Genomic DNA, 115,343 nt, shown 5'->3' with positions numbered 1-115,343 from the left:
GCTCCCCGCCGGGATGGCGACCTCCCGGCTTACTGGGCCGATGCCACCAAAGCGGATAAAGAGCTTAACTGGCGTGTCACCCGCACGCTTGATGAAATGGCACAGGATACCTGGCACTGGCAGTCGCGCCATCCGCAAGGCTATCCAGATTAAGGATTTGTCATGACGCAATTCAATCCCGTCGATCACCCGCATCGTCGTTTTAACCCGCTCAGCGGGCAATGGATATTAGTTTCACCGCATCGCGCCAAGCGCCCCTGGCAGGGGGCGCAAGAGACGCCGGCTAAACAGACGCTGCCGCAGCATGATCCGGACTGTTTCCTCTGCCCGGGCAATACGCGCGTGACGGGCGATAAAAACCCGGACTACCAAGGCACCTTCGTGTTTACTAACGACTTTGCCGCGCTGATGACCGATACGCCGGACGCGCCGGAAAGCCATGACCCGCTGATGCGCTGCGAAAGCGCCCGCGGCACCAGCCGCGTGATCTGCTTCTCGCCCGATCACAGCAAAACGCTGCCGGAGCTGAGCGTGGAGGCGCTGAAAGAGGTGGTCAGCACCTGGCAGGCGCAAACCGCAGAGCTGGGGCAGAGCTATCCCTGGGTGCAGGTGTTCGAAAACAAAGGCGCGGCGATGGGCTGCTCCAACCCGCATCCGCACGGTCAGATCTGGGCGAACAGCTTCCTGCCGAATGAAGCCGAGCGTGAGGACCGACTGCAAAAAGCGTATTTCGCCCAGAACGGTTCGCCGATGCTGGTGGATTACACCCAGCGTGAGCTGGCGGATGGCAGCCGTACCGTGGTGGAAACCGAGCACTGGCTTGCGGTGGTCCCTTACTGGGCGGCGTGGCCGTTTGAGACGCTGCTGCTGCCTAAAGCCCATGTTCAGCGCATTACCGAACTCAGCGACGCCCAGCGTGACGACCTAGCGCTGGCGCTGAAAAAACTGACCAGCCGCTACGACAACCTCTTCCAGTGCTCCTTCCCCTACTCCATGGGCTGGCACGGCGCGCCGTTTAACGGCGAAGAGAATCAACACTGGCAGTTACATGCACACTTCTACCCGCCCCTGCTGCGTTCTGCGACGGTACGTAAATTCATGGTGGGCTATGAAATGCTGGCGGAAACCCAGCGCGACCTGACGGCGGAACAGGCGGCAGAACGTCTGCGTGCCGTTAGCGACGTCCATTACCGCGAATCAGGAGTCTAAAAATGAGTCTGAAAGATAAAACACAATCCCTGTTTGCTGAAAAATTTGGCTACCCTGCCACCCATGTTATCCAGGCGCCTGGCCGCGTTAATCTGATCGGCGAGCACACCGACTATAACGACGGTTTTGTCCTGCCGTGTGCCATCGACTACCAGACGGTGATCAGCTGCGCGAAACGCGACGATCGTCATGTGCGAGTGATCGCCGCGGATTACGGCAACGAAATTGACGAATTTTCCCTCGATGCGCCGATCGTGACCCACGACAGCCAGCAGTGGTCGAACTATGTTCGCGGCGTGGTGAAGCACCTGCAAAAGCGTAACAAGAATTTCGGCGGGGCCGATCTGGTGATCAGCGGCAACGTGCCGCAGGGGGCGGGATTAAGCTCTTCCGCATCGCTGGAAGTGGCGGTCGGCACCGTGTTCCAGCAGCTTTATCATCTGCCGCTGGACGGGGCGCAAATCGCCCTCAACGGTCAGGAAGCGGAAAACCAGTTCGTAGGCTGCAACTGCGGCATTATGGATCAGCTGATTTCCGCGCTGGGCAAGAAAGAACATGCTTTGCTGATTGACTGCCGCTCCCTCGGGACCAAAGCGGTTCCGCTGCCTAAAGGGGCGGCTGTGGTGATCATCAACAGCAACTTCAAACGCACCCTGGTGGGCAGCGAGTACAACACCCGTCGCGAACAGTGCGAAACCGGCGCGCGCTTCTTCCAGCAGCCAGCCCTGCGTGATGTCTCACTTGATGAATTTAACAAGGTTGTCCACGAGCTGGACCCGGTTGTCACGAAGCGCGTGCGTCATATACTGACGGAAAATGCCCGTACCGTAGAAGCCGCCTCCGCGCTGGCAAAAGGTGACCTGAAGCGGATGGGCGAGCTGATGGCCGAATCGCATGCCTCCATGCGTGACGATTTCGAAATCACCGTGCCGCAAATCGACACCCTGGTTGAAATCGTGAAAGCCACGATTGGCGACAAAGGCGGCGTGCGTATGACCGGCGGCGGATTCGGCGGGTGCGTCGTCGCCCTGGTGCCGGAAGAGCTGGTCCCTGCCATTCAGGACGCGGTGGCTAAACAGTACGAAGCCAAAACGGGCATCAAAGAAACTTTCTATGTCTGTAAAGCATCACAAGGAGCCGGACAGTGCTAAACGAAACACCGACACTCGCACCGGATGGTCTGCCGTATCGCCTGTTAACCCTGCGCAACAGCGCCGGGATGGTGGTTACGCTGATGGACTGGGGCGCAACGTTACTTTCTGCCCGCGTACCGATGCCTGACGGCAGCGTGCGCGAAACCCTGCTTGGCTGCGCATCGCCGGAGCAGTATATCGAGCAGACTGCTTTTCTGGGCGCATCCATAGGCCGCTACGCTAACCGCATCGCCAGAAGCCGGTTTACGCTGGACGGCGTAACGTATTCCCTGCTTGCCAGCCAGGGCGAAAATCAGCTGCACGGCGGCCCGGAAGGGTTTGATAAACGTCGCTGGAAGATTGTGCAGCAAAATGACGGTGAGGTCTGGTTCTCTCTGGACTCCCTCGATGGAGACCAGGGCTTCCCGGGCAATCTCACCGCAACCGCGCGCTTCACCCTGACCGAAGATAATCGCATCGCCATTGAGTACCGCGCGACCGTCGATAAGCCGTGCCCGGTCAACCTGACTAACCACGCCTATTTCAACCTTGACGGTAATCAGACCGATGTCCGCAGCCACAAACTCCAGATCCTGGCGGATGAGTATCTGCCGGTCGATGAGATGGGTATCCCTTATCAGGGGCTGAAACCGGTAAGCGGAAATAGCTTTGATTTCCGTCAGCCGAAAACCATTGCTCAGGATTTCCTGAGTGATGACGATCAGCGCAAGGTGAAAGGCTACGACCACGCGTTCCTGTTGCAGGCAAAAGGCGATCTTTCTCAACCTGCCGCACAGGTCTGGTCTGCTGATGAGAAGTTACAGATGACGGTCTACACCACCGCCCCCGCCCTACAGTTCTACTCCGGTAACTATCTGGAGGGTACCACGGCGCGTGAACATGACGCCTACGGCGCCTGGCAAGGACTGGCGCTGGAGAGCGAGTTCCTTCCGGACACGCCTAACCATCCTGAATGGCCGCAGCCGGACTGCGTGCTACGTCCGGGTGAAGAGTACGTAAGCGTCACCGAGTATCATTTCATTCCGCGCGCTTAATGTCCGGCGGCGCACGGGCCTACGAATATAGGCCTGATAAGCGAAGCGCCATCCGGCAAAAAAGACTGGCCCTCATCGCGAGGGCTTTTTTATCTCCGCCTTGCTGAAAATAGCGGCGATCGCAGACAAAATCATAACCCTGGATTCACATGCATCTTACACTCTCGAACTATTTTCGCTATGGTTAGGGTTAAGCGTTGCTGCTGGCACAGTCACGGCAATATAATGAGAATTGTTATCATTCAAAATGCTTGAGGAGTAAGAAATGGCTAATACTAAGCTTGTCCTGGTGCGCCACGGCGAAAGCCAGTGGAACAACGAAAACCGCTTCACCGGTTGGTATGACGTTGATCTGTCCGAGAAAGGCGTGAGCGAAGCAAAAGCGGCAGGTAAACTGCTGAAAGAAGAAGGCTTCACCTTTGACTTTGCTTACACCTCTGTGCTGAAACGTGCCATCCATACCCTGTGGAACGTTCTGGACGAGCTGGATCAGGCCTGGCTGCCGGTTGAGAAATCCTGGAAACTGAACGAGCGTCACTACGGTGCGCTGCAAGGTCTGAACAAAGCGGAAACCGCAGAAAAATACGGTGACGAGCAGGTTAAGCAGTGGCGTCGTGGTTTTGCGGTCACGCCTCCAGAGCTGAGCAAAGATGACGAGCGCTACCCGGGCCACGATCCGCGTTACGCGAAGCTGACTGAGGCTGAACTGCCGCAGACCGAAAGCCTGGCGCTGACCATTGACCGCGTTGTGCCTTACTGGAACGAAACCATTCTGCCACGCCTGAAAAGCGGCGAGCGCGTCATTATCGCTGCTCACGGTAACTCCCTGCGTGCGCTGGTGAAATACCTGGACAACATGGGTGAAGATGAAATCCTCGAGCTGAATATCCCTACCGGCGTGCCGCTGGTGTACGAGTTCGACGAAAACTTCAAGCCAGTTAAACATTACTACCTGGGTAACGCCGACGAAATCGCTGCAAAAGCGGCGGCCGTGGCGAACCAGGGTAAAGCGAAGTAATATTCCCCGGACATAAAAAAAGCGTGGAGCAATCCACGCTTTTTTATTGCCCGGGACAAACTTAGCCGCGACGCGCTTTAACCGCATCCGCCAACTGACGCAGGATCGCATCGGTATCGTCCCAGCCAATGCAGGCATCCGTCACGCTCTTACCGTAGACCAGCGGCTCACTGCCCTCCAGGTTCTGGTTGCCTTCCACCAGATGGCTCTCAATCATCACCCCAATCACTGCGCGTTCACCGCTGGCGATTTGCTGACACACATCTGCGCCGACTTCCATCTGCTTTTTAAACTGTTTGCTGGAGTTGGCATGGCTGAAATCGATCATCACCTGCGGTGCCAGACCCGCTTTCTCCAGCCCTGCTTTTACCTCCGCTACGTGTTTAGCACTGTAGTTAGGCTCTTTACCGCCGCGCAGTATAATATGGCAATCGCCATTACCGCTGGTATTCACGATAGCGGAGTGGCCCCACTTGGTCACCGACAGGAAGCAGTGCGGCGCGCCAGCCGCATTAATGGCGTCAATAGCGACTTTAATGGTGCCATCAGTGCCATTTTTGAAACCCACCGGGCATGACAGGCCAGACGCCAGCTCACGGTGAACCTGAGATTCCGTCGTACGCGCGCCAATAGCGCCCCAGCTCATCAGGTCAGCCAGATACTGCGGGGTGATCATATCGAGGAATTCTCCGGCAGCAGGCAGCCCGCTGTCGTTGATCTCCAGCAGCAGCTTACGCGCAATGCGCAGGCCGTCGTTAATCTGGAAACTGTTGTCCATATGCGGATCGTTGATCAACCCTTTCCAGCCCACGGTGGTACGCGGTTTTTCGAAATAAACGCGCATCACGATTTCCAGTTCGCCTTTCAGCTCTTCACGCAGGGCGAGCAGACGCGACGCATACTCTTTGGCCGCAGCAGGATCGTGAATGGAGCACGGCCCAATGACTACCAGAAGACGATCGTCGCTACCTTTCAGGATCTTGTGGATCGCCTTGCGGGCATGAGACACCGTGTTGGCGGCATTTTCGGTGGCGGGGAATTTTTCAAGGAGCGCTACGGGAGGTAATAACTCATTGATCTCGTTAATGCGTAAATCGTCGTTCTGATAATTCATCTTCTTTCCGGCTCTGCCATATCTTTAGTAATGAAAGCAATCCTTTCAATCTAACTTGTCGGCCACGAAGTGTAAACGGGCTTTTACACTTCGCGCAGATAATTCCTGGAATTCGCCTAAAATACACAACAAAATAGCGAAAAATGAGATCTCGCCTAAGCTTTTTACTTGTAACGACTGTTTTTAAATATTTATACGCGATTCCATCCTGACATAAATCAGGAAACTGGGATCTTTCGCCACTGAACAAGATGCACTGTTGGAGAATGTTATCCAGCGTAACGATAAGAACAGGAGCACCATGATGAAAATGACGAAACTGACTACGCTTTTCCTGACGGCAACCCTTACTCTGGCAAGCGGTAGCGTACTGGCTGCTGACGCAGGCTCATCCGGCAGCAACGGCGACGCGAATGCCGCTGCCGAAGCAGGCCAGGTTGCGCCGGATGCAAAACAGAATATTGCGCCAAACAATGTTGATAACAGTAATATCAACACGGGCAATACCAACACCGGCGGGACGAACACAGGCACGATGAACCATGAGGGTATGACTACCGACGAGGTTCATAAAAACTCAGTGTGTAAAGACGGGAAATGCCCGGACCCGAATGACAAAGTAGGCAGCGATGCCAATACCAAAACGGACGGTACTACCCAGTAACCTTCCGTAAGGTAAAACAGGGAGAGCGAATGCTCTCCTTTTTTATTTAAGCTCTTAAAAACGCTAAACTAAAAATAATAATAAATCAGGAACGATACCATGGCGCACTCCCACTCCCATTCCCACTCCACTGGCGATGAAAATGCCAAACGGCTTCTGCTGGCTTTTGGCGTCACTGCCACCTTTATGATAATTGAGGTAATAGGCGGGCTGATATCCGGATCGCTGGCGCTGCTGGCCGATGCCGGGCATATGCTGACCGACGCTGCCGCGCTCCTGTTTGCTCTGCTGGCCGTGCAGTTTGCCCGTCGCCCTCCCAATACCCGCCACACCTTTGGCTGGCTCAGACTGACCACGCTTGCCGCCTTTGTGAATGCGATTGCACTGGTGGTGATTACTCTTCTTATCGTCTGGGAGGCTTTTCAGCGCTTTCGGCATCCACAACCGATAGCCGGGACGACAATGATGGTTATCGCCATTGCCGGGTTGGTCGCCAATATTCTGGCGTTCTGGATATTGCACCGCGGCAGCAGTGAAAAAAATCTGAACGTACGGGCCGCGGCGCTTCATGTGCTGGGCGATCTGCTGGGTTCCGTAGGGGCCATCGTAGCCGCGCTGATCATTATGGGCACGGGCTGGACTCCCATCGACCCGATTCTTTCCGTGCTGGTATCGTGCCTTGTATTACGCAGTGCCTGGCGGCTGTTGAAAGAGAGCGTCAATGAGCTGCTGGAAGGCGCTCCCACGTCGCTGGATATTGGCGAGCTAAAACGCAATCTGTGTCGTTCCATTCCTGAAGTCCGTAACGTTCACCACGTTCACGTCTGGCTGGTGGGTGAGAAACCGCTTATGACGCTGCACGTTCAGGTTATTCCGCCCCACGATCACGATGCGTTGCTTGAACGTATTCGGCACTTCCTTGAGCATCACTACGAAATTGCGCACGCCACCATCCAGATGGAGTATCAGCCATGTAACGGGCCAGACTGTCACCTGAACGAGGCGCAGTCCGGCCACTCACACGCCCATCACCATTAACGGGAAAGCGCGCGCGAGCCACGCTCACGCGCGCTGTTAATCCACATGCGACTGCCGTTCAGGGCAATGACCGTCAGCAGCATGTACTCCAGCGACATGGCATAAACACCCTGGCGGGCAAAAATCACCACGCTAATGACGTTGATGACCACCCACAGCAGCCAGTTCTCAACGTATTTACGGGTCATCAGGATCATTGCGGCAATCGACAACACCATCATGCAGGAATCCCAGAACGGGAAGGCATCCGGCTGAAGCTCAGGCATCGTCACATTTAATCCCAGACCCGACATGACCGAGACCGCCACGCGCGTCAGGAAGGCAAATACCGGATCAATAAAGACGGTCATAAAGCCGATAGCCACCACGCAGGCCGCGAACCAGGCGATGGCTTTTGGCAACGGCAGCCAGCGGATTTGCAGTTCCGCCTCCTGCTGACTGTTTTGCCGAGACCAGGCGTACCAGCCATAGATATTGGCTGCGAAGAAGAACAGCTGTAGAAGCAGGCTGGCGTAGAGCTGGATCTGGAAGAAGATGATCGCAAACAGCGTGACGTTTATCAGCCCGAACGCATAGTTGCTGATCTTCTCAAGGCTGGCCAGCCAGATACAGAGTAAACCGGCCAGCGTACCCACCGCTTCAATCCACGACAGGTCATAGCCGCCCGCACCAATCGGGATATGAACCAGGATGTTCTGTGTGCTAAAAAAATCCATTTTTTCTCCGGGGCGTAATAAGTTAAGTACGTAGTGTAGCCGCAAAATCCAGCATACGGTTAAGTGGAATTAACGCGCCTTCACGCAGAGCGGCATCCACATGGATCTCATGCGCTTCGCCACCGTTCTCCAGGCCCTCCGCAATCGCTTTGAGCCCATTCATCGCCATCCACGGGCAATGCGCGCAGCTTCGGCAGGTCGCCCCTTCTCCGGCGGTCGGCGCTTCGAGCAACGTTTTTTCCGGCACGGCCTGCTGCATCTTGTAGAAGATACCGCGATCGGTCGCCACAATGAGCTGCTTGTGTGACAGGGTTTTCGCAGCATGAATGAGCTGGCTGGTTGACCCGACGGCATCCGCCATGTCGACGATGGACTGCGGGGATTCCGGGTGCACCAGAATCGCGGCGTCCGGATATAACCCTCTCATGCGCGTCAGGGCCTGGGTCTTAAACTCGTCGTGAACGATACAGGCGCCCTGCCAGCACAGCACATCCGCACCGGTTTGTTTTTGTACATAGTTTCCCAGGTGACGATCGGGCGCCCAGATGATTTTCTCCCCCAGGCTGTCCAGATGCTCAATCAGCTCAACGGCGATACTGGAGGTCACTACCCAGTCTGCCCGGGCTTTCACCGCCGCAGACGTGTTGGCATAGACCACCACGGTACGATCAGGGTGGGCATCACAGAAGGCGGTGAACTCATCAATCGGGCAACCGAGGTCAAGGGAGCATTCGGCATTCAGCGTCGGCATCAGTATGGTTTTTTCCGGGCTGAGAATTTTTGCCGTTTCGCCCATGAAGCGCACACCTGCAACCAGCAGCGTGGAGGCAGGATGTTTTGCACCGAAACGCGCCATTTCCAGGGAGTCTGAGATACAGCCGCCCGTCTCTTCTGCCAGCTGCTGAATTTCCGGGTCGGTGTAGTAATGCGCCACCATCACCGCATCACGCTCTTTAAGCAGGCGCTTAATTTTTTCACGATAGAACTGTTTTTCATCCCGGCTTAGCGGAGCGGGCTTCGGCGGGAAGGGATAGATTGCGGTTTCGGGATCAAACATCACACTCATTATGGCTTCTCGTTTTACTGGCTTAACAATATTGCCTTTGTTTTGCATGAGATAACAAAAATGAGGCAATGGTGTTTTGTATACTAAACAAGATAGCGAATTTGAGGAAGAATGTCATCGGGAATTGATGCCGGTAGCATCTGTCGGGTGGCGGCTTCGCCTTACCCGACCTACAAGGCACTGGCGAACGACAGATAGCAAAAAGGCGCCTTTAGGGCGCCTTTCAACACTGGTGGGTCGTGCAGGATTCGAACCTGCGACCAATTGATTAAAAGTCAACTGCTCTACCAACTGAGCTAACGACCCGAGTGGTGGGTGATGACGGGCTCGAACCGCCGACCCCCTCCGTGTAAAGGAGATGCTCTACCAACTGAGCTAATCACCCACTCTGTACTGCCAGAACTGCTTTAAGTGGTGGGTCGTGCAGGATTCGAACCTGCGACCAATTGATTAAAAGTCAACTGCTCTACCAACTGAGCTAACGACCCACTTTTGCGCTGCTTTCACGTTGTTTGATATCCCGTGGCAACGGCGGCATATATTACTGATTTAAGAATTCTGCGCAACAAAAATTTCGATGAAGATCACTTAACTGCTTAGGAATCATGCTGCACGACCAGAAATGACGCGATTTCTGGTCATGCGATAATCAACCCATCGAACTCAAACGTTTTTGCGCTTGTTTGGCGCCGTCTGTACCCGGGAATTTTGCAACCACCTGCTGATAAACCGCTTTGGCTTTTGCAGTGTCGCCTTTGTCCTGCATGATCACGCCGACTTTATACATCGCATCAGGCGCTTTCGGTGATTTCGGGTAATTTTTCACCACAGAGGCAAAATAAAACGCCGCATCATCCTTTTTACCCTTGTTGTAATTCAACTGACCCAGCCAGTAGTTCGCATTTGGCTGGTAAGTGGAATCAGGGTACTTCTTAACGAAGTTCTGAAACGCAACGATAGCATCGTCCTGGCGCGATTTGTCCTGCACCAGGGCAATGGCCGCGTTGTAGTCCGTATTCGCGTCACCGCTCTGTACAGGCGCACCAGACGACGCGGAGGCATCTGCCGCAGGTGCAGGCGTTGCCGCACCGCTTTGATCGCCTGCTGCTGGCTGTGCTGCTGCTCCGCCGCTGTTCAGGCTATCCATCTGCAACAAAATTTGCTTCTGGCGCTCCACAACCTGATTAAGCTGATACTGACTCTCCTGGATCTGACCACGAAGGGAATCAATATCATTCTGGTTATCGGAAAGCTGCTGCTGGAGTTGAGTTAAAAGCTGGCTGTGAGCGTTAGAAATACGCTCGAGTTGAGTGACCCGGTCTTCTACCGAGCCTGAGCCGACACTACTGATTGGTGCCTGAGCAAAAGCGGCCCAGGGGGCCGCTATTCCAACCAGTAACGACAGACTCATCAGATGATGTCTGAAGTTACTGCTCATGCAATTCTCTTAGTAAACGAGTACGGCACGACGGTTTTTGGAGTAAGCCGCTTCGTCGTGACCCAGTACTGCTGGTTTTTCTTTACCGTAAGAAACGATGGAGATCTGGTCAGCAGAAACGCCTTTACCCTGGAGGTACATTTTAACAGCGTTTGCACGACGTTCACCCAGGGAGATGTTGTACTCTGGAGTACCACGTTCGTCCGCATGACCTTCTACGGTGACTTTGTAAGACGGGTTGCTACGCAGGAAGTTTGCGTGCGCATCCAGCATTGCAGCGAAGTCAGAACGGATGTCGTATTTATCCAGATCGAAGTAAACGATGTTGTTCTGCTGTAACTGCTGCATCTGAAGACGCGCTTGCTCTTCAGAAGACATATTGCCATTGCCGTTAGCGTCCATACCGGTGCCGGCACCCATCATGCCTTCGCCGCTCTGGTCATTGCTTGCATTCTTGTTAGAAGAACACGCTGCGATTGCCATAACAGGCAGAGCGATCATCAGCCCCTTCAGCACTTTGTTCAGTTGCATTTCTAAGATTCCTTTAGTAATCAATTAATTATTATTACAGATACGGCGACCAGGCAGGTGATTTTACCTGTCCATCAGTTGCCGGAAGACGCGCTTTGAAACGCCCATCTGTAGAAACCAGATTCAGCACGGATCCCATCCCCTGAGAAGAGCTGTAGATTACCATGGTGCCGTTAGGTGCCAGACTTGGCGTTTCATCCAGGAACGTTGACGACAGTACTTGTACGCCCCCCGTTACCAGATCTTGTTTGGCAATGTGCTGCTGACCACCCGCAGTACTGACCATTACCATCGTTTTACCATCGGCACTGACGTCAGCATCCTGGTTCTGAGAACCTTCCCAGGTAATACGCTGCGCTGCTCCGCCGTTGATATTCACTTTATAAACTTGTGGACGACCTGCCTGGTCAGACGTAAAGGCCAGATTCTGGCTGTCCGGGAACCAGGTTGGCTCAGTGTTGTTGCTACGACCATCCGTGACCTGACGGATCTGACCAGAACCAATATCCATCACGTACAGGTTCAGGCTACCGGTTTTAGACAGGGCAAACGCCAGTTTGGTACCGTCCGGAGAGAACGCAGGCGCACCGTTGTGACGCGGGAATGACGCAACCTGACGCACAGCACCGTTAGAGAGCGTCTGGATAACCAGCGCGGAACGGCCGCTTTCGAAGGTCACGTACGCCAGCTTAGAGCCGTCCGGAGACCATGCCGGAGACATCAGCGGCTGTGGTGAACGGTGTACGGTGAACTGGTTGTAGCCATCGTAATCAGAGACGCGCAGCTCATAAGGGAACTGGCCGCCGTTGGTCTGTACTACGTACGCGATACGAGTACGGAACGCACCTTTAATACCGCTCAGCTTCTCAAACACTTCGTCACTCGCCGTATGGCCTGCGTAACGCAGCCACTGCTTGTTCACCTTATACGTGTTTTGAGCCAGAACGGTACCCGGCGCACCGCCGGTATCCACCAGCTGATAAGCAACGTTATAGCCGCCGTCTGGCGCAGGAGTAACCTGTCCGACAACCACGGCATCAATGCCCAGTGCAGACCATGCAGCAGGTTGAACTTCCTGAGCGGTACCCGGCTGCTGCGGCAGACGAGAACGATCTAAGGGGTTAAATTTACCGCTGTTACGCAGGTCAGCTGCAACAATGCCGCCAATATCTTCAGGCGCAGCGCCCGGGCCTGCCCACTGGAACGGAACGACACCGATTGGACGCGCTGAGTCGTTCCAGTCGGTAATGTCGATGCTTACTGTGGCATGCACTGCTGACGTCAACAGTACTAAAAAACCAAAAGCTAATCGTAATGCCTGCTTCATCATATCTCCCTTATCCGAACAATAAGTCCTGGATAATTTAGCAGAAGGTTAACAAACTCAAATACACAAAACTATCAGAACCCGATAACCGCAGCTCTGCTTATGGCTTAAAGTTCAGCGAAGCGTCTTTGAACACTTCATAGACAGCCTGTGACGGAGGTTTTGGCAGTTTTGCCTGATTCACTGCCACAAGTGCAGCCTGGCATAATGCGTCATCGCCTCCTTCAGACTCAACGCTCAGCACGGTACCATCAGTATGCAGTTTAATATGCAGTCTGCATGTTTTCCCTGTATACAATGATTTATCGTTAAGCCTGCTGGATATAGCCGCAGCAATCTGATTCTTATAGTCGTTGATCTCAGCGCCAGAAGCACCGTTGTTCTTAGTGTTACCACTTCCTGCCGGTGCTGCGTTACTTCCTTTCGCCCCACCGCCCGTTTTCGGTGCATTCTTACCAGAACTCAGGTCGCCAATGATATCGTCAGCGGTGGCTGCTTCAGCGGCAGCTTTTTCAGCAGCGGCCTTCCTGGCAGCGGCTTTTTCAGCGGCAGCTTTCTTGTCGGCTGCGGCTTTTTCGGCAGCAGCTTTTTTAGCTGCGGCAGCTTTCTCGGCAGCCGCTTTTTTATCAGCCGCAGCTTTTTCAGCGGCAGCCGCTTTTTCAGCCGCAGCCTTCTCGGCAGCAGCCGCTTTCTTCGCAGCATCGGCAGCAGCTTTCTTCTCTGCTTCCTGAGCGGCTTTCTTCGCGGCTTCTGCTTCCGCTTTCTTCTGGGCATCAGCAGCGGCTTTCTTCGCAGCTTCTGCTTCCGCTTTTTTCTGAGCATCAGCAGCGGCTTTCTTCGCCGCGTCAGCCGCTAATTTCGCCTGTGCGTCAGCCTGCGCTTTTGCATCAGCCGCGGCTTTGGCTGCCGCCTCTTCCGCCTGCTTCTGCTGTTCCTGCGCCTTCTTCGCTGCGGCTTCAGCCTGTTTCTGCTGCTCCGCCTGCTCTTTAGCGGCTTCCTGCGCCTGCAAACGCTCTTTCTCAAGCTGCTTCAGACGTTCCTGCTCGGCGGCCTGCTTTTCACGCAGCTCTTCCGCCTGCTGTTGCGCCTGTTTTTCACGCTGTTCTTCCGCGCGTTTTGCGCTCGCCTGCTGCTGTTGCTGGCGATTATAGTTCTGCACTACCGCACCGGGATCCACCATGACGGCGTCGATGGACGAGCCCCCACCGCCGCCTGATGCATCAAGGTGCTCATCGAACGAACTCCAGATCAGCGCTGCAAAAAGAATTACGTGCAGCACTGCGGAGACGATTATCGCTCGCTTAAGCTTGTCGTTCTGTTCGGTTGCCTTTGACACTATCGGTTCCCAAAAACTACGCAGATGATCAAATAGGCTGAGTCATTAAGCCAACTGACTTAACGCCCGCGCTATGTAGCAAGTTCAGCGCTTTGATAATTTCATCATATGGTACGTCTTTCGCACCACCGATTAAGAAGACCGTCTTCGGATTTGACTCCAGGCGTCGTTGCGCTTCAGCAATAACCTGCTCTGGCGGAAGCTGATCCATACGATCTTTCTCTACCACCACGCTGTACTGCCCTACGCCGGAAACCTCAATGATGACCGGAGGATCGTCATTGGTGCTTACCGCCTGTGATTCTGTCGCATCCGGCAGATCAACTTCCACGCTCTGGGTGATGATGGGCGCCGTCGCCATAAAGATCAGCAGCAGCACCAGCAGCACGTCCAGTAACGGAACGATATTGATTTCGGACTTGAGCTCGCGACGACCTCGTCCACGCGATCTGGCCATGGTTTACCCCTTGTTGCTCTCGGTGCTGGTAAACGCCTGACGATGCAGAATCGCGGTGAACTCTTCCATAAAGTTGTCGTAGTTCAGTTCCAGTTTGTTCACGCGCTGGTTCAGACGGTTGTACGCCATTACCGCCGGAATTGCGGCGAACAGACCGATTGCGGTCGCGATCAGTGCTTCTGCGATACCCGGCGCAACCATCTGCAACGTTGCCTGCTTCACCGCCCCAAGGGCGATAAAGGCGTGCATGATCCCCCACACCGTACCAAACAGGCCGATATACGGGCTGATGGAGCCAACGGTTCCGAGGAAAGGAATATGCGTTTCAAGATTTTCCAGTTCGCGGTTCATGGAGATGCGCATCGCACGCGACGCCCCTTCTACCACGGCTTCCGGCGCATGGCTGTTAGCGCGATGTAAGCGAGCGAACTCTTTGAAACCGCTATAGAAAATTTGTTCGGAGCCTGAAAGGTTATCACGGCGTCCCTGGCTTTCCTGGTACAGACGCGAAAGCTCAATACCCGACCAGAACTTATCTTCAAACGCTTCGGCTTCGCGGCCAGCGGCATTGAGGATACGCGTTCTCTGGATGATGATGGCCCAGGATGCGATTGAAAAACCAATCAAAATCAACATGATAAGTTTAACCAGAAGGCTTGCCTTCAGGAACAAATCAAGGATATTCATGTCAGTCACTGCTTAAACTCCGCGACAATAGACTTAGGAAGCGCACGAGGCTTCATTATGGTTGGATCAACACAGACAATCAGGACTTCAGCTGAGTTCAGTACCGTGTTCTCTGCATTGACTATCCGCTGCGTGAAAACCAGTGAAGTTCCGCGCATTGATGTAATTTCTGTTTGGACTTCGAGCATATCGTCGAGTCTGGCAGGCGCAAAATACTCAAGCGTCATCTTGCGTACCACGAAGGCAACTCGCTCAGCCAACAGCACCTGTTGACTAAAGTGATGATGGCGCAGCATCTCTGTGCGTGCCCGTTCATAAAAAGCAACGTAGCTGGCGTGGTAGACCACACCACCGGCATCGGTATCTTCGTAATAGACACGTACCGGCCATCGAAACAGCGTTGTATTCACTTTACATCCCGGTAATACAAGAAAAGTTGGAGCTTTCAAACTTCGCTACTATACGCGCGGGAATGATGGTTTGGAATGGGAGAAAGTAAACGGAGAGTAAATTTTTATGGGCCAGGGTAAGCCCATAACGTTAACGGACATTTCTTATTCAGAAGAAGAAGAAAATCAAACCGGCGAGGAGAACCAGATCGGCAATCATTGGGCAGAAGATGCCCTGCCAGTGTAGCGCTTTCGGACGAAAGCCGACACCGTGAATCACGCCTGCGCACACCGCCCACATAATCAGGAAGCCGTGCCAGATTTCAAGCTCGCTGGTTTTCGCCGCGAAGCGCGACGGGTCCCAGAAGATACAGCCTGCCAGCAGTAATGCCATAATGAGGGAAAGCGCCCTCAAAGGGCGCTTATCCATTACCGCATATAACGTTGCGATAATATTCATTAGTGCTTTTCTTCACCTGCTTTGGTCGCTTCTACATGCTCAAGCGCCAGGGCAGTGATGACACCAAACGCACAGGCAAGAAGCGTCCCTAAAATCCATGCGAAATACCACATATTCAGCTCCTTACTTAGTACATAGAGTGGGTGTTGCTTTCGATATGTTCTTTAGTGATACGACCGAACATTTTCCAGTAACACCAGATGGTGTAAGCCAGAACAATCGGAACGAACACGCAAGCCACATAGGTCATTAAGTTCAGCGTCATATGGCTGGACGTTGCATCCCACATGGTCAGGCTGGCATTCATCATGGTGCTGGATGGCATCACGAACGGGAACATCGCAATACCGGCCGTCAGGATGATGCACGCCAGCGTCAGGGAAGAGAATACGAACGCCAGAGCGCCTTTCTCCAGACGAGACGTCAGCACGGTCAGCAGTGGCAGCAGCACACCCAGAGCCGGGATAGCCCACAGCACAGGGGTATTGTTGAAGTTCACCAGCCATGCACCGGCCTGACGCGCCACTTCTTTGGTCAGCGGGTTAGACGGTGCAGCATGGTTGATAGCGGACGTCACCACGTATCCATCAATACCATACACCACCCACACGCCTGCCAGAGCGAAGCAGACCAGCGTCACCAGCGCTGCCACCTGAGCGGTAGCGCGGGAACGCAGATGCAGTTCACCTACGGTACGCATCTGGAGATAGGTTGCCCCCTGGGTGATGATCATCGCCACGCTCACCACGCCTGCCAGCAGACCAAACGGATTCAGCAGCTGGAAGAAGTTACCGGTGTAGAACAGACGCATATATTCGTCGACGTGGAACGGTACGCCCTGCAACAGGTTACCGAACGCCACACCAATGACCAGCGGTGGAACGAAGCTACCGATGAAGATGCCCCAGTCCCACATGTTACGCCAGCGGGTGTCTTCAATCTTGGAACGGTAGTCGAAACCCACCGGACGGAAGAATAAAGAAGCCAGCACCAGAATCATCGCCACATAGAAGCCGGAGAACGCAGCCGCGTAGACCATCGGCCAGGCAGCGAACAGCGCGCCGCCTGCGGTGATCAGCCACACCTGGTTACCGTCCCAGTGCGGGGCGATGGAGTTGATCATGATTCGACGCTCGGTGTCATTACGACCGAGGAAACGGGTGAGCATGCCCACGCCCATGTCGAAACCATCGGTGACCGCGAAACCAATCAGCAGAACACCGATCAGCAGCCACCAGATAAAACGCAATACTTCATAATCGATCATTTGATGACTCCTGTCTTAGCGTGCCGGCTGAGTAGTCGCAACAGACTGCTCGTAGTGGTAGCGACCGGTTTTCAGGCTGCTTGGGCCAAGGCGCGCGAACTTGAACATCAGGAACAGTTCAGCCACCAGGAACAGGGTGTACAGACCGCAAATGAGCAGCATGGAGAAGATCAGGTCGCCTGCGGTCAGGGAGGAGTTCGCTACCGCTGTTGGCAGCACCTCACCGATCGCCCACGGCTGACGGCCATATTCCGCAACAAACCAGCCGGACTCGATAGCAATCCATGGCAGTGGGATACCGTACAGCGCGGTGCGCAGCAGCCATTTTTTCTCACCGATACGGTTACGAATGACTGACCAGAACGAGGCCGCGATGATCAGCAGCATGATAATGCCGCAACCCACCATGATGCGGAACGCGAAGTACAGCGGCGCAACGCGTGGAATAGAGTCTTTGGTTGCCATCTGAATCTGCGCTTCCGTCGCGTCGGAGACGTTCGGGGTATAGCGTTTCAGCAGCAGACCGTAACCGAGGTCTTTCTTCACGTCGTTAAATTGATCGCGAACGGCCTGGTCGGTAGAGCCGGCGCGCAGCTGTTCCAGCAGCGAGTAGGCTTTCATCCCGTTACGGATACGCTCTTCATGCTGCACCATCAGATCTTTCAGGCCAGTCACCTGTTTGTCGACGGAGCGCGTGGCGATAATACCCAGAGCGTAAGGAATTTGAATGGCGAAGCGGTTTTCCTGCGCTTCCTGGTCAGGCACGCCGAACAGGGTAAACGCTGCCGGTGCCGGCTGGGTTTCCCATTCAGCTTCAATTGCGGCGAGTTTGGTTTTCTGCACGTCGCCCATTTCGTAACCGGATTCATCACCCAGAACAATCACGGACAGAATCGCGGCCATACCGAAGCTTGCTGCGATAGCAAAAGAACGCTTGGCGAACGCGAAGTCACGGCCGCGCAGCATATAGTAGGAGCTGATGCCCAGCACGAACATCGCGCCGCACACATAGCCAGACGCCACGGTGTGAACGAATTTAACCTGGGCAACCGGGTTCAGGACCAGCTCAGCGAAGCTGACCATCTCCATACGCATGGTTTCGAAGTTGAAATCAGATGCGATTGGGTTTTGCATCCAGCCGTTCGCCACCAGGATCCACAGTGCGGACAAGTTGGAGCCTAATGCCACCAGCCAGGTTACCGCCATATGCTGGACTTTACCCAGACGGTCCCAACCGAAGAAGAACAGACCTACAAAGGTGGATTCGAGGAAGAAGGCCATCAGACCTTCAATGGCCAGCGGCGCACCGAAAATATCCCCTACATAGTGGGAATAGTAAGACCAGTTTGTCCCGAACTGGAACTCCATGGTCAGACCGGTTGCCACGCCCAGCGCAAAGTTGATACCAAACAACTTGCCCCAGAACTTGGTCATATCTTTATAAATCTGTTTGCCGGAGAGGACGTAAACCGTTTCCATGATGGCCAGCAGGAACGCCATACCGAGCGTCAGCGGCACAAACAGGAAGTGGTACATCGCGGTCAAGGCAAACTGTAAGCGCGACAGTTCGACTACGTCTAACATTATGACTCCTTGCTCATCGCATGAAGACTCCGAGAGTGAACCCCGTTAGATAAGGATCCACACGCATGCCCCAATACAAAGTTATCTGCTTCCCTTCTTCGTTGCTTATTCTCTTCAGGAGGAAAAAGCAATGATGAAAGGTTACAAATACGTTAAGAAAAAACCAAATTGATCCCGTAAATATAATACGCTGCAAAACCCTTACAATAAACAGGTTTTTATTCGAACAGATTTACGTTTTTCGACGGCGATCAATTTATAGCAAAATTACCACTTTTCGGCCATTTTGATCGGGAACAATTTAACGCCTTTCGGAGGCTTTTTCCAAGGATTAAACATTGATTTAAATCAAAAACAGTCAGAGCTGTTAATGATGTTTCTTTGTGGTGCGGATAGTAAAAACCTTGTTAACAATATGTATATTTAAAGGCGTTATTGGTTATAAAAGCCAGAAGATAATATAAACAGTTGTGATTTTTATTAACGCGCAAGAAAAAACGCATTTTGCCGGAAGATAAACATATAATGTTATCTGCTTCACAGTATTTTTCTTTCGCTTTGCTACCCGCCGAAAAGATTACATTTCATTCACCTTTAATAATCTTAAAATTAACACCCTTTCGTGACTATTTGATGAAATAAAGGCCGCAGGAATGCGGCCTTTATTTTGTTCGGAGGATTACCTTTCAATTTTTATGCTAAAGGTGCGTGACTGGCCTGGCCGGAAAGACCCCGTAATGGCTGAACCCTCCTCCCCTTGCGCCTTGCGCACCTCATTCATGTCCGTTTCGCAACAGGCCTGGACCTCACGGTTCACAGACAAAGCCACATCACCGGAGCAGGTCTCCGCAGGGTTGTACAGACGAAGAATCATCTCGTCACGATCCTCCGCTTTTTTCAGCGCACTGAGTACGCATCCGTTAGGCGCCAGCGTTAACAGGCTATAGCTACAAGGGGTGGTGAAAGAGGCGCGGTTAAGCTTCATCGCATCCCACGGGATTTTGTTATAGCAGTGCACTGGCGTTAACCACGACTTCGCCTGCTGCGCAACGCCAGCACTGACGGGCGTACCATTAAAACTGAACAGGCTAAAGCGACAGGTTAACTGGCCCCGCATCTGCGAATCAGGCACCGGCATTTTGATCCCGGACGGTCTGCCGGGGCGCAGCAGTAAATCTTCCTTCCCAAGCACCCCCACGCCGCGAAGCAACGTCAGGGCAAACGTTTTTTGACGCTCGCCAGTTACTTCAAATTCGCGTAACCCTTCGGTAAACAGCGCCATCCCGTTACGCCGTTCCTGGAGCACAGCGTAGTTAAGCAGATTCCACACCGGCAGCGGCGCTTCCTTCCAGCCCTCCTCCTGCCAGTTCGCCATCGCTTCATCCTGTACAGGACGCGTCAGCGAACCGAACTGGGTATCGGCTAACACCGTGTCTGTGGTAAATGGCGTCGGGATCAGCACCCGCACACGGTGGTCATCCGCGTGATTTCCGAGACGCGCCTCAACGTCGATACGTCGGCTGTTATGGCTGAGCGTGACCGTGAGCTCTGCCTCAAGCGTTCCCGTCTGCTGACGCGCAGAACGTTCGGCGAGATCCGCCGGCACCGCCATGCGATGGCGGATCACCGCCCTGCTCTGCCAGGCCTCGTGGATCACCTCAACCTCATGCTCGCCCTGAGCGGAAGTGAGTCTCCACTCTTCCCGTGAAGGCGAGTAGTCGTACTCATCGCCATCATCCGAGCTCTCTTCTATTTCCAGCGCGCGGTCATAGATAAGCCCGGACGCTTTATCGAGCAGACGCAGGGTGCCGTCGTCGTTTAACGTTATTTCCCAGAAAGCATTTTCCAGCAACGCCTCCGACGATTTTTCTGCCGCCAGCAGCTTGCCGGCCACGTGCGGCTCGATATAGAGCGTGCGGTAACCCATTGATGGCAGGATCTGATTGAGCTGGATATCAAACTCCATAAAGGGATCGTAGTTGCCGTAATGCACAATTTGCCGGTCAATCAAGCCGGGGTCGATTTCACGCGCGCTGCGCGGGCAGTAAGGGATTTCATTCCCCCTATCGTCCAGCAGGCGGAACTGGCTGGCGCGCAGACGTATCGTGGTGTTAATCACTTCCTCACGCGGCCAGGGCGTGAGGTTAAACATCACTAGTTTGTCTTCCTCGCTCTGCGGCATGTTGTCAACAATCTTGCGCATATAGAAGCACGTCAGGTTATCGGCCATGTCTTCCGCCAGCTCGAAGCGGGACATCACCTCACGATGCACTTTGTCACTACAGCAGCAGCCGATACTGTCATGGGCGTGATTCTTGAGGATCTCTTTCCACATTTTTTCCAGCAAGCCGTGGTGATACTCAAAGCCCAGCGTCCAGGCAAGCGTGGCCAGCGGCTCAAGGACGTTGACGATTTTATTCTCTATCCGGGCGTGGGCGATTTTGATATCCATCCGCGTGGAGCCTATCGTCCGGTGCACCCGCATATATTTACCGTCAATAAACTCCCCTTTCAGCGTCGCCAGTTCATCGCGGTGCGCGTCAATGTGGTCAAACACCTCCTCGAAGCGGCTCATCACAAACTGACGCTGCGGATAGATTTCGCGCAGCTTATCCATCACCGCAAAGATGTTCTGCTGGAGCGGCATCTGATCATGGCCGTTAGGCAGCAAAATTTCTTTCGTCACGGAGGCTTTTTCCAGCACCTCGAAGTACGTGTCGAGCCGTTTGCGTAGCCCGGCCTCATCCTCCGGTAAGTACTTACCAATCGCGTAGCCCAGCGGCAGCACCTGTGCCGTCACTTCGCTGCCGTCCAGGCTTTGCCAGAGAAATTCGGTTTTATCGGTACCGTGCCGCTCGGAACACCCGCGCCAGAACATGGTGCGCGTGATGCCAAAACCGTTGTAAATGTGCGGCAACTGGGAGGACATGCCGAAGGAGTCCGGCAGATAGCCAATTTTCATGGGCTCGCCAAAGGCCAGACAGTCGCGTATACCGTACATCAGATTTCGGACAATCGACTCGCCGGAAACAAGGGTGGTATCCGTCTGGGTATACCACGGCCCGATAATCAGCTTCCTGGCCGCCACCAGTGCCTTCACGCGTGGCCTGTTTTCCGGTTTCACGGCAAAATAATCTTCCAGCACCGCCGTCTGGCCGTCGAGTACGTAGTATTTATACTCTGCGTCCTGCTCAAGACGAGTGAGGATCTCTTCCATATTATTGACCAGAAGAATACGTGACGCTTCGGTGGTGAAGTACCACTCCCGGTCCCAGTGCATATGTGGCGTGATATGAACGCGAGATACAGCTTTCATCTTCGTTTCCTGTCAGTGCGTGTTTACGATGGTATGTCTTCAGTCACGTAGGTGCCGCTCTTCACGGCCTGGCGTCGCCAGAGCAGTAAAATGAGCGTAGAGATTGCGGCGCCAGCCAGCGCGGCGCCAAACCAGCCGACAGCGGCCATCACGCCGCCCAGCCCGGCATCATGCAGTAAGAAGAGCGAGAAAATGCCCGCGCCGGGGGTGGATAGCCCAATCCCCATCGCCCCGACAATCGCTCCGGTCACCATTGACCCCAGAACAAATGAGCCAATGACCCGCAACGGATCCTCGATAGCCATCGGAATTGCCCCTTCGGTGATGCCCGCCAGCCCCAGCAGCCAGGTGGACTTGCCGGTTTCAATTTCGAACTGTTTGAACAGGTTCGGAGCCAGCATCGTTGATGCCGTCACGGTAAAGGCCGATACCATTTTGACGGAGGCAAAAATCGCATAAGGCCCGTATACGCCATTGGCCATCGCTCCCAGACAGAACGCGTAAGAGGCTTTGTTGACCGGACCGCCCAGATCGAACGAGCACATAAAGCCCAGGATCGCCCCCAGCAGCAGCGCATTCGCGCCGGACAGACCGTTAAGCCAGGCGGTCAGGGCGTTATTGATCCAGGCCACCGGTTCGCCGATCACAAACAGCATCAGGCTGCCTGCGCCCAGCACGCCAATCACCGGATAGAGATAAAAGGTCAGAAAGCCGTTGTAGCGGCTACTCAGCCGGATGTGGTTTTTCACCCAGCGCATCAGGTAGCCCGCAATCAGCCCGCCGACGATGGCCCCGAGAAAACCAGAGCCGATCATATTGGCGGCAAGACCCGCCGCAAAGCCCGGCGTTAGCGCAGGTTTATCCGCCAGCGAGTAAGCGGTATAGGCCGCCAGAACAGGCACCATCAGAATACCGAGCATCCCGCCGCCCAGTTTGCGGTACATCCACAGCCACGAGTTTTCCTGATCGAACAGATGCTGCAAGCCCAGGATTTGCGCCAGCAGTACCGACACCGCCAGCACCGTACCGCCGGCGACAATCAGCGGTACCGCAAAGGAGATACCGCTGAGCAGCGCCTGCTTGAGTTCGGTTTTAACGCACTTTTTCGCGTCCGTGTCGACGTGCGCAGGACGCGCATCGGATACAGGCTGTAGCGCCAGCGCACGCTCAATGAGCGCTTCCGCATGGCGTAAGGGTTCCGCGACGGGCACGGAAATGGCGGGCATCCCCTGAAAACGCTCACGCTCTTTGATCGCCACTTCCGCCGCGAAGATACACGCTTTTGCCTCCTGCAACTGCTGCGCGGTGATGCGCCCCTCAATACCATTTGCCCCCTGCTTTTCGACCACCACATTGACGCCGAGCTTACGTCCCGCTTTTTCGAGATACTCCGCTGCCATGTAGGTATGGGCGATCCCGGCCGGACAGGCGGTAACGCAGACGATCGTCGGGGCATTCTCCGCAACGGCGGTTTCTTGTGCGTCAGGCGCCGTTTCCAGCGCCGCAAGCACCGCTTCCGCGCTGGTCGCCGTCATCACGCGCGCCCTGAGCTCGTCATCCGCCAGGCGAGACGTCAGTTCCGTCAGGACCTGAATATGCGTTGATCCCGCTTGTGCGGGAGGAATGGCGAGCAGAAAAATTAGCTCGACCTCCTCCGGTCCGTCCACACCTTCCCAGGCCAGCGGCTCACGCAGTGTGGCCACGGCAAAAGCCGCTTCGTTTACCGCCACTGATTTACCATGAGGTACGGCCAGCCCCTCGCCCAGCGCCGTCGGGCCAAGCGATTCCCGATGGAAAACGTCTGCCAGAAACGTATCGGCGTCGGCTATTTTGCCCAACGCCACCAGCCGCGTCGCAAGCTGACGGATTGCCTCATCACGGCTGGTAAACTGCGCCTGCACGCAGACAGCACGGGGGTCGGTCAGAGTCGTCAGGTTCATAAGATCCTCACCTATCCAAAGTTATTGTCTGGGCAGGATTGTGGCAGACCGGATAATACATTTATGTGATCATTTTCACTAACACCGATATTTGTATCTTATTTGTATTATTTACAAATTTACCACTGAAGGCATAATTCCCTGAAAACGTATTAAAAAGGCGCGACACAATGGGCAATAAACCGATGTACCGGCAGATCGCCGATGCGTTCCGCGAGAAAATTAATGCTGGTGAGTTAAAACCTGGCGACGCGCTGCCGACGGAATCCAGCCTTCAGGAGGCGTTTAGCGTCAGCCGGGTCACCGTGCGGCAGGCTTTGAAGCTGCTCGCCGACGAGCAGATCATCGAAAGTATTCAGGGCAGCGGCTCGTATGTAAAAGAGGAGCGGGTGAATTACGATATTTATCAGCTCACCGGCTTTTACGAAAAGTTAGCGGATCGCAACGTCGATACGCACAGCGACGTCAGCGTCTTCGAAGTGGTGAAAGCCGATGAGCGGCTCGCGGCAAAACTTGCGCTCAATCCGGATGATAAGGTCTGGCACGTCAAGCGCGTACGCTTCATCAGGGAAAAGCCGGTGAATCTGGAAGAGACATGGATGCCGCTGGCGATGTTCCCCGACCTCACCTGGGAAGTGATGGAACAGTCGAAATACCATTACATTGAGCAGATCAAAAAGATGGTGATCGATCGCAGCGAGCAGGAGCTGGTGCCAGTCATGCCATCGGATGAGGCGATTGCCGCCCTGGCGCTCGATCCGGCAAAACCGATTCTGGAAAAAGTCTCTCGTGGCTTTCTGAAAGACGGCCGGGTATTTGAATACAGTCGCAACGTGTTTAACACCGACGACTATAAATTCACTCTGGTGGCTAAACGCAGGCAATAAAAAAAGGCCGCTTTACAGCGGCCAACCATGTCGAAACGGACATTTTTTTATACTTCAACGCGCCCCATTCGGGGAGCAGAGAGGACTTACTTAATGATGGATTTCAGTGCTTCACCGATATCCGCCAGGCTGCGAACGGTTTTCACGCCTGCGGCTTCCAGTGCTGCGAATTTCTCATCAGCCGTACCTTTACCGCCTGCGATAATCGCGCCCGCGTGACCCATACGTTTGCCTTTCGGCGCGGTCACACCCGCGATGTAACCCACCACCGGCTTGGTCACATGATCTTTGATGTAAGCAGCCGCTTCTTCTTCCGCGCTACCACCGATCTCACCGATCATCACGATCGCTTCGGTCTGTGGATCTTCCTGGAACAGCTTCAGGATGTCGATGAAGTTAGAGCCCGGGATCGGGTCACCGCCGATGCCCACGCAGGTGGACTGGCCGAAACCGTAGTCGGTGGTCTGCTTAACCGCTTCATAGGTCAGGGTACCGGAACGGGACACGATACCCACTTTGCCTGGGCGATGAATGTGGCCCGGCATGATGCCGATTTTGCATTCGCCTGGAGTGATAACGCCTGGGCAGTTCGGGCCGATCATGCGCACGCCTGCTTCGTCCAGCTTCACCTTCACGGTCAGCATATCAAGCGTCGGGATGCCTTCGGTGATGGTGATGATCAGCTTAATGCCTGCGTCGATCGCTTCCAGAATAGAGTCTTTGCAGAACGGCGCCGGTACGTAGATCACGGTCGCGGTTGCGCCCGTCGCTTCTACCGCTTCACGCACGGTGTTGAACACCGGCAGGCCCAGGTGCGTGGTGCCGCCTTTACCTGGCGTTACGCCGCCAACCATCTGCGTACCGTAGGCAATCGCCTGTTCGGAGTGGAAAGTCCCCTGGCTACCGGTGAAGCCCTGGCAGATAACCTTGGTATCTTTATTAATTAAAACGGACATTATTTCCCCTCCACTGCGGCAACAACCTGCTGAGCTGCATCCGTCAGACTTTTCGCTGCAATAATATTCAGGCCGCTGTCAGCCAGTTTTTTCGCGCCGAGTTCAGCGTTGTTCCCTTCCAGACGTACAACAACCGGAACGTTAACGCCCACTTCTTCTACCGCGCCGATGATACCGTCGGCGATCAGGTCGCAACGTACGATACCGCCGAAGATGTTCACCAGAACCGCTTTCACGTTGCTGTCAGAGAGAATGATTTTGAACGCTTCGGTTACGCGCTCTTTAGTTGCGCCACCGCCCACGTCGAGGAAGTTCGCTGGCTCACCGCCGTGCAGCTTAACGATGTCCATGGTGCCCATTGCCAGGCCCGCACCGTTAACCATGCAGCCGATGTTGCCATCCAGCGCGACGTAGTTCAGCTCCCACTGTGCAGCCTGTGCTTCACGCGGATCTTCCTGAGACTGATCGCGCATTTCACGCAGATCGGACTGGCGGAACAGCGCGTTGCCGTCAGCGCCCAGCTTGCCGTCGAGGCAGATCAGGTCGCCCTGGGTGGTGATCACCAGCGGGTTGATCTCGATCAGCGCCAAATCGCGCTCCAGGAAAATGGTCGCCAGACCCATGAAGATCTTGGTGAACTGCTGAACCAGCTTGCCTTCCAGACCCAGTTTGAATGCCAGCTCACGACCCTGGTAAGGCATTGGGCCCGCCAGCGGATCGATAGCCACTTTGTGGATCAGGTGCGGGGTTTCTTCCGCCACTTTTTCGATTTCCACGCCGCCTTCGGTAGACGCCATGAACACCACGCGACGGGAGCTACGGTCTACGACTGCGCCGAGGTACAGTTCTTTCGCGATGTCGGTTGCCGCTTCCACCAGGATCTGGTTAACCGGCTGGCCGTTCGCATCTGTCTGGTAGGTTACCAGACGCTTGCCGAGCCAATGTTCAGCAAACGCACGGATCTCTTCTTTGCTCTTAACAACCTTCACACCGCCCGCTTTACCACGGCCACCAGCGTGAACCTGACATTTAACTACCCACGGGCCGGAACCGATTTTAGACGCGGCTTCTTCTGCTTCACGCGGGGTAGTACAGGCATAACCCACCGGAGCCGGTAAGCCATACCGGGCAAACAGCTGTTTGGCCTGATATTCATGTAAGTTCATGTGTTCTATCCATCCTTCAGGTAATCGTTAGGTAGTGCTTTTGTAGGCCCGGCAAGCAACGCGCCGCCGGGCAAGACTGCAAAAACTAGACGTCCAGCAGCAGACGCGTTGGATCTTCCAGCAGCTCTTTAATGGCAACCAGGAAGCCTACGGACTCGCGGCCGTCGATCAGGCGGTGATCGTAAGAGAGCGCCAGGTACATCATCGGCAGGATCTCAACTTTACCGACTACCGCCATTGGACGATCTTTAATGGCGTGCATACCCAGGATCGCGCTCTGCGGCGGGTTGATGATCGGGGTAGACATCAGCGAGCCGAACACACCACCGTTGGTAATGGTGAAGTTACCGCCAGTCAGGTCCTCAACGGTCAGCTTGCCGTCGCGGCCTTTCACGGCCAGCTCTTTGATTTTCTTCTCGATGTCAGCCATACCCAGGGTATCCACGTCACGCAGAACCGGGGTAACCAGGCCGCGTGGGGTAGAAACCGCCATGCTGACGTCGAAGTAGTTGTGGTAAACCACGTCATCGCCATCGATAGACGCGTTCACTTCCGGGTAGCGTTTCAGCGCTTCAACTACCGCTTTCACGTAGAAGGACATGAAGCCCAGACGGATACCGTGACGTTTTTCAAACGCGTCACCGTACTGCTTGCGCAGGTCCATGATTGGCTTCATGTTGACTTCGTTAAAGGTGGTCAGCATCGCGGTGGAGTTTTTCGCTTCCAGCAGACGCTCGGCCACGCGCTTACGCAGGCGGGTCATAGGCACGCGTTTTTCGCTACGTGCGCCCAGAGCTGGCTGTGCCGCTGGTGCTGCCGCAGGGGCTTTCGCTTCCGCTTTCGCCTCAGAAGGCGCTTTTGCCAGATGCTTGTCGATGTCTTCGCGCGTCAGACGGCCACCCACGCCGGTGCCTTTGATGGCTGCCGGATCGAGGCTGTGCTCAGCCAGCAGGCGACGGATCGCCGGGCTGAGCGCGTCATTGGTCTGATCGGACAGAGACGCCTGCTGGCGCTGGGCCGGAGTAGACGCTTTCTCTTCAGATTTGGCGCTGGACTCTTTGCCCGCGCTATTGCCTTCACGCAGGCGACCCAGGATCTGGCGAGAAGTGACGGTCGTACCTTCATCTTCCAGGACTGCATCCAGAATGCCATCCGCTGAAGCCGGTACTTCCAGTACCACTTTGTCAGTTTCGATTTCTACCAGCACTTCGTCACGGGTTACCGCGTCGCCTGGTTTTTTGTGCCAGGTGGCGACGGTTGCATCTGCTACTGACTCAGGCAGGTCGGGAACAAGAATATCTACGCTACTCATTATGTATCCTTTAATTAATCGACGTTCAGCGCGTCATTGACCAGATCTTGTTGCTGCTTCTGGTGAACGGACATATACCCTACCGCCGGAGAGGCGGAGGCCGGGCGACCTGCATAACGCAGAGCAGACCCAAATGGAATCACTTCACGGAAATGATGCTGGCTGCAATACCATGCGCCCTGGTTGAGCGGCTCTTCCTGGCACCAGACAAAATCATGAACGTGAGCGTACTGTTTCAGCACTTCCTGCATCGCCTGATGCGGGAACGGATAAAGCTGTTCGATACGCACGATGGCGACATCTTTCTGATCGTTCTTACGGCGCTGTTCCAGCAGGTCGTAATAAACCTTACCAGAACACATTACGACACGCTTAACGGCCTGCGGATCCAGCTCGTCAATTTCACCGATGGCCGGCAGGAAGGTGCCGTTTGCCAGCTCTTCCAGGCTGGAGACCGCCAGTGGATGGCGCAGCAGGGATTTTGGTGACATGACTACCAGCGGACGGCGCATACCGCGCAGCGCCTGACGACGCAGCATGTGGTAAACCTGAGCCGGAGTGGACGGCACGCAAACCTGCATATTCTGCTCGGCGCAGAGTTGCAGATAACGCTCCAGACGCGCGGAGGAGTGCTCCGGCCCCTGTCCTTCGTAGCCGTGCGGCAGCAGCATCACCAGACCGCACATACGGCCCCACTTCTGCTCACCGGAGGAGATGAACTGGTCGATGACGACCTGCGCACCGTTGGCGAAGTCACCGAACTGCGCTTCCCAGATGGTCAGGGTGCGGGGTTCTGCGGTGGCGTAGCCGTATTCGAAGGCCAGAACTGCTTCTTCTGACAGCACGGAGTCCCAGACCTTGAACTGGCCCTGACCGTTATGCACGTGCTGAAGCGGAGTGTACGTTGAACCGTTAGACTGGTTGTGCACAACCGCATGACGGTGGAAGAAGGTGCCACGACCCGCATCTTCACCGGACAGACGAACCGGAATACCTTCGTCAACCAGCGTCGCATAGGCCAGCGTTTCCGCGCCGCCCCAGTCGAACAGCTTCTCACCCGCCGCCATTGCCTGGCGATCGCCATAGATCTTGGCCACGCGGGACTGCATCTCGATCGCTTCCGGCACGGTGCTGATGCGTTTAGCCAGCTCCTGCAAACGCTTCATCTCAACCTTGTTCGGGTAGCTCTCGTCCCACTCGTGGTTGAGGTACGGCGACCAGGTGAAGGAGTGCATGTTCATTGGACGCAGCTCTTTCACTACGCATTCACCCGCATCCAGCGCGTCGCGGTAGAGGTTGACCATCTCGGTCGCATCTTCCAGCGTCGCCACTTTTTCGCTTTCCAGCTTGTCAGCGTAGATTTTACGCGGCGTCGGGTGTTTTTTGATTTTCTGGTACATCAGCGGCTGGGTTGCACTTGGCTCATCCGCTTCGTTGTGGCCGTGACGGCGGTAGCAGAAGAGGTCAATGAACACATCGCGCTTGAAGGTGTTACGGAAGTCCAGCGCCAGACGGGTAACGAAAGCAACGGCTTCAGGGTCATCCGCGTTAACGTGGAAAATTGGCGCCTGAACCATTTTACCGATGTCGGTGCAGTACGGGGTGGAACGCGCATCCAGCGGGTTAGAGGTGGTGAAGCCCACCTGGTTGTTGATTACGATGCGAACGGTACCGCCCACTTCATAACCACGCGCTTTCGACATGTTCAGGGTTTCCTGAACCACGCCCTGCCCTGTGACCGCCGCATCACCGTGAATGGTGATTGGCAGCACTTTATTGCTGCTCGGCTCGTCCAGACGATCCAGACGCGCACGCACGGAACCGATAACCACCGGGCTGACGATTTCCAGGTGCGACGGGTTAAACGCCAGCGCCAGGTGAACCTGACCGCCCTCGGTTTCGATATCCGACGAGAAGCCCATGTGGTACTTCACGTCACCGGTGCCGAGGTGCTCTTTATGTTTACCCGCAAATTCGTCGAACAGATCCTGCGGCTTTTTACCCAGCACGTTAACCAGCACGTTCAGGCGACCACGGTGCGCCATGCCCAGCACCACTTCGCGCGTGCCGCTCTTACCGGCATGACGAATCAGCTCTTTCAGCATCGGGACTAACGCATCGCCGCCCTCCAGTGAGAAGCGTTTTGCGCCAGGGAATTTCGCGCCCAGATAGCGCTCAAGGCCTTCCGCTGCGGTCAGTTCGCTGAGGAAACGTTTTTTCTCTTCTGCTGAGAAATTCGCGTGGCCTGCCACGGATTCGATACGCTGCTGGATCCAGCGTTTCTCTTCGGTGGAGGTAATGTGCATATATTCCGCGCCGATGGAGCCGCAGTAGGTTTGCTTGAGCGCGTCAATCAGATCGCCCAGCTTCATCGTGTCTTTGCCGATGGCAAAGGAACCTACGTTAAAGCTTTCCTGGAAATCGGCCTCGGTCAGATCGTGATAAGCCGGATCGAGATCCGCTACACGTTCCTGCTGCCACAGTCCCAGCGGATCGAGATTCGCATGCTGGTGACCACGGAAGCGATAAGCGTTGATAAGTTGCAGGACTTTAACCTGCTTCGCATTGGTGTCAGGGTCGGAAATCGCAGAAGAGTAACGTGAGGCATCCTTCGCCAGACGACGGAAATAATCACGTGTTTTTGAATGGAATTGATCCGGTTTGACCCCTGTACCAGGCAACTGCTGGAACATGGAACGCCAGTTTGCGTCCACTGAGTCAGGATCGGTTAAGAAGTCTTCATAGAGCTGTTCTATCCAGCTCTGGTTTGAACCAGAGAGGTAAGAAGAGTCCAGCCAGGCTTTCATTGCGCCGTTCTGCATCGTGATCCCTTAAGCATTTTTATGCTTACTTTCGCCGTAGAAACTACCACGCACACCACGTGTACGTGCCGGGGTTCACCTGCGAGCTCTTTTCATTTGGCCCGCGAAGGAACCTTTAGAAACTGTCTAAACTTCAGGGCAGTTTTTAAAGGTTTCTGCAATTTGCCCGGTGACGCTACGCTTACCGGGCCTACTGTTACGTAGGCCGGATAAGCGCAGCGCCATCCGGCGTTGTTACTTACGCACTGCGCTGCAACAACATCGACTTAATATGGCCGATGGCGCGCGTCGGGTTCAGCCCCTTAGGACACACACTGACGCAGTTCATGATGCTATGGCAGCGGAATACGCTGAAAGCGTCACTTAGCCCTTCCAGACGATTCTCGGTTTCGGTATCGCGGCTGTCGATCAGGAAGCGGTAGGCAGCCAGCAGACCCGCAGGGCCGATAAATTTATCCGGGTTCCACCAGAATGACGGGCATGACGTTGAACAGCATGCACAGAGAATACACTCGTACAACCCATCGAGTTTTTCACGCTGCTCAGGAGACTGTAAGTGCTCGCGAGCGGGTGGATTTTGCCCATTATTCAATAAGTAAGGCTTAATCTTCTCATATTGTGCATAGAATTGCCCCATGTCCACCACCAAATCACGCACGACCGGCAGGCCAGGCAGAGGACGGATCACAATTTTCTGGCCAGAACGCTGTAGCGCTGAAATTGGCGTGATACAGGCCAGACCGTTTTTGCCGTTCATGTTTACACCGTCAGAGCCACACACCCCTTCACGGCAGGAGCGGCGGAACGACAGCGTAGGATCTTTCTCTTTCAGCTGGATTAAGGCATCCAGCAGCATCATGTCACGACCTTCTTCCGCTTCGAGGGTGTAATCCTGCATACGCGGAGCATCGTCTACATCCGGGTTATAACGATAAACTGAGAATTCGAGTTTCATTATCCTGTCTCCGCATTAGTAAGTACGAATCTTCGGCGGGAACGCCGGACGCAGTTTCGGTTCCATGTTAACGCTACGACGCGTCATGGTTTCCGACTCTGGCAGATACAGGGAATGGCACAGCCAGTTTTCGTCATCACGATCCGGGAAGTCGAAGCGGCTATGGGCGCCACGGCTTTCGGTACGGAAGTTTGCCGACATCGCAGTGGCGAACGCGGTTTCCATCAGGTTATCCAGCTCCAGGCACTCCACGCGCTGGGTGTTGAACTCGCTGGAGGTATCATCCAGACGGGCATTCTTCAGACGCTCGCGGATCGCTTTCAGCTGCTCAAGCCCTTTGGCCATCGCGTCACCTTCGCGGAATACCGAGAAGTTGTGCTGCATACACTCTTGCAGCGCTTTACGAATTTCCACCGGATCTTCGCCGTTACGGTTGCCGTTCCAGCGGTTGAGGCGCTCAAGAGAGGCATCGATTTCGTCGTCGGTCGCATCACGCAGCGCGCCCTGCTCGGCAATAGACTCCTGGAGATGCAGACCCACCGCACGACCAAAGACCACCAGGTCCAGCAGGGAGTTGCCGCCCAGACGGTTTGCGCCGTGCACGGATACGCAGGCAATTTCGCCTACCGCGAACAGGCCAGGGATGACTACGTCTTCGCCCTGCTCGTTCACGGTCAGCGCCTGACCGGTCACTTTGGTCGGAATACCGCCCATCATATAGTGACAGGTTGGGATAACCGGAATTGGCTCTTTCACCGGGTCGACGTGAGCGAAGGTGCGGGACAGTTCCAGAATGCCCGGCAGACGGGATTCCAGCACGTCTTTACCCAGATGGTCGAGTTTCAGCTTCGCGTGTGGACCCCAAGGGCCGTCACAGCCGCGGCCTTCACGGATTTCGATCATGATGGAACGCGCCACCACGTCACGGCCCGCAAGGTCTTTTGCGTTTGGCGCATAACGCTCCATGAAGCGCTCGCCATGTTTGTTCAGCAGGTAACCACCTTCACCACGGCAGCCTTCTGTCACCAGTACGCCCGCACCGGCGATACCGGTTGGGTGGAACTGCCACATCTCCATGTCCTGCACCGGCACGCCAGCGCGGATCGCCATCCCAACGCCGTCACCGGTGTTGATATGGGCGTTGGTAGTGGACTGATAGATACGGCCTGCGCCGCCGGTCGCCAGAACGGTTGCGCGGGCTTTGAAGTAGACCACCTCACCGGTTTCGATGCACAGGGCGGTACAACCCACCACGGCGCCATCGGCGTTTTTCACCAGATCCAGCGCATACCACTCGGAGAAAATTGTGGTGTGGTTTTTCAGGTTCTGCTGATACAGCGTGTGCAGCAGCGCGTGGCCGGTACGGTCAGCCGCCGCTGCGGTTCGTGCCGCCTGCTCGCCGCCGAAGTTTTTCGACTGGCCGCCAAACGGACGCTGATAGATGGTGCCATTTTCCAGACGAGAGAACGGCAGACCCATGTGGTCCAGCTCCAGAATCGCTTCCGGGCCGGTTTTACACATATATTCGATGGCATCCTGGTCACCGATGTAATCGGAACCTTTTACCGTATCGTACATATGCCATTCCCAGTTATCTTCATGGGAATTACCCAGCGCAACGGTGATACCGCCCTGCGCAGACACAGTGTGGGAACGGGTCGGGAATACTTTAGAGAGCAGCGCACAGGTCTGGCCGCTCTGGGAAATTTGTAGTGCGGCACGCATACCTGCGCCACCCGCACCAATCACAACAGCATCAAATTCTCTGACTGGCAGTTTCATTACACACCCCACACCACAACAAATCCATAAATGACGTAAACCAGCAGAGCAACAACAATAATCAGTTGCAGCGGAAGGCGAATCGCCAGCGGTTTAACGTAATCGGTCAACACCTGCCACATGCCGATCCAGGCATGAATAAGGATGGAGAACAGAGCCAGCAGGGTGAACACTTTGGTGAAGGCCGATCCGAAGAAACCACTCCAGATTTCCCACGTCAGCGTGCCGCTGGTCGCGAAGAAACCGATCATATAGATGATGTAAAGGGTGAGAACGATGGCGGTAGCACGGACCAGGATGAAGTCATGTACGCCGTTGCGTCCTAATGCGGAGGCGTTGCTTACCATACGAGAACTCCTGCGAGAAGTGAAAGCACGACAGTGATCACAAATGAAATGTTAGCGGTACGTTTACCGGCCTCGAACGTCTCTTCCAGGTAGCCAAAGTCCATCAGCATATGGCGAACGCCGCCAACCACGTGATAGGCCAGCGCGGTCAGAATGCCCCACATGATAAATTTCACGAAGAAGCTGTTCATAATGGCTGAGGCCTGGAGGAATCCTTCAGGGGATGAGAGGCTGGTTCCCAGTAACCACAGCAAGATACCGACCGCCACAAACGTAATCACACCAGAAACACGGTGCAGAATGGACGCTATTGCTGTTACAGGGAATCGGATCGTTTTCAGATCCAGATTGACAGGTCTTTGTTTTTTCACATTTCTTATCATGAATAACGCCCACATGCTGTTCTTATTGTTTCCTTCCTCCGGACTGCGATGCGGGTCAGACAGCGTTCCTTTTCTATAACTGCGCGTCATGCAAAACATTGCTTCCAAATGCTAAAACGACACGTTACAACGCTGGGTGGCTCGGGATTGCAGGGTGTTCCGGAGACCTGGCGGCAGTATAGGCCGTTCACAAAATCATTACAATTAACCTACATACAGTTTGTTGGGTTTTCTCTGGAACAGTGATCGGGGTCACGATAACAACATCTTTTTAATTTTTAATCATCTGATTTGACAAATGTTAAACAATATTGTTACAAACGTCATCAGAAAAGGCATATAATGCGCAAAAGTTATGAGGTCTCTCTTTCACCTGACAAATAGTTATGTAACAGTGTGATGGTATTGACCGAAGTTATCAGGACAGTTATTAGTGATATACAGGTTTGAATAATTCGGACTGCAAAAACGCTGATTTGCTGTTGTTTCACTGATATTTCATTCGTTTACCTGCAAGGCGCCATAGCTCTGTACCCTGGTTTCTCCTCGTGAGCTGAGCGGTAAGCCAAATAACAATCTGGTAACGATGATTAACAGCTGAAAGCAAATCCGGTAAAGCGCAGTCTTAAGCATAAGGCGCTAAGGAGACCGTAAATGGCTGATACAAAGGCAAAACTCACCCTAAATGGTGATGATGCTATTGAACTGGATGTGCTAAAAGGCACGCTCGGTCAGGATGTTATTGATATCCGTACGCTGGGTTCCAAAGGGGTATTCACCTTTGACCCTGGATTCACCTCCACCGCATCTTGCGAATCCAAAATCACCTACATTGACGGTGACGAAGGTATCCTGCTCCATCGCGGCTTCCCCATCGATCAGTTAGCCACCGAATCCAACTATCTGGAAGTGTGCTACATCCTGCTGAACGGCGAAAAACCGACGCAGGCCCAGTACGATGAATTTAAAACCACCGTGACCCGTCACACCATGATCCATGAGCAGATTACCCGTCTGTTCCATGCGTTCCGTCGTGACTCTCATCCGATGGCGGTCATGTGCGGTATTACCGGTGCGCTGGCGGCGTTCTACCACGATTCTCTGGACGTGAATAACCCACGTCACCGTGATATCGCGGCGTTCCGTCTGCTGTCTAAAATGCCTACCATGGCGGCGATGTGTTACAAATACTCTATCGGTCAGCCGTTTGTGTACCCACGCAACGACCTCTCCTACGCGGGTAACTTCCTGCGTATGATGTTCTCCACGCCGTGCGAAGAGTACGAAGTGAACCCGGTGCTGGAACGCGCGATGGACCGTATTCTGATCCTGCACGCTGACCACGAACAAAACGCCTCGACCTCTACCGTCCGTACCGCGGGCTCTTCCGGCGCGAACCCGTTCGCCTGTATCGCTGCGGGCATCGCCTCCCTGTGGGGACCGGCGCACGGCGGCGCGAACGAAGCGGCACTGAAGATGCTGGAAGAGATCAGCTCCGTTGAGCACATTCCTGAGTTCGTGCGCCGCGCGAAAGACAAGAATGACTCCTTCCGTCTGATGGGCTTCGGTCACCGTGTTTACAAAAACTACGACCCGCGCGCGACCGTCATGCGTGAGACCTGCCACGAAGTGCTGAAAGAGCTGGGCACCAAAGATGATCTGCTGGAAGTGGCGATGGAGCTGGAACACATCGCGCTGAACGACCCGTACTTCATCGAGAAGAAACTCTACCCGAACGTCGATTTCTACTCTGGCATTATTCTGAAAGCGATGGGCATTCCGTCTTCCATGTTCACCGTAATCTTCGCCATGGCGCGTACCGTGGGCTGGATTGCGCACTGGAACGAAATGCACAGCGAAGGCATGAAAATCGCGCGTCCTCGTCAGCTGTATACCGGCTACGAGCAGCGTGATTTTAAGTCTGACATTAAGCGCTAAAAAACACGCCCGGCGGCGCTTCGCTTGCCGGGCCTACAAGTGCGAGATGTAGGCCGGGTAAGGCGTAGCCACCACCCGGCTTTTTTACATCTGGCACCCAGGGCACCAGTAAAACGGTCTGGAAGAGATGGTCGCCTTCTCAATCACCCCGCCACACCGCTCGCACTTTTTACCCGCCCGATGAAACACCCTGAAGCGGAACAGCGCCCCGTGATGCTTGTTCTCATCCATCACGCCGCGCGTGTTGTACGACAGCCGTGGAATATCCAGTAACGCGTGCGACAGCGCCTCCAGCTGTTCATCGCTCAGCTGCGACGCTTTGTGCTGCGGCGCCAGCCCCACTTCCCAGAGGATCTCCACCCGCAGGTAGTTTCCCAGCCCCGCCAGAAATGCCTGATCGAGCAACAGCCCGGAAAACTGCCGGTTGCGGAATGTGGGGGATAACAACCGGGCTTTCACATCGCTTGCCGTCAGACGCATGTCGAGCACGTCCGGCCCGACCCGCTGTAAGAACGGATGCGTCAGCAGTTGCTCCGGCGTTAACATTTCGATATCAGAGGCGCTGTAGAGCAGGATCGCCTTATCCGCCGTTTGTAGCCGCACGCGCAGCACGCGGGTCGTTTGCGGCTGCTCGTCCGCCTCCACCACCCGCCAGACACCGTAAAGCTGATTATGGCTGTATAACGTCAGGTTATGGGAAAAGTGGGTGAGTAACGCCTTGCCGCGCGTTTCAATGTGGGTCACCGTCTGCCCCACCAGCTGCGATTCAAACGGCTTGAGTTGAGGAAAGGCAAACCAGACGTGTTTCAGAGGTTTGCCCTTTATCGCCGCCTCCAGGCTATCCGCCGCGCGGCGGATCTCCGGACCTTCTGGCATGTTATTGTCCTTTCATGATTATTCTGCGCTGACAACAATGCCCTCTTCCGAGAACGCCGCCCGCAGGCGTCGCGCAAACTGGAGCGCATGCTCGCCGTCACCGTGCAAGCACACCGTATCAGCCTGAACGTTTGCCGTTGTACCCTCCGTTGAGGTTACTCGCCCGAAGCGCACCATCTCCAGCGTCTGCGCCAGTGCTTTACCTTCGTCGGTGATCAGCGCACCGGCCTGCGTACGCGGAACCAGACTACCGTCCGGCAGGTATCCCCGATCGGCAAACACTTCCTGCCGCGTAGTCAGCCCCAGCCGTTCTCCGGCACGAATAAGCTCGCTGCCCGCCAGGCCTACCAGAATCAGTTGCGGATTACAGTCCCGCACCGCACGGGCAATGGCATCCGCCAACACCGGATCTTTCGCCGCCTGGTTATAGAGCATGCCGTGCGGCTTGACGTGGCGCAACACGCCATTCTCAGCGCGCACTATCGCCTCCAGCGCGCCGATCTGGTAGAGCATTTGCGCGTAAACCGTCTCAGGCGGCAGATCCATCGCTGTGCGACCAAAGTTTTCCCGGTCGGGAAAGCTGGGGTGAGCGCCAATCGCCACGCCGTTTTTCATGGCATTGCGCACGCTTGCCAGCATGGTCTGCGCATCGCCGGCATGAAACCCGCAGGCGATATTCACCGAGGAGACCAGCGTCATCAGCGCCGCATCGGCGTTGCTGCCCTCCCCCAGATCGGCGTTTAAATCAATCTTTACCATCGAGCCTCCACGCCAGCTGTTCGAGATAACGCTGCTGATCCTGCCGGGCTTTCAGCGCCTCCTCCAGCGAACACTGCACAAAATGAATGGGCTGACCGAGAGGAATTTGCGCCAGATGGTAGCGATCCGCTTCGATAATGCAGGCAATACGCGGATATCCCCCCGTGGTTTGCGCATCGTTCATCAGTACGATGGGCTGCCCGTTGCCCGGCACCTGAATCACCCCGGGCAACAGACCATGGGAAAGCAGCTCCCGGTCAGTCGTGCGGATCAGCGGCTGCCCCTGAAGCCGGTAACCCATGCGGTTACTCTGCGGGCTGATCTTCCACGGCGAGCGCCAGAAAGACTCTTTCGCGGCTTCATCAAACTCATGGTATTCCGGTCCTGGTAAGGCGCGGATCACGTTCCCCCACAGCAGCTGTTTCACGCCCTGCGTGGTGGTGAAATGGCGCGTTGAGGTCTTTATTCGCAGACGATCGCCGTCACGCAGCAGCCGTCCTTCATGGCCGCCCATTCCCGCTTTCTGGTCGGTGCTGGATGAGCCCAACACCTCCGGCACGTCGATCCCCCCCGCCACCGCAAGATAGCTGCGCACGCCGTGCAGAGGACGCTTGAGCGTCAGACGCTGCCCGGCCTTCGCCCGCAGGCGCCAGCCGGTCCACACCGCTTTGCCGTCCAGCGTCGCATCACAGCCCGCGCCGGTTAAGGCAAACCAGGTTTCCTGACCAAACTCAATCACGCACTGACCCAGCGTAATTTCTAACGCCGCCGTGCTGCCTGCGTTACCTACCAGCAGGTTGGCAATCTCCAGCGAAGGGCGATCGAGCGCACCGCAGTAGCTCACGCCCGACTGACGCAGCCCAAAACGCCCGGCATCCTGTACCGAGGTGTAAAGCCCTGCGCGAATAAGCGTTAACATACCCCCTCCTTCTGCGGGATAAAGCGCAGGGTATCCCCCGGACGCAGGAGTATGGGCGCATCCTGGCCTGGTTCAAATAACGGCGTGGACGTGTGCCCAATCAGCTGCCAGCCTCCCGGTGAGGCGAGCGGATAAATTCCCGTTTGCTCGCCACCAATCGCCACGCTGCCCGCCGGTACGCTCAGGCGCGGCTCAGCCCGGCGCGGCGTATGCAGCTGGGGCGATAAGCCGCCCAGATAGGGGAAACCCGGCTGAAATCCCAAAAACCAGACAACATAGTCGACTGAGCTATGCAGCTCCACAACCTGCTTCTCCGTTAATCCACAGTGTTCGGCCACCACGCCAAGGTCGGGGCCTCCCTTGCCGCCATAGACAACCGGGATCTCAATCGTCCGCGATTCCGGCTCCAGCGCCTCGCTCTCCTCCCACCAGCGTTGCAGACGCTCAATGGCATCCAGCGCCCCCGTGTGCGGATCACGCAGCACCACGGTGATATTATTCATACCCGGAATAGCTTCAACCACGCCGGGTAGCTCGGGCAGTCGCTGAGCCAGACGCCAGATACGCTTTTGCGTGGCAAGCGTCACCGGAGGCTCAAGCTCCAGAACTACTGCGGTTTCACCCAGAAGATAACAACGCGCTCGCTGCACTTAACTACCTCTCATCAGGCCGGATTAGGGATATCAATAAACGTCACATCCAGATCGGTATTTTCCGTCAGCCACTCGCTGAGGGCGCGGATGCCGCCACGCTCGGTGGCGTGATGGCCCGCCGCGTAAAAATGCAGGCCTTGTTCACGGGCTGAGTGAATGGTCTGCTCGGAGACTTCGCCGGTAATGAAGGCGTCGACACCAAAACGCGCCGCGCTGTCAATAAAGCCCTGGCCGCCGCCGGTGCACCATGCCACGCGCTTCACGGTATCCGGCCCGGTGTCGCCGCACCACAGCGGACGACGCCCCAGGCGCGCTTCGATCCACGAAGCCAGCTCCAGACCCGGAACCGGCATCGACAGTTCGCCCCACGGCACCAGAGGTTCAATTTCACCCATCACGGTAATCCCCAGCAGCTGCGCAAGCTGAACGTTATTTCCCAGTTCAGGATGCGCATCGAGCGGCAGGTGATAGCCGTACAGATTGATGTCATTCGCCAGCAGCGTTTTAAGTCGGTTGCGCTTCATGCCGCGAATAATCGGTGATTCGTTTTTCCAGAAATAACCGTGGTGGACAATCACCGCATCGGCTTCCTGACGCACCGCCTCATCCAGCAGCGCCTGGCTTGCCGTTACGCCGGTGATGATTTTTTGCACCGCCTCGCGCCCCTCCACCTGCAAGCCATTCGGCCCGTAGTCGCTAAACGAAGCCGTGTTGAGTTTTTCGTTAATCAGGCGTTCCAGTTCACTGTTTTTCATCATCATTCTCTCAAACTTTTCGGGCGGCTTCGTACGCCGCCAGCGTGGCGACGCGCGCCTGTTTATGGTCGACAATGGGACGGGGATAGTTCAGGGTAACACGCTGTTTATCCGCCCATACCCAGGGTTCATGAATGGCTTTGGCCGGGACATCATTAAGCTCCGGCAGCCAGCGACGGATAAACTCGCCGTCGGCGTCAAATCGTTGTCCCTGCGTGGTCGGATTGAAGATCCGAAAATAGGGAGCCGCATCCGTTCCGGTGGAGGCCGCCCACTGCCAGCCACCGTTATTCGCCGCCAGATCGCCATCGATCAGCTGAGAGATAAAATAACGCTCTCCGGTTCGCCAGTCGATAAGCAGATCCTTCACCAGGAAGCTGGCGGTAATCATACGCAGACGGTTATGCATCCACCCGGTTTCATTGAGCTGCCGCATAGCCGCATCAACAATCGGGAAGCCGGTGAGCCCACACTGCCATGCTTTAAGCAGCTTCTCATTCGACTGCCACTGTACCTGTTCGGTCCAACGAATAAAGGGCCGATGTTTACACAAATCAGGATGATACGTCATCAGATGGCGATAAAACTCACGCCAGATCAGTTCGTTCAGCCACACTGCGCCCGCCCCCCCTTCTAAGGCCTGAGGCTGTTCCGCCAGCAGGCGATGTAAACACTGGCGCGGAGAGAGCGCCCCCAGCGCTAAACAGGCCGACAAGCGGCTGGTGCCTTCAGTCGCTGGAAAATCCCGACGCGCCTCGTACTCCGCCGCCCCCTGCGTGCAGAACTGACGCAACCGGTCAATAGCTGCTTTCTCACTGGCGGGGAATACCGTTTCATCGAACGACTGCTGGGGATAATTCAGCCTGATCGCCGGCAGATCCGTTATCGTTTCCCCTCTCACGGTCGGGGCGGTAACGCACTCAGGTAGTCCCTCTTTCAGGCGTTTGATAAAGGCATTTTTAAACGGCGTGAAAACTTTATACATTTCGTGGCTACCGGTCATTGCGCTGCCCGGCGCGAGCATCACGCTGTCATCAAAGCCTTCACAGACCACGCCCGCAAGGGTTTTCTCCAGCTGACGATCCCGCTGTTGCTCGTTGAATTCATACTGATAGTTGTAATAAAGATGCGTTACTGCGTGCTGCTGGCAGATTGCCTGCACCGTCTGGCGCTGCGCGGCAAAATCATGGGCCTCTTTATAGATCAGCGGAATGCCTTTTTCAGCCAGTGAATGTTGCAGGTCATTCAGATACGCGCTGAGTAGTGCCGCTTGCCGGGGCGCCATGTCGTGCTGCCGCCACTGTTCAGGCGTGGCGATAAACAGGGCCAGCACATTCGCGTCTTTAGCGCGGCAGGCCGCCGCGAGAGCGAAGTTGTCGTGAATGCGTAAATCCGCGCGAAACCAAACCAGATGGGTGGGCATAAAACTCCAGGCAATTGTCCATTATGTCCGTAAGGGCATGCCGTAAAAGGAAAAAGGCATGCATTGAACTACTTTGCCATGAAGTGTAGACGGGATGAAATAAAAAAGGCCGCCCGAGGCGGCCTTAACGCTACTTGTCCTGCGCTATCAGGGTAAAGGCAATAAACACATCCGGTTTATCACTCTTTACAACGAGTGCGCTGGCGACAATGAACGCGATGCATAAATAGCGTTTCACTATGCGGTCCCTGCTGCTAACCGCTCCACCTATCACCACCGGTGATAAATCGGTGGACACAAGCTCTGTGTGGAGCCTGACTCACGGTTGTGGTAACACCTTTCCCGGGACCGGTGCCCATTTGCGAGATGGCGGAAAGGGACGCTGCATAGTAGGCATCACGTGAGCAAAACGTCATCCATTGAACCTGTTTTTAAGAATTTATTTAGGAGTGAAGCGTTTGCTTATTAAACCAGCAGAAGTATGCTTGTAAGCCTCTGTGTGAGAGCTTGAAAACTACCCAACGGACCGCGAATCCCGAGGGACAAAAAAACCGCCACATTGCTGTAGGCGGTTTTTTTATGGCTACGATGTCACACCGTATCAGTAGAAATCGCAGGTCGCTTTCTCGGCCTGATCCATCCACACCGGCTTCTCGCTGGTTTTCGCCCAGACGCGGTGCAGGTAACTGTAGAAACGTGCGCGATCTTTCCAGAACAGCATCACCGGCAGGGCCAGCACGCCAGCCACTACGGCGAAAGTGCGACGCATGAAAATGATATGAGCCGGAAACTCTTTATAAAGATCCATAATTTTCTCCCCTGTAGTTGGCCGGAAACCGTCTCCGGAAAATGTGAAATCTGTGACCTGGTTAAAATAATACCGCTTTGTTTGTAATTTTACTACTCATCCGACCACTTATTTTCATTCATTTCGTGAATATTTACATTCCCGCCTGTAATTAAGTTACAAAAAAGTTAACGATTTACTTACCAATAGTTAAATTGTGGTCTTTCCCTTTTTATACTTTTTTTACACCTGCCCTTCTGATTTTTGCGAAATCTTTGCGCCATAAATCCTACCGTTTGTACAACAACAAAAGTCACCCGGAGGTGGATTGTGAGTGCAGGTCTGATTGCCGGCATCGTGCTGGTGTTCCTGTTATTGGGTTATCTGATTTATGCCCTGATTAATGCGGAGGCATTCTGATGGCTGCTCAGGCGTTTTTGCTTATTGCCAGCTTTTTACTGGTGCTGTTTGTGCTCGCCAGGCCGCTGGGAACAGCGCTGGCGCGTCTGATAAACAACGTGCCATTGCCGGGCACGCGAAATATTGAAAACGTGCTCTGGCGCATTTCAGGTATCAGCGATCGGGAAATGAACTGGCGCCAGTACCTAATGGCGATACTGCTTCTGAATATCCTGGGGCTTATTGCCCTCTTTACGCTGCTGATGCTCCAGGGCAGTCTGCCGTTGAACCCGCAGCAGTTACCGGGTTTATCCTGGCATCTGGCGCTGAACACGGCGGTCAGCTTTGTCACCAACACCAACTGGCAGTCTTACGCTGGTGAAACCACGCTCAGCTACTTCAGCCAGATGGCCGGGTTAACCGTGCAAAACTTTCTTTCTGCGGCCAGCGGTATCGCGGTGATCTTCGCCCTGACGCGCGCGTTTGCCCGTCAGAATGTCAGCACCCTCGGCAACGCCTGGGTTGATGTCACGCGCATCACCCTTTGGATCCTGGTGCCTGTTGCGCTGATTATTGCCCTGTTCTTTATTCAGCAAGGCACTCTGCAAAACCTGCTGCCTTATACCCCTTACACCTCGCTTGAAGGGGCCAGGGAACTCCTTCCTATGGGGCCGGTGGCGTCGCAGGAAGCGATCAAGATGCTGGGCACCAACGGCGGCGGCTTCTTCAACGCCAACTCATCGCATCCGTTTGAAAACCCAACGGCATTAACCAATTTTGTACAGATGCTGGCGATCTTCCTGATCCCCGCCGCGCTCTGCTTCGCCTTTGGCGATGTGGTTAACGATCGCCGCCAGGGACGTACGCTGCTGTGGGCGATGTCGTTGATCTTCGTGGTCTGCGTAGCACTGGTGATGTGGGCCGAATGGAACGGCAACAGCCACTTCATGCTGCTGGGGGCTAACAGCAATATCAACCTGGAAGGCAAAGAGAGCCGCTTCGGCATTCTTGCCAGCAGCCTCTATGCGGTGGTCACCACGGCAGCCTCCTGCGGGGCAGTGAACGCCATGCACGACTCTTTTACCGCGCTCGGCGGCATGATCCCGATGTGGCTGATGCAGATTGGCGAGGTAGTTTTCGGTGGGGTCGGTTCGGGGCTGTACGGCATGCTGTTGTTCGTTCTGCTCGCCGTGTTTATCGCCGGGCTAATGATCGGTCGCACGCCGGAGTATCTCGGCAAAAAAATCGACGTCCGCGAAATGAAATTAACCGCGCTGGCAATTCTGGTCACCCCCACCCTTGTGCTGCTCGGTACCGCGCTGGCGCTGATGACCGACGCCGGGCGCAACGGCATCTTTAACCCAGGCATTCACGGCTTTAGCGAAGTGCTTTACGCCGTTTCGTCTGCCGCCAACAACAACGGCAGCGCCTTTGCAGGATTAAGCGCCAACTCGCCGTTCTGGAACTGTTTGCTGGCGTTCTGCATGTTCATCGGACGTTTCGGCGTGATTATTCCCGTCATGGCGATCGCTGGAACACTGGTGAATAAGAAGATCCAGCCGACCACCACCGGTACGTTACCGACTCACGGCGCGCTGTTCGTCGGCCTGCTGATTGGCACCGTTTTGCTGGTGGGTGCCCTGACCTTTATCCCCGCCCTCGCGTTAGGCCCGGTTGCGGAATATCTCTCTTTACGCTGATTTTGCGGAGAATTTGTCATGAGTCGTAAACAACTGGCCCTGCTCGAACCGACGTTAGTTCGTCAGGCCCTCATGGATGCGGTAAAAAAACTGAGCCCGCGCGTGCAGTGGCACAACCCGGTGATGTTTATTGTCTGGACTGGAAGTTTACTCACCACCGCACTGGCGATTGCCATGGGAACGGGACACCTTTCAGGGAATGCAACCTTTACCGCCGCCATCAGCCTGTGGCTGTGGTTTACCGTGCTGTTCGCCAACTTCGCCGAAGCGTTAGCGGAAGGCCGCAGTAAGGCACAGGCCAACAGCCTGAAAGGGGTAAAAAAGACCGCCTTTGCGCGTAAATTACGCGAACCTAAATACGGCGCGCAGATGGACCACGTTCCGGCGGATGAACTGCGCAAAGGTGACGTGGTGCTGGTGGAAGCTGGCGACATCATCCCCTGCGACGGTGAGGTTATTGAGGGCGGCGCGTCGGTAGACGAAAGCGCCATTACCGGGGAATCCGCACCGGTGATCCGTGAGTCGGGCGGAGATTTCGCCTCAGTTACCGGCGGAACGCGCATTCTTTCCGACTGGCTGGTGATCCAGTGCAGCGTTAACCCGGGCGAAACCTTTCTCGACCGGATGATCGCCATGGTGGAAGGCGCACAGCGTCGTAAAACGCCGAACGAGATCGCCCTGACCATTCTGCTGGTGGCGCTCACCATTGTTTTCCTGCTGGCAACGGCGACCCTGTGGCCTTTCTCCGCCTACGGCGGTACAGCGGTTAGCATCACCGTACTGATCGCCCTGCTCGTCTGTCTGATCCCCACCACTATCGGCGGCCTGCTTTCCGCGATTGGCGTGGCGGGGATGAGCCGGATGCTGGGCGCGAACGTCATCGCCACCAGCGGACGCGCCGTTGAAGCGGCGGGTGACGTAGACGTGCTGCTGCTGGATAAAACCGGGACCATCACCCTGGGCAATCGTCAGGCCTCTGACTTTCTACCTGCTCCCGGCGTGGATGAAAAAACGCTGGCTGACGCGGCGCAGCTTTCCTCGCTGGCCGATGAAACGCCGGAAGGCCGCAGTATCGTGATCCTCGCCAAGCAGCGCTTTAACCTGCGCCAGCGCGACGTTCAGAGCCTGCACGCCACGTTCGTGCCCTTCACAGCGCAAACCCGAATGAGCGGAATTAACATTCAGGACCGGATGATCCGTAAAGGGTCCGTTGATGCCATTCGCCGTCATATTGAAGCCAATAATGGACACTTCCCCCCGGAAGTCGACAACCTGGTGGAAAGCGTGGCGCGTCAGGGAGCAACCCCGCTGGTGGTGGCGGAAGGTGCAAGCGTTCTGGGGGTTATCGCCCTGAAGGATATCGTTAAAGGCGGTATTAAAGAGCGTTTCGCCCAGATGCGTAAGATGGGCATTAAAACAGTGATGATCACCGGGGATAACCGTCTGACTGCGGCGGCCATTGCCGCCGAAGCGGGCGTGGATGATTTCCTTTCCGAAGCGACGCCGGAAGCGAAGCTGGCACTCATTCGCCAGTATCAGGCGGAAGGCCGTCTGGTGGCGATGACCGGCGACGGCACCAACGACGCCCCAGCGCTGGCGCAGGCCGACGTGGCGGTGGCGATGAACTCCGGTACCCAGGCGGCAAAAGAGGCGGGCAACATGGTGGATCTCGACTCGAACCCGACCAAGCTGATCGAAGTGGTACATATCGGGAAGCAGATGCTGATGACGCGCGGCTCGCTGACCACGTTCAGTATCGCCAACGACGTGGCGAAGTATTTCGCCATCATTCCGGCGGCTTTTGCGGCAACCTACCCGCAGCTGAATGCCCTGAACGTGATGCACCTGCACTCTCCGGCCTCGGCCATTTTGAGCGCGGTGATCTTCAACGCGCTGATTATTGTCTTTCTTATTCCGCTGGCGCTAAAAGGGGTGAGCTATAAGCCGCTGACGGCCGCCGCCATGCTGCGCCGTAACCTGTGGATTTACGGTCTGGGTGGGCTAGTGGTGCCCTTTATTGGGATCAAGGTTATCGACATGCTGTTAACGCTGTTCGGGCTGGTTTAAAAGGTGGATCCAATGACGATGTTACGTCCCGCTATACTGTTGTTTATTCTGCTGTCTCTGATTACCGGCGGGCTTTACCCGCTGATGACTACCGCGCTGGGCCAGTGGTGGTTTAAAGATCAGGCCAACGGCTCGCTGATTATCCAGAACGGTGAAAACCGCGGCTCGCGTCTGATTGGGCAGAACTTTACGGACCCGCGCTACTTCCAGGGACGCCCTTCCGCCACTGCGGAAAGCCCGTATAATCCAATGGCCTCCGGCGGCAGCAATCTGGCTGGCAGTAATCCTGACCTGGACAAAGCCGTTGCTGAACGCGTTGCCGCCCTGCGCGCCGCGAATCCGCAGGCCAGCCGTGAGGTGCCGGTTGAGCTGATCACCGCTTCCGCGAGCGGGCTGGATTACAGCCTGACGCCGGATGCGGTGGTGTGGCAGATCCCACGCGTGGCAGCCGCCCGTCAGCTGACCGTCGAGCAGGTGAGCCAGCTGGTCGCAGAACATACGCAAAAGCCGCTGGTCAGCTTCATCGGCATGCCGATAGTGAACATTGTTGAGCTGAATCTGGCGCTGGACGCGCTAAGGAAGAACTAAATGACCGACGAGCCCATGCGCCCGGATCCGGACAAGCTGCTTGAACAGACGGCTGAAGCCCACCGCGGCAAGCTGAAAATTTTCTTCGGCGCCTGCGCGGGCGTCGGGAAAACCTTCGCCATGCTGACGGAAGCCCAGCGGCTTCGGGCGCAGGGGCTTGACATTCTCATCGGCGTGGTGGAAACCCACGGCCGCAAAGAGACGGCTGCGCTGCTGACGGGGCTGGCGACGCAGCCGCCCCAGCGTATCAGCCATCGCGGGCGGCTGGTCACGGAGTTTGATCTTGATGCCGCCCTCGCCCGCCGCCCTGCCCTGATCCTGATGGACGAACTGGCGCACAGCAATGCGCCAGGCTCCCGCCATCCGAAGCGCTGGCAGGATGTTGAGGAGCTGCTTGAGGCAGGCATTGACGTCTTCACCACGGTGAATGTTCAGCATCTGGAAAGCCTGAACGACGTAGTGAGCGGCGTAACCGGTATCCAGGTGCGGGAAACCGTCCCCGATCCGTTTTTTGATTCTGCCGATGAAGTCGTACTGGTTGACCTGCCACCGGACGATCTGCGCCAGCGCCTGCACGAAGGCAAAGTGTATATTGCCGGCCAGGCCGAACGCGCCATCGAACATTTTTTCCGCAAAGGAAACCTGATTGCCCTGCGCGAGCTGGCCCTGCGCCGCACCGCCGATCGCGTTGATGACCAGATGCGCGCCTGGCGAGACCTACAGGGACAAGAGCGCGTCTGGCACACGCGGGACGCCATTCTGTTATGCATTGGTCACGGCAGCGGCAACGAAAAACTGGTTCGCACCGCCGCCCGGCTGGCAGCGAAATTTGGCAGCGTCTGGCACGCGGTCTACGTCGAAACGCCGCAGCTGCATGGTCTGCCAGAAAATCAGCGTCGCGCCATTTTGAGCGCGCTGCGGCTGGCGCAGGAGCTGGGTGCCGAAACCGCCACCCTTTCCGAACCGCAGGAAGATAAAGCCATTCTGCGCTACGCGCGCGAGCACAACCTGGGCAAGATTGTCATTGGTCGTCGACAGCATCGCCGTTGGTTTAGCCGCGAATCTTTTGCCGACAGGCTGGCCCGCCGCGCGCCGGATCTTGATTTAGTCATCGTCGCGCTGGATGACAAGCCCGCCCCTCTGCCCAACCGTACGCCGGATGCTCGCACCTTTGGCGATAAATGGCGCATTCAGATCCGGGGTTGCCTGGTGGCCGTGGTCCTTTGCGCCCTGATTACGGTGATTGCCAGCCAGTGGCTCATCGCCTTCGACGCCGCCAATCTGGTCATGATTTATCTGCTCGGCGTCGTTGTGGTCGCGCTCTTTTATGGCCGCTGGCCGTCGGTGCTGGCAACGGTGATCAACGTCATCAGCTTCGACCTTTTTTTTATCGCTCCGCGCGGGACGCTTGCTGTCTCGGACGTGCAGTACATTCTGACCTTTGCCGTGATGCTTACCGTCGGGCTGGTGATCGGGAATCTGACGGCAGGCGTACGCTACCAGGCACGCATTGCCCGCTATCGCGAGCAGCGCACGCGCCATCTGTATGAAATGTCAAAATCGCTGGCGGTTGGCCGCACGCAGCGGGATATCGTGCAGACCAGCGAGCAGTTTATCCGTTCGACCTTTCATGCCAGTAACCTGATTTTGCTCCCCGACGAACAGGGGCGCCTTCGCCCGCTGACCTCCCCTTCGGGGATGACGCCCTGGGATGAAGCGATTGCCCGCTGGAGTTTCGATAAGGGGTTACCTGCCGGCGCCGGCACCGACACTCTGCCCGGCGTGCCTTACCAGATCCTGCCGCTGCGCAGCGCGGATAAAAATCACGGGCTGGTCATCGTCGAGCCGTCTAACCTGCGTCAGCTGATGATCCCAGAGCAGCAGCGCCTGCTGGAAACCTTCACCCTGCTGGTCGCCAGCGCCCTTGAACGGCTGGCGCTCACCGCCAGCGAAGAGCAGGCGCGGCTGGCAAGCGAGCGCGAAAGTATTCGCAATTCGCTGCTGGCAGCGCTGTCTCACGATTTGCGCACCCCGCTTACCGTGCTGTTTGGCCAGTCCGAAATTCTGACGCTGGATCTGGCGGCGGAAGGATCAAAGCACGCGATGCAGGCCAGCGAAATTCGCCAGCACGTGCTGAATACCACGCGCCTGGTGAACAACCTGCTGGACATGGCGCGCATTCAGTCCGGCGGGTTTAACCTCAAAAAAGAGTGGCTCACCCTTGAGGAGGTTGTCGGCAGTGCGCTGAAGATGCTGGAGCCGGGTCTCGGCGGGCGCCATATTGAGCTGGACATGCCGGAACCCCTGACGTTAATCCATGTGGATGGCCCGCTGTTTGAGCGCGTGCTGATTAATCTGCTGGAAAACGCGGCTAAATACGCCGGGACAAAGGCCCGGCTGGGGATTGCTGCCAGGGTGGATAAACGTGTGCTGCGGCTCGACGTCTGGGATAACGGGCCGGGTATTCCGGCCGGTCAGGAGCGCGCCATATTCGAAAAATTTGCGCGCGGTAATAAGGAATCCGCCATTCCGGGCGTTGGGCTGGGTCTGGCGATCTGCCAGGCGATTGTCGACGTGCATGGTGGCACCATTTCCGCAGAGAACCGCCCGGAAGGTGGGGCACGCTTTTGTGTTACACTTCCTCTTGAAACCCCACCAGAACTTGATGAATTACCAGAGGATTTGTGATTAACGTTCTGATTGTTGAAGATGAGCTCGCTATCAGCCGATTTCTGCGTACCGCGCTGGAAGGCGACGGCTTGCGCGTGCATGAAGCCGGTACGCTTCAACGGGGGTTAATTGAAGCCGCCACCCGCAAGCCAGATCTGGTGATCCTGGATCTGGGACTTCCGGATGGCGACGGCATCGATTTTATTCGTGAGGTGCGTCAGTGGAGCCAGATGCCCATTCTGGTGCTCTCTGCCCGCACCGAAGAGACGGATAAAATCGCCGCGCTGGATGCCGGAGCGGATGATTATCTGATCAAACCGTTTGGCATTGGCGAGTTACAGGCCCGGCTTCGTGTGGCGCTGCGTCGACACAGTGCCACGTCCCCTTCCGATCCGGTGTACGCCTTTGGCGATATCCGCGTCGATCTTGCTGCCCGCCGTATCGTGCGGGGGGAAGAAGAGATCCACCTTACGCCTATCGAATTTCGTCTGCTGGCCGTGCTGCTCAATAACCACGGAAAAGTGTTAACGCAGCGGCAGCTGTTAAGCCAGGTCTGGGGACCGAATGCTGTCGAACATAGTCACTATTTGCGCATTTATATGGGACACCTTCGCCAGAAACTTGAAGCCGATCCTGCGCGTCCTCGTCATTTATTAACAGAAACCGGTATCGGATATCGGTTTATGATCTGAATAAGTATTCACTTTAATTTTAAATAAATAACATACCAGCCTGAATATAGCCATGAAAATAACGATGAGAGTATTTTCATGGCTATATTCGCCTACCTTAAACACAAATAAAACATCAATTTAACACCATACCAACAAAACAGCATTTTGATCTGCGTTATTCACTCAAAACGACTAATTATTTCTGAAATGATCGGTTATTGGTGATCTGTTTCACAGTTAATCCCTTTTTCCTGGATAAAATGACCATGCTTTCAATTACTGAAAGGAAACTGAACATGGAAAACAATAATCGTTTAATGCCCCATATAAGGCGGACAACACATATCATGATGTTTGCCCACCGTAACTGTTTTGACTTTCATCTCTTTAACGCCCGGTAGTCCTTCGACTTCTGGCGCATCTGCTTACAGGTTATCCTGAAAAACGCTATTTTACAGGCTGTTGCCTGTGAACACCTGCGCTCATTCCTTGTGATTCAGATTCTCCGCAACCGGGCGGACTGAATTCTACTCAGCAAAAAAGCAATTAACTGATTTCGTATCAGCGGACACGCTTTGCTTTTTTTTCCGGAAATAATCGATTTCTTTACCGCAAGAAGTCGAGGGCCCCATATTGCCTGAAATAAAGAGATAAAGATGAAAACGTTAAAAATTGCCGTCAGCCGTGCCTGCCCTGAATGCTTTACCACTTCGCGCGACATCGTGGATATCACCGCATCAGATTATATTGATGTGGCAGCCGTGGTTCTGGCCGTCAGCGATATTTTCAATGGCGCCATAGAAGAAATAGAAGCCACGGGATTCGGCATCCCGGTGTTTATTGCCACGCATAAAGAAGAAAGGGTTCCGGCTGAATTTCTGTCGCGTATTCACGGCGTTTTTGAGTACTCCGACACCAGCAATGCGTACTACGGACGCCAGCTTGAAGCGGCTGCGCAGAAGTACGAAACCCAGCTCCGCCCGCCGTTCTTCCGCGCGCTGGTCGATTACGTCCAGCAGGGGAACAGCGCGTTTGACTGCCCCGGACATCAGGGAGGCCAGTTCTTCCGCCGCCATCCGGCCGGAAACCAGTTTGTCGATTTCTTTGGCGAAACGCTTTTCCGCGCCGATCTGTGCAATGCCGACGTGGCAATGGGCGATCTGCTGATCCACGAAGGCGCGCCATGCATCGCCCAGCAGCATGCGGCAAAAGTCTTTAATGCGGATAAAACCTACTTCGTGCTGAACGGCACCTCCTCTTCCAACAAGGTGGTGCTCAATGCCCTGCTCACGCCAGGCGATCTGGTGCTGTTCGATCGCAATAACCATAAATCTAATCACCACGGGGCGCTGTTACAGGCGGGCGCGACGCCGGTGTATCTGGAAACGGCGCGCAACCCGTACGGATTTATCGGCGGTATCGACGCACACTGTTTCGACGAGAGCTACCTGCGGGAGCTGGTGTCAGAGGTCGCGCCTGGCCGTGCGCGGGATGAACGTCCGTTCCGTCTGGCGGTGATCCAGCTGGGCACCTACGACGGTACCATTTATAACGCCCGTCAGGTGGTGGATAAGATTGGTCACCTGTGCGATTACATTCTGTTTGACTCCGCCTGGGTGGGTTACGAGCAGTTTATCCCGATGATGGCCGACTGCTCGCCGCTGCTGCTGGAGCTGAACGAAAACGATCCGGGCATTCTGGTGACCCAGTCGGTGCATAAGCAGCAGGCGGGCTTCTCGCAAACCTCGCAAATCCATAAGAAGGACAGCCACATAAAAGGCCAGCCGCGCTATGTCCCGCATAAACGCCTCAACAACGCCTTTATGATGCACGCCTCCACCAGCCCGTTTTATCCGCTGTTTGCCGCCCTGGATATCAACGCCCGCATGCACGAGGGGCAAAGTGGGCGCAACATGTGGATGGACTGCGTGGTGACGGGTATTGAAGCGCGGAAACTGATCCTTCAGAACTGTCAGTTTATTCGTCCGTTCGTGCCGGAGACGGTGGATGGCCGTCCATGGGAAAGCTGGGATACGGCAGAGATTGCTACCGATCTGCGCTTCTTCCATTTCGTTCCGGGCGAACGCTGGCACGCCTTTGAGGGATATGCCGAGCATCAGTATTTTATCGATCCCTGCAAACTGCTGCTGACTACGCCGGGCATCAACGCCCGCACCGGTGAGTACGATGATTTCGGCGTGCCCGCCACCATCCTCGCCAACTTCCTGCGTGAAAACGGTATCGTGCCGGAAAAATGCGACCTCAATTCCATTCTGTTCCTGCTCACCCCGGCGGAGGACATGGGCAAATTGCAGCAGCTCGTCGCCCAGCTGGTGCGCTTCGAAAAACTGCTCCAGAGCGATGTGCCGCTGAAAGAGGTTCTGCCCTCTCTTTATAAGCAACATCCGGAACGTTATGCGGATTATACCCTGCGTCAGATTTGTCAGGAGATGCATGACCTCTACGCCCGCCATAACGTGAAGCAACTGCAAAAAGAGATGTTCCGCAAGTCTCACTTCCCACGCGTCATGATGAACCCGCAGGAGGCGAACTATGCCTATCTGCGCGGTGAGGTCGAGCTGGTGTCCCTGCGCGACGCGGAAGGACGTATCGCCGCGGAAGGCGCGCTGCCTTACCCACCGGGGGTGTTGTGCGTGGTGCCGGGAGAAGTCTGGGGCGGTTCCGTGCTGCGCTATTTCGCCGCGCTGGAAGACGGGATCAATCTGCTGCCGGGTTTTGCGCCGGAGTTACAGGGGGTTTACGTCGAGGAGTGTGACGGTCGCAAACAGGTGCGCTGCTACGTCATCAAACAACCTGCCGCTCAGCCATCGCTGCTGAAAGGAGAAAAATTATGAGTAAGGCCAACAAGATGGGCGTGGTGCAACTCACTATTCTCACCATGGTGAATATGATGGGTTCGGGGATCATCATGCTCCCCACCAAGCTCGCTGAAGTGGGGACGATTTCGATTATCTCCTGGCTTGTTACCGCCGTGGGTTCGATGGCGCTGGCGTGGGCGTTTGCCAAGTGCGGCATGTTTAGCCGCAAGTCCGGCGGGATGGGTGGCTATGCCGAATATGCGTTTGGTAAGTCCGGTAACTTTATGGCGAACTATACCTATGGCGTGTCGCTGCTGATCGCCAATGTGGCGATTGCCATTTCCGCTGTCGGTTACGGCACAGAGCTGTTTGGCGCGACGCTGACCCCGGTGCAAATTGGGCTGGCGACCATCGGCGTGCTCTGGATCTGCACCGTCGCTAACTTTGGCGGCGCGCGCATCACCGGACAGCTCAGCAGCATCACCGTCTGGGGCGTCATCATCCCGGTTGTCGGCCTGTGCATCATCGGCTGGTTCTGGTTCAGCCCGTCGCTGTACGCCAATTCCTGGAATCCGCATCACGTACCGTTCTTCACCGCCGTGGGATCGTCCATCGCCATGACGCTGTGGGCCTTCCTCGGGCTGGAGTCGGCCTGTGCGAATGCGGAAGTGGTGGAAAACCCGGAGAAAAATGTGCCGATCGCGGTACTCGGCGGGACGCTGGGGGCGGCGGTGATCTATATCGTCTCAACCAACGTGATTGCGGGAATTGTGCCCAACATGGATCTGGCTAACTCCACGGCGCCGTTCGGACTGGCGTTTGCGCAGATGTTTACGCCGGAGGTAGGGAAAGTGATCATGGGACTGATGGTGATGTCCTGCTGCGGCTCGCTGCTGGGCTGGCAGTTCACCATCGCCCAGGTATTCAAATCTTCCGCTGACGAAGGTTATTTCCCGAAAATCTTCTCCCGCGTCACCAAAGCGGATGCACCGGTGCAGGGTATGCTGGCGATTGTCATCTTCCAGAGCGGATTGTCGCTGATGACCATTAGCCCGTCGCTGAACAGCCAGTTTAACGTGCTGGTCAACCTGGCGGTGGTGACGAACATCATTCCGTACATTCTGTCGATGGCGGCGCTGGTGATTATTCAGAAGGTGGCGAAGGTGGATCCGCGCAAAGCCCGGGCGGCCAATATCGTGGCGCTGATTGGGGCGATTTACAGCTTCTATGCGCTCTACTCGTCCGGTCAGGAGGCGATGCTGTATGGGGCGATGGTGACATTCATGGGCTGGACGCTGTACGGTCTGGTGTCGCCGAGATTTGAATTGAAGAACAAACATAGCTAAAAAAAGCCCGGTGGCGCTAACGCTTACCGGGCCTACGATCGCTGTTGTAGGCCGGGCAAACGCAGTGCCGCCCGGCACACAAACCGCACTTACGCGTTTTTCAGCACTTCGCTGACAATCTCTACCGCTTCTTTCTCAATCTGCTGACGGTGCTCAGCGCCGAGGAAACTTTCGCAATAGATTTTGTACGCATCTTCCGTACCGGATGGACGCGCGGCGAACCAGCCGTTTTCGGTCATCACTTTCAGGCCGCCGATGGATGCGCCGTTACCCGGCGCCGCCGTCAGACGCGCGGTGATCGGGTCACCTGCCAGGGTACTGGCACTGACCATCTCCGGAGAGAGTTTTGACAGAGCTGCTTTTTGCGCAGACGTGGCGCTAGCCTGAATACGGTTATAGCTTGGCGCACCAAAACGTTCCGCCAGCTCGTTGTAATGTTCCTGCGGGTTCTTACCGGTGACCGCGGTGATTTCCGCCGCCAGCAGGCACATGATGATGCCGTCTTTATCGGTTGACCATGGGGTGCCGTCGAAGCGCAGGAAGGATGCCCCCGCGCTCTCTTCACCGCCAAAGCCGAAGCTGCCGTCGTGCAGACCATCAACAAACCACTTAAAGCCCACCGGCACTTCCACCAGCTTGCGACCCAGCGCGTCGACCACACGGTCAATCATAGCGGAAGAGACCAGCGTTTTACCCACCGCGACCTCTTTGCCCCACTGCGGACGGTGCTGGAAGAGATAATTGATTGCAACAGCCAGGTAGTGGTTCGGGTTCATCAGCCCTGCCGGGGTGACGATACCGTGGCGGTCGTAGTCCGGGTCGTTGGCAAACGCCAGATCGAACTTGTCGCGCAGCGCCAGCAGGCCAGCCATTGCGCATTCGGAGGAGCAGTCCATACGGATCGCGCCGTCTTTGTCCAGGTGCATAAAGCGGAAGGTCTGATCGACGTGATCGTTCACGATGGTCAGATCCAGCTTGTAGTGCTCGGCAATGCGTTTCCAGTATTCAATACCGGAGCCGCCCAGTGGATCCACGCCCAGCTTCAGACCGGCTTTCTGGATAGCGGCCATATCGACGATATCCGCCAGCCCTTCCACGAACGGCTGCACCAGATCCTGCTCTTTCACGTGGCCGGAGGCCATGGCTTCATCCAGCGAGATGCGTTTCACACCGTTCAGACCGTTAGCCAGTAACGCGTTGGCACGATCTTCCACCACTTTCGTGACGTTGGTATCCGCCGGGCCACCGTTAGGTGGGTTGTACTTGATGCCGCCATCTTCCGGTGGGTTGTGGGACGGGGTGATCACAATGCCGTCAGCCTGCGCGCCACCTTTTTTGTTGTGTACCAGAATAGCGTTAGAAACCGCTGGCGTTGGCGTAAAACCGTTGTTCTCCTGAACAATCACGTCTACGCCGTTCGCCGCCAGCACTTCCAGCACGGAGATAAAAGCAGGTTCAGACAGGGCGTGGGTATCTTTCCCTACATAGCACGGACCGGTGACGCCATTTTTGGCGCGCTCTTCCGCGATGGCCTGAGCAATGGCCAGAATGTGCGGTTCGTTAAAGCTGTGGCGCGCCGCACTACCGCGGTGGCCAGATGTACCAAACTTCACTGCGTGTTCTGCGTTGCCCACCACCGGCTTCAGCACGTAGTACTGCGCGGTCAGTTGAGCGACGTTAATCAAATCGCGTTGTTGTGCAGGTTGTCCTGCACGGCTGTGATTTGCCATTGCCTGGTCCTTCTGATGCAAGGGTTAAATTGTACCGCAAACCTTTTCGATCAATTCCGCCGGGAACTGCATGGACTGCATGATATGTTCGATCATGCTGCACTTACGGCCCGTATTGGTGTTGGTGATCACCCAGTATGGTGTACCGGGAACGTGTTTGGGTTTGGTTTGGTTGCCATTTTGCAGCAGGGTCTGCTCGTCGCCTGCGAAGTAAACGCGCGTGCGACCGTGCAGCGACTCTGTCGCTTCTGCAAATGCGTTGTTATCCAGTGAGTAAAGTGTAGACAGCACCAGCATAAAGCGGTTAACCGCCTTTTTCTGCTCGGCATATTCATCGGACAGCAGCAGCTCGCGCATCGCTCGCACTTTGTCTTTTGCCGGCATGACGGCAGGTTTTACTTGTGCAACAACGCTCGGCTGAGACACGACATCTTTAGTGACAGGAGTGGGCTGTGAGGCGGCGGAAATTTTGAGCATGCGCCGTAAAATGTCGGACGCGCTCTCCCCAATATGCCGCGTCTGGCTGGCAATATACTGATAGAGTTCGTCATCAACTTCGATTGTTTTCATCTTAATCCAGTGCGATATCTTATCTGAATACAAGTCGTTGAGATTATAAGGTCAAATCCCAACAGCGGATAGCGTCAAACCAGGTTGGCGGCAAAAGTCAGATTAAACTGGATCCTTGCCCCCGGGCGGCAGAATGGTCAACATGATACCCTAACCTGACAAACCTAAAAAAAGAACTTTGCCATGAAATTGAATACCCGAGCGCAAACTGCACAATCGCCGAACAATAATTCTCCCATCGTACTGGTTCACGGCCTGTTTGGTAGCCTGGATAATCTGGGTGTGCTTGCGCGCGATTTAGTGGCCGATCACGCGATCCTCCAGGTTGATATGCGCAATCACGGTCTTTCTGGGCGCTCGGAGGAGATGACCTACGCAGCCATGGCGCAGGATCTGCGGGACACCCTCGATGCGAATAATATCCAGAAAGCGACGCTTATCGGGCATTCAATGGGCGGCAAAGCGGTGATGGCGCTCACTGCGCTGGCCCCTGAGCGAATTTCCGGGCTGGTGGTCATCGACGTTGCGCCCGTCAATTACGACGTTCGCCGTCACGATGAGATTTTTGCCGCCATCAATGCGGTCACCGAAGCGGGTGTCGCAACCCGCCAGCAGGCGGCTGCCGTTATGCGTGAGCATCTTGATGAGGAAGGCGTGGTCCAGTTCCTGCTGAAATCGTTTGTTGACGGACAATGGCGCTTTAACGTCCCGGTATTGTGGGATCAGTATTCGCATATTGTGGGCTGGGAAACCGTCCCCGCCTGGCCGCACCCTACCCTTTTTATTCGCGGCGGCAACTCCCCTTACGTCACTGATGCATACCGTGACACGCTGCTGGCGCAATTCCCGCAGGCTCGCGCTCACGTTATTGCGGGTGCCGGGCACTGGGTACACGCGGAAAAACCGGATGCCGTCCTGCGCGCCATTCGCCGCTATCTTACTGATACAGCGAATTGATTAAAAAGCCAGCGACCGGAAGACGACGGGCTTCCAGTCGTTGGCGTGTGGATTTGGGTGATGTATGATGGCGCGCTTATCGCCCGGGCATTAGCAGGGCGGCGTGTTTCCCCCGAAGTCTCAGAATCATGGCCAAAGAACAAACGGACCGTACGACACTAGATCTGTTCGCGAATGAGCGTCGACCGGGACGACCGAAAACGAATCCGCTTTCGCGCGATGAACAGCTGCGTATCAATAAACGCAACCAGCTTAAACGCGATAAAAATCGTGGGCTTAAGCGTGTCGAACTGAAGCTGAATGCCGATGCCGTCGATGCGCTTAACGAGTTAGCTGACGCGCGCAACATCAGCCGCAGCGAACTGATCGAAGAGATGCTGATCGCCCAGCTTGAGACGTTACGCGGCAAGGCGTGAGTCAGAAAATCCCCAATATTACCTTTTTCATGTAGCACAGAGTGCAGTCCTGCGTGATAGCTGTTTCCGCAGGGTTGCCTGTTCTGCTATTATTGCCCTTATCCGTGGACAATTTGCGCCACCATACCATTAAGTTTCAAGAGGTTATTTTACTCATGGCAATCATCGGCATTTTCTTTGGCAGTGATACCGGCAATACTGAAAATATCGCAAAAAACATTCAAAAACAGCTCGGTAAAGACGTTGCTGATGTGCATGACATCGCCAAGAGCAGCAAAGAAGATCTCGAGGGCTATGACATCCTGCTGCTGGGCATCCCGACCTGGTACTACGGTGAAGCACAGTGTGACTGGGACGATTTCTTCCCGACGCTGGAAGAAGTAGACTTCAACGGCAAGCTGGTTGCCCTGTTTGGCTGTGGCGATCAGGAAGACTATGCTGAGTATTTCTGTGATGCGCTGGGCACTATTCGCGACATCATTGAGCCACGCGGTGCGGCGATCGTCGGTCACTGGCCAACGGCGGGTTACCATTTCGAAGCGTCCAAAGGTCTGGCAGATGACGATCACTTCGTTGGCCTGGCCATTGATGAAGACCGTCAGCCAGAGCTGACCGCTGAGCGTGTAGAAAAATGGGTTAAGCAGGTTCGTGAAGAGCTGAACCTGGACGATATCCTTAACGCCTGATATCCCTGCGGCGCAACTCCGGTTGCGCCCGTTTTCCAGGTAAAACCGATTAAATTAATTGCTACAAACTTTTAACTTTTTCGCCCAGACCTGTACAATATCCCCCTGGTAAAAAGTGGGTGCCATCGAACAAGTTTGTTGGTGATACCACGTTTTTATAAGCATACTTTGCTTGAGACTTGCAGTTTTCATTTAGCCATGGCAGTTCTATAATGAGACGCATTATCCCAAGTGCATTTTCTGTCACTTCTTCTTTTGAAGTGAATCGTTTAGCAACAGGACAGATTCCGCATGACTGACAACAATACCGCATTAAAGAAAGCTGGCCTGAAAGTAACGCTTCCTCGGTTAAAAATCCTTGAAGTGCTTCAGGGGCCAGACAATCACCATGTCAGTGCGGAAGACCTTTATAAGCGTCTTATCGATATGGGTGAAGAGATTGGGCTGGCAACCGTCTATCGTGTGCTGAACCAGTTTGATGACGCGGGCATTGTTACTCGTCATAATTTCGAAGGCGGTAAATCCGTGTTCGAGCTGACTCAGCAGCATCACCACGATCACCTGATCTGCCTCGACTGTGGCAAGGTCATTGAATTTAGCGATGATTCCATTGAATCACGCCAGCGTGAAATCGCCGCCCGTCATGGCATCCGCCTGACCAACCACAGCCTGTACCTGTACGGTCACTGCGCTGAAGGCGATTGCCGCGAAGACGACCACGCGCACGACGCGAAATAATATCGTGTTCATACTCTGAGCCAGCCGTAAGGTTGGCTTTTTTTTGCCTGAAAAAAGTCCGGTGGCGCTGCGCTTACCGGGCCTACGGGCTGTGACACCGTTGTAGGCCCGGTAAGCGCAGCGCCACCGGGCATAAAGCAACTTATTTATTGTTATTGCGAATCTCGTCCCAGATCTTATCGCAACGCTTCGCCACTTCCTGATCGTTACCGCTTTTCCGCGCCTGGATACAGGCCTGGTAATCCATCACGCGAACATTTTCCTGCGTCGCAAACTGCTCATGCGCTTTCTCTTTTTTCAGCACATTCAGCACGCTCTGGCAGGCTTCAATCTTCTCTGGCGATCCTTGTGCTGTATTGATGCAGGCGCTATACGCCTCCTTCAGACGGGAGTCTTCTTTCTGCGCCTGATCCTGCGCACACGCCACCAGCCCCGATGCCAGCAGCGCAACGATTACCATTTTTTTCATCATATGCAGTCTCCATGCAGGCGGGATTTCGCCCGCCTGCGTATTCATCAGAAGATTGTGAATGGCGCAATGACCATGAATTTCACGTCACGTTCATCCTGGAAGATGTTGCCGTAACCGCCCGCGTAGCTCGGGATATCGGAGTGGTTGTCATACTGGGTGAAGTGCAGTTTGAACATCGTGCCTTTCGCACGGCCCTCCTGAAGGGTGTAAATCGCATCCAGACTGTATGAAGACTCTTTCAGACGGTAATTCGGATCGTAGTAGGCGTCTGGCGTAGCCATATCTGCTGGCTTCGCGTCCCAGGCGTACGCGTAGGACGCACCCACTGCCCAGCCAGGCAGGTTCCAGTTCTTCAGGTCATACATTGCGCCGAAGAAGACCGCCTTTTCGCCGTCGGCGTTGAAGTCAGAGCGGTTATCCCACCAGATATCCAGACGACCATTGGAAGAGGCGTAGGTTGGCGTCATACGTTGCAGGAAGTAGCCCTGCTGCCCTTCTGCCTTGACCCATGTTCCCTCCAGACGTAAATCAACCTGACCTACCTTGTAGCCGAAGGTCAACGCCTGTAACCACGCGGTGCCGTCATAGATATCATTTACGCTGCCATCACTGACTTTGTCGCGCGTACCGTAGAACTGATAGCTGGTGCTCAGCGGGCTACCCGCGATATCAAATTTGTAGCTGGCTTTAGCAAAGTACTGATCGATATAGCCTTCAGCCTGACCAAAAGCAGCTTCCAGCACCAGATCGTTTTTGAAGTCGTACTTCGCCCCCAGCGAGTGGAGATAATCAACTTTGGTTTTTTTATCATTCTGATAGAACTTGTCCATCTCAATGTGCCACGGCGCTTTGTACTCGTTGGTCCACATATAGGAGAAGCTCAACGCCCCCGCATCGCCGTAGTCAAAATTAGCACCGGCTTCCGCACCCTGATAGGTACCTGGCATAAAGCTCCAGTGCGGTGCTAACAGCGTCTGGCCGGTTGGCTGGATATAACCTCCACGCGCCCAGACCGGACCATATTTGAATTTTGCAGCCGCTTTATACAGGCTGATTCCGCTTTTATCGCCGGACCAGTCTTCGTCGTAGGCTTTATTGCTGGAGGAGAACGCAATTTCGTTCGGATGGCCGCTGTCGCCATTTTCGGCCATTTCAATTGCGGTGAACGCTGCAATATCGATCCCGAACATATCGGCGGCATATCCCGACTGGAAATCAAGGTTAGCGTTCCAGGTCGAGTGAGAAAGGTTGGTTTTGTATTTATCTTCAGTGACGTCTTTACGGTCACGCTCACGCTGCCAGTAATAAATACCGCCCGTGAGGGTGGAATCTTCGATGAAACCTGCTGCTTTTGCCTCTGGCGCAACCACCAGGCCCGACATTGCTGTCACACCGGCGATAGCCAGCGCCAGCGCACTACGTTTGCCACTGAACGTACGCATAGATTATTCCTCTTTGACGAATTAAAACGCCTTAAACGGCGAAAAACAGAAAAGACCAAGTGGTCAGGGGTAGTCAGAAATACCCTCGAATTAACTACCGTCTTTAGGTTATTTTTCGCGACGCGAATTATCAATGCTTTTAATCAGGCAAAAGTCAGGATTATGACGAAGAGCACATATTTCGTAGTGCTTTGTAACATTTACCGGGAAGCAAGTACTGGCGGGGGAATACGCTAATTTTCAGTAAGTAACATTGATATTGTGAATATATTTTTCAGCGTTTCTGTTTTTGGAAAACAACAAACTTTTTTAAATAAAATAAGTAGCACCACATTGACCTGGAATGTTGGCTTTAATTCATCATCCCGATGCTTAACGACATGATCGTTAAATAAAAAAACGCCGCATTATGCGGCGTTTGTTTCTCATTGACCATGCCAGCGTGATTATTCGCCGATCTTAGTCCAGGTATCACGCAGACCGACGGTACGGTTAAATACCGGTTTTTCCGCCGTGCTGTAACGGCTGTCCAGGCAGAAGTAACCCTCACGTTCAAACTGGAACGCTTTACCGGCTTCAGCGGCTTTCAGAGACGGCTCGGCATACCCCTGCTTGATAATCAGCGACTCAGGGTTGATAACCGCCAGGAAGTCCTCCGCAGCGCCTGGGTTAGGTACGCTGAACAGACGATCGTAGAGACGGATCTCAACCGGCAGCGCATGCTGCGCGCTCACCCAGTGGATCACACCTTTCACTTTACGGCCATCCGCCGGATCTTTACTCAGCGTCTCTGCGTCGTACGTACAGAAGATGGTCGTGATGTTACCTTCCGCATCTTTCTCTACGCGCTCGGCTTTGATCACATAGGCGTTACGCAGACGCACTTCTTTGCCCAGCACCAGACGCTTGTACTGCTTGTTCGCTTCTTCGCGGAAGTCGGCGCGATCGATCCAGATTTCACCGCTGAACGGCACGTCGCGGGTGCCCATTTCCGGTTTGTTCGGATGGTTAGGCATCGAGACCAGTTCGCTTCCACCCTGCGGATAGTTTTCGATGACCAGTTTCACTGGATCGATCACTGCCATCGCGCGCGGCGCGTTTTCGTTCAGGTCTTCGCGAATGCAGGATTCCAGAGACGCCATTTCGATGGTGTTGTCCTGCTTGGTAACGCCAATACGTTTGCAGAACTCACGAATGGACGCCGAGGTGTAGCCACGACGACGCAGGCCAGAGATGGTCGGCATACGCGGGTCGTCCCAGCCTTCAACGTGCTTGTCGGTGACCAGCAGGTTCAGCTTACGCTTGGACATCACGGTGTATTCCAGGTTCAGACGAGAGAACTCGTACTGACGCGGATGAACAGGAATGGTGATGTTATCCAGCACCCAGTCGTACAGACGACGGTTGTCCTGGAATTCCAGCGTGCACAGAGAGTGCGTAATGCCTTCCAGCGCATCGCTGATGCAGTGGGTGAAGTCGTACATCGGGTAGATGCACCACTTGTTACCGGTCTGGTGGTGTTCAGCGAACTTAATGCGGTACAGCACCGGATCGCGCATCACGATGAAAGGAGACGCCATATCGATTTTGGCACGCAGACACGCTTTACCTTCTTCGAAGCCACCGGCACGCATTTTTTCAAACAGCGCCAGGTTCTCTTCCACGCTACGATCGCGGAACGGGCTGTTTTTACCAGGCTGAGTCAGCGTACCGCGGTATTCACGGATTTCGTCAGCAGACAATTCGTCGACGTATGCCAGACCTTTGTTAATCAGTTCAACCGCATAGGCATACAGCTGATCGAAATAGTCTGAGGAGTAGCAGATATCGCCAGACCAGTTGAAGCCCAGCCATTGCACGTCGTTTTTAATCGACTCAACGTATTCGATGTCTTCTTTTACTGGGTTGGTGTCATCGAAACGCAGGTTGCACTGCCCCTGGTAATCTTGCGCAATACCAAAGTTCAGGCAGATCGATTTGGCGTGACCAATGTGCAGGTAGCCATTTGGCTCCGGCGGGAAACGCGTGTGGACTGTGGTGTGCTTACCACTGGCCAGATCTTCATCGATGATCTGACGAATAAAGTTACTCGGGCGGGCTTCTGCCTCACTCATCGTGGATTCCTCAAAGCGTAAACAACGTATAACGGCATATGATCTTATAAGCCGGACGTAGTGACAACCCTTAAAACGTCCCGGAAGAAAATAATGGGGGCAATTGCTGCAAAAAAAAGCGGCGGAGGATATCCCCCGCCGCTAAAGGCATAACTCTACTCAGGAGCGATTACTTGCCTTTAATCTCATACAGTGGCGTCTGGCCTGCAACCACCTGACCCTGCGCCTGGATCACCAGACCGCTGAAGTCGTCGATGTTGCTGCACACGACCGGGCTTATCATGGAGCGCGCGTTGGCATTCAGGAAGTCCAGATCCATTTCCAGAATCGGCTGACCTGCCGCCACTTCAGCACCCTCTTCCACCAGACGAGTAAAGCCCTGACCGTTCAGCGCAACGGTATCGATACCCATATGGACAACGATCTCCGCGCCTTTTTCCGTTTCCAGGCAGAACGCGTGGTTGGTGTTGAAGATTTTCACGATAGTACCGGCAGCCGGAGAGACCACGGTTTTGTCCGTTGGTTTCACCGCCACGCCGTCACCGACCGCTTTGCTGGCGAACGCTTCGTCAGGCACCTGCTCAAGCGCAACAACGTCACCTGTCACCGGAGAAACCAGCGCAGCGATGGTCACCGCGTTTGGCACAGCCTGCGGTTTTGCAACCGGCGCGTCAGCCACTGCCGCGTTATCCGTTGAGGCGGCAGCGACCGGCCCACGGGCAACCACTTTTTTCATTTCATCGCCGATAGATTCGGCTTTCGCACCCACGATAACCTGGATGGTTTGTTTGTTCAGTTTCACCACACCAGACGCACCCAGGCGTTTGCACATTGCATCGCTCACGCGCGCGGAGTCACCTACGGTCAGACGCAGACGGGTAATACAGGCATCGATCGCTTTCAGGTTGTCGGTGCCACCCACAGCGGCAATGTAGTTGGTTGCCAGCTGGGTTAAACCCTCTTCGGTATTGCTGTTGGCTTCACTGGTCACAACATCATCTTTCGTATCTTCGCGGCCCGGCGTCTTCAGGTTAAACATACGAATAACCGCGCTGAACAGAACGAAGTAGATAACGAAGAAGATCAGGCCCATCACCATCAGGATCCAGACGTTGCTGCTTGCCGCCGGCAGGTTGTACATCAACACATAGTCGATGGCGCCTGCGGAGAAGGAGAAGCCAGCATGGATACCCAGAAGGGTGGCGACGAACAGGCTGATACCGGTCAGGATCGCGTGCATCAGATACAGCAGCGGAGCCAGGAACATGAACAGGAATTCCAGTGGCTCGGTCACGCCGGTCAGGAAGGCGGTGATCGCAACGGACAGCAGCATCCCGCCAACCATTGGGCGACGCGCTTTCGGCGCAGCCAGGTACATTGCCAGCGCCGCGCCAGGCAGACCAAACATCATGATTGGGAAGAAGCCAGACATGAACATGCCCGCGGTGCCGTCGCCTGCGTAGAAGCGGTTGATATCACCGTGGAATACCGCGCCGGCCGCGTTGGTGAACTCACCAATCTGGAACCAGGCGATGGTGTTCAGTACCTGATGCAGACCGGTTGGGATCAGCAGACGGTTAATGAAACCGAAGATGCCCGCGCCCATTGCGCCCGCAGACACGATCCACTCGCCACCCGCATGGATAGCATGCTGCACCGGTGGCCAAACGTAGCCAAAGATGGCGGCGAGGATCAGACAGAAAAAGCCCGTCGCAATCGGCACAAAACGTTTACCGCCGAAGAAGCTCAGGAAGTCAGGAAGTTTGATACCTGCCCAACGGTTGTACACGGCGCCACCCACCAGGCCGGTAATGATACCTGCCAGCACACCCATATTGATTTCAGGGTTGATGGTTACCATCGCTTTCGTGAGGATGAAGTAACCGACAGCCCCTGCCAGTGCCGCGGCACCAGCGCTGTCTTTTGACCAGCTTGACGCCACACCGATGGCGAAAATCAGCGCCAGGTTGTCAAAAATTGCGCCGCCTGCCTGGGCGATAAACGGCACGTTAAGAAGATCGGGTTGCCCGAATCGCAGCAGCAACGCTGCAACCGGTAGCACGGCGATAGGGAGCTGCAAAGCCCTACCGAGGCGCTGGAAAAAACCTAAAATATTCATCCTATTCCCCCTACGAGACCCTTTGTTAAGACTCGCGCATAAACTATGTTTTTATTGTGTCACGAACGATAGATACAGTTGATGATTCACTGGCAGTGTGAGTGTGTGAAAAATTAATTCGTATCGCAAATTAAACACCTATTTTTTGTGATTATTGTCACCAAATATCGTATTAAACCCTCCCTTTCACTGGCTAACGACGAAAACTTATTTTATCATTCAAAAAATCAAGACGGATTGATCCGGCCTGAAAGGTTCCAGGTTACGCTTAGTTCAGGTTGCACTAATCATCCGCCCACTTTTACTTAAACTTTAGAGGTGAATAATGAGACTGATTCCCCTGGCAACAGCTGAACAAGTCGGAAAATGGGCTGCTCGTCATATCGTTAACCGCATCAACGCGTTCAAACCAACAGCCGATCGTCCTTTCGTTCTCGGTCTTCCAACCGGTGGCACGCCCCTGACCGCGTATAAAGCTCTGGTTGAAATGCACAAAGCGGGCCAGGTTAGCTTTAAACACGTTGTGACCTTCAACATGGACGAATATGTCGGCCTGCCGAAGGAACATCCGGAAAGTTACCACAGCTTTATGCACCGTAATTTCTTCGATCACGTTGATATTCCGGCTGAAAACATTAACCTGCTGAATGGAAACGCGCCTGATATTGACGCAGAATGCCGTCAGTATGAAGAAAAAATCCGTTCCTACGGTAAAATCCACCTGTTTATGGGCGGCGTAGGCAACGATGGTCATATCGCGTTCAACGAACCGGCATCTTCACTGGCTTCCCGTACCCGTATTAAAACGCTGACCCATGATACGCGCGTGGCTAACTCCCGCTTCTTTGACGGCGACGTCAATCAGGTGCCTAAATACGCGCTGACCGTAGGCGTGGGCACGCTGCTGGATGCCGAAGAAGTGATGATTCTGGTGCTGGGCGCGGTGAAAGCGCAAGCGCTTCAGGCTGCCGTTGAAGGCAACGTGAACCATATGTGGACGATCAGCTGCTTACAGCTGCATCCAAAAGCGGTTGTCGTGTGTGACGAACCGTCCACCATGGAGCTGAAAGTGAAAACGCTGAAATACTTCAACGAGCTGGAAGCTGAGAACATCAAAGGTCTGTAATTGAATAACCGCCTCTTTTATCCGAGGCGGTCGCTTTTTTTAACCGGGGGTCGATATGTACGCTTTAACCCACGGTCGGATTTATACCGGCCATGAAATTCTGGATGACCATGCGATTGTAATCGCCAATGGCCTGATTGAACGTGTTTGCCCGCTGGCGGAACTGCCGCCGGAGATCGAACAGCGTTCCCTCAATGGAGCAGTAATCTCCCCCGGTTTCATCGACGTACAGCTTAACGGCTGCGGCGGTGTCCAGTTTAACGATACCGCAGAGGCGGTATCGGTTGAAACGCTGGAAATCATGCAAAAAGCCAACGAGAAATCGGGCTGCACCAGCTATCTGCCAACGCTGATCACCAGCAGCGATGACCTGATGAAACAGGGTATCCGCGTCATGCGCGAATACCTGGCAAAACATCCGAATCAGGCGCTGGGCCTGCACCTGGAAGGACCATGGCTGAATATGGTCAAGAAAGGCACCCATAACCCAAACTACGTGCGCAAACCGGATGCCGAGCTGGTGGATTACATGTGCGCCAATGCCGATGTGATCACCAAAGTAACGCTGGCCCCGGAAATGACCGGCACGGACGTTATCAGCAAACTGGCCGCCGCCGGGATTGTGGTGTCTGCGGGCCATTCGAACGCGACGCTGAAAGAGGCGAAGGCCGGTTTCCGCGCAGGCATTACGTTTGCCACACACCTTTATAACGCGATGCCCTATATTACTGGCCGCGAACCGGGACTGGTTGGCGCCATTCTGGATGAACCAGACGTCTACTGCGGCATTATCGCCGACGGCTTGCATGTCGATTACACCAACATCCGCAACGCCAAACGCCTGAAAGGCGACAAGCTCTGCCTTGTGACGGATGCTACCGCTCCGGCAGGGGCGAATATTGACCAGTTCATTTTTGCTGGTAAAACAATATACTACCGGAATGGACTGTGTGTGGATGAGAACGGCACGCTGAGCGGTTCTTCTCTGACGATGATCGAAGGGGTACGTAACCTCGTTGAACATTGCGGCATCGCGCTTGAGGAAGTGCTGCGCATGGCCACGCTTTATCCGGCGCGCGCCATTGGCGTCGATAAACAGCTCGGCGGTATTGCGCCAGGTATGGTTGCAAACCTGACGGCGTTCACACACGATTATAAAATTATTAAGACCATCGTTAATGGTAACGAGGTCGTCACTGAGTAAGTAAAAGTATGACACCAGGCGGACAAGCTCAAATCGGTAATGTCGATCTCGTTAAACAACTTAACAGCGCGGCGGTTTATCGCCTGATTGACCAGCACGGGCCAATCTCACGCATTCAGATAGCCGAACAAAGCCAGCTTGCTCCCGCCAGCGTGACAAAAATTACACGTCAGCTCATTGAGCGCGGCCTGATCAAAGAAGTCGATCAGCAGGCCTCCACCGGGGGCCGCCGCGCGATTTCCATCGTCACGGAAACCCGCAATTTTCAGGCCATTGGCGTTCGCTTAGGACGTCATGACACCACGCTTACGCTCTACGATCTGAGCAGCAAGGCCATTGCCGAAGAACACTACCCCCTTCCTGAGCGCACGCAGGAGACGCTTGAACACGCGTTGCTGAATACCATTGCGCATTTCATCGAAAGCTGTCAGCGCAAGATCCGTGAACTCATCGCCATCTCGGTGATTTTGCCCGGCCTGGTTGACCCGGAAAGCGGCGTTATTCGCTACATGCCGCATATTAAGGTAGAGAACTGGGGGCTGGTTGAGGCGCTGGAAAAGCGCTTCAAGCTGACCTGCTTTGTTGGTCACGATATTCGCTCGCTGGCGCTGGCGGAGCACTACTTTGGTGCGAGCCAGGACTGCGAAGACTCTATTCTGGTGCGCGTTCACCGTGGTACAGGTGCGGGCATCATCTCGAATGGCCGCATTTTTATTGGCCGTAACGGTAACGTAGGCGAGATTGGTCATATCCAGGTGGAACCGCTTGGCGAGCGCTGCCACTGCGGTAACTTTGGCTGTCTTGAAACCGTTGCCGCCAATGCCGCCATTGAACATCGCGTTCGCCATCTGCTGGAGCAGGGTTACCAGAGCCGCGTCACGCTGGAAGATTGTAAGATCGGCGCCATCTGCAAAGCGGCAAACAAAGGCGATGCGCTGGCCTGCGAAGTGATCGAACAGGTAGGACGCCACCTGGGTAAGACCATCGCCATTGCCATCAACCTGTTTAATCCGCAGAAAGTGGTGATTGCCGGCGAGATCGTTGAAGCCGAAAAAGTGTTACTGCCCGCCATTGAAGGCTGCATCAATACCCAGGCGCTGAAGGCATTTCGCCAGAATTTGCCGGTGGTGCGATCTACGCTCGATCACCGCTCGGCAATTGGCGCATTCGCCCTGGTAAAACGTGCCATGCTCAACGGGATCCTGCTGCAACATTTGCTGGAATCCTGATCGGACCTTATAGTAACGCCTTCTTTTTTTGATGTCGGATTGTCCATGACCATTAAGAATGTAATTTGTGATATCGACGGCGTGCTGATGCACGACAACGTTGCCGTGCCGGGTGCTGCGGAGTTTCTTCACCGCATCATCGACAAAGGAATGCCACTGGTTCTTCTCACGAACTACCCTTCACAGACTGGTCAGGATCTGGCAAACCGCTTTGCTACCGCAGGCGTCAACGTCCCGGACAGCGTGTTCTATACCTCTGCGATGGCGACCGCGGATTTCCTGAAGCGTCAGGAAGGCAAAAAAGCCTATGTCGTTGGTGAAGGTGCGCTGATCCACGAGCTGTATAAAGCGGGCTTCACCATCACCGACGTGAACCCGGACTTTGTCATCGTGGGCGAAACGCGCTCCTTTAACTGGGAGATGATGCATAAGGCAGCCTACTTTGTCGCCAACGGTGCGCGTTTTATCGCCACCAACCCGGACACGCACGGTCGTGGTTTTTATCCCGCCTGCGGTGCGCTGTGCGCCGGTATCGAAAAAATCTCGGGTCGTAAGCCGTTTGTTGTCGGTAAACCGAGCCCGTGGATCATCCGCGCCGCACTGAATACGATGCAGGCACACTCAGAAGAAACCGTCATCGTGGGCGACAACCTGCGTACCGATATTCTGGCTGGCTTCCAGGCGGGGCTTGAAACCATCCTGGTGCTTTCTGGCGTTTCACAGCTTGATGACATTGATACGATGCCGTTTCGGCCAAGCTGGATTTACCCCTCTGTCGACGAAATCGACGTTATTTGATTCAGAACCACGCCTCAGGGCGTGGTTTTTCATTTCTGCTGTCTGAAAACATCACTTCATCTCTGCTGTCTGAAAACATCACTTCATCTAACGAAATCAGCCCTTCATTGAGAAATCATCAATAATATCGCTTAACACATACTCTTTTTTTAAGATTCGGCAATTGCCATTGCACTTTTTACGTTTTCATCGGTAAAACGCTTGCGCCCCCTCCCCCTTTTGCGGCATTTTCATAAGCAAGCAACATCACAACGCAACAGGGTTAACGGAGAAGGTTATGTGTTCTATTTTTGGCGTACTGGATATTAAAACTGACGCGGGCGAACTGCGTAAAAAAGCACTCGAATTGTCCCGCCTGATGCGCCATCGCGGTCCGGACTGGTCAGGCGTATACGCCAGCGATAAAGCGATTCTGGCTCATGAACGTCTCTCCATTGTTGATGTTAACGCTGGCGCACAGCCGCTGTATAACGAGAAAAAAACGCACGCGCTGGCTGTTAACGGTGAAATTTACAACCATCAGGCGCTGCGCGCCGAGTACGGCGATCGCTACGCGTTTCAGACCGGCTCAGACTGCGAAGTGATCCTGGCGCTGTATCAGGAGAAAGGCCCGGAGTTCCTCGACGATCTGCAAGGTATGTTCGCCTTCGCGCTGTACGACAGCGAAAAAGACGCTTACCTGATTGGCCGCGACCATATTGGAATTATCCCGCTGTACATGGGACACGATGAGCACGGCAACTTCTACGTTGCCTCAGAGATGAAAGCCCTGGTGCCGGTGTGCCGCACCATCAAAGAGTTCCCGGCAGGTAGCTACCTGTGGAGTAAAGACGGCGAGATCCGCCCGTACTACCAGCGCGACTGGTTTGATTATGAGGCGGTGAAAGACAACGTGACGGACAAAGCCGAACTGCGTCAGGCCCTGGAAGAGTCAGTGAAAAGCCACCTGATGTCAGACGTACCTTACGGCGTACTGCTCTCCGGCGGTCTGGACTCCTCCGTGATCTCCGCGATCACCAAGAAATTCGCCGCACGTCGCGTGGAAGATCAGGAGCGCTCTGAAGCCTGGTGGCCGCAGCTGCACTCCTTTGCCGTGGGTCTGGAAGGGGCACCTGACCTGAAAGCCGCCCAGGAAGTGGCAAATCATCTCGGCACGGTGCACCATGAAATTCACTTCACCGTACAGGAAGGTCTGGATGCGATCCGCGATGTGATCTATCACATTGAAACCTATGATGTGACCACCATTCGCGCCTCCACGCCGATGTATTTGATGTCGCGGAAGATCAAAGCGATGGGCATCAAGATGGTGCTCTCCGGCGAGGGTTCTGACGAAGTGTTTGGCGGTTACCTCTATTTCCACAAAGCGCCAAACGCCAAAGAGCTGCATGAAGAAACGGTGCGTAAGCTACAGGCGCTGCACATGTTTGACTGCGCGCGCGCCAACAAAGCGATGTCCGCCTGGGGTGTGGAAGCCCGCGTGCCGTTCCTCGATAAGAAATTCCTTGATGTGGCGATGCGCATCAACCCGCAGGACAAAATGTGCGGCAACGGCAAAATGGAGAAACATATCCTGCGTGAATGTTTTGAATCCTACCTGCCGGCGAGCGTGGCGTGGCGTCAGAAAGAGCAGTTCTCGGATGGCGTGGGTTACAGCTGGATCGACACCCTGAAAGAGGTGGCGGCGAAACAGGTTTCTGATCAACAACTGGAAACTGCGAGCTTCCGTTTCCCGTACAACACGCCAGCCTCGAAAGAAGCGTATTTGTACCGTGAGATCTTTGAGGAGCTGTTCCCGGTTCCAAGCGCAGCAGAGTGCGTACCGGGTGGCCCATCGGTCGCCTGCTCTTCTGCTAAAGCCATTGAATGGGATGAATCATTCAAAGCGATGAACGATCCGTCAGGACGCGCGGTGGGCGTTCACCAGTCTGCCTATAAATAATGTTCAGAGTATCATCAGGCCCTCCGGGGCCTGATTTTTTTGCCTCTCTTTTCTCCGCATAAAATCGATTAATAACCAATAATTGTCGAATATTCGGCCTCGCTGTTCGCAACCTAACCAAACAGTCACATTCCGGCTATTTTCATTGAAAAAGGTGTTGACGCTGCAAGGGTCTATACGCATAATGCGCCCCGCAACGCCGATAAGGTAACGCGAAAAAAAGATGGCTACGTAGCTCAGTTGGTTAGAGCACATCACTCATAATGATGGGGTCACAGGTTCGAATCCCGTCGTAGCCACCATCTTTTTTGCGGGAGTGGCGAAATTGGTAGACGCACCAGATTTAGGTTCTGGCGCCGCAAGGTGTGCGAGTTCAAGTCTCGCCTCCCGCACCATTCCCAGGTAAGCGTTGCACGGATGGGGTATCGCCAAGCGGTAAGGCACCGGTTTTTGATACCGGCATTCCCTGGTTCGAATCCAGGTACCCCAGCCATATTTCTTCGATTATGCGGTTCTCCGCGGTATTGGGGTATCGCCAAGCGGTAAGGCACCGGTTTTTGATACCGGCATTCCCTGGTTCGAATCCAGGTACCCCAGCCATCGAAGATTGCAGTACTGGCTACGTAGCTCAGTTGGTTAGAGCACATCACTCATAATGATGGGGTCACAGGTTCGAATCCCGTCGTAGCCACCATATTTATGTTATCGAATACGATTCGGTAAACTGAACATTGTTGGGGTATCGCCAAGCGGTAAGGCACCGGATTCTGATTCCGGCATTCCGAGGTTCGAATCCTCGTACCCCAGCCACTTTAAAGTCGTTAAGCAGTTTGTTTAACGCAATTGGGGTGTCGCCAAGCGGTAAGGCTCTGGTTTCTGATACCAGCATTCCGGGGTTCGAATCCCTGCACCCCAGCCACTTAAAACAAACAAGCCCGCTCTGCGGGCTTTTTTGTTTTTGTTGTTCAGAATAGTGCGGCCTGATGCCCTCACCCTAACCCTCTCCCACGGGGAGAGGGAATAAAGATCAGAGTCCGAGGGCGTATTTCAGGGCCTGACGCTTCAGCCCACCGGCACGCTCCGCCGCCATCAATCCAATATTGCGCACTATACGCACCGGACCAACATCGTTGCTGAACCCGGCATAGAACAGATCCATCCCCGACTGCATAATGAAGTTATCCGCCATACGGCGCGTCTGGTAGCGCTTCAGTACCTGATGGCTGGCCCAGGCTTCCGCGTGGGCGCGAGCGTTACCCAGCACATCCAGTAACGCATCGACGTCACGGTATCCCAGATTCACCCCCTGCCCCGCCAGCGGATGAATGGTGTGCGCCGCGTCCCCCACCAGCACCAGTCCTTCACGGGCATACTGCAACGCATGGCGTCGCATCAGCGGGAATGCGCCGGCGGCAACCGGGGTCACGTTGCCCAGACGGCTCGGGAAGTGCTGGCGAATTTCGCGCTGCAACTGATCCATGGACAGACCCTGCAACTGTCGAATGCGCGCCGGTTTGTCGTACCACACCAGCGAAGCCCAGTTATCAAACAGCGGTAAGAATGCATGCGGGCCGTTCGGCGTAAAATGCTGCCACGTGCTCTCGCCCGGCGCGTTTTCTGACTGCACGGTGATCAACATGCAGGACTGCTGGTACTGCCAGGCATGGATCCCAATGCCTGCCATCTGCCTGACCTGCGAGTTCGCGCCATCCGCCCCCACCACCAGCTTCACGGCCAGCTCATCGTCGTTATCCAGCGTCAGGAGATACCCGCCCTCATGACGATGCAGGCCTTTCAGCGAGTCCGGAACGCGCAGCGTCACCTTAGGGTGCGCCTCCAGCGCCTGCCAGAGCGCCTGCTGGAGCACGTTGTTTTCCACCATATAGCCCAGGCGCGGCAGTTTCAGCTCGGCGGCATCAAACGACACGTGAGCATTTTCCCACTCCCAGGTTTCAAGACGGCTGTAAGGGTGCGCGCGCATCGCCAGCACCGCCTCCCAGACGCCCAGCCCGCGAAGCAGATCAACAGAGGCCGCGCTAATGGCGGAAATACGCACGTCCGGTTGGCTGGCAGGATCGAATGCTGGCGGAGCCGCCTGTTCAATAACGGTTACGTCAAATCCCTGCTGCGCCAGCCCCAGCGCCAGTGCGCCGCCGACCATACCGCCGCCAACAACGGCAACTTCGGTGTTCAGGAGTGTCATGGTCACTATTCCTTATTGGAGAATACCTTAAGTTTACCGGATTTTTGCGGCCCTGAGGTTGACAACCTTCATACTGGTCACAACCGCACCAAAGCATTACAATACGCGGCTTGCAATCCTGAGCTGAGCAAGTCGATGACTAAAAAACTCCATATAAAAACCTGGGGCTGTCAGATGAACGAATACGATTCATCGAAGATGGCCGATCTGCTGGATACCACCCACGGATACCAGCTGACTGAAAATGCGAAAGAAGCCGATGTGCTGCTGCTGAACACCTGTTCAATTCGTGAAAAAGCACAGGAAAAAGTCTTTCATGTGTTAGGCCGCTGGAAGCTTCTCAAACGGAAAAATCCGGACCTGATCATTGGCGTGGGTGGCTGCGTCGCATCGCAGGAAGGTAAGCTGATCCGCCAGAGAGCCCCCTATGTGGATATCGTTTTTGGCCCTCAGACCCTGCACCGCCTGCCAGAGATGATTAATCAGGTTCGCGGCAGCCGTAGCCCGGTGGTTGACGTGAGCTTCCCGGAGATCGAGAAATTTGACCGTCTGCCTGAGCCGCGCGCTGATGGCCCGACCGCCTTCGTCTCCATCATGGAAGGCTGCAACAAATACTGTACTTACTGCGTGGTGCCTTACACCCGCGGTGAAGAAGTGAGCCGCCCGGCAGACGATATCCTGTTTGAAATCGCGCAGCTTGCCGCGCAGGGCGTTCGTGAAGTGAACCTGCTGGGTCAGAACGTGAACGCCTGGCGCGGGGAAAACTACGACGGTACCACCGGCAGCTTTGCTGAACTGCTACGTCTGGTGGCGGCGATTGACGGCATCGACCGCATTCGCTTTACCACCAGCCATCCGATGGAATTTACCGACGACATTATTGACGTCTATCGCGATACGCCAGAGCTGGTGAGCTTCCTGCACCTGCCGATCCAGTGCGGTTCTGATCGCGTGCTGAACCTGATGGGTCGTCCACATACGGTGCTCGAGTATAAGTCCACCATCCGCAAGCTGCGTGAAGCGCGCCCGGATATCCAGATTAGCTCCGACTTTATCGTCGGCTTCCCTGGCGAAACCGCTGATGACTTTGAGCGCACCATGAAGCTCATCGGCGAGGTGAATTTCGACGTCAGCTACAGCTTTATCTTCTCTGCGCGCCCGGGCACCCCTGCGGCCGATATGGTTGACGATGTGCCGGAAGAAGAGAAAAAGCAGCGTCTGTATATTCTACAGGAGCGTATCAACCAGCAGGCCAACGCCTGGAGTCGTCGTATGCTCGGTACTGTCCAGCGTATTCTGGTGGAAGGCACCTCCCGTAAGAGCGTCATGGAACTGTCTGGTCGAACCGAAAATAACCGCGTGGTGAATTTTGAAGGCACCCCGGACATGATCGGTAAGTTTGTGGACGTCGAGATTGTCGAAGTACTCACGAACTCGCTGCGCGGGAAGGTGGTACGCACTGAGGACGAAATGGGTCTGCGTATTGCCGAGACGCCGGAATCCGTTATCTCTCGCACCCGCAAAGTCAACGACTCTGGCGTAGGTATTTACCAGCCTTGATCCTTCTGGCCTGCCTGTCCGGCAGGCCTTGTATTTCCTCTCATCACCCCCAATATCTACCGCAACGCTTGCGCCTTTATTCTGTGGCGTGAATAATTTCGGTAATGACCGTTTTATTACGCCGTGTGGCCACAGGTCAGTTAACCAATTAAAGAGGAACAGTTTGAACATAGATACGCGTGAAATTAGCCTTGAGCCCGCAGACAACGCTCGCCTGCTGAGCCTGTGCGGGCCGTTTGATGACAACATCAAACAACTGGAGCGACGTCTGGGTATCGAAATCAATCGTCGCGATAACCATTTCAAACTCACCGGACGCCCAATCTGCGTCAACGCCGCGGCAGATATTCTCCGCAGCCTGTATGTTGATACCGCCCCGATGCGCGGAGAGATCCAGGATATTGAACCTGAACAGATCCACCTGGCCATTAAAGAGGCGCGCGTGCTTGAGCAGAGCGCGGAAAGCGTGCCGGACTATGGCAAAGCCATCAACATCAAAACTAAACGCGGCGTGATTAAGCCTCGTACCCCGAACCAGGCGCAGTACATCGCCAACATTCTCGACCACGACATCACCTTCGGCGTAGGCCCGGCGGGTACGGGTAAAACCTATCTGGCCGTTGCCGCTGCGGTCGATGCGCTCGAGCGTCAGGAGATCCGCCGTATCCTGCTGACCCGCCCTGCTGTTGAAGCCGGTGAAAAACTGGGCTTCCTGCCGGGCGATTTGAGTCAGAAAGTAGATCCCTACCTGCGCCCGCTGTATGACGCGCTGTTCGAAATGCTCGGCTTCGAGAAAGTTGAAAAGCTCATCGAGCGTAACGTGATTGAAGTTGCTCCGCTGGCCTACATGCGTGGCCGTACGCTTAACGACGCGTTCATCATTCTGGATGAGAGCCAGAACACCACCATCGAACAGATGAAGATGTTCCTGACGCGTATTGGCTTTAACTCGAAAGCGGTTATCACCGGTGACGTCACCCAGATTGACCTGCCGCGTAACACCAAATCGGGTCTGCGTCACGCCATCGAAGTCCTGGCCGAGGTAGAGGAAATCAGCTTTAACTTCTTCCACAGTGAAGACGTGGTACGCCATCCCGTGGTCGCGCGTATCGTTAACGCTTATGAGGCCTGGGAAGAGGCAGATCAGAAGCGCAGGGCCGAACTGGCCGCAGAACGTAAGCGCGAAGCGCAGGAGCATGAACAGAAATGAGTCAGGTGATCCTCGATTTACAGCTGGCCTGTGATGATAATTCCGGCATGCCAGAAGAGGCACAGTTTCAGAAATGGCTGGATGCCGTTATCCCCCAGTTTCAGGAAGAATCAGAGGTCACGATTCGCCTGGTGGATGAAGCAGAAAGCCATGAGCTCAACCTGACCTACCGCGGGAAAGATAAGCCGACCAACGTGCTCTCTTTCCCGTTCGAAGCCCCTCCGGGCATTGAGATGCCGCTGCTGGGCGATCTGATCATCTGCCGTCAGGTGGTTGAGCAGGAAGCCAAAGAGCAGCAAAAGCCGCTGGAAGCGCACTGGGCACACATGGTGGTGCACGGTAGCCTGCATCTTCTGGGTTACGACCATATTGAAGATGACGAAGCGGAAGAGATGGAATCCCTCGAGACAGAGATAATGCTTGCTCTGGGCTATGAGGATCCGTACATTGCCGAGAAAGAATAGTCAGTCACTGACTACCATGCCGCCGCGCAGGGACATAGCGCGGCGGTTAACATTGAACTAACAAGAGAACCCTTAACAAACGCCATGAGCGACGACAATTCACACAGTAGCGACACGACAACCACTAAAAAGGGATTTTTCTCCCTCATTCTGAACCAGCTTTTCCACGGCGAACCGAAAAACCGTGATGAACTGCTGGAGCTGATTCGTGATTCCGGGCAGAACGACCTTATCGACGAAGATACGCGCGAAATGCTCGAAGGGGTGATGGACATCGCCGACCAGCGCGTCCGCGACATCATGATCCCCCGCTCGCAGATGATTACCCTGAAACGCAACCAGACGCTGGACGAGTGCCTCGATGTGATTATCGAATCGGCTCACTCACGTTTCCCGGTCATCAGCGAAGACAAAGATCACATTGAAGGGATTTTGATGGCGAAAGATCTGCTGCCGTTTATGCGCAGCGATGCCGAAGCCTTCAGTATGGAAAAGGTGTTACGCCCGGCCGTGGTTGTGCCGGAAAGTAAACGTGTGGATCGGATGCTGAAGGAGTTTCGCTCCCAGCGCTATCACATGGCGATTGTTATTGATGAATTTGGTGGCGTTTCCGGTCTGGTCACAATCGAAGACATCCTTGAGCTGATCGTGGGCGAAATCGAAGATGAGTATGACGAAGAAGAGGATATCGACTTCCGTCAGCTGAGCCGCCACACCTGGACCGTGCGCGCGCTGGCCTCCATTGAAGATTTCAACGATACCTTTGGCACCAGCTTCAGCGATGAAGAAGTGGACACCATTGGTGGCCTGGTGATGCAGGCCTTCGGCCATCTTCCGGCCCGCGGTGAAACCGTTGACATCGATGGTTACCAGTTCAAGGTCGCAATGGCTGACAGCCGACGTATTATTCAGGTTCACGTCAGAATGCCGGACGACTCACCGGTGCCAAAACTGGAAGATTAATGTAAATGGCATTTGCCCCACTCTTTGAACGCCAGCGCGTCCGTTTGCTGCTGGCGCTGTTACTCGGAGCCAGCGGTACGCTGGCTTTTTCTCCTTACGATATCTGGCCGGCCGCTATTCTCTCCCTGATGGGGCTACAGGGTCTTACCCTGAACCGCCGTCCGGTACAGGCCGCGGCCATTGGCTACTTCTGGGGGCTGGGGCTGTTCGGCTCTGGTATCAACTGGGTCTACGTCAGTATCGCGCAATTTGGCGGAATGCCGGGGCCGGTTAACGTCTTCCTGGTTGTGCTGCTCGCCGCCTATCTCTCGCTCTACACCGGCCTGTTCGCGGGCATCCTGTCTCGCCTGTGGCCAAAAACGACCTGGCTGCGCGTGGCGATAGCGGCACCCGTTGTCTGGCAAATCACCGAATTTCTGCGCGGCTGGGTACTGACCGGTTTCCCGTGGTTGCAGTTCGGCTATAGCCAGGTAGACGGCCCGCTGAAAGGCCTGGCCCCGGTCATGGGCGTGGAAGCCATCAATTTCCTGTTGATGATCGTCAGCGGCCTGCTGGTGCTGGCACTGATGACACGTAACTGGAAGCCGCTGGTTGCCTCGTTGATCCTGTTTGCCCTGCCCTTCCCGCTGCGTTATATCCAGTGGTTTACGCTGGAGCCCGCGCGCGCCACGCAGGTTTCACTGGTACAGGGCGATATCCCGCAGTCCCTGAAATGGGATGAGAATCAGCTGCTGAACACGCTGAAAATCTACGCCAACGCCACTGAAAAGGTGATGGGCAAATCGCAGCTCATCATCTGGCCTGAGTCTGCGATCCCGGACCTGGAGATCAATCAGCAGCCCTTCCTGAAGATGATGGACGATCTGCTGCGCGCGCGCGGCAGTACGCTGATCACCGGAATTGTGGATGCGCGTCTCAATCAGCAGAACCGCTATGACACGTACAACACGATCATTACGCTCGGTAAGGACAGCGAATACAGCTATACCTCCACCAATCGCTACAACAAAAACCACCTTGTACCGTTTGGCGAATTTGTTCCGCTGGAGTCTATTCTGCGCCCACTGGCACCGTTCTTTGATTTGCCGATGTCCTCATTCAGCCGGGGCCCTTACGTTCAGCCGCAGCTGCATGCGCACGGTTTTGCCCTGACGGCCGCCATTTGCTACGAGATTATCCTCGGCGAGCAGGTGCGCGATAATTTCCGCCCGGACACCGACTATCTGCTGACCATCTCAAACGATGCGTGGTTCGGTAAATCGATTGGCCCGTGGCAGCACTTCCAGATGGCGCGAATGCGTTCTCTGGAGCTGGCACGTCCGTTGCTGCGCAGCACCAATAACGGCATTACCGCCGTGATTGGTCCGCAGGGTGAAATCCAGGCCATGATCCCGCAATTTACCCGTGAGGTGCTGACTACTAACGTCACGCCAACTACCGGGCTTACGCCTTACGCGCGCACCGGGAACTGGCCGCTGTGGATCCTGACTACGCTGTTCGGCTTTGGCGCCGTACTGATGAGCCTGCGTCAGCGTCGTAAATAACCTTACCTTCTGTTGCCGGGTGGCGGCTACGCCTTACCCGGCCTACTCTCCAGCGCCGCCACCCGACAATTTCCTCCCAAACTTCAATTCTGGCACGCCTGTTGCTTTTTTTATTCACATCAACGCTGTCTGGCTTAACGTGCAACTTTGTCGCACCAGCGTAGATCATCGGTAGCACCGAAACGGTGCAACGAGGGATTATTGCCTCTGAATGGTGCGGCGCGCTTCGCAAAAATAAACAATAACGCAGCAAAATCTTTACATTAAGCCAGACTAAATGTTAACAAGCTTGCATAACACTGCACTCGCATTGCGCGAGATATAACAACATCACAATGGGTATCTATGCGTCACTGGCGCTGATAAGAAAGGAGTTGGGTATGCAATTACGTAAACTGGCCACAGCAATGCTGGTTATGGGAATGTCTGCGGGGGTTGTCCACGCTGAAGACGCTCCGGCAGCAGGAAGCACTCTCGACAAGATTGCCAAAAACGGCGTGATCGTGGTCGGCCACCGTGAATCTTCTGTCCCGTTCTCTTACTACGACAACACGCAAAAAGTCGTGGGCTATTCACAGGATTACTCCAACGCCATCGTTGAAGCCGTGAAGAAAAAGCTGAACAAACCTGACCTGCAAGTGAAGCTGATCCCCATCACTTCACAAAACCGTATTCCTCTGCTGCAAAACGGCACATTTGATTTTGAATGTGGCTCAACCACCAACAACCTTGAGCGTCAGAAACAGGCCGCTTTCTCGGACACCATCTTCGTTGTGGGCACCCGCCTGCTGACGAAGAAAGGCGGCGACATCAAAGATTTTGCTGACCTGAAAGGCAAAGCGGTTGTCGTGACCTCCGGTACCACGTCCGAAGTGCTGCTGCACAAGCTGAACGACGAGAAGAAAATGGACATGCGCATCATCAGCGCGAAAGACCATGGCGACTCCTTCCGTACCCTGGAAAGCGGCCGTGCTGTCGCGTTTATGATGGATGACGCCCTGCTGGCGGGCGAACGCGCGAAAGCGAAGAAACCAGACAACTGGGAAATCGTCGGTACCGCCCAGTCGAAAGAAGCCTACGGCTGTATGCTGCGTAAAGGTGACGAGGACTTCAAGAAACTGATCGATGACACCATCGCTCAGGCGCAAACCTCCGGCGAAGCGGCAAAATGGTTCGACAAATGGTTCAAGAACCCAATTCCACCAAAAAACCTGAACATGAACTTTGAACTGTCTGACGACATGAAAGCGCTGTTCAAATCACCAAACGACAAAGCTCTTAACTAATTAGAACGACAGGGGCGGGATCTCCTGCCCTCTCGATTGTCGGGAAGCATGGACAGACTATACGTTGAGTGGTCGTTCCCCACTCAGCGCAAAAATTGAGCTTCTCACCAATCTTCGAGGGTAGCGCTGCTACCCTTTTTTTTCTGGAGTTTACTATGTCAATTGACTGGAACTGGGGCATCTTTCTGCAACAAGCCCCGTTCGGCAACACCACCTATCTCGGCTGGCTGTGGAGCGGCTTTCAGGTTACCGTTGCGTTATCGATAACGGCGTGGATTATCGCGTTTCTTGTCGGTTCGCTGTTCGGTATTCTGCGTACCGTCCCTAACCGTTTTCTCTCTTCGATTGGCACGCTCTATGTGGAACTGTTCCGTAACGTTCCGCTGATCGTGCAGTTCTTTACCTGGTATCTGGTGATCCCGGAACTGCTGCCGGAAGATCTCGGCATGTGGTTTAAGGCCGAGCTGGATCCTAACGTACAATTTTTTGTCTCCTCTATGCTGTGTCTGGGGCTGTTCACCGCTGCGCGCGTCTGCGAGCAGGTACGTGCCGCCATACAGTCACTGCCGCGCGGGCAAAAGAATGCGGCACTGGCAATGGGCCTGACTCTGCCCCAGGCCTACCGTTACGTACTGCTGCCTAACGCTTACCGCGTCATCGTTCCGCCGATGACGTCCGAGATGATGAACCTGGTAAAAAACTCGGCTATCGCCTCAACCATCGGTCTGGTGGATATGGCGGCACAGGCGGGCAAACTGCTGGATTACTCCGCTCACGCCTGGGAATCCTTCACGGCGATCACGCTCGCCTATGTTCTGATTAACGCTTTCATCATGCTGGTGATGAACCTGGTTGAACGCAAAGTACGCCTGCCGGGCAATCTGGGGGGCAAATAAATGTACGATTTTGACTGGAGTTCCATTGTTCCCTCCATGCCCTATCTGCTGGATGGACTGGCAATCACCTTAAAGATCACCGTTATCGCCATTATCGTCGGTATTGTCTGGGGCACCCTGCTGGCAGTGATGCGCCTGTCGAGCTTTAAGCCGCTAGCCTGGTTTGCCACGGCCTACGTTAACGTATTCCGCTCCATTCCACTGGTCATGGTGCTGCTGTGGTTTTATCTGATTGTTCCCGGCTTTTTACAGAACGTACTGGGACTGTCGCCAAAGACCGATATCCGCCTGATCTCTGCCATGGTGGCGTTTTCCATGTTTGAAGCCGCCTACTACTCAGAGATCATCCGCGCAGGTATTCAGAGTATCTCTCGCGGGCAGTCCAGCGCTGCGCTGGCGCTCGGTATGACGCACTGGCAGTCCATGAAGCTCATTATTTTGCCGCAGGCGTTTCGCGCCATGGTTCCGCTGCTGCTGACGCAGGGCATCGTCCTGTTCCAGGATACCTCCCTGGTCTACGTGCTGAGTCTGGCAGACTTCTTCCGTACCGCCTCCACCATTGGCGAACGTGACGGAACGCAGGTTGAGATGATCCTCTTCGCGGGCGGGGTCTATTTTGTGATTAGTTTAAGCGCATCGCTGTTGGTCAGCTGGCTGAAGAAAAGGACGGTATAATGATTTCCCTGAAAAATGTTTCTAAATGGTATGGGCACTTTCAGGTGCTGACCGACTGCTCAACAGAAGTAAAAAAAGGCGATGTGGTAGTGGTATGCGGCCCGTCCGGTTCCGGTAAGTCCACGCTTATCAAAACCGTTAATGGGCTGGAACCTGTCCAGCAGGGCGAGATTGTCGTTAACGGCACCAAAGTAAATGACAGGAAAACCAACCTTGCCCAGCTTCGCTCCCACGTAGGGATGGTGTTCCAGCATTTTGAGCTGTTCCCTCACCTGTCCATCCTTGAGAACCTGACGCTGGCGCAGGTCAAAGTGCTGAAGCGCGACAAAAAAGCGGCGCGCGAAAAGGGGCTGAAGCTGCTGGAACGCGTCGGGCTGTCTGCGCATGCGAATAAGTTCCCGGCCCAGCTTTCGGGCGGCCAACAGCAGCGTGTGGCAATCGCGCGTGCGCTGTGCATGGATCCGGTGGCAATGCTGTTTGATGAGCCGACGTCCGCGCTCGACCCTGAGATGATCAACGAAGTGCTGGACGTCATGGTGGAGCTGGCGCACGAAGGGATGACCATGATGGTGGTGACGCACGAAATGGGCTTCGCCCGTAAAGTGGCCAACCGCGTGATCTTCATGGATGAAGGGAAAATTGTTGAAGACTCACCAAAAGAAGAGTTCTTCGCAAATCCTAAATCTGAACGTGCAAAAGACTTCCTCGCCAAAATCCTGCATTAATCTTTTTAGTGCGCAATCTGCGGATTGCGCACTGCTTCACGCTTTAGATCTCTTTTTCTATTCGGCGTCACATCGCAGCGTTAACCTTGTCACAAATAATGCTGAGAATGGAGAACGCTATGGCACAGCCAATTATTCTCGACTGCGATCCGGGTCATGATGACGCGATCGCACTCGTCCTTGCTCTTGCTTCCCCTGAACTGGACGTAAAAGCTGTCACCTCCTCCGCCGGGAACCAGACGCCGGATAAAACCTTGCGAAACGTGTTGCGCATGTTGACGCTGCTGAAACGCACCGATATTCCGGTCGCAGGTGGCGCCGTTAAGCCACTGATGCGCGAGCTGATCATTGCGGATAATGTTCACGGTGAAAGTGGGCTGGATGGCCCGGCGCTACCGGAGCCGAATTTCACACCGCAAAACTGCACTGCCGTCGAGCTCATGGCGAAGGTGCTGCGTGAGAGCGCAGAGCCCGTGACGTTGGTGGCGACCGGCCCGCAGACCAACGTAGCGCTGCTGCTGAACAGCCATCCTGAACTGCACAGCAACATCGCCCGTATCGTCATCATGGGCGGGGCAATGGGGCTGGGGAACTGGACGCCAGCAGCAGAGTTCAACATCTTCGTTGACCCGGAAGCCGCGGAAATCGTCTTCCAGTCGGGCCTGCCGATTGTGATGGCGGGGCTGGACGTGACGCATCGGGCACAGATTATGACAGACGATATTGAACGCTTCCGCGCCGTGGGCAACCCGGTTGCAACGACCGTGGCCGAGCTGCTCGACTTCTTTATGGAGTATCACAAAGCCGAGAAGTGGGGCTTCCACGGCGCCCCGCTGCATGACCCATGCACCATCGCCTGGCTGCTGAAGCCGGAAATGTTTACCACGGTCGAGCGTTGGGTTGGTGTGGAAACACAGGGGAAATATACCCAGGGAATGACGGTGGTGGACTATTACTCGCTGACGGGAAACAAGCCGAATACGACGGTAGTGGTGGATATCGATCGGGAAGCGTTTGTGGATTTGCTGGCGGAGCGGCTGGCTTATTATTCTGCGGCCTGATGCCCTCACCCCGCCCCTCTCCCACAGGGAGAGGGTGCAAACAGTTTTGCTTTTACCTACGGCTCAAATGGCCGACGCTGGAACTGGTCGTGCCCGCACTTCGGACACAGCGACAGCACCTCCGGCGTATAAACGGCGATATGGTGGTGGCACTTCTCACACACCAGGTTCCCCAACCCCACTACTTCGCCGCTGTGATAGACACCGTGGTGGTTTAAATCCTGAAACACCTCACGCCATTCCAGCTGAGTTTTATCGGTAATATCCGCCAGCTCCTGCCACAGGCTCTCTTTGATGACCCGCATAAAAACGCTGTCGGCGATCTCGTCCTGGCTCTCTTCATAGCTTCGCGCGAACTCCTCCAGGTCACGGCGCACGGCGCGCGTCACCTCTTCCACTTCGGTTCGCGTTAACTCACCCGTTTGCGTCACGCGTGCGCGTGCCTGTTCGACCAGCGCGTCGATATCACGCTCGCCGTTACGCAGTCGTTCCGTCAGAGTCGCTACCAGTTCACGGTAAAATTGAGCAACCTTGTTCATCATTTTGCCTCTCGGGTAAGTAACTGTCTCTAATAATAGACCTTATTTCGCCGCCGCTTTGTCAGGTGAAGCACAGACCCGGTAAATTCCTGCAAAGTGCATTTGCGTGAAAGGCTGTTTTGACGCGGGCGTTTGGGCTATGCTATGCGGATCTGAATTACCACATCCATTGGCTACATTTGTAGCTGTATTGAACACAGGACCACTGGCTGCCATGCAAGAGCAATACCGCCCGGAAGAGATAGAATCAAAAGTCCAGCAACACTGGGACGAGAAGCGCACCTTTGAAGTAACCGAAGACGAGAGCAAAGAGAAGTATTACTGCCTGTCGATGCTTCCCTATCCTTCTGGTCGACTACACATGGGCCACGTGCGTAACTACACCATCGGTGACGTGATTGCGCGCTACCAGCGTATGCTGGGCAAAAACGTTCTTCAGCCTATCGGCTGGGATGCATTCGGCCTGCCTGCTGAAGGCGCGGCGGTGAAAAACAACACGGCACCGGCGCCGTGGACGTACGACAACATCGCGTACATGAAAAACCAGCTGAAAATGCTGGGCTTTGGCTATGACTGGAGTCGCGAGCTGGCAACCTGTACCCCGGAATACTACCGCTGGGAGCAGAAATTCTTTACCGAGCTGTATAAAAAAGGCCTGGTGTACAAGAAGACCTCTGCCGTTAACTGGTGCCCGAATGACCAGACCGTTCTCGCGAACGAACAGGTTATCGACGGCTGCTGCTGGCGCTGCGACACCAAAGTAGAGCGTAAAGAGATCCCGCAGTGGTTTATCAAAATCACCGCCTACGCTGACGAACTGCTGAACGATCTGGATAATCTGGACCACTGGCCAGATACCGTTAAGACCATGCAGCGCAACTGGATCGGCCGTTCCGAAGGTGTGGAAATTACCTTCAACGTTGAGAACTACGACCAGACCCTGACCGTCTATACCACCCGTCCGGACACCTTCATGGGCGCGACCTACCTGGCCGTGGCCGCAGGTCACCCGCTGGCGCAGAAAGCGGCAGAAAACAATCCGGAACTGGCGACCTTCATCGACGAATGCCGCAATACTAAAGTGGCCGAAGCCGACATGGCGACGATGGAGAAAAAAGGCGTTGATACCGGCTTTAAAGCCATTCACCCGCTGACGGGCGAAGCGATCCCTGTCTGGGCAGCCAACTTCGTACTGATGGAATACGGCACAGGCGCCGTGATGGCCGTGCCGGGTCACGACCAGCGCGACTACGAATTTGCCACCAAATACGGCCTGACCATCAAGCCTGTTATTCTTGCTGCTGACGGCTCTGAGCCCGATCTCTCTGAGCAAGCGCTGACTGAAAAAGGCACCCTGTTTAACTCCGGTGAGTTCAGCGGCCTGAGCTTCGAAGAGGGCTTCAACGCCATCGCCGACAAGCTGGCCTCCCTGGGCGTGGGCGAGCGTAAAGTGAACTACCGTCTGCGCGACTGGGGCGTTTCCCGTCAGCGTTACTGGGGTGCGCCAATCCCAATGGTGACTCTGGAAGATGGCACCGTGATGCCAACGCCGGAAGATCAGCTGCCGGTGATCCTGCCGGAAGACGTGGTCATGGACGGCATCACCAGCCCGATCAAAGCCGATCCTGAGTGGGCGAAAACCACCGTCAACGGTCAGCCAGCGCTGCGTGAAACCGACACCTTCGACACCTTTATGGAATCCTCCTGGTACTATGCGCGCTACACCTGCCCGCAGTACAAAGAAGGCATGCTGGATTCCGATGCAGCAAACTACTGGCTGCCGGTAGACATCTACATCGGTGGCATTGAACACGCCATCATGCACCTGCTCTACTTCCGCTTCTTCCACAAACTGATGCGTGACGCAGGCCTCGTCAACTCCGACGAGCCGGCAAAACAGCTGCTGTGTCAGGGTATGGTGCTGGCAGATGCGTTCTACTACGTTGGCGCGAACGGCGAGCGTAACTGGGTTTCTCCGGTTGATGCGATTGTGGAGCGCGACGAGAAAGGCCGTATCGTGAAGGCGAAAGACGCCGAAGGTCATGAACTGGTGTATACCGGCATGAGCAAGATGTCCAAGTCGAAAAATAACGGTATCGACCCGCAGGTAATGGTTGAGCGTTACGGCGCTGACACCGTGCGTCTGTTCATGATGTTCGCCTCCCCGGCAGATATGACGCTGGAATGGCAGGAATCCGGCGTTGAAGGGGCAAACCGCTTCCTGAAACGCGTCTGGAAACTGGTGTACGAGCACACCTCTCAGGGTGATGCGCCAGCGCTGAACGTGGCTGCACTGAGCGAAGATCAGCAGGCGCTGCGTCGTGATGTTCATAAAACCATTGCGAAAGTCACCGATGATATTGGTCGTCGTCAGACCTTCAATACCGCAATTGCGGCTATTATGGAACTGATGAACAAGCTGGCGAAAGCCCCGCAGGACGGCGAGCAGGATCGCGCGTTAATGCGTGAAGCGCTGCTGGCGGTCGTTCGCATGCTGAACCCGTTCACGCCGCACGTTAGCTTCACCCTGTGGCAGGAGCTGAAAGGCGAAGGCGATATCGACAACGCGCCGTGGCCAGTGGCGGATGAATCCGCTATGGTGGAAAACACCACGCTGGTGGTGGTGCAGGTTAACGGTAAAGTGCGCGGTAAAATTACCGTCGCGGTCGACGCAACCGAAGAACAGGTTCGCGAGCGCGCAGGCCAGGAGCATCTGGTCGCGAAATACCTTGAGGGCGTTACCGTACGTAAAGTGATCTACGTACCTGGTAAACTGCTGAATCTGGTCGTTGGCTAAGCGCGGGAGGAAACGTGCGACAACTGGCAACAATACTCTTATCTCTGGCGGTGCTGGTCACCGCTGGCTGCGGCTGGCACCTGCGCAACACCACGGCAGTGCCTGCTCAGATGAAAACGATGATCTTCGACTCATCCGATCCGAACGGACCGCTAAGCCGGGCCATTCGTAACCAGCTGCGTTTGAACGATGTTGAGCTGATCGAGAAGGGAACCCTGCGTCAGGATGTTCCTTCGCTTCGCGTCCTGAAATCAACGCTGTCACAAGATACGGCCTCGATCTTCCAGGATGGGCGGACGGCGGAATATCAGATGGTGCTTACCGTTGATGCGGCCGTCTTGATGCCAGGTAAAGATATTTACCCTATCAATACCAAAGTCTACCGCTCGTTCTTCGATAACCCGCAGACGGCGCTGGCAAAAGACGCCGAACAGCAGATTATCATCAAAGAGATGTACGATAAGGCCGCGGAACAGCTGATCCGCAGACTGCCTGCCATTGCCGCGTCGACGAAAAAAGGCGCTGACGTCATCGAAACACCGGATACCAGCACGCCGGATATGCCAACGTCGCTGGGTAACTGATGATCAGGTTGTATCCTGAACAACTCCGCGCGCAGCTCAACGAAGGGCTGCGCGCGGCCTATCTGCTACTCGGCAATGACCCCCTGTTACTTCAGGAAAGCCTTGATGCGGTTCGCCATGCGGCAGCCGCGCAGGGTTTCGATGAACATCATACGTTCCAGATCGATAACAGTACCGACTGGAACGCTATCTTCTCGCTTTGTCAGGCCATGAGCCTGTTTGCCTCTCGTCAGACAATCCAGATCCTGCTGCCGGAGAATGGTCCTAACGCTGCCATCAATGAACAGCTGGCTATGCTGGTGAGTTTGTTACACAGCGATCTGCTGCTTATCGTACGCGGCAACAAACTCACAAAAGCGCAGGAAAACGCGGCCTGGTTTACCCGGCTAGCCCCCAGTGCGGTGCTGGTCACCTGCCAGACGCCAGAGCAGGCGCATCTGCCAAAATGGGTTGCCGCGCGAGCAAAGCAGCACAATTTGCAGCTGGATGAGGCCGCCAGTCAGCTCCTGTGCTACTGCTACGAAGGCAACCTTCTGGCACTGGCGCAGGCGCTGGACAGGCTCGCCCTGCTGTGGCCCGATGGTAAGCTGACGCTGCCGCGCGTGGAACAGGCGGTGAATGATGCCGCGCACTTTACCCCCTTCCACTGGGTTGATGCGCTGCTGTCGGCGAAAAGTAAGCGTGCTCTGCACATCCTGCAACAGCTGCGCCTGGAAGGGAGTGAGCCGGTCATTCTGCTCCGTACGCTCCAGCGCGAATTACTGCTGCTGAACAACCTTAAACGCCAGTCAGCACACACACCCCTGCGCGCCTTATTCGACAAACATCGCGTCTGGCAAAACCGTCGGGCGATGACCACGGAGGCGATAAACCGCCTGAGCCAGGAGCAGTTGCGTCAGGCAGTACAACTTCTGATGCGCGCCGAACTGACGTTAAAACAGGATTACGGCCAGTCTGTCTGGGCGGAGCTGGAGAGCCTCTCTTTGCTGCTCTGCCATAAGGCGCTGGCAGACGTATTTATCGATGGGTGATATGCATTCTTTACAGGCAATGTATGGCGGGACCTTCGACCCGGTACACTATGGGCATCTTAAGCCGGTAGAAATCCTCGCGAATTTGATTGGGTTGCAGCGGGTAATCATCATGCCCAACAATGTTCCGCCGCACCGTCCTCAGCCAGAAGCAACCAGCGAGCAGCGTAAAGCGATGCTCGCGCTGGCTATCGCCGATAAGCCTCTCTTCACGCTGGATGAGCGTGAACTGCGCAGAGATACCCCTTCCTGGACATCGCAAACGCTGCGGGAGTGGCGCGCTGAGCAAGGGCCCATGAAACCGCTGGCGTTTATCATCGGCCAGGATTCCTTGCTCAACTTTCCCAGCTGGTACCAGTACGAAACCATTCTGGAAAACAGTCATCTGCTGGTCTGCCGCCGTCCGGGCTACCCGCTGACCATGCGCGACGCACAGCATCAGCAGTGGCTTGACGCACATCTGACGGACAATATAGAAGACCTGCACAGTCTCCCCGCCGGGAAAATTTACCTCGCTGAAACGCCGTGGTTTGATATTTCCGCAACCCTCATCCGCGAGCGTCTCCAGCAGGGTTTAGACTGTGACGATCTCCTCCCCTCGCCCGTGCTGGCCTATATCCATGCGCACGGTCTGTATCAGAAAAGTACAGATGTCTGAGCATCGCCGGCGAAATTGTCCGTTAATGATTATCCTGCCTTGACAGGCTAAGCCATACTGATATCCTCCGCTGCCAGACTTTCCCGCCGATCGCTGCTTTACAGAAATTGTTTTACAAAAATGGCGATGCAATATCAGGCGGAGGGTGGGATGATACCCGCCTTCAAAAGCCGGGCGGTGACATTTGTCCCGCGACTGGCGTCAGTTCAGGTATACTGACTGACCACGAATTCATAGTTGTACAATCTCATTCACCCAGGGGGAAAACTTGCAGGGTAAAGCACTCCAGGATTTTGTTATCGACAAAATTGATGACCTGAAAGGTCAGGACATCATCGCTATCGACGTTAAGGGTAAATCCAGCATCACCGACTGCATGATCATCTGCACCGGGACCTCAACTCGTCACGTTGTTTCGATTGCTGACCATGTTGTTCAGGAATCGCGCGCGGCAGGGCTGCTTCCGCTGGGCGTTGAAGGTGAAGCGACCGCTGACTGGGTGGTTGTCGATCTCGGCGATGTGATTGTCCACGTCATGCAGGAAGAGAGCCGTCGCCTGTATGAGCTGGAAAAACTCTGGGGTTAATGCGTGAAGTTGCAACTGGTCGCCGTCGGCACCAAAATGCCGGACTGGGTACAAACCGGTTTTACTGAGTATCTGCGTCGTTTCCCAAAAGATATGCCGTTCGAACTGGTGGAGATCCCAGCAGGAAAGCGCGGCAAGAACGCAGATATCAAACGTATTCTCGATAAAGAGGGAGAGCTGATGCTGGCTGCCGCAGGCAAAAACCGCATCGTGACCCTCGATATCCCGGGCAAACCCTGGGATACGCCGCAGCTGGCGCACGAACTGGAGCGCTGGAAGCAGGATGGTCGGGACGTCAGTCTGTTGATTGGCGGACCAGAGGGGTTATCTCCCGCCTGCAAAGCGGCAGCAGAACAAAGTTGGTCACTCTCGGCGCTGACGCTGCCCCACCCGCTTGTACGGGTTCTCGTGGCAGAAAGTTTGTATCGCGCATGGAGCATCACTACCAACCACCCTTATCACCGCGAGTAATGACTGACCAGGGTAATTTAAGCAGCGGATGAAACTACAGAATTCTTTTCGCGACTATACGGCTGAGTCCGCGCTGTTTGTGCGCCGGGCGCTGGTCGCCTTTACGGGGATTTTGCTGCTTACCGGCGTGCTGATCGCCAACCTCTATAATCTGCAAATTGTCCGCTATACCGATTACCAGACCCGCTCAAACGAAAACCGTATCAAGCTGGTGCCCATCGCGCCCAGCCGCGGCATTATCTACGATCGTAACGGCACGCCGCTGGCGCTTAATCGCACCATCTACCAGATAGAGATGATGCCCGAGAAAGTGGATAACGTGCAGGATACGCTGAACGCGCTGAGAAGCGTTGTCGACCTGACTGATGACGATATCGCTGCGTTCAAAAAAGAGCGCGCACGTTCTCACCGCTTCACCTCCATTCCGGTAAAAACCAACCTGACGGAAGTGCAGGTCGCCCGTTTTGCCGTTAACCAGTACCGTTTCCCCGGTGTGGAGGTCAAAGGCTATAAACGCCGCTACTATCCTTACGGCTCCGCGCTGACGCACGTCATTGGTTACGTCTCCAAAATCAACGATAAAGACGTCGAACGCCTTGATAAAGACGGCAAGCTGGCTAACTACGCCGCAACCCATGATATTGGCAAGCTGGGGATCGAACGTTATTACGAAGACGTGCTGCACGGTCAGACCGGGTATGAAGAGGTTGAAGTTAACAACCGTGGCCGCGTGATCCGTCAGCTGAAAGAGGTTCCCCCGCAGGCGGGGCATGACGTCTATCTGACGCTCGACCTGAAGCTACAGCAGTATATCGAGACGCTGCTGGCGGGTAGCCGTGCTGCGGTTATTGTGACCGACCCGCGTACCGGCGGCATTCTGGCGATGGTTTCGATGCCAAGCTACGATCCGAACCTGTTCGTGGATGGTATCTCCAGCAAGGATTACTCCGGCCTGCTCAACGATCCAAACACGCCGCTGGTGAATCGCGCGACGCAGGGGGTTTATCCTCCAGCTTCAACGGTTAAACCGTATGTCGCCGTGTCTGCGCTGAGCGCGGGCGTCATCACCCGCAATACCAGTCTGTTTGACCCCGGCTGGTGGCAGTTGCCTGGCTCTGAGAAACGCTACCGCGACTGGAAAAAATGGGGCCACGGCCATCTGAACGTGACCAAATCACTGGAGGAGTCGGCGGATACCTTCTTCTATCAGGTCGCCTACGACATGGGTATTGACCGTCTGTCTGAATGGATGAGCAAATTCGGCTACGGGCATTACACCGGTATAGATTTGGCTGAAGAGCGTTCCGGCAACATGCCAACCCGCGAATGGAAGCTGAAGCGCTTTAAAAAACCCTGGTATCAGGGTGACACCATTCCGGTAGGGATCGGCCAGGGCTACTGGACGGCAACGCCGCTGCAAATGAACAAGGCGATGATGATCCTCATTAACGATGGCGTTGTGAAAGTGCCGCACCTGCTGCAAAGCACCGTTGAAGACGGCAAAAAAGTGCCGTGGATACAGCCGCACGAGCCGCCGGTGGGTGACATTCATTCCGGCTACTGGGAAATCGCGAAAGACGGCATGTACGGTGTAGCCAACCGTCCTAACGGGACGGCGCACAAATATTTCGCCGGCGCACCGTATAAGGTTGCCGCGAAATCAGGTACGGCTCAGGTCTTCGGTCTGAAAGCGAATGAAACTTATAACGCACATAAAATTGCCGAACGTCTGCGTGACCACAAGCTCATGACGGCGTTTGCCCCTTATGATAACCCGCAGGTTGCGGTGGCGATGATTCTTGAGAACGGCGGCGCAGGCCCGGCGGTGGGTACCATCATGCGTCAAATCCTCGACCACATCATGCTGGGTGACAACAACACCGAACTGCCAGCTGAAAACCCGGCAGCCGCTGCGGCGGAGGACCAATAATCATGACGGATAATCCGAATAAAAAATCGCTGTGGGACAAGATCCACATCGACCCTGCCATGCTGCTGATCCTGCTGGCTCTGCTGGTCTACAGCGCCCTCGTTATCTGGAGCGCCAGCGGCCAGGATATCGGCATGATGGAGCGTAAAATCGGCCAGATCGCCATGGGTCTGGTCATTATGGTGGTGATGGCGCAAATACCGCCGCGCGTGTACGAGGGCTGGGCGCCCTATCTCTATATTTTCTGTATTATTTTGTTGGTGGCAGTAGATGCTTTCGGCGCCATCTCGAAAGGGGCGCAACGCTGGCTGGATCTGGGGATTGTCCGCTTCCAGCCGTCGGAAATCGCCAAAATCGCCGTCCCGCTGATGGTGGCGCGCTTTATTAACCGCGACGTCTGCCCGCCGTCGTTGAAAAATACCGCCATTGCGCTGGTGCTGATTTTCCTGCCGACGCTGCTCGTGGCCGCACAGCCGGACCTCGGTACTTCAATTCTTATCGCGCTCTCCGGCCTGTTCGTCCTGTTCCTGTCCGGCCTGAGCTGGCGTCTGATTGGTATCGCCGTGGTGCTGGTTGCCGCGTTTATCCCTATCCTCTGGTTCTTCCTGATGCATGATTACCAGCGTCAGCGCGTTATGATGCTGCTCGATCCCGAGACCGATCCGCTGGGCGCAGGCTATCATATTATTCAGTCGAAGATTGCGATTGGCTCCGGAGGCCTGCGTGGTAAAGGCTGGCTGCACGGTACGCAGTCGCAGCTCGAATTTTTACCGGAACGCCACACCGACTTTATCTTTGCCGTTCTGGCTGAGGAGTTAGGGCTGGTTGGCATCCTGGTGCTGCTTGCACTCTACGTGCTGCTGATCATGCGAGGTTTGTGGATTGCCGCGCGCGCGCAAACCACCTTTGGTCGCGTGATGGCAGGCGGATTAATGTTGATTTTGTTCGTTTATGTCTTCGTAAATATTGGTATGGTGAGTGGTATTCTGCCGGTTGTTGGCGTACCGCTGCCGCTGGTGAGTTACGGGGGCTCGGCACTGATCGTGTTGATGGCCGGGTTTGGTATCGTCATGTCGATCCATACCCACAGGAAAATGTTGTCCAAAAGCGTATAAAAATAAGGGGATCGCAATGCGTAAGCAGTGGCTGGGGATCTGTATCGCAGCAAGTTTACTTGCCGCCTGTACAAGTGATGATGGTCAGCAACAGGCAACCGTCGCGCCGCCGCAGCCTGCGGTCTGTAATGGCCCGATTGTTGAGATTAGCGGTGCCGATCCCGTTTATGAACCGCTGAACGCCAGCGTGAATCAGGATTATCAGCGCGACGGTAAAAGCTATAAAATCGTTCAGGATCCTTCCCGTTTCAGCCAGGCTGGCTTTGCTGCCATCTATGACGCTGAGCCCGGCAGCAATCTGACCGCGTCGGGTGAAACCTTCGATCCGATGCAGATCACGGCGGCACACCCGACGTTGCCTGTCCCGAGCTATGCACGCATCACTAACCTGGCGAATGGCCGAATGATCGTGGTGCGTATCAACGATCGCGGTCCTTACGGCACCGATCGCGTGATCTCCCTGTCCCGCGCGGCTGCCGACCGTCTGAACACCTCAAACAATACTAAAGTGCGTATCGACCCGATTATCGTGGCGCAGGATGGTTCACTGTCTGGTCCGGGCACGGCCTGTACCACGGTCGCGAAACAGACCTATGCCCTGCCCGCTCGCCCGGATCTGAGCGGTGGTATGGGGGGGGCTTCAACGCCGGCAGAGCCCGCACAGCCGCAGGGTGAAGTGCGTGCTATCAGCAACGATACGCTGCAAAGTGAAGACGCGACCGGCGCCCCGGTGAAAAGCAGTGGTTTCCTTGGCGCACCCACCACGTTAGCGCCGGGCGTGATTGAATCAAATGAACCTGCCCCAGCGCCTGCGCCCGTCGCTGCTGCACCCGCTACACAAGCCGCCCCGGTGACCGCGCCTGCTGCTACGCAGACTGCGGCGCCTGCGACGGCGAGCGGCAGCTACGTGGTTCAGGTTGGCGCCGTCAGCGATCGGACCCGTGCAGAGCAATATCAGCAGCGTTTAAGCAAGCAGTTTGGCGTGCCAGGCCGCGTTGAGCAAAACGGTGCGGTATGGCGTATCCAGATGGGTCCGTTTGCCAGCAAATCGCAGGCAGCGTCCCTGCAACAGCGTTTGCAGAGCGAGGCGCAGCTCCAGTCGTTTATCGCTGTTGCAAAATAATTATTCGGTGGTATCCGAAATGTCAGTTTGTGTAAAGCACGTTAACACTCTCATGATGAAAGTCGGATGCCTGCCCGTATAGCATTTGCTATAGTAAGGCACTTTTTTAATTCCATCACGGATGTCGTAGTTCTGACCATGAAGACCACTTTTTCTGCTCGTTTTGTGCAGCGCATGGCGCTGACCACGGCCCTTTGCGCTGCTGCGTTCTCCGCAGCTCACGCGGACGACCTGAACATCAAGACCATGATCCCTGGCGTTCCGCAGATCGACGCGGAATCCTACATCCTGATTGATTACAACTCCGGCAAAGTTCTGGCAGAACAGAACGCCGATGCCCGCCGCGATCCGGCCAGCCTGACCAAAATGATGACCAGCTATGTTATCGGCCAGGCCATGAAAGCAGGCAAATTCAAAGAAACCGACCTGGTGATCATCGGTAACGATGCGTGGGCAACCGGCAACCCGGTGTTCAAAGGTTCATCGCTGATGTTCCTGAAGCCAGGCATGCAGGTTCCGGTCTCTCAGCTTATCCGTGGCATCAACTTGCAGTCCGGTAACGACGCCTGCGTGGCCATGGCCGATTTTGCAGCGGGCAGCCAGGACGCATTTGTGGGCCTGATGAACAGCTACGTCTCCGCCCTGGGCCTGAAAAACAGCCACTTCCAGACCGTTCACGGCCTGGACGCCGAGGGTCAGTACAGCTCCGCGCGTGACATGGCGCTGATCGGTCAGGCGCTGATCCGCGATGTGCCAAACGAGTACTCTATCTACAAAGAGAAAGAGTTCACCTTCAACGGCATTCGTCAGACCAACCGTAACGGCCTGCTGTGGGACAACAGCCTGAACGTCGACGGCATCAAAACTGGCCACACCGATAAAGCCGGCTATAACCTGGTGGCCTCCGCCACTGAAGGCCAGATGCGTCTGATCTCTGCCGTGATGGGGGGACGTACGTTTAAAGGCCGCGAAACGGAAAGCAAAAAGCTGCTGACCTGGGGCTTCCGCTTCTTCGAAACCGTGAACCCGCTGAAAGCCGGTAAAGAATTTGCCTCTGAACCTGTCTGGTTTGGCGATAACGATCGCGCTTCCCTGGGCGTGGACAAAGATCTCTATCTGACGATCCCACGCGGTCGTATGAAAGATCTGAAAGCCAGCTACGTGCTGAATACCACCGAGCTGCACGCCCCGCTGCAAAAGAATCAGGTCGTGGGTACGATTAACTTCCAGCTGGATGGCAAAACCATCGATCAGCGCCCGCTGGTGGTGCTGGAGGAAATTCCTGAAGGCAATTTCTTCGGCAAAATCATTGATTATATTAAGCTGATGTTCCATCACTGGTTTGGTTAAAAATCGAACACTTGAAAGTGTGATTTTGATCCCCATATACTACGTATCAGTAAAACTCCCGCCCCGTGGCGGGAGTTATTATTTTTTATACACACGCCGGAGCTGACATGAAAACCAAACTTAACGAACTGCTTGAATTCCCTACCCCTTTTACTTACAAAGTAATGGGTCTGGCGAAACCTGAGCTGGTTGATCAGGTGGTTGAAGTGGTACAGCGCCATGCGCCGGGTGACTACTCTCCATCAGTCAAACCGAGCAGCAAAGGTAACTACCACTCGGTCTCAATCACCATCACTGCGACACACATTGAGCAGGTTGAGACGCTTTACGAAGAGCTCGGCAATATCGAAATTGTTCGTATGGTGCTGTAGTCCCTCTGCGGTTACCCGGTTTGCCGGGTAACCCACTTCCCCGCTGTGATATAATCCCCGTTACCTATTCTCCCTTGTCTTCGGAGACGTCCTTTTGTACCAGGATAAAATTCTTGTCCGCCATCTTGGGCTACAGCCTTACGAGCCAGTCTCTCAGGCTATGCATGACTTTACCGATATGCGCGATGACACCACCCCTGATGAAATCTGGCTGGTTGAACACTTGCCGGTGTTTACTCAAGGCCAGGCAGGAAAAGCCGAACATTTATTGATGACGGGTGATATCCCGGTGATCCAGAGCGATCGCGGTGGACAGGTAACCTACCACGGCCCGGGCCAGCAGGTAATGTATGTCCTGCTTAACCTGAAACGCAGAAAGCTGGGCGTGCGTGAGCTCGTGACCTTACTGGAACAAACCGTGGTGAACACGCTCGCTGAGTACGGTATCGATGCTCACCCTCGCGCCGATGCCCCGGGCGTCTACGTGGGAGAGATGAAGATCTGTTCGCTGGGGCTGCGTATCCGTAAAGGCTGCTCGTTCCACGGGCTGGCGCTGAATATCAATATGGATCTGACCCCTTTCCAGCGCATCAACCCATGCGGGTATGCCGGTATGGAAATGACGCAAATGCGCCAGTGGGTCGATACCGCCACCCCTGAGAATATCCGCCCCGTGCTTCTGAAGAAGTTTTTAGCGCTGCTTAACAATCCTGACTACGAATATATTGCTGCTTAACACACTTCCGGCAGTGGTTCGGTTATTTGACCAGCCACTGCTTAATTGCCGCATTTACGCTTTACAATAAACCGCATATTCTATATTTTCGAGTCGCCCATATATTAGCGTCCCATATTAATTAGAACCTTAATAGTACCATCACCGGGTATCGTGTAACGTGCGTGATAATCACCCAACTGCTTGTTTTCGATAAACAAGGGAAGCTTACGAAACACTTTACGAATCTCTGCAAGCATAATAAATAAATTCAACTATCATTCATATTGTGAATGGATACGGAGTAAGAGCGTGGAGCCTACTAATTTACCAGCCAAACGCCTGAATGAAACCAGCGGCGAAGATAAGCCGCAAATTTTCCGGACTTTACGTAATATTGATCTCAATTTATTGACTATTTTTGAGGCGGTATATGTCCACAAAGGTATCGTTAATGCTGCGAAAATTCTTAATCTCACGCCCTCCGCTATTAGCCAGTCAATTCAAAAATTGCGCGCGATATTTCCCGATCCCTTATTTATTCGTAAAGGCCAGGGCGTAACCCCCACCGCGTACGCCACCCATCTGCATGAGTACATCAGCCAGGGTCTGGAATCGATTCTGGGCGCGCTGGATCTCACCGGCAGTTACGATAAGCAACGAACCATCACCATAGGCACCTCTCCCTCTGTGGGCGTTCTGGTCATGCCCGCTATTTACCAGGCTGTTAAACAGCATGCGCCACAGCTGCTGATCCGCAACGTGCCCGTTAACGATCCGGAAACTCAGCTGGCACAATTCCAGACGGACCTGATCATCGATAGCAACAGCTTCGCGGCCAGGGCATTAGGGCATAACGTTCTCTATACCGACTCTCTGGCGCTCGTATGTCGTCAGAGTCATCCTGCTTTGGGCGCAGCTTTGACGCCTGAAAATTTGCGTCATTACGAACATGCAACCTTTATGTCCGAGGGGCAGGGTCCGGATCCGCTGCGCCAGCGTATTGACGAACTGTTCCCGGACCGTCTGATCAGCTTCAGCAGTTACAATATGTTTACCCTTGCGGCCCTGATTGGCAGCAGCGATTTGCTCTGTATTATGCCTGTGCGTCTCTTCACTCTGCTTCAAAAATGCTGGCCGCTGGAGAGCATTCCATTGAGTCAACTTACGACGGAATCTGTTGAAATCTCACTGCATTACAACAAGCTAAGCCTGCGCGATCCGGTGCTGGAAAACGTCATTAACGTGATCCGCCAGGCGTTCTGATCCCGCCTTTCAGCACAAGCCCCTGCCGCAAGCGGGGCAAAAGGCACAAAACAACAACTATTTTACAAATTGGCGACCTGGCAGGCTGCTTTATCGTCCCTTTAAATGATATACTGCCTGTCGTTCGTTCAAAAATAGTTGATAATTACAACATTCCCTTGAATTGAAACGCTTTCCTTCGATATTCGCAACTGGAACACGCACGCTATGAGTAAACCCATTGTGATGGAACGCGGTGTTAAATACCGCGATGCCGATAAAATGGCCCTTATCCCGGTTAAAAACGTGGCTACAGAGCGCGAGGCGCTGTTAAGAAAACCGGAATGGATGAAAATCAAACTTCCGGCCGACTCTTCGCGTATCCAGGGGATCAAAGCGGCGATGCGCAAAAATGGCCTTCACTCTGTCTGTGAAGAGGCCTCCTGCCCTAACCTTGCTGAATGTTTCAATCACGGTACCGCGACGTTTATGATTCTGGGTGCCATCTGCACCCGCCGCTGTCCGTTCTGTGACGTTGCCCATGGCCGTCCTGTTGCGCCTGACGCTAACGAACCGCAAAAACTGGCGCAGACGATTGCCGATATGGCGCTGCGTTATGTTGTTATCACCTCCGTTGACCGTGACGATCTGCGCGATGGCGGTGCTCAGCATTTCGCTGACTGTATTACCGCCATCCGCGAAAAAAGCCCGAACATTAAGATTGAGACGCTGGTGCCGGACTTCCGTGGCCGTATGGATCGCGCACTCGATATCCTCACCGCGACGCCACCAGACGTGTTCAACCACAACCTGGAGAACGTACCGCGAATCTACCGTCAGGTACGTCCCGGTGCAGACTACAACTGGTCGCTGAAGCTGCTGGAGCGCTTTAAAGAAGCCCATCCGCATATTCCAACCAAGTCTGGCCTGATGGTCGGCTTGGGTGAAACCAACGCTGAGATCATTGAAGTGATGCGCGATCTGCGCCGCCACGGCGTCACCATGCTGACGCTGGGCCAGTACCTCCAGCCAAGCCGTCACCACCTGCCTGTACAGCGTTACGTGAGCCCGGATGAGTTCGATGAAATGAAAGCCGAAGCGATGGCGATGGGCTTTACCCATGCCGCGTGCGGTCCGTTTGTTCGCTCCTCTTATCACGCCGATATGCAGGCGAAGGGCGAAGAAGTGAAATAAAGCTGTAAAATTTATTTACAGTAAAACAAAAAACCGGCCTCGTGAGCCGGTTTTTTTATGCAAGCCTTGCAGCATTGCCATTACTCTTTGTGTGAAAGCTTCTGTGCAGTGATGTCATCTTCGGCGCTTTTCTTTGCTGCCGCGTCGTCATCGTTCATTGCTTTCTTAAAGCCCTTAATGGCAGCACCCAGGTCTCCACCCAGCGTGCGTAACTTCTTGGTACCGAACAGCAGGACGACCAGTGCGGCAACCACCAGCAGTTTGGTAATACTAATCTCACCCATAAATACCTTCTTTACATGAAACAGGCTGCATTCCGCCAAAAAACCTGAACGTATTAACGGTCATTTGGCGCGTGCACACAATAGCAATCTGTAACAAGGTGAATCAAGCATTGTTGAAAAAAACATCACATTAATTGCGGTGGCGCAAACCTGCGGTTGCGCAGAACAGGTAATTGCTGACGCGCAAGCGCTATTCGGGCGGAAATTATCTCCGTCAGCAATAACGCAGGCGTCTCCGCTGCTGCCGCAACCGTCACCCCCAGCGGATCGACAACCCTGCTCTGCCCGATATTTTTGTTACCACATTCACCCGCGGCTACCACGTAACAGGTGGTATCCAGCGCACGTGCTGCCAGCAGCGTCGCCCAGTGATGCTCCTTAAGCGGTCCTTTGACCCACGCGGCGGGCAGAACCAGCACCTCTGCCCCCTGCAATGCCAGGTTCAGCGCCAGCTCGGGAAAACGGATATCGTAGCAGGTCATCAGGCCAATCTTAAAACCCTCGACCTCAATCAGCGGCGGAATTACACTCCCCGGATCGACCAGGCGCGACTCCTGAACGCTGAACGCATCATACAGATGAAGTTTGGCGTAGCTCGCGACGATGGCACCCTCACGTATCGCCACCAGCGTGTTTACCGCGCGCCCCGGCGAGGACGGAACATGGACCGTCAATATGGTGGTGAGCGTGTTGCCAACGCTTTCGGCCAGCAGTCGTTTCAGAAACGCCCCTTCCAGCGTTTGCGCAGACTTTACCGACAGGTCTGGATCGCCATCATCACGGGCCAGTAACGCCTCGGGAAGTACCAGCAACGACGCCCCCTTTTGCTTCGCCTGATGCATCAGGGAGACGCATTTTTCCGCGTTTTCATTCCAGTCCGGCGTCACCGCGAACTGCCCTACTGCAACATACATAATTGTCTCCCGGTTAAAAACAGCGTTACACTCGACGCACTTACACAGCAAATAGCAGGTATTGACAGTGTTACAACTACTTATAGCCGTTTTTATTGGTGGAGGCACGGGTAGCGTTGCGCGGTGGCTCTTAAGCATGCGGTTTAACCCCCTGCATCAGGCCATTCCGATGGGGACACTGGCGGCAAATCTGATCGGGGCGTTTATTATTGGGATGGGGCTGGCCTGGTTTAATCGCATGACCAACATCGACCCTATGTGGAAGGTTCTGATTACAACTGGTTTCTGCGGCGGCTTAACAACGTTTTCTACCTTCTCTGCGGAGGTAGTATTTCTGTTTCAGGAAGGCCGGATGGGCTGGGCGCTGACCAACATTGCCGTTAACATGCTTGGCTCGTTTGCGATGACTGCGATCGCATTCTGGTTATTTTCCTCCGCCAGCGGACATTAAGCGCGGCAACCTTAATGTTGGCTTAATTTTTCTCTGTCACTCTTGGCTCAATATTGAACGAGGGTGATAGCATGAAAGAAACTCTGTCAGGCGTGGGTATGGTATTGCTAAGCGTCGCGATCGTCGCCAGCTTCCTGAAGATCTATCTTATTGGTTGATTCAGAACGAAAAAAACCCGCTCATTGAGCGGGTTTTGAAATTCTTGCTGACGCGTCTGAATTACAGAGCGATTACGTTAGCAGCAGAAGGGCCTTTGGCACCGTTAGTGATTTCGAACTCTACGCGCTGACCTTCAGCCAGAGTTTTGAAACCATTAGACTGGATTGCAGAGAAGTGTACGAACACGTCTTTGCTGCCATCTTCAGGAGTAATGAAACCGAATCCTTTGGACTCATTAAACCACTTAACGTTACCTTTAATCTTAGACATCAAAATTACCTTTACATTAAAAAACGACACAAATGCTGTGTCGGGTATCAGTACAACAATTGTGAGGCGTTTTGTCCAGCGGATCTTTGATAAAAAGTGACAAAAGTCGCGTTAATTTTCGCTGTTCGATTTTTATCCTTTACATTTCAATGCCTGTGCGTTTTTTGGCCGATTTAGCAGAAAAATTCAGTTAAAACTGAAACCGCATCCAGGCAAAGTAAACGTTACCGTTGTTATAGGTACCCGGTATGTAGGTCATCTGAAACGTTGCCGGACCATAGCCGATGGAGGCAAGCGGCAGCAGTACCGGAACAGGAATGTATTTCCAGTTATCACGCGCCGTGAACCCTGCCGTATAGCCCAGCCCCAGACGGAAGTTGTCGTCTGATAACGGGCGCCAGGTTTTTTCCCAGCCGTAGCCACCAATAGGCTCCCATTTATTGTAGGAGTCCTTAAACGCCATCAGGTACAGGCCATGCCAGTTACCTTTTTCATCCCAGCGAGACTGACCGAAGCCGGCCCCCCACGGACGCTCGTTATAACGGTCAGTTTTTTCTTTATCGTAGGCAAAACGTGCATGCCACGTAATGGCCGGAATATAGAGATCGTAATGCTCAGGTTCATTCCATGTTTGCGCGACGTTATCCGTGAAGGTGGTGAACCAGCCTTTATCCGCTGTATTGCTGTCTGCATTAACCGCAGACGCAAACGATAACTGCCCAATAATAAACAATAAAATCAGGGGAAATTTAATTCGTACAATCACAATGCCATTACCATATTTAGTATTCGGTGCAGACCTTAACACAGAATACTTGAATGAACGCTTAACAGCATGGGTGTTATTCCTAATTACCATCCCGTTCCTGGGAATAATCTGAGGATACATAAACTGCATGCCTCAATAAGCACATGCAGTTGACATATTTAACGTTGATGTAACAATTTGTAGAGTGCGGGAATAACTAACATCGACAATAACGGTGCCGTTACCATGCCACCAATCATCGGCGCGGCAATACGTTGCATCACCTCCGAGCCACTCCCACTCCCCCACATGATGGGCAGCAGTCCTGCCATAATAGTGGCGACCGTCATCACCTTCGGACGCACGCGCAGCACGGCACCTTCGTGGATCGCCCGCATCAGCACCGTATTTCCCCCTTCTGGCTCCAGCCTGTGATATTTATCGAGCGCATGATTCAAATAAAGAACCATAATTACGCCGAATTCTGCCGCCACTCCGGAAAGGGCGATAAAGCCAACGGCCCCCGCCACTGACAAATTATATTCAAGCAGCCACAGTAACCACACGCCCCCAATAAGCGCGAACGGCAATGTCCCCATTATTATCAGGACATTTGATATCCGCCTGAAGGTTAACCATAAAAGGACGAATATAATCATCAGCGTGACAGGTAAAACTATTTTGAGCGTCGCGGTCGCCCGTTCCAGATATTCAAACTGCCCGGACCAGGAGAGAGACACGCCCTGCGGCAATACCACCTTCTCCTCCACCCGTTTTTGCATTTCATCCACGGCGGACTTCAGATCGCGCCCGCGCAAGTCCACGTAGATCCAGCTGGAAAGGCGCGCGTTTTCACTTTTTAGCATCGGTGGGCCTTCCGTCACGACGATATCGGCCAATTCCCCCAGTGCCACCTGGCTACCGCTGGCGGTCACTACCGGCAACACCCGCAACGTGTCGACGTTATCACGCAAATCGCGGGGATAACGCAGGTTGATGGGATACCGCTCGCGTCCCTGGATCACCTCGCCAATGTTATCACCTCCGACCAGCGTGGAGACCAGGCTTTGCAGTTCATCGACGGAAACGCCGTAGCGCGCGGCTTTTTGCCGGTCGATACGTATATCCACGTAGCGCCCGCCTTCCAGACGCTCCGCCAGCGCAGAGGAGACGCCAGGAACATCCTTCACCACCTGCTCAATCTGCCGGGCCACGCGCTCAATGTCGGCAATATTATTGCCGTTCACCTTAATGCCGACAGGGCTTTTGATCCCGGTTGCCAGCATGTCCAGGCGGTTACGGACAGGCGGCACCCACACATTGGCAATACCCGGCAGCGACACGGTTTTATCAAGCTCCTCCACCAGCTTTTGCGGCGTCATTCCTGGCCGCCACTGCTCGCGGGGCTTAAAGTGAATGGTTGTTTCCAGCATGGTTAATGGCGCGGGATCGGTTGCCGACTCCGCGCGACCGGCTTTGCCAAACACGCTCGCGACCTCCGGTACGCTTTTGATCAAGCGGTCCGTCTGCTGAAGCAGCCGCGATGCCTCGCGAGCAGAGATCCCCGGCAGCGTGGAGGGCATATAGAGTAAATCCCCTTCATCCAGCGGCGGCATAAATTCGCTTCCCAGGCGGCTCAGCGGCCAGAGCGTGGCGATCAGCAGCAGACATGCCAGTGCCAGCGTCATTTTCGGGAAGGTCAGTACCTTGTCCAGCAGCGGTTCATACAGGCGGATCAGGAGGCGGTTGATCGGGTTTGCCTTCTCATCCGGGATTTTCCCGCGAATGAAAAAGCCCATTAGCACCGGCACCAGGGTGATCCCAAGCCCGGCGGCCACGGCCATCGACCAGGTTTTGGTGAACGCCAGCGGCGAGAACATTCGCCCCTCCTGCGCTTCCAGCGAAAAAACCGGTATAAATGACAGCGTGATGATTAACAGGCTGCAAAACAGCGCCGGTCCCACTTCAACCGCCGCCTTTTCCGCCAGACGCCAGTATTCCCCCGGCGCGGGCTCCTTGCCCGGATTATCATGCCGCCACTGCTCCAGCACCTTGTGCATGTTTTCAATCATCACAATTGCCGCATCCACCATCGCCCCTATGGCAATGGCGATCCCGCCGAGCGACATCATATTCGCGTTAATGCCCTGATAGTGCATCACCACAAAAGCACCGAGGATCCCCAGCGGCAGAGAGACCATCGCCACCAGCGCGGAGCGCAGGTGGAAAAGGAACAGCGCGCACACCAGTACCACCACGGCAAACTCTTCGAGCAGCTTGTGCGTCAGCGTTTTGACCGAGTCCTCAATCAGCGTGGAACGATCGTAGACCGGAACAATCTCGACGCCCTGCGGCAGCGTTTTTTGCAGCTCGCTCAGTTTCGCTTTTACCGCACGAAGCGTTTCCAGCGCATTCTGCCCGTAGCGCATCACGATCACGCCGCCAGCGACCTCCCCTTCACCGTTAAGCTCCGCCACGCCCCGGCGGATCTCCGGGCCAATGCCAATGGTGGCGACATCTTTCAGCAGGACAGGTACGCCATCGCGGGTGGCGATCACCACATTGCGAAAATCCTCCAGCGAGCGCAAATAGCCCGTTGTCCGCACCATATACTCCGCTTCGCCCATCTCCAGCAGGGCGCCGCCGCTCTCTTTATTGGCGGCCTGCACCGCGCCGGATAGCTGGCTGTGGGTAATATTCCGCGCGCGCATCTTCGCCGGGTCCGCCACGATCTGATACTGACGCACCATTCCGCCAATGCTTGCCACTTCAGATACATTCGGTACCGTCTTAAGCTCGAACTTAAGCGTCCAGTCCTGAAGGGCCCGCAGATCTGCCAGGCTGTGTTTTCCACTACGGTCGATCAGCGCATATTCGTAGATCCAGCCCACGCCCGTCGCATCTGGCCCCAGCGACACCTTCACGCCTGGCGGAAACTGCGCCTGTACCTGGCTTAAATATTCCAGCACCCGGGATCGCGCCCAGTAGAGATCGGTGCCATCCTCAAACAGCACATACACATAAGCGTCACCAAACATTGAAAAACCACGCACGGTTTTAGCTCCCGGCACAGACAACATGGAGGTTGTCAGGGGCCAGGTCACCTGATCTTCAATCACCTGCGGCGCTTTTCCGGGGTAACTCGCTTTGATAATGACCTGCACATCAGACAGATCGGGCAACGCGTCCAGCGGCGCGCGCTGCACCGCCCACCAGCCCCAGCCGGCCATCATCAGCGCGGCCAGGATCACCAGCAGGCGGTTACGCAACGAGGCGCGAATCACAGCGGCAATCATGGCGTCACCTCCGGCATCACGCTACGCAGGCTGGCTTCGGAATCAATGAGGAATTGCCCGGACGTCACCACCTTATCGCCCTCTTTGACCCCGGACAGGATCGCCGTCCAGCCCTGCGCCGTCAGGCCGGTTGTCACCGTCACAGGCTGGAAATAACCGTCCCCGGTGGCCAGCAGCAGACGCGCAGACTCTCCGCTGTTAATCACCGCCTCTTCCGGCACCGCCAGCACCGGCGGGCCTTTCATCTCTTCCGCACGCCTGACGGAGAGGTACATGCCTGGCTTCAGCTTATGTGCGGTATTTTCCAGCACGATACGGGCTTTCAGGGTTCGCGTGGTCGTCTCCATCTGCGGCAGCAATTCGCTGACCGTGCCGTGGAATTGCTCCCCCGGCCAGCTTTCTGACGTTGCTACCACGTTGCTGCCCACTGCCAGAGACTGCGCCTGCGTTTGCGGGTAGTCGACCACCAGCCAGACCGGATCGAGGCTGGCGATCTCAAACAGCGGCGCCGTTGCGGTGATTTGCGCCCCTTCCCGCACGTCCAGCTTCACCACATAGCCCGCCCGGTCAGCGCGCAGGGTGAGCGTGGTCTGCGGCTTACCGCTACGCTCCAGCAAACGAATGACCTCTTCCGGCATAAACTGCAACGCCAGCCGCTCGCGTGCGGCGCGGGTCAATGCGGCATCGCCAAGCTGACGAACCGCGAGGTACTCCTGCTGGGCGGTGGTCCATTGCGGGATCCACAGTTGCGCCAGCGCCTCTCCGGCTTTCACCTGCTGCTGTGGCGCATTAACAAACAATTTTGACACCACGCCATTGGCCGGGGCTGACACCACCGAGACGTTACGTTCATCCGTTGCAACCGTGGCAAAGGCCGAGAACGGCGAAACCAGCTGGCGCATCTCAACGTTGGCGGTTTTCATCCCCAGGTTTTGCTGCTGTTGACTGCTGATGGCCACGCCCGACGCCGCCTGTGCTTCATCGGCGTAGCGCGGGACCAGATCCATATCCATAAAGGGGGATTTACCCGGCTTATCGAAGCGCTGACCGGGCACCATAGGGTCGTACCAGTAAAGCACCTTACGTTCAGAGGGTTGTGCAGCCGCAGCCGGCTGATGCGTCTGCTTCTTTCCGACAAAATAGCCGCCAGCGGCAGATATCGCGATGGCAATCGCCATTAACGTTGTTTTTTTCATTGCGCCAGCTCCTGCGGGATCAGCCAGTTCACGGCAGCCCAGGTTCGCGCCATTTCGCGCTCCGCCTAGTTCACCGCCAGTTCTGTATCCAGTACGCCACGACGCGCCTCCAGCAGGGCCGGAAGCGCCGACTGTCCAGAGCGATATTGCGCCGTCAGTACCGCCAGCCGTTGACGCTGCAACGGTAGTACCTCGTCCCGCTGTCGCTGCCACACCGTTTGCGCAGCCTGATACTGCGCCACCAGCGTTTGCACCTGGGCAATGTGTTCACGTTTGAGCAGCGTCAGTTGATCCACCGCCTGCATTGAGCGGGAAACATCGGCGGCGTAATCCTTGTCCTGACGTTTTGACTGGAACAAAGGCAGATCCACGCTGAACATCACGCCAGCCATATCGTCATAGCCTTCGGCGCGGTGGGCGTAATAGACCTCCACATCCACATCGGGTATCGCCGCCACGGCAGATTGCGCTGAACGCGCTTTCGCGGTCTCGGCTTCACGTCGTGCGGCCTCCACTTCCGGGTGCCTGACGATCCCCTCCTGCAACGTTTTTTCATCGGCAGGAAGACGCTGATAGCGCGGCAGCGGACCGCGAACCGCCGTAATCGCGTGCCCCGTAAGCTCCAGCAGACGGCTTTGCGCCAGCTGCACATCCCGCTGCGCCAGCGTCTCTTTGTCGCGCATGGCGCTGAGGATCATTTGCAGGGCCAGTACGCTGTCCGGCGTGGCGCTTCCCGCCCCGACGCTCGCCTTCTGCACGCCCCGCTGGCGTTCCGTTTCGCGGACCAGCGTTCTGGCCGTGTTCAGCGCCTGCTGGGCCAGCGCCAGATCCAGCCAGGCCTGGGCGGTATCACGCTGAAGCGCGGCGCGGACGGCCTCGGATTTTGCCAGCACGCTTCGCGCCTGCGCCTGAAAGGTCTGCGCTTTACGTTCCCGCTTCTCTGAGCTGACGTAGCTTTGCATGATGCCAACCTTCTGCATGGTCATCCCTTCGCGCGTCAGCCGCCGATCGTTGCTGCCCTGTACCGGCACGTTTTCGATACCGAATTTCAGTTTTGGGTCAGGTAATTGCGTGGCGGAATCCGCCATCGCATCCAGCGCCTGCGCTTCGTTACGGCTGGCGGAGAGTTCTGCTGAGTAGCGCTGGGCTTCGGTGAGGGTGTGTTCGAGCGTCCACGGCTCCGCCTGCGCGGCGGAGGTTAACAGGCCGAACAACACCCCACCGAGCCACAGGCTCAGTGTGTGTTGTTTCATGGTGACCTCGCTTAGCGTGCTGGCGTCAGCGAGATAATCTGGAAACCGTCACCCGCACGCTCAAGCGTGAAGGTCACTTCATCCCCCGGTTTGGCGTCATTCAGCGTGGCGTCGGCAGATAAAGTAAACGGCATGGTCATTGCTGGCCATTTTAGTTCCGGTATGGCCTCGTGCCGGAGCATGACGGCGCCGTCAGAGATCGACTGAACCACGCCGCGGCCCTGCCAGGTCTGGTTTGCCTGAACGGTATAAGAAGCGAAAGAGACGGACGCGCCAACCAGCGCGGAAAGGAATATAGTACGCATGAAAAAAACTCCTGTTAAACGTTAAGTAAATAAAATCAACGAATTAACAGGTTTTTACTCCCGAAACCGGCAGTAGCGGATCGTTGCCGGCGGCCCCACAGCAGGGGGGGTAACGGACCACGCAGAATGGCTTGCAGACGAGCACTCTGGGGTCGTTAAGGTCAGAGTCATGGCGGCAGGCAGCGCCACCAGATGCGGCTGGGCAGGATCTTTTTGTACCTGATCCGGCACACAATGCTTTTCACACAGCGGTGAAGCACCGGCAGCATAATGCGGCCCCGGTTGCGCCATCATGTCCATATGCTGGATGGTGGCCACCTCACCGCGCAAATCCATTGAACATTGATGGGAGGCGACGGCAACCTGACTCTGGATCAACAGCCAGCCAAACGCCAGCAAAAACATCAGCAGATGTTTTTTGATAAAGCGCAGGCGATATGTCCAGCTGGCGTGCATATTCAGATCGTCGGATAGGGTAAAAGTGAACCGAGTATAAGCAGGCAAAAGAATGAAAGAGAAGTGGTTTTAAAGAGATTTACGTTTTAAATCGATTGTCGGCAAGTAATACTCAAAACCTTAACACTTTACCATCATTTTAATGACATATAATATCTATTCATCAGGTCAATAACGTCTTAATATAAATGACGCAGGGTTAGCGAAAATATCGTCATCAGTGCCTTTAGTAGTCTCTTTCTTGATTTTAATCAGCAAGGACTGGACATTTATTCGGCACATTTCAGCTTCTTTTTTATTGATTATTTGTCTCTCGGGCAGCAAGGATACAGGGGAAATCATGCTTACTTTTCTCGAACTCCTCATTGGAGTCGTGGTCATTGTTGGTGTAGCACGCTACATCATTAAAGGTTACTCAGCCACCGGCGTGCTATTTGTCGGCGGCCTGACGCTGCTGATCATTAGCGCGCTAATGGGTCATCAGGTTTTACCCGCCAGCGAAGCCAGCACCGGATATACCGCTACCGATATTGTGGAATATATAAAAATTCTGCTGATGAGCCGCGGCGGCGATCTGGGCATGATGATCATGATGCTCTGCGGATTTGCTGCCTATATGACCCATATCGGCGCGAATGATATGGTGGTAAAGCTGGCTTCTAAGCCGCTGCAATATATTAATTCCCCCTATCTGCTGATGGTCGCGGCCTATTTCCTGGCCTGTCTGATGTCATTAGCCGTTTCCTCAGCAACGGGCCTTGGCGTGCTGTTAATGGCAACGTTATTCCCGGTAATGGTTAACGTCGGGATCAGCCGTGGCGCAGCGGCGGCTATTTGCGCCTCTCCGGCGGCGATTATTCTCTCCCCTACTTCCGGTGACGTAGTGCTGGCCGCAAAAGCCGCGGAAATGTCGTTGATTGACTTCGCCTTCAAAACCACACTACCGATCTCCATCACCGCTATTCTCGGCATGGGCGTGGCGCATTTCTTCTGGCAGCGCTATCTCGATAAGAAAGAGAACGTCAGCCACGAAATGATGGACGTCAGCGAAATCACCACTACCGCCCCGGCGTTTTATTCCATCCTGCCCTTCACGCCGATTATTGGCGTGCTTATTTTCGACGGCAAATGGGGCCCGCAGCTGCACATCATCACTATCCTGGTGATCTGTATGCTGCTGGCGGCCATCCTGGAGTTCGTTCGTGGTTTTAATACCCAGAAAGTGTTCACGGGTCTGGAAGTTGCCTTCCGCGGTATGGCGGATGCCTTCGCGGGCGTGGTAATGCTGTTGGTTGCCGCGGGGGTGTTTGCCCAGGGGCTGAGCACCATCGGCTTTATTCAGAGCCTGATCTCTATCGCCACCTCGTTCGGCTCGGCCAGTATTATCCTGATGCTGGTGCTGGTGGTGCTGACCATGCTGGCGGCGATGACGACCGGCTCCGGTAACGCGCCGTTCTACGCCTTTGTTGAGATGATCCCTAAGCTGGCGCACTCCTCCGGCATCAACCCGGCTTACCTGTCCATTCCGATGCTTCAGGCCTCCAACCTGGGCCGTACCATTTCTCCGGTATCGGGCGTGGTGGTTGCGGTTGCGGGGATGGCGAAAATCTCTCCGTTTGAAGTGGTAAAACGCACGTCAGTGCCAGTGCTGGTTGGCCTGATTATCGTTATTATCGCCACCGAAGTACTGGTTCCCGGCGCTGCCTAAGCGAAATTCCTGATTTCCAAAAAGCGCCTGCGGGCGCTTTTTGTGCTTTAATAACCCCCAGAAATTAATCGCGCCCAACCAATCAGGAAAGCAAATGTTCAGGAAGGATATCGTTATCCCGTCTGGCGCAGTAGCGCTTGCACTCTGTGTCTTCTCAATTCAGGCAGATCCGCTTAAGCCAACCCAGTACGGCGATTTCGATCGCTACGTTCTGGCCCTTTCCTGGCAAACCGGATTTTGCCAGAGCATGGTCGAACGTAACCGTGACGAACCGGAAGAGTGTCGCCTGCAAAAAGAGAGCAGCAACAAAACCGATTTTCTGACCGTCCACGGCTTATGGCCCGCGCTGCCGAAATCTATTGCCGCTCGCGGAGTGGATGAACGCCGCTGGATGCGCTTCGGCTGTGCCACTCGTCCGGTTCCGAATATGCCGGAAGCAAAAGCCAGCCGCAAATGTGACGCCGCAGAGACCGGACTATCGCTAACCGGCGCGGCGAAGCTGAACAGCGTGATGCCCGGCGCGGGCGGCAACTCCTGCCTTGAACGTTATGAATACGCGAAACACGGCGTCTGCTTTGGTTTTGATCCCGACGCTTACTTCGGCACCATGGTGCGCATGAACCAGGAAGTGAAGCACAGCGCGGCAGGAAAATTTCTGGCGGAAAATTATGGCAAAACCGTCCGCCGCAGCGACTTCGATGCAGCCGTGGCCAAAAGCTGGGGGAAACAGAGCGTAAAAGCGTTCAAGCTTACCTGCCACGGCAATCCGGCTTATCTGACCGAGATGCAGATCTCGCTGAACGCCAGCACCATCAACAACCCGCTCTCTGCCGGCTCCTTTGCGCCACAGCCGCATCCGGGCAACTGCGGCAAACAGTTTGTCATTGATAAAGCCGGTTACTGATGCTGCGCCGGGCACCTTTTTGCCCGGTTTTTCATTGATTTCCGTGATATGACGATTAACCTCACACTTCCGCTCACACGCATCATTTTTCCAGCAAAAGCATTATTAATCCGGTAAACATCACTGAAACCTCCCCGCCATAATCATGGCGTTATCTACAGGAGGAATTTCACATGGCTAAAAAACTGATTGCACTGTGCGCCTGCCCGATGGGCCTGGCACATACCTTCATGGCAGCCCAGGCGCTGGAAGACGCGGCGACGGAAGCCGGTTATGAGGTAAAAATTGAAACCCAGGGCGCGGACGGGATCCAGAATCGCCTGACCCCACAGGATATTGCCGACGCTGACATTATTATCCACGCCATCGCGATCACCCCGGAAGACAATGAGCGCTTCGAAACGCGCGACGTGTATGAGATTACGCTTCAGGACGCTATTAAAAACGCGGCAGGCACCCTGAAAGAGATCGAAGAGATGATTGCAGCAGAACAATAATAATCCTCACACCCAGGGGTTTTCGTCATGGCTATTAAAAAACGCAGCGCGGTTCGCCCGGACAGTCACGAGGGTGACACACTTGCCATCAAATCCGCACCGGTTGCCGCCGGTGCGTCTTTCTGGAAAGAGCTTCCACAGCACATTATGTCGGGGATATCCCGCATGGTGCCAACGCTTATCATGGGCGGGGTTATCCTCGCCATTTCACAGCTCATCGCCTACGTCTGGCTGGAGATCCCGCCTGACACCGGTATTCTCGACGCGCTTAACTCAGGCAAATTCACCGGTTTCAATCTCTCGGTATTGAAATTTGGCTATCTGACCGAATCGTTCGGCGGGCTGCTGTTCAGCTTCGCCATCCCGATGTTTGCCGCCTTTGTCGCCAACTCTATCGGCGGAAAGCTGGCCTTCCCGGCCGGGTTTATCGGTGGCCTTGTCGCCACGCAGCCGACGCTGGTGCTGAACTTTGATGCGGAAAAACTGACCTGGCTTGCCACCAAACCCGTGCCCTCCACGTTTATTGGCGCGCTGATTATCGCCATAGCCGCAGGCTATCTGGTCAAATGGCTGAATAGCCGTATTAACGTACCGCAGTATCTGCTGGCCTTTAAAAGCACCTTTCTGATCCCAATCCTCTCGGCGCTGTTTGTGATGCTGGCGATGTATTACATCATCACGCCGATTGGCGGCTGGCTGAATGCAGGTATGCGGACCGTACTGCTGGCGGCGGGTCAGGCGGGCTCCATGATGTACGCCATCGGGATGGCGGCGGCCACGGCGATCGATCTTGGCGGCCCCATTAACAAAGCGGCGGGATTTGTTGGCCTGGGGCTGACAACCGATCATGTCCTGCCCATCACCTCCCGCGCCGTGGCGATTGTTATTCCGCCCATTGGTCTGGGGCTGGCCACGCTGATTGACCATCGTCTGACCGGCAAACGCCTGTTTAGTCCGCAGCTTTATCCGCAAGGCAAAACGGCCATGTTCCTCGCCTTTATGGGCATCAGTGAAGGGGCCATCCCGTTCCTGCTGGAAAATCCGCTTGCGACGCTGCCGGCGTATATGGCGGGTGCGATCGCGGGTGCGATGACCGCCACCGCGCTCGGTGCCGTGCAGTGGTTCCCTGAATCGGCGATCTGGGCGTGGCCGCTGGTCACCAATCTGGGGGCGTACATGCTCAGTATTGTGGTCGGGGCGGCGATCACCGCGCTGTTAGTCGTGATTATTCGTAACAGTCTGCACAAGCGCGGAAAACTCGCTATCGACACGCTGTAACGGGGTGAACCATGGAATTACTGAGAAGGCTTCGTGCCTGGCTGGCTGCGGAAAAACTGGACGGCGTGCTCATCTCTTCGCGCCAGAATAAACAGCCGCACCTGGGCATTTCAACCGGTTCGGGATATGTGCTGGTGACACAAACCGCGGCACATATCCTGGTGGATTTCCGTTACTACAGCGATATCGCTTCACGAGCGGCGGGCTATGAGATGCACCTCCTTAACACGGAGAACCCGTTTGCGCAGGCGGTGAATCAGATTATTGCGAAGGAAGATCTTACCCGTCTTGGCTTTGAGGGTGAATACGTGAGCTGGCAAACAGGCGTGCTGTGGCGCGATACGCTGAATACCACCCTTTGCAGCACCTCGCTCGACGCGCTGCGGCAGATAAAAAGCGCTGACGAAATCGACCGTATCCGTGCAGCATGCGGCATTGCCGACCGCGCCGCACAGCACATCCGGCGTTTCATTCAGCCCGGTATGCGCGAGCGTGAAGTCGCTGCCGAGCTGGAGTGGTTTATGAAGCAGGAGGGTGCGGACAAGCCCTCTTTCGACACCATTGTCGCCAGCGGGCCGCGCGGTGCGCTGCCCCACGGCAAAGCCTCTGACAAAGTGATTATGCCTGGCGAGATGATCACCCTTGATTTCGGCGCCCGACACCAGGGGTATTGCTCGGATATGACAAGGACCTTTCTTGTCGCCGGGCAAAACACGCCGCCGGAGGAGCACCCTCTCTATGCGGTGTACCAGATCGTTCTGGCGGCACAACAGGCGGCCATTGATGCCATCCGCCCCGGCGTTTCCTGTCATCAGATCGATAGCGCCGCACGTTCCGTGATTGAACGTGCAGGTTACGGCCCGCAGTTCGGGCATAACACCGGCCATGCCATTGGTATTGATGTCCATGAAAATCCACGTTTTTCCCCTACCGACCGCACCCCGTTGCAGCCCGGCATGGTGCTGACCGTTGAGCCGGGGATCTACCTTGAACACCAGGGCGGGGTACGAATTGAAGATGTGGTGCTGGTGACGGAAACGGGCGCCGAGGTGCTTTA

104 protein-coding genes, 10 tRNA genes and 2 pseudogenes (2 of these 116 only partly in view) are annotated in these 115,343 nt (G+C 55.1%); 65 read left to right on the top strand and 51 right to left on the bottom strand.

The annotated features are described in order from the left end of the window. From galE to gpmA, 5 genes are all read left to right on the top strand, one after another. Positions 1–153 carry the 3' end of a UDP-glucose 4-epimerase GalE gene (gene galE / locus L379_RS15785; protein ID WP_003858554.1) on the top strand. It extends 864 nt beyond the left edge of the window, so 153 of the gene's 1,017 nt are visible here — the last part of the coding sequence; the start codon falls outside the window, past its left edge; its stop codon occupies positions 151–153. Between the two features lie 9 nt (positions 154–162). Continuing rightward, positions 163–1,209 carry a galactose-1-phosphate uridylyltransferase gene (gene galT / locus L379_RS15790; protein ID WP_017384954.1) on the top strand — a complete coding sequence of 349 codons (1,047 nt, stop codon included), beginning with the start codon at positions 163–165 and terminating at the stop codon, positions 1,207–1,209. Positions 1,210–1,211: 2 nt separating this feature from the next. Further along, positions 1,212–2,360 carry a galactokinase gene (galK, locus tag L379_RS15795; protein WP_032653009.1) on the top strand — a complete coding sequence of 383 codons (1,149 nt, stop codon included), beginning with the start codon at positions 1,212–1,214 and terminating at the stop codon, positions 2,358–2,360. Then, positions 2,354–3,397, top strand: coding sequence for a galactose-1-epimerase (gene galM / locus L379_RS15800; protein ID WP_023303316.1), 1,044 nt, complete (start codon positions 2,354–2,356; stop codon positions 3,395–3,397). The genes galK and galM overlap by 7 nt, the downstream gene beginning before the upstream one ends. 265 nt (positions 3,398–3,662) lie before the next feature. Beyond that, the gene (gpmA, locus tag L379_RS15805) at positions 3,663–4,415 is read left to right on the top strand and encodes a 2,3-diphosphoglycerate-dependent phosphoglycerate mutase (protein ID WP_006809557.1); all 753 of its coding nucleotides are present in this window, start codon (positions 3,663–3,665) and stop codon (positions 4,413–4,415) included. Between the two features lie 61 nt (positions 4,416–4,476). Here the strand turns inward: gpmA and aroG are convergent, their stop codons facing one another. Then, complete coding sequence (gene aroG, locus L379_RS15810) at positions 4,477–5,529, bottom strand: 3-deoxy-7-phosphoheptulonate synthase AroG (protein ID WP_032653008.1); 1,053 nt, start codon at positions 5,527–5,529, stop codon at positions 4,477–4,479. A 304-nt stretch (positions 5,530–5,833) separates the two neighbouring features. Here aroG and L379_RS15815 point away from each other — a divergent pair, with 304 nt between their 5' ends. Together L379_RS15815 and zitB are read left to right on the top strand one after the other, a co-directional pair. Further along, positions 5,834–6,193, top strand: a complete 360-nt coding sequence (locus L379_RS15815; protein ID WP_003858566.1) for a protein YbgS — start codon at positions 5,834–5,836, stop codon at positions 6,191–6,193. Between the two features lie 99 nt (positions 6,194–6,292). Beyond that, positions 6,293–7,231, top strand: a complete 939-nt coding sequence (zitB, locus tag L379_RS15820; RefSeq protein ID WP_017384958.1) for a CDF family zinc transporter ZitB — start codon at positions 6,293–6,295, stop codon at positions 7,229–7,231. Here zitB and pnuC read toward each other — a convergent pair. The 18 genes from pnuC to mngA all read right to left on the bottom strand — a co-directional run bounded on the left by pnuC (position 7,228) and on the right by mngA (position 23,745). Next, positions 7,228–7,947: a nicotinamide riboside transporter PnuC gene (gene pnuC, locus L379_RS15825; protein WP_023296141.1), complete on the bottom strand. Its 720-nt coding sequence runs from the start codon at positions 7,945–7,947 to the stop codon at positions 7,228–7,230. The genes zitB and pnuC overlap by 4 nt on opposite strands. 22 nt (positions 7,948–7,969) lie before the next feature. Then, entirely contained in the window at positions 7,970–9,013 is a 1,044-nt protein-coding gene (gene nadA, locus L379_RS15830; protein WP_032653006.1) for a quinolinate synthase NadA, read from the bottom strand. A gap of 230 nt (positions 9,014–9,243) precedes the next feature. Then, a tRNA-Lys gene (locus L379_RS15835) sits at positions 9,244–9,319 on the bottom strand. Between the two features lie 3 nt (positions 9,320–9,322). Next, a tRNA-Val gene (locus L379_RS15840) sits at positions 9,323–9,398 on the bottom strand. Between the two features lie 27 nt (positions 9,399–9,425). Next, positions 9,426–9,501, bottom strand: a tRNA-Lys gene (locus L379_RS15845). Between the two features lie 161 nt (positions 9,502–9,662). Next, positions 9,663–10,451 (bottom strand): cell division protein CpoB, encoded by a 789-nt coding sequence (cpoB, locus tag L379_RS15850; protein WP_003858574.1) that lies wholly within the window; start codon positions 10,449–10,451, stop codon positions 9,663–9,665. A gap of 9 nt (positions 10,452–10,460) precedes the next feature. Then, a complete protein-coding gene (gene pal / locus L379_RS15855; protein ID WP_003858578.1) occupies positions 10,461–10,982 on the bottom strand; it encodes a peptidoglycan-associated lipoprotein Pal in 522 nt (173 codons plus the stop codon). Positions 10,983–11,016: 34 nt separating this feature from the next. After that, positions 11,017–12,309: a Tol-Pal system beta propeller repeat protein TolB gene (gene tolB, locus L379_RS15860; RefSeq protein WP_032653004.1), complete on the bottom strand. Its 1,293-nt coding sequence runs from the start codon at positions 12,307–12,309 to the stop codon at positions 11,017–11,019. Positions 12,310–12,409: 100 nt separating this feature from the next. Next, positions 12,410–13,645, bottom strand: coding sequence for a cell envelope integrity protein TolA (gene tolA, locus L379_RS15865; RefSeq protein ID WP_032653002.1), 1,236 nt, complete (start codon positions 13,643–13,645; stop codon positions 12,410–12,412). 28 nt (positions 13,646–13,673) lie between these two features. Beyond that, a complete protein-coding gene (gene tolR / locus L379_RS15870) occupies positions 13,674–14,102 on the bottom strand; it encodes a colicin uptake protein TolR (protein WP_003858589.1) in 429 nt (142 codons plus the stop codon). 3 nt (positions 14,103–14,105) lie between these two features. Further along, the gene (gene tolQ / locus L379_RS15875; protein ID WP_003858590.1) at positions 14,106–14,798 is read right to left on the bottom strand and encodes a Tol-Pal system protein TolQ; all 693 of its coding nucleotides are present in this window, start codon (positions 14,796–14,798) and stop codon (positions 14,106–14,108) included. Next, a complete protein-coding gene (gene ybgC, locus L379_RS15880) occupies positions 14,795–15,199 on the bottom strand; it encodes a tol-pal system-associated acyl-CoA thioesterase (protein ID WP_003858593.1) in 405 nt (134 codons plus the stop codon). The genes tolQ and ybgC overlap by 4 nt, the downstream gene beginning before the upstream one ends. Before the next feature lie 148 nt (positions 15,200–15,347). Next, entirely contained in the window at positions 15,348–15,638 is a 291-nt protein-coding gene (ybgE, locus tag L379_RS15885; RefSeq protein ID WP_032653000.1) for a cyd operon protein YbgE, read from the bottom strand. Beyond that, a complete protein-coding gene (gene cydX, locus L379_RS15890; protein WP_003858598.1) occupies positions 15,638–15,751 on the bottom strand; it encodes a cytochrome bd-I oxidase subunit CydX in 114 nt (37 codons plus the stop codon). The genes ybgE and cydX overlap by 1 nt, the downstream gene beginning before the upstream one ends. A gap of 14 nt (positions 15,752–15,765) precedes the next feature. After that, on the bottom strand, positions 15,766–16,905 hold the full coding sequence (cydB, locus tag L379_RS15895; protein ID WP_023303309.1) for a cytochrome d ubiquinol oxidase subunit II: 1,140 nt from the start codon (positions 16,903–16,905) through the stop codon (positions 15,766–15,768). Positions 16,906–16,920: 15 nt separating this feature from the next. Next, a complete protein-coding gene (gene cydA / locus L379_RS15900; RefSeq protein ID WP_003858601.1) occupies positions 16,921–18,489 on the bottom strand; it encodes a cytochrome ubiquinol oxidase subunit I in 1,569 nt (522 codons plus the stop codon). A 679-nt stretch (positions 18,490–19,168) separates the two neighbouring features. Next, the gene (gene mngB / locus L379_RS15905; protein WP_032652998.1) at positions 19,169–21,805 is read right to left on the bottom strand and encodes a mannosylglycerate hydrolase; all 2,637 of its coding nucleotides are present in this window, start codon (positions 21,803–21,805) and stop codon (positions 19,169–19,171) included. A gap of 23 nt (positions 21,806–21,828) precedes the next feature. Next, positions 21,829–23,745 (bottom strand): PTS 2-O-a-mannosyl-D-glycerate transporter subunit IIABC, encoded by a 1,917-nt coding sequence (mngA, locus tag L379_RS15910; RefSeq protein ID WP_032652996.1) that lies wholly within the window; start codon positions 23,743–23,745, stop codon positions 21,829–21,831. A gap of 170 nt (positions 23,746–23,915) precedes the next feature. On the opposite strand from mngA, the gene L379_RS15915 reads away from it, so the two are divergent. Next, on the top strand, positions 23,916–24,632 hold the full coding sequence (locus L379_RS15915; protein ID WP_017384967.1) for a GntR family transcriptional regulator: 717 nt from the start codon (positions 23,916–23,918) through the stop codon (positions 24,630–24,632). A gap of 86 nt (positions 24,633–24,718) precedes the next feature. Here the strand turns inward: L379_RS15915 and sucD are convergent, their stop codons facing one another. The 8 genes from sucD to sdhC all read right to left on the bottom strand — a co-directional run bounded on the left by sucD (position 24,719) and on the right by sdhC (position 34,370). After that, the gene (gene sucD / locus L379_RS15920; RefSeq protein ID WP_003858609.1) at positions 24,719–25,588 is read right to left on the bottom strand and encodes a succinate--CoA ligase subunit alpha; all 870 of its coding nucleotides are present in this window, start codon (positions 25,586–25,588) and stop codon (positions 24,719–24,721) included. Further along, entirely contained in the window at positions 25,588–26,754 is a 1,167-nt protein-coding gene (sucC, locus tag L379_RS15925; RefSeq protein ID WP_017384968.1) for an ADP-forming succinate--CoA ligase subunit beta, read from the bottom strand. Before sucC ends, sucD begins: the two co-directional genes overlap by 1 nt. Before the next feature lie 85 nt (positions 26,755–26,839). Then, on the bottom strand, positions 26,840–28,066 hold the full coding sequence (gene odhB, locus L379_RS15930) for a 2-oxoglutarate dehydrogenase complex dihydrolipoyllysine-residue succinyltransferase (protein ID WP_032652995.1): 1,227 nt from the start codon (positions 28,064–28,066) through the stop codon (positions 26,840–26,842). A gap of 14 nt (positions 28,067–28,080) precedes the next feature. Beyond that, the gene (sucA, locus tag L379_RS15935) at positions 28,081–30,888 is read right to left on the bottom strand and encodes a 2-oxoglutarate dehydrogenase E1 component (protein WP_003858615.1); all 2,808 of its coding nucleotides are present in this window, start codon (positions 30,886–30,888) and stop codon (positions 28,081–28,083) included. Positions 30,889–31,126: 238 nt separating this feature from the next. Then, positions 31,127–31,843, bottom strand: coding sequence for a succinate dehydrogenase iron-sulfur subunit (locus L379_RS15940; RefSeq protein WP_023303307.1), 717 nt, complete (start codon positions 31,841–31,843; stop codon positions 31,127–31,129). A gap of 15 nt (positions 31,844–31,858) precedes the next feature. Continuing rightward, a complete protein-coding gene (gene sdhA, locus L379_RS15945; protein ID WP_032652993.1) occupies positions 31,859–33,625 on the bottom strand; it encodes a succinate dehydrogenase flavoprotein subunit in 1,767 nt (588 codons plus the stop codon). Further along, a complete protein-coding gene (gene sdhD / locus L379_RS15950; RefSeq protein WP_003858621.1) occupies positions 33,625–33,972 on the bottom strand; it encodes a succinate dehydrogenase membrane anchor subunit in 348 nt (115 codons plus the stop codon). The genes sdhA and sdhD overlap by 1 nt, the downstream gene beginning before the upstream one ends. After that, a complete protein-coding gene (sdhC, locus tag L379_RS15955) occupies positions 33,966–34,370 on the bottom strand; it encodes a succinate dehydrogenase cytochrome b556 subunit (protein WP_026080740.1) in 405 nt (134 codons plus the stop codon). The genes sdhD and sdhC overlap by 7 nt, the downstream gene beginning before the upstream one ends. Positions 34,371–35,009: 639 nt before the next feature. Here sdhC and L379_RS15960 point away from each other — a divergent pair. Continuing rightward, positions 35,010–36,293, top strand: coding sequence for a citrate synthase (locus tag L379_RS15960; protein ID WP_006809584.1), 1,284 nt, complete (start codon positions 35,010–35,012; stop codon positions 36,291–36,293). Positions 36,294–36,377: 84 nt separating this feature from the next. Here L379_RS15960 and nei read toward each other — a convergent pair whose 3' ends face one another. The 7 genes from nei to L379_RS15995 all read right to left on the bottom strand — a co-directional run bounded on the left by nei (position 36,378) and on the right by L379_RS15995 (position 42,486). Beyond that, positions 36,378–37,169 carry an endonuclease VIII gene (gene nei, locus L379_RS15965; protein ID WP_032652991.1) on the bottom strand — a complete coding sequence of 264 codons (792 nt, stop codon included), beginning with the start codon at positions 37,167–37,169 and terminating at the stop codon, positions 36,378–36,380. 18 nt (positions 37,170–37,187) lie between these two features. Next, positions 37,188–37,928: a 5-oxoprolinase subunit PxpA gene (pxpA, locus tag L379_RS15970; protein ID WP_022650616.1), complete on the bottom strand. Its 741-nt coding sequence runs from the start codon at positions 37,926–37,928 to the stop codon at positions 37,188–37,190. After that, positions 37,915–38,847: a 5-oxoprolinase subunit PxpC gene (gene pxpC / locus L379_RS15975; protein WP_032652989.1), complete on the bottom strand. Its 933-nt coding sequence runs from the start codon at positions 38,845–38,847 to the stop codon at positions 37,915–37,917. The genes pxpA and pxpC overlap by 14 nt, the downstream gene beginning before the upstream one ends. Further along, a complete protein-coding gene (gene pxpB, locus L379_RS15980) occupies positions 38,841–39,497 on the bottom strand; it encodes a 5-oxoprolinase subunit PxpB (RefSeq protein ID WP_003858633.1) in 657 nt (218 codons plus the stop codon). The genes pxpC and pxpB overlap by 7 nt, the downstream gene beginning before the upstream one ends. Before the next feature lie 14 nt (positions 39,498–39,511). Then, positions 39,512–40,255, bottom strand: coding sequence for a type 2 GTP cyclohydrolase I (locus tag L379_RS15985; RefSeq protein WP_026094364.1), 744 nt, complete (start codon positions 40,253–40,255; stop codon positions 39,512–39,514). A 10-nt stretch (positions 40,256–40,265) separates the two neighbouring features. Beyond that, on the bottom strand, positions 40,266–41,678 hold the full coding sequence (phrB, locus tag L379_RS15990) for a deoxyribodipyrimidine photo-lyase (RefSeq protein ID WP_032652987.1): 1,413 nt from the start codon (positions 41,676–41,678) through the stop codon (positions 40,266–40,268). 601 nt (positions 41,679–42,279) lie between these two features. Then, complete coding sequence (locus tag L379_RS15995; protein ID WP_003858637.1) at positions 42,280–42,486, bottom strand: YbfA family protein; 207 nt, start codon at positions 42,484–42,486, stop codon at positions 42,280–42,282. Between the two features lie 309 nt (positions 42,487–42,795). Here L379_RS15995 and kdpF point away from each other — a divergent pair, with 309 nt between their 5' ends. The 9 genes from kdpF (at position 42,796) to potE (ending at position 54,728) form a co-directional block, all read left to right on the top strand. Then, complete coding sequence (kdpF, locus tag L379_RS24865) at positions 42,796–42,885, top strand: K(+)-transporting ATPase subunit F (RefSeq protein WP_003858638.1); 90 nt, start codon at positions 42,796–42,798, stop codon at positions 42,883–42,885. Further along, on the top strand, positions 42,885–44,564 hold the full coding sequence (gene kdpA, locus L379_RS16000) for a potassium-transporting ATPase subunit KdpA (protein WP_032652985.1): 1,680 nt from the start codon (positions 42,885–42,887) through the stop codon (positions 44,562–44,564). The genes kdpF and kdpA overlap by 1 nt, the downstream gene beginning before the upstream one ends. An 18-nt stretch (positions 44,565–44,582) precedes the next feature. Then, positions 44,583–46,631 carry a potassium-transporting ATPase subunit KdpB gene (gene kdpB / locus L379_RS16005; protein WP_032652983.1) on the top strand — a complete coding sequence of 683 codons (2,049 nt, stop codon included), beginning with the start codon at positions 44,583–44,585 and terminating at the stop codon, positions 46,629–46,631. 12 nt (positions 46,632–46,643) lie between these two features. Next, positions 46,644–47,219 carry a potassium-transporting ATPase subunit KdpC gene (gene kdpC, locus L379_RS16010; RefSeq protein ID WP_032652982.1) on the top strand — a complete coding sequence of 192 codons (576 nt, stop codon included), beginning with the start codon at positions 46,644–46,646 and terminating at the stop codon, positions 47,217–47,219. Further along, the gene (kdpD, locus tag L379_RS16015) at positions 47,220–49,907 is read left to right on the top strand and encodes a two-component system sensor histidine kinase KdpD (protein WP_032652980.1); all 2,688 of its coding nucleotides are present in this window, start codon (positions 47,220–47,222) and stop codon (positions 49,905–49,907) included. It abuts the gene before it with no gap. Beyond that, complete coding sequence (gene kdpE / locus L379_RS16020; RefSeq protein WP_003858643.1) at positions 49,904–50,581, top strand: two-component system response regulator KdpE; 678 nt, start codon at positions 49,904–49,906, stop codon at positions 50,579–50,581. The genes kdpD and kdpE overlap by 4 nt, the downstream gene beginning before the upstream one ends. 278 nt (positions 50,582–50,859) lie before the next feature. Further along, entirely contained in the window at positions 50,860–50,964 is a 105-nt protein-coding gene (speFL, locus tag L379_RS25600) for a leader peptide SpeFL (protein ID WP_003858645.1), read from the top strand. A 255-nt stretch (positions 50,965–51,219) separates the two neighbouring features. Further along, positions 51,220–53,418: an ornithine decarboxylase SpeF gene (gene speF / locus L379_RS16025; protein ID WP_015571121.1), complete on the top strand. Its 2,199-nt coding sequence runs from the start codon at positions 51,220–51,222 to the stop codon at positions 53,416–53,418. Next, positions 53,415–54,728 carry a putrescine-ornithine antiporter gene (gene potE / locus L379_RS16030; RefSeq protein ID WP_032652978.1) on the top strand — a complete coding sequence of 438 codons (1,314 nt, stop codon included), beginning with the start codon at positions 53,415–53,417 and terminating at the stop codon, positions 54,726–54,728. The genes speF and potE overlap by 4 nt, the downstream gene beginning before the upstream one ends. An 89-nt stretch (positions 54,729–54,817) precedes the next feature. Here the strand turns inward: potE and pgm are convergent, their stop codons facing one another. Together pgm and seqA are read right to left on the bottom strand one after the other, a co-directional pair. Then, positions 54,818–56,458, bottom strand: a complete 1,641-nt coding sequence (gene pgm, locus L379_RS16035; protein ID WP_017384980.1) for a phosphoglucomutase (alpha-D-glucose-1,6-bisphosphate-dependent) — start codon at positions 56,456–56,458, stop codon at positions 54,818–54,820. Between the two features lie 24 nt (positions 56,459–56,482). Continuing rightward, positions 56,483–57,028 carry a replication initiation negative regulator SeqA gene (seqA, locus tag L379_RS16040; RefSeq protein WP_003858650.1) on the bottom strand — a complete coding sequence of 182 codons (546 nt, stop codon included), beginning with the start codon at positions 57,026–57,028 and terminating at the stop codon, positions 56,483–56,485. 183 nt (positions 57,029–57,211) lie between these two features. Here seqA and ybfF point away from each other — a divergent pair, with 183 nt between their 5' ends. From ybfF to fur, 4 genes are all read left to right on the top strand, one after another. Beyond that, complete coding sequence (ybfF, locus tag L379_RS16045; RefSeq protein WP_015571124.1) at positions 57,212–57,985, top strand: esterase; 774 nt, start codon at positions 57,212–57,214, stop codon at positions 57,983–57,985. Between the two features lie 128 nt (positions 57,986–58,113). Further along, positions 58,114–58,401, top strand: coding sequence for a LexA regulated protein (gene ybfE / locus L379_RS16050; RefSeq protein ID WP_003858652.1), 288 nt, complete (start codon positions 58,114–58,116; stop codon positions 58,399–58,401). Positions 58,402–58,556: 155 nt separating this feature from the next. Beyond that, complete coding sequence (gene fldA / locus L379_RS16055; RefSeq protein WP_003858653.1) at positions 58,557–59,087, top strand: flavodoxin FldA; 531 nt, start codon at positions 58,557–58,559, stop codon at positions 59,085–59,087. Positions 59,088–59,378: 291 nt separating this feature from the next. Then, positions 59,379–59,825 carry a ferric iron uptake transcriptional regulator gene (gene fur, locus L379_RS16060; RefSeq protein WP_010428651.1) on the top strand — a complete coding sequence of 149 codons (447 nt, stop codon included), beginning with the start codon at positions 59,379–59,381 and terminating at the stop codon, positions 59,823–59,825. Between the two features lie 142 nt (positions 59,826–59,967). Here the strand turns inward: fur and chiQ are convergent, their stop codons facing one another. Further along, positions 59,968–60,294, bottom strand: a complete 327-nt coding sequence (chiQ, locus tag L379_RS16065; protein ID WP_032102682.1) for a ChiQ/YbfN family lipoprotein — start codon at positions 60,292–60,294, stop codon at positions 59,968–59,970. Between the two features lie 47 nt (positions 60,295–60,341). After that, positions 60,342–61,739 carry a chitoporin ChiP gene (gene chiP, locus L379_RS16070; RefSeq protein WP_017694280.1) on the bottom strand — a complete coding sequence of 466 codons (1,398 nt, stop codon included), beginning with the start codon at positions 61,737–61,739 and terminating at the stop codon, positions 60,342–60,344. Between the two features lie 126 nt (positions 61,740–61,865). On the opposite strand from chiP, the pseudogene L379_RS26420 reads away from it, so the two are divergent. Further along, positions 61,866–61,934, top strand: a pseudogene (locus L379_RS26420) (hypothetical protein); the annotation flags it as partial. Between the two features lie 251 nt (positions 61,935–62,185). Here L379_RS26420 and glnS read toward each other — a convergent pair. Continuing rightward, entirely contained in the window at positions 62,186–63,853 is a 1,668-nt protein-coding gene (gene glnS / locus L379_RS16075; protein ID WP_015571127.1) for a glutamine--tRNA ligase, read from the bottom strand. A 169-nt stretch (positions 63,854–64,022) separates the two neighbouring features. Continuing rightward, entirely contained in the window at positions 64,023–65,972 is a 1,950-nt protein-coding gene (gene nagE, locus L379_RS16080) for a PTS N-acetyl glucosamine transporter subunit IIABC (RefSeq protein WP_032652976.1), read from the bottom strand. A gap of 325 nt (positions 65,973–66,297) precedes the next feature. Here nagE and nagB point away from each other — a divergent pair, with 325 nt between their 5' ends. From nagB to L379_RS16140, 12 genes are all read left to right on the top strand, one after another. Further along, positions 66,298–67,098, top strand: a complete 801-nt coding sequence (nagB, locus tag L379_RS16085; protein WP_003858663.1) for a glucosamine-6-phosphate deaminase — start codon at positions 66,298–66,300, stop codon at positions 67,096–67,098. 55 nt (positions 67,099–67,153) lie between these two features. After that, positions 67,154–68,302: an N-acetylglucosamine-6-phosphate deacetylase gene (nagA, locus tag L379_RS16090; protein ID WP_023296119.1), complete on the top strand. Its 1,149-nt coding sequence runs from the start codon at positions 67,154–67,156 to the stop codon at positions 68,300–68,302. An 8-nt stretch (positions 68,303–68,310) separates the two neighbouring features. Next, complete coding sequence (locus tag L379_RS16095; RefSeq protein ID WP_032652974.1) at positions 68,311–69,531, top strand: DNA-binding transcriptional regulator NagC; 1,221 nt, start codon at positions 68,311–68,313, stop codon at positions 69,529–69,531. Positions 69,532–69,576: 45 nt separating this feature from the next. Then, the gene (gene nagD / locus L379_RS16100; protein ID WP_003858667.1) at positions 69,577–70,329 is read left to right on the top strand and encodes a ribonucleotide monophosphatase NagD; all 753 of its coding nucleotides are present in this window, start codon (positions 69,577–69,579) and stop codon (positions 70,327–70,329) included. 277 nt (positions 70,330–70,606) lie between these two features. Continuing rightward, positions 70,607–72,271 (top strand): asparagine synthase B, encoded by a 1,665-nt coding sequence (asnB, locus tag L379_RS16105; protein ID WP_015571128.1) that lies wholly within the window; start codon positions 70,607–70,609, stop codon positions 72,269–72,271. A gap of 225 nt (positions 72,272–72,496) precedes the next feature. Then, positions 72,497–72,573: transfer RNA gene (locus tag L379_RS16110), tRNA-Met, on the top strand. 8 nt (positions 72,574–72,581) lie between these two features. Beyond that, positions 72,582–72,666, top strand: a tRNA-Leu gene (locus L379_RS16115). A gap of 23 nt (positions 72,667–72,689) precedes the next feature. Next, positions 72,690–72,764 (top strand) — tRNA-Gln (locus tag L379_RS16120). 32 nt (positions 72,765–72,796) lie between these two features. Continuing rightward, positions 72,797–72,871 (top strand) — tRNA-Gln (locus L379_RS16125). A 17-nt stretch (positions 72,872–72,888) separates the two neighbouring features. Continuing rightward, positions 72,889–72,965: transfer RNA gene (locus L379_RS16130), tRNA-Met, on the top strand. Between the two features lie 41 nt (positions 72,966–73,006). Beyond that, a tRNA-Gln gene (locus L379_RS16135) sits at positions 73,007–73,081 on the top strand. 34 nt (positions 73,082–73,115) lie between these two features. Then, positions 73,116–73,190 (top strand) — tRNA-Gln (locus tag L379_RS16140). 108 nt (positions 73,191–73,298) lie between these two features. Here the strand turns inward: L379_RS16140 and ubiF are convergent. Continuing rightward, on the bottom strand, positions 73,299–74,474 hold the full coding sequence (gene ubiF / locus L379_RS16145; protein ID WP_003858670.1) for a 3-demethoxyubiquinol 3-hydroxylase: 1,176 nt from the start codon (positions 74,472–74,474) through the stop codon (positions 73,299–73,301). 135 nt (positions 74,475–74,609) lie between these two features. Here ubiF and miaB point away from each other — a divergent pair, with 135 nt between their 5' ends. The 10 genes from miaB (at position 74,610) to rihA (ending at position 84,858) form a co-directional block, all read left to right on the top strand. After that, a complete protein-coding gene (miaB, locus tag L379_RS16150) occupies positions 74,610–76,034 on the top strand; it encodes a tRNA (N6-isopentenyl adenosine(37)-C2)-methylthiotransferase MiaB (RefSeq protein ID WP_017382461.1) in 1,425 nt (474 codons plus the stop codon). Positions 76,035–76,197: 163 nt separating this feature from the next. Beyond that, positions 76,198–77,244, top strand: a complete 1,047-nt coding sequence (locus tag L379_RS16155) for a PhoH family protein (RefSeq protein ID WP_003858674.1) — start codon at positions 76,198–76,200, stop codon at positions 77,242–77,244. Next, positions 77,241–77,708 (top strand): rRNA maturation RNase YbeY, encoded by a 468-nt coding sequence (gene ybeY / locus L379_RS16160; protein WP_017694310.1) that lies wholly within the window; start codon positions 77,241–77,243, stop codon positions 77,706–77,708. The genes L379_RS16155 and ybeY overlap by 4 nt, the downstream gene beginning before the upstream one ends. An 84-nt stretch (positions 77,709–77,792) precedes the next feature. Continuing rightward, positions 77,793–78,671, top strand: coding sequence for a CNNM family magnesium/cobalt transport protein CorC (gene corC, locus L379_RS16165; RefSeq protein WP_003858679.1), 879 nt, complete (start codon positions 77,793–77,795; stop codon positions 78,669–78,671). A 5-nt stretch (positions 78,672–78,676) separates the two neighbouring features. Continuing rightward, positions 78,677–80,215 (top strand): apolipoprotein N-acyltransferase, encoded by a 1,539-nt coding sequence (gene lnt, locus L379_RS16170; RefSeq protein WP_032652971.1) that lies wholly within the window; start codon positions 78,677–78,679, stop codon positions 80,213–80,215. A gap of 380 nt (positions 80,216–80,595) precedes the next feature. Continuing rightward, positions 80,596–81,501 carry an amino acid ABC transporter substrate-binding protein gene (locus tag L379_RS16175; protein ID WP_003858681.1) on the top strand — a complete coding sequence of 302 codons (906 nt, stop codon included), beginning with the start codon at positions 80,596–80,598 and terminating at the stop codon, positions 81,499–81,501. Positions 81,502–81,656: 155 nt separating this feature from the next. After that, positions 81,657–82,397, top strand: coding sequence for a glutamate/aspartate ABC transporter permease GltJ (gene gltJ, locus L379_RS16180; RefSeq protein WP_015571133.1), 741 nt, complete (start codon positions 81,657–81,659; stop codon positions 82,395–82,397). After that, complete coding sequence (gltK, locus tag L379_RS16185) at positions 82,398–83,072, top strand: glutamate/aspartate ABC transporter permease GltK (protein ID WP_003858686.1); 675 nt, start codon at positions 82,398–82,400, stop codon at positions 83,070–83,072. Next, a complete protein-coding gene (locus L379_RS16190) occupies positions 83,072–83,797 on the top strand; it encodes an amino acid ABC transporter ATP-binding protein (protein WP_032652969.1) in 726 nt (241 codons plus the stop codon). The genes gltK and L379_RS16190 overlap by 1 nt, the downstream gene beginning before the upstream one ends. Positions 83,798–83,916: 119 nt before the next feature. Continuing rightward, a complete protein-coding gene (gene rihA / locus L379_RS16195; RefSeq protein WP_032652967.1) occupies positions 83,917–84,858 on the top strand; it encodes a pyrimidine-specific ribonucleoside hydrolase RihA in 942 nt (313 codons plus the stop codon). 56 nt (positions 84,859–84,914) lie between these two features. Here rihA and L379_RS16200 read toward each other — a convergent pair whose 3' ends face one another. After that, complete coding sequence (locus L379_RS16200) at positions 84,915–85,397, bottom strand: zinc ribbon-containing protein (RefSeq protein WP_003858689.1); 483 nt, start codon at positions 85,395–85,397, stop codon at positions 84,915–84,917. Between the two features lie 214 nt (positions 85,398–85,611). Between L379_RS16200 and leuS the strand changes: the two genes are divergently transcribed. The 14 genes from leuS to lipA all read left to right on the top strand — a co-directional run bounded on the left by leuS (position 85,612) and on the right by lipA (position 100,567). Further along, positions 85,612–88,194 (top strand): leucine--tRNA ligase, encoded by a 2,583-nt coding sequence (gene leuS / locus L379_RS16205; protein WP_015571136.1) that lies wholly within the window; start codon positions 85,612–85,614, stop codon positions 88,192–88,194. 14 nt (positions 88,195–88,208) lie between these two features. Then, a complete protein-coding gene (gene lptE / locus L379_RS16210) occupies positions 88,209–88,778 on the top strand; it encodes an LPS assembly lipoprotein LptE (protein ID WP_032652965.1) in 570 nt (189 codons plus the stop codon). Continuing rightward, on the top strand, positions 88,778–89,809 hold the full coding sequence (holA, locus tag L379_RS16215) for a DNA polymerase III subunit delta (protein ID WP_032652963.1): 1,032 nt from the start codon (positions 88,778–88,780) through the stop codon (positions 89,807–89,809). Before lptE ends, holA begins: the two co-directional genes overlap by 1 nt. Further along, on the top strand, positions 89,802–90,467 hold the full coding sequence (gene nadD / locus L379_RS16220; RefSeq protein ID WP_003858694.1) for a nicotinate-nucleotide adenylyltransferase: 666 nt from the start codon (positions 89,802–89,804) through the stop codon (positions 90,465–90,467). The genes holA and nadD overlap by 8 nt, the downstream gene beginning before the upstream one ends. Before the next feature lie 268 nt (positions 90,468–90,735). Continuing rightward, positions 90,736–91,053: a ribosome silencing factor gene (gene rsfS, locus L379_RS16225; protein WP_003858696.1), complete on the top strand. Its 318-nt coding sequence runs from the start codon at positions 90,736–90,738 to the stop codon at positions 91,051–91,053. Between the two features lie 3 nt (positions 91,054–91,056). Continuing rightward, complete coding sequence (rlmH, locus tag L379_RS16230; protein WP_003858701.1) at positions 91,057–91,524, top strand: 23S rRNA (pseudouridine(1915)-N(3))-methyltransferase RlmH; 468 nt, start codon at positions 91,057–91,059, stop codon at positions 91,522–91,524. A 28-nt stretch (positions 91,525–91,552) separates the two neighbouring features. Further along, positions 91,553–93,454 carry a peptidoglycan DD-transpeptidase MrdA gene (gene mrdA, locus L379_RS16235; RefSeq protein ID WP_015571138.1) on the top strand — a complete coding sequence of 634 codons (1,902 nt, stop codon included), beginning with the start codon at positions 91,553–91,555 and terminating at the stop codon, positions 93,452–93,454. Positions 93,455–93,456: 2 nt separating this feature from the next. Next, complete coding sequence (mrdB, locus tag L379_RS16240; RefSeq protein WP_015571139.1) at positions 93,457–94,569, top strand: peptidoglycan glycosyltransferase MrdB; 1,113 nt, start codon at positions 93,457–93,459, stop codon at positions 94,567–94,569. Between the two features lie 16 nt (positions 94,570–94,585). Continuing rightward, entirely contained in the window at positions 94,586–95,692 is a 1,107-nt protein-coding gene (rlpA, locus tag L379_RS16245; protein WP_032652961.1) for an endolytic peptidoglycan transglycosylase RlpA, read from the top strand. A 138-nt stretch (positions 95,693–95,830) separates the two neighbouring features. Continuing rightward, complete coding sequence (gene dacA / locus L379_RS16250; RefSeq protein WP_032652959.1) at positions 95,831–97,042, top strand: D-alanyl-D-alanine carboxypeptidase DacA; 1,212 nt, start codon at positions 95,831–95,833, stop codon at positions 97,040–97,042. A gap of 107 nt (positions 97,043–97,149) precedes the next feature. After that, on the top strand, positions 97,150–97,413 hold the full coding sequence (gene ybeD, locus L379_RS16255) for a DUF493 family protein YbeD (protein ID WP_003858718.1): 264 nt from the start codon (positions 97,150–97,152) through the stop codon (positions 97,411–97,413). A 94-nt stretch (positions 97,414–97,507) separates the two neighbouring features. Beyond that, the gene (gene lipB, locus L379_RS16260) at positions 97,508–98,149 is read left to right on the top strand and encodes a lipoyl(octanoyl) transferase LipB (protein WP_017382471.1); all 642 of its coding nucleotides are present in this window, start codon (positions 97,508–97,510) and stop codon (positions 98,147–98,149) included. Positions 98,150–98,440: 291 nt separating this feature from the next. Further along, positions 98,441–99,394 (top strand): YbeF family transcriptional regulator, encoded by a 954-nt coding sequence (locus tag L379_RS16265; RefSeq protein WP_032647690.1) that lies wholly within the window; start codon positions 98,441–98,443, stop codon positions 99,392–99,394. 207 nt (positions 99,395–99,601) lie between these two features. Further along, positions 99,602–100,567 (top strand): lipoyl synthase, encoded by a 966-nt coding sequence (lipA, locus tag L379_RS16270; protein WP_006809637.1) that lies wholly within the window; start codon positions 99,602–99,604, stop codon positions 100,565–100,567. Positions 100,568–100,647: 80 nt separating this feature from the next. Here the strand turns inward: lipA and tatE are convergent, their stop codons facing one another. Next, positions 100,648–100,851: a twin-arginine translocase subunit TatE gene (tatE, locus tag L379_RS16275; protein ID WP_003858723.1), complete on the bottom strand. Its 204-nt coding sequence runs from the start codon at positions 100,849–100,851 to the stop codon at positions 100,648–100,650. Positions 100,852–100,976: 125 nt separating this feature from the next. Then, positions 100,977–101,765 carry a deaminated glutathione amidase gene (locus L379_RS16280; protein WP_017382473.1) on the bottom strand — a complete coding sequence of 263 codons (789 nt, stop codon included), beginning with the start codon at positions 101,763–101,765 and terminating at the stop codon, positions 100,977–100,979. Between the two features lie 67 nt (positions 101,766–101,832). Between L379_RS16280 and crcB the strand changes: the two genes are divergently transcribed. Next, complete coding sequence (crcB, locus tag L379_RS16285) at positions 101,833–102,216, top strand: fluoride efflux transporter CrcB (protein WP_017382474.1); 384 nt, start codon at positions 101,833–101,835, stop codon at positions 102,214–102,216. 219 nt (positions 102,217–102,435) lie between these two features. Here the strand turns inward: crcB and cspE are convergent, their stop codons facing one another. From cspE to L379_RS16320, 7 genes and pseudogenes are all read right to left on the bottom strand, one after another. Then, positions 102,436–102,645 (bottom strand): transcription antiterminator/RNA stability regulator CspE, encoded by a 210-nt coding sequence (gene cspE, locus L379_RS16290; protein WP_002439184.1) that lies wholly within the window; start codon positions 102,643–102,645, stop codon positions 102,436–102,438. Between the two features lie 190 nt (positions 102,646–102,835). Further along, the gene (pagP, locus tag L379_RS16295) at positions 102,836–103,411 is read right to left on the bottom strand and encodes a lipid IV(A) palmitoyltransferase PagP (protein WP_017382475.1); all 576 of its coding nucleotides are present in this window, start codon (positions 103,409–103,411) and stop codon (positions 102,836–102,838) included. A 161-nt stretch (positions 103,412–103,572) separates the two neighbouring features. Next, a complete protein-coding gene (locus L379_RS16300; RefSeq protein ID WP_032652958.1) occupies positions 103,573–106,689 on the bottom strand; it encodes an efflux RND transporter permease subunit in 3,117 nt (1,038 codons plus the stop codon). After that, complete coding sequence (locus tag L379_RS16305) at positions 106,686–107,885, bottom strand: efflux RND transporter periplasmic adaptor subunit (RefSeq protein ID WP_032652956.1); 1,200 nt, start codon at positions 107,883–107,885, stop codon at positions 106,686–106,688. Before L379_RS16305 ends, L379_RS16300 begins: the two co-directional genes overlap by 4 nt. Continuing rightward, a pseudogene (locus L379_RS16310) lies at positions 107,882–109,138 on the bottom strand (TolC family protein). Before L379_RS16310 ends, L379_RS16305 begins: the two are co-directional and overlap by 4 nt. An 11-nt stretch (positions 109,139–109,149) precedes the next feature. After that, complete coding sequence (locus L379_RS16315) at positions 109,150–109,443, bottom strand: copper-binding protein (RefSeq protein ID WP_032652954.1); 294 nt, start codon at positions 109,441–109,443, stop codon at positions 109,150–109,152. 54 nt (positions 109,444–109,497) lie between these two features. Next, positions 109,498–109,899: a hypothetical protein gene (locus L379_RS16320; RefSeq protein ID WP_032652952.1), complete on the bottom strand. Its 402-nt coding sequence runs from the start codon at positions 109,897–109,899 to the stop codon at positions 109,498–109,500. Between the two features lie 340 nt (positions 109,900–110,239). Here L379_RS16320 and dcuC point away from each other — a divergent pair, with 340 nt between their 5' ends. From dcuC to ypdF, 5 genes are all read left to right on the top strand, one after another. Next, the gene (gene dcuC, locus L379_RS16325) at positions 110,240–111,607 is read left to right on the top strand and encodes an anaerobic C4-dicarboxylate transporter DcuC (protein ID WP_017382481.1); all 1,368 of its coding nucleotides are present in this window, start codon (positions 110,240–110,242) and stop codon (positions 111,605–111,607) included. A gap of 94 nt (positions 111,608–111,701) precedes the next feature. Continuing rightward, positions 111,702–112,511 (top strand): ribonuclease I, encoded by an 810-nt coding sequence (rna, locus tag L379_RS16330; protein WP_003858741.1) that lies wholly within the window; start codon positions 111,702–111,704, stop codon positions 112,509–112,511. 173 nt (positions 112,512–112,684) lie between these two features. Continuing rightward, entirely contained in the window at positions 112,685–113,008 is a 324-nt protein-coding gene (locus L379_RS16335; RefSeq protein WP_017382483.1) for a PTS fructose transporter subunit IIB, read from the top strand. 27 nt (positions 113,009–113,035) lie between these two features. Next, complete coding sequence (locus L379_RS16340; RefSeq protein WP_017382484.1) at positions 113,036–114,286, top strand: PTS fructose transporter subunit IIC; 1,251 nt, start codon at positions 113,036–113,038, stop codon at positions 114,284–114,286. Between the two features lie 11 nt (positions 114,287–114,297). After that, positions 114,298–115,343, top strand: partial view of an aminopeptidase gene (gene ypdF / locus L379_RS16345; RefSeq protein WP_032652951.1) — the 5' portion only. The gene runs 67 nt beyond the window's last position; only the first 1,046 of its 1,113 coding nucleotides appear in the window; the start codon lies at positions 114,298–114,300; its stop codon lies off the right edge, out of view.

This window comes from Enterobacter sp. MGH 33, from assembly GCF_000534535.1.
In the GTDB taxonomy this organism is placed as follows: domain Bacteria; phylum Pseudomonadota; class Gammaproteobacteria; order Enterobacterales; family Enterobacteriaceae; genus Enterobacter; species Enterobacter hormaechei_C.
The sequence above is the reverse complement of the archived record's forward strand: the minus strand, read 5'-3'. Positions and strand labels throughout refer to the sequence as shown.

Coding starts and splice junctions, on each gene's coding strand:
- galT (WP_017384954.1), top strand. CDS start 163: ATGACGCAATTCAATCCCGTCGATCACCCGCATCGTCGTTTTAACCCG.
- galK (WP_032653009.1), top strand. CDS start 1,212: ATGAGTCTGAAAGATAAAACACAATCCCTGTTTGCTGAAAAATTTGGC.
- gpmA (WP_006809557.1), top strand. CDS start 3,663: ATGGCTAATACTAAGCTTGTCCTGGTGCGCCACGGCGAAAGCCAGTGG.
- aroG (WP_032653008.1), bottom strand. CDS start 5,529: ATGAATTATCAGAACGACGATTTACGCATTAACGAGATCAATGAGTTA.
- L379_RS15815 (WP_003858566.1), top strand. CDS start 5,834: ATGAAAATGACGAAACTGACTACGCTTTTCCTGACGGCAACCCTTACT.
- zitB (WP_017384958.1), top strand. CDS start 6,293: ATGGCGCACTCCCACTCCCATTCCCACTCCACTGGCGATGAAAATGCC.
- pnuC (WP_023296141.1), bottom strand. CDS start 7,947: ATGGATTTTTTTAGCACACAGAACATCCTGGTTCATATCCCGATTGGT.
- nadA (WP_032653006.1), bottom strand. CDS start 9,013: ATGAGTGTGATGTTTGATCCCGAAACCGCAATCTATCCCTTCCCGCCG.
- cpoB (WP_003858574.1), bottom strand. CDS start 10,451: ATGAGCAGTAACTTCAGACATCATCTGATGAGTCTGTCGTTACTGGTT.
- pal (WP_003858578.1), bottom strand. CDS start 10,982: ATGCAACTGAACAAAGTGCTGAAGGGGCTGATGATCGCTCTGCCTGTT.
- tolB (WP_032653004.1), bottom strand. CDS start 12,309: ATGAAGCAGGCATTACGATTAGCTTTTGGTTTTTTAGTACTGTTGACG.
- tolR (WP_003858589.1), bottom strand. CDS start 14,102: ATGGCCAGATCGCGTGGACGAGGTCGTCGCGAGCTCAAGTCCGAAATC.
- ybgE (WP_032653000.1), bottom strand. CDS start 15,638: ATGAATATTATCGCAACGTTATATGCGGTAATGGATAAGCGCCCTTTG.
- cydX (WP_003858598.1), bottom strand. CDS start 15,751: ATGTGGTATTTCGCATGGATTTTAGGGACGCTTCTTGCCTGTGCGTTT.
- cydB (WP_023303309.1), bottom strand. CDS start 16,905: ATGATCGATTATGAAGTATTGCGTTTTATCTGGTGGCTGCTGATCGGT.
- cydA (WP_003858601.1), bottom strand. CDS start 18,489: ATGTTAGACGTAGTCGAACTGTCGCGCTTACAGTTTGCCTTGACCGCG.
- mngB (WP_032652998.1), bottom strand. CDS start 21,805: ATGAAAGCTGTATCTCGCGTTCATATCACGCCACATATGCACTGGGAC.
- mngA (WP_032652996.1), bottom strand. CDS start 23,745: ATGAACCTGACGACTCTGACCGACCCCCGTGCTGTCTGCGTGCAGGCG.
- L379_RS15915 (WP_017384967.1), top strand. CDS start 23,916: ATGGGCAATAAACCGATGTACCGGCAGATCGCCGATGCGTTCCGCGAG.
- sucD (WP_003858609.1), bottom strand. CDS start 25,588: ATGTCCGTTTTAATTAATAAAGATACCAAGGTTATCTGCCAGGGCTTC.
- sucC (WP_017384968.1), bottom strand. CDS start 26,754: ATGAACTTACATGAATATCAGGCCAAACAGCTGTTTGCCCGGTATGGC.
- odhB (WP_032652995.1), bottom strand. CDS start 28,066: ATGAGTAGCGTAGATATTCTTGTTCCCGACCTGCCTGAGTCAGTAGCA.
- sucA (WP_003858615.1), bottom strand. CDS start 30,888: ATGCAGAACGGCGCAATGAAAGCCTGGCTGGACTCTTCTTACCTCTCT.
- L379_RS15940 (WP_023303307.1), bottom strand. CDS start 31,843: ATGAAACTCGAATTCTCAGTTTATCGTTATAACCCGGATGTAGACGAT.
- sdhA (WP_032652993.1), bottom strand. CDS start 33,625: ATGAAACTGCCAGTCAGAGAATTTGATGCTGTTGTGATTGGTGCGGGT.
- sdhD (WP_003858621.1), bottom strand. CDS start 33,972: ATGGTAAGCAACGCCTCCGCATTAGGACGCAACGGCGTACATGACTTC.
- sdhC (WP_026080740.1), bottom strand. CDS start 34,370: ATGTGGGCGTTATTCATGATAAGAAATGTGAAAAAACAAAGACCTGTC.
- L379_RS15960 (WP_006809584.1), top strand. CDS start 35,010: ATGGCTGATACAAAGGCAAAACTCACCCTAAATGGTGATGATGCTATT.
- nei (WP_032652991.1), bottom strand. CDS start 37,169: ATGCCAGAAGGTCCGGAGATCCGCCGCGCGGCGGATAGCCTGGAGGCG.
- pxpA (WP_022650616.1), bottom strand. CDS start 37,928: ATGGTAAAGATTGATTTAAACGCCGATCTGGGGGAGGGCAGCAACGCC.
- pxpC (WP_032652989.1), bottom strand. CDS start 38,847: ATGTTAACGCTTATTCGCGCAGGGCTTTACACCTCGGTACAGGATGCC.
- L379_RS15985 (WP_026094364.1), bottom strand. CDS start 40,255: ATGAAAAACAGTGAACTGGAACGCCTGATTAACGAAAAACTCAACACG.
- phrB (WP_032652987.1), bottom strand. CDS start 41,678: ATGCCCACCCATCTGGTTTGGTTTCGCGCGGATTTACGCATTCACGAC.
- L379_RS15995 (WP_003858637.1), bottom strand. CDS start 42,486: ATGGATCTTTATAAAGAGTTTCCGGCTCATATCATTTTCATGCGTCGC.
- kdpA (WP_032652985.1), top strand. CDS start 42,885: ATGGCTGCTCAGGCGTTTTTGCTTATTGCCAGCTTTTTACTGGTGCTG.
- kdpB (WP_032652983.1), top strand. CDS start 44,583: ATGAGTCGTAAACAACTGGCCCTGCTCGAACCGACGTTAGTTCGTCAG.
- kdpC (WP_032652982.1), top strand. CDS start 46,644: ATGACGATGTTACGTCCCGCTATACTGTTGTTTATTCTGCTGTCTCTG.
- kdpD (WP_032652980.1), top strand. CDS start 47,220: ATGACCGACGAGCCCATGCGCCCGGATCCGGACAAGCTGCTTGAACAG.
- speFL (WP_003858645.1), top strand. CDS start 50,860: ATGGAAAACAATAATCGTTTAATGCCCCATATAAGGCGGACAACACAT.
- speF (WP_015571121.1), top strand. CDS start 51,220: ATGAAAACGTTAAAAATTGCCGTCAGCCGTGCCTGCCCTGAATGCTTT.
- potE (WP_032652978.1), top strand. CDS start 53,415: ATGAGTAAGGCCAACAAGATGGGCGTGGTGCAACTCACTATTCTCACC.
- pgm (WP_017384980.1), bottom strand. CDS start 56,458: ATGGCAAATCACAGCCGTGCAGGACAACCTGCACAACAACGCGATTTG.
- seqA (WP_003858650.1), bottom strand. CDS start 57,028: ATGAAAACAATCGAAGTTGATGACGAACTCTATCAGTATATTGCCAGC.
- ybfF (WP_015571124.1), top strand. CDS start 57,212: ATGAAATTGAATACCCGAGCGCAAACTGCACAATCGCCGAACAATAAT.
- ybfE (WP_003858652.1), top strand. CDS start 58,114: ATGGCCAAAGAACAAACGGACCGTACGACACTAGATCTGTTCGCGAAT.
- fldA (WP_003858653.1), top strand. CDS start 58,557: ATGGCAATCATCGGCATTTTCTTTGGCAGTGATACCGGCAATACTGAA.
- fur (WP_010428651.1), top strand. CDS start 59,379: ATGACTGACAACAATACCGCATTAAAGAAAGCTGGCCTGAAAGTAACG.
- chiQ (WP_032102682.1), bottom strand. CDS start 60,294: ATGAAAAAAATGGTAATCGTTGCGCTGCTGGCATCGGGGCTGGTGGCG.
- chiP (WP_017694280.1), bottom strand. CDS start 61,739: ATGCGTACGTTCAGTGGCAAACGTAGTGCGCTGGCGCTGGCTATCGCC.
- glnS (WP_015571127.1), bottom strand. CDS start 63,853: ATGAGTGAGGCAGAAGCCCGCCCGAGTAACTTTATTCGTCAGATCATC.
- nagE (WP_032652976.1), bottom strand. CDS start 65,972: ATGAATATTTTAGGTTTTTTCCAGCGCCTCGGTAGGGCTTTGCAGCTC.
- nagB (WP_003858663.1), top strand. CDS start 66,298: ATGAGACTGATTCCCCTGGCAACAGCTGAACAAGTCGGAAAATGGGCT.
- nagA (WP_023296119.1), top strand. CDS start 67,154: ATGTACGCTTTAACCCACGGTCGGATTTATACCGGCCATGAAATTCTG.
- L379_RS16095 (WP_032652974.1), top strand. CDS start 68,311: ATGACACCAGGCGGACAAGCTCAAATCGGTAATGTCGATCTCGTTAAA.
- nagD (WP_003858667.1), top strand. CDS start 69,577: ATGACCATTAAGAATGTAATTTGTGATATCGACGGCGTGCTGATGCAC.
- asnB (WP_015571128.1), top strand. CDS start 70,607: ATGTGTTCTATTTTTGGCGTACTGGATATTAAAACTGACGCGGGCGAA.
- ubiF (WP_003858670.1), bottom strand. CDS start 74,474: ATGACACTCCTGAACACCGAAGTTGCCGTTGTTGGCGGCGGTATGGTC.
- miaB (WP_017382461.1), top strand. CDS start 74,610: ATGACTAAAAAACTCCATATAAAAACCTGGGGCTGTCAGATGAACGAA.
- ybeY (WP_017694310.1), top strand. CDS start 77,241: ATGAGTCAGGTGATCCTCGATTTACAGCTGGCCTGTGATGATAATTCC.
- corC (WP_003858679.1), top strand. CDS start 77,793: ATGAGCGACGACAATTCACACAGTAGCGACACGACAACCACTAAAAAG.
- lnt (WP_032652971.1), top strand. CDS start 78,677: ATGGCATTTGCCCCACTCTTTGAACGCCAGCGCGTCCGTTTGCTGCTG.
- L379_RS16175 (WP_003858681.1), top strand. CDS start 80,596: ATGCAATTACGTAAACTGGCCACAGCAATGCTGGTTATGGGAATGTCT.
- gltJ (WP_015571133.1), top strand. CDS start 81,657: ATGTCAATTGACTGGAACTGGGGCATCTTTCTGCAACAAGCCCCGTTC.
- gltK (WP_003858686.1), top strand. CDS start 82,398: ATGTACGATTTTGACTGGAGTTCCATTGTTCCCTCCATGCCCTATCTG.
- L379_RS16190 (WP_032652969.1), top strand. CDS start 83,072: ATGATTTCCCTGAAAAATGTTTCTAAATGGTATGGGCACTTTCAGGTG.
- rihA (WP_032652967.1), top strand. CDS start 83,917: ATGGCACAGCCAATTATTCTCGACTGCGATCCGGGTCATGATGACGCG.
- L379_RS16200 (WP_003858689.1), bottom strand. CDS start 85,397: ATGAACAAGGTTGCTCAATTTTACCGTGAACTGGTAGCGACTCTGACG.
- leuS (WP_015571136.1), top strand. CDS start 85,612: ATGCAAGAGCAATACCGCCCGGAAGAGATAGAATCAAAAGTCCAGCAA.
- holA (WP_032652963.1), top strand. CDS start 88,778: ATGATCAGGTTGTATCCTGAACAACTCCGCGCGCAGCTCAACGAAGGG.
- nadD (WP_003858694.1), top strand. CDS start 89,802: ATGGGTGATATGCATTCTTTACAGGCAATGTATGGCGGGACCTTCGAC.
- mrdA (WP_015571138.1), top strand. CDS start 91,553: ATGAAACTACAGAATTCTTTTCGCGACTATACGGCTGAGTCCGCGCTG.
- mrdB (WP_015571139.1), top strand. CDS start 93,457: ATGACGGATAATCCGAATAAAAAATCGCTGTGGGACAAGATCCACATC.
- rlpA (WP_032652961.1), top strand. CDS start 94,586: ATGCGTAAGCAGTGGCTGGGGATCTGTATCGCAGCAAGTTTACTTGCC.
- dacA (WP_032652959.1), top strand. CDS start 95,831: ATGAAGACCACTTTTTCTGCTCGTTTTGTGCAGCGCATGGCGCTGACC.
- ybeD (WP_003858718.1), top strand. CDS start 97,150: ATGAAAACCAAACTTAACGAACTGCTTGAATTCCCTACCCCTTTTACT.
- lipA (WP_006809637.1), top strand. CDS start 99,602: ATGAGTAAACCCATTGTGATGGAACGCGGTGTTAAATACCGCGATGCC.
- tatE (WP_003858723.1), bottom strand. CDS start 100,851: ATGGGTGAGATTAGTATTACCAAACTGCTGGTGGTTGCCGCACTGGTC.
- L379_RS16280 (WP_017382473.1), bottom strand. CDS start 101,765: ATGTATGTTGCAGTAGGGCAGTTCGCGGTGACGCCGGACTGGAATGAA.
- cspE (WP_002439184.1), bottom strand. CDS start 102,645: ATGTCTAAGATTAAAGGTAACGTTAAGTGGTTTAATGAGTCCAAAGGA.
- L379_RS16300 (WP_032652958.1), bottom strand. CDS start 106,689: ATGATTGCCGCTGTGATTCGCGCCTCGTTGCGTAACCGCCTGCTGGTG.
- L379_RS16305 (WP_032652956.1), bottom strand. CDS start 107,885: ATGAAAAAAACAACGTTAATGGCGATTGCCATCGCGATATCTGCCGCT.
- L379_RS16315 (WP_032652954.1), bottom strand. CDS start 109,443: ATGCGTACTATATTCCTTTCCGCGCTGGTTGGCGCGTCCGTCTCTTTC.
- L379_RS16320 (WP_032652952.1), bottom strand. CDS start 109,899: ATGCACGCCAGCTGGACATATCGCCTGCGCTTTATCAAAAAACATCTG.
- dcuC (WP_017382481.1), top strand. CDS start 110,240: ATGCTTACTTTTCTCGAACTCCTCATTGGAGTCGTGGTCATTGTTGGT.
- rna (WP_003858741.1), top strand. CDS start 111,702: ATGTTCAGGAAGGATATCGTTATCCCGTCTGGCGCAGTAGCGCTTGCA.
- L379_RS16335 (WP_017382483.1), top strand. CDS start 112,685: ATGGCTAAAAAACTGATTGCACTGTGCGCCTGCCCGATGGGCCTGGCA.
- L379_RS16340 (WP_017382484.1), top strand. CDS start 113,036: ATGGCTATTAAAAAACGCAGCGCGGTTCGCCCGGACAGTCACGAGGGT.